Source organism: Candidatus Vicinibacter proximus (assembly GCA_016713905.1).
GTDB lineage: Bacteria > Bacteroidota > Bacteroidia > Chitinophagales > Saprospiraceae > Vicinibacter > Vicinibacter proximus.
Window position 1 is genome coordinate 230,686 of sequence record JADJOE010000003.1, and the last position, 115,343, is coordinate 346,028.

At 37.8% G+C, this 115,343-nt stretch carries 86 protein-coding genes and 2 CRISPR repeat arrays (2 of these 88 only partly in view); of the genes, 55 read left to right on the top strand and 31 right to left on the bottom strand.

Annotated elements, in window-relative coordinates; genetic code table 11:
* From IPJ83_09545 to cas2, 24 genes are all read left to right on the top strand, one after another.
* Positions 1 to 1,276, top strand: the 3' portion of a protein-coding gene (locus IPJ83_09545) for a tetratricopeptide repeat protein (GenBank protein ID MBK7880780.1). Its footprint begins 410 nt before the window's first position; 1,276 of the gene's 1,686 nt are visible here — the last part of the coding sequence; its start codon lies beyond the left edge, outside the window; the stop codon is at positions 1,274 to 1,276.
* Entirely contained in the window at positions 1,273 to 2,589 is a 1,317-nt protein-coding gene (locus tag IPJ83_09550; protein MBK7880781.1) for a hypothetical protein, read from the top strand. The genes IPJ83_09545 and IPJ83_09550 overlap by 4 nt, the downstream gene beginning before the upstream one ends.
* A 1-nt stretch (position 2,590) precedes the next feature.
* Positions 2,591 to 3,058, top strand: a complete 468-nt coding sequence (locus IPJ83_09555; GenBank protein MBK7880782.1) for a 23S rRNA (pseudouridine(1915)-N(3))-methyltransferase RlmH — start codon at positions 2,591 to 2,593, stop codon at positions 3,056 to 3,058.
* A complete protein-coding gene (locus IPJ83_09560; protein MBK7880783.1) occupies positions 3,051 to 3,656 on the top strand; it encodes a rhomboid family intramembrane serine protease in 606 nt (201 codons plus the stop codon). The genes IPJ83_09555 and IPJ83_09560 overlap by 8 nt, the downstream gene beginning before the upstream one ends.
* Positions 3,657 to 3,913: 257 nt before the next feature.
* Positions 3,914 to 4,762 (top strand): phosphate ABC transporter substrate-binding protein, encoded by an 849-nt coding sequence (locus IPJ83_09565; GenBank protein MBK7880784.1) that lies wholly within the window; start codon positions 3,914 to 3,916, stop codon positions 4,760 to 4,762.
* A 14-nt stretch (positions 4,763 to 4,776) separates the two neighbouring features.
* Positions 4,777 to 5,967 (top strand): phosphate ABC transporter permease subunit PstC, encoded by a 1,191-nt coding sequence (pstC, locus tag IPJ83_09570; GenBank protein MBK7880785.1) that lies wholly within the window; start codon positions 4,777 to 4,779, stop codon positions 5,965 to 5,967.
* A gap of 1 nt (position 5,968) precedes the next feature.
* Positions 5,969 to 6,850 (top strand): phosphate ABC transporter permease PstA, encoded by an 882-nt coding sequence (gene pstA / locus IPJ83_09575; protein MBK7880786.1) that lies wholly within the window; start codon positions 5,969 to 5,971, stop codon positions 6,848 to 6,850.
* A complete protein-coding gene (gene pstB, locus IPJ83_09580; GenBank protein ID MBK7880787.1) occupies positions 6,850 to 7,608 on the top strand; it encodes a phosphate ABC transporter ATP-binding protein in 759 nt (252 codons plus the stop codon). Before pstA ends, pstB begins: the two co-directional genes overlap by 1 nt.
* Positions 7,609 to 7,619: 11 nt before the next feature.
* Positions 7,620 to 8,303 carry a phosphate signaling complex protein PhoU gene (gene phoU / locus IPJ83_09585; protein ID MBK7880788.1) on the top strand — a complete coding sequence of 228 codons (684 nt, stop codon included), beginning with the start codon at positions 7,620 to 7,622 and terminating at the stop codon, positions 8,301 to 8,303.
* Between the two features lie 413 nt (positions 8,304 to 8,716).
* A complete protein-coding gene (locus IPJ83_09590; GenBank protein MBK7880789.1) occupies positions 8,717 to 10,582 on the top strand; it encodes a hypothetical protein in 1,866 nt (621 codons plus the stop codon).
* A 10-nt stretch (positions 10,583 to 10,592) separates the two neighbouring features.
* Positions 10,593 to 11,243, top strand: coding sequence for a hypothetical protein (locus IPJ83_09595; protein ID MBK7880790.1), 651 nt, complete (start codon positions 10,593 to 10,595; stop codon positions 11,241 to 11,243).
* Between the two features lie 200 nt (positions 11,244 to 11,443).
* Positions 11,444 to 11,977, top strand: a complete 534-nt coding sequence (locus IPJ83_09600; GenBank protein ID MBK7880791.1) for a hypothetical protein — start codon at positions 11,444 to 11,446, stop codon at positions 11,975 to 11,977.
* Between the two features lie 10 nt (positions 11,978 to 11,987).
* Complete coding sequence (locus IPJ83_09605; protein MBK7880792.1) at positions 11,988 to 12,638, top strand: hypothetical protein; 651 nt, start codon at positions 11,988 to 11,990, stop codon at positions 12,636 to 12,638.
* A gap of 343 nt (positions 12,639 to 12,981) precedes the next feature.
* Positions 12,982 to 16,104 (top strand): T9SS type A sorting domain-containing protein, encoded by a 3,123-nt coding sequence (locus tag IPJ83_09610; GenBank protein MBK7880793.1) that lies wholly within the window; start codon positions 12,982 to 12,984, stop codon positions 16,102 to 16,104.
* A gap of 65 nt (positions 16,105 to 16,169) precedes the next feature.
* A complete protein-coding gene (locus IPJ83_09615; protein MBK7880794.1) occupies positions 16,170 to 17,138 on the top strand; it encodes a hypothetical protein in 969 nt (322 codons plus the stop codon).
* On the top strand, positions 17,129 to 17,671 hold the full coding sequence (locus tag IPJ83_09620) for a T9SS type A sorting domain-containing protein (GenBank protein MBK7880795.1): 543 nt from the start codon (positions 17,129 to 17,131) through the stop codon (positions 17,669 to 17,671). Before IPJ83_09615 ends, IPJ83_09620 begins: the two co-directional genes overlap by 10 nt.
* Positions 17,672 to 17,704: 33 nt before the next feature.
* Positions 17,705 to 19,207 (top strand): T9SS type A sorting domain-containing protein, encoded by a 1,503-nt coding sequence (locus IPJ83_09625; GenBank protein MBK7880796.1) that lies wholly within the window; start codon positions 17,705 to 17,707, stop codon positions 19,205 to 19,207.
* A 33-nt stretch (positions 19,208 to 19,240) separates the two neighbouring features.
* Positions 19,241 to 20,629: a hypothetical protein gene (locus IPJ83_09630; protein ID MBK7880797.1), complete on the top strand. Its 1,389-nt coding sequence runs from the start codon at positions 19,241 to 19,243 to the stop codon at positions 20,627 to 20,629.
* Complete coding sequence (locus IPJ83_09635; GenBank protein MBK7880798.1) at positions 20,587 to 20,742, top strand: T9SS type A sorting domain-containing protein; 156 nt, start codon at positions 20,587 to 20,589, stop codon at positions 20,740 to 20,742. Before IPJ83_09630 ends, IPJ83_09635 begins: the two co-directional genes overlap by 43 nt.
* A 33-nt stretch (positions 20,743 to 20,775) precedes the next feature.
* The gene (locus IPJ83_09640) at positions 20,776 to 22,287 is read left to right on the top strand and encodes a T9SS type A sorting domain-containing protein (GenBank protein ID MBK7880799.1); all 1,512 of its coding nucleotides are present in this window, start codon (positions 20,776 to 20,778) and stop codon (positions 22,285 to 22,287) included.
* Between the two features lie 266 nt (positions 22,288 to 22,553).
* Positions 22,554 to 22,868, top strand: coding sequence for a hypothetical protein (locus IPJ83_09645; protein MBK7880800.1), 315 nt, complete (start codon positions 22,554 to 22,556; stop codon positions 22,866 to 22,868).
* Positions 22,869 to 23,139: 271 nt separating this feature from the next.
* On the top strand, positions 23,140 to 26,316 hold the full coding sequence (locus IPJ83_09650) for a hypothetical protein (protein ID MBK7880801.1): 3,177 nt from the start codon (positions 23,140 to 23,142) through the stop codon (positions 26,314 to 26,316).
* 116 nt (positions 26,317 to 26,432) lie between these two features.
* The gene (gene cas1, locus IPJ83_09655; GenBank protein ID MBK7880802.1) at positions 26,433 to 27,332 is read left to right on the top strand and encodes a type II CRISPR-associated endonuclease Cas1; all 900 of its coding nucleotides are present in this window, start codon (positions 26,433 to 26,435) and stop codon (positions 27,330 to 27,332) included.
* Entirely contained in the window at positions 27,329 to 27,673 is a 345-nt protein-coding gene (gene cas2 / locus IPJ83_09660; GenBank protein ID MBK7880803.1) for a CRISPR-associated endonuclease Cas2, read from the top strand. Before cas1 ends, cas2 begins: the two co-directional genes overlap by 4 nt.
* A 492-nt stretch (positions 27,674 to 28,165) precedes the next feature.
* Positions 28,166 to 28,671: a CRISPR direct-repeat array (repeat unit 47 nt; unit sequence GATATTTCAAAGATACGTTTTTCTTAAAAGTGAAAGCAAATCAAAAC).
* A 30-nt stretch (positions 28,672 to 28,701) separates the two neighbouring features.
* Positions 28,702 to 30,436: direct repeats of the CRISPR family, unit length 47 nt; unit sequence GATATTTCAAAGATACGTTTTTCTTAAAAGTGAAAGCAAATCAAAAC.
* A 121-nt stretch (positions 30,437 to 30,557) separates the two neighbouring features.
* Here cas2 and IPJ83_09665 read toward each other — a convergent pair.
* Together IPJ83_09665 and IPJ83_09670 are read right to left on the bottom strand one after the other, a co-directional pair.
* Positions 30,558 to 30,734, bottom strand: coding sequence for a hypothetical protein (locus IPJ83_09665; GenBank protein ID MBK7880804.1), 177 nt, complete (start codon positions 30,732 to 30,734; stop codon positions 30,558 to 30,560).
* Between the two features lie 79 nt (positions 30,735 to 30,813).
* Positions 30,814 to 30,987, bottom strand: a complete 174-nt coding sequence (locus IPJ83_09670; GenBank protein MBK7880805.1) for a hypothetical protein — start codon at positions 30,985 to 30,987, stop codon at positions 30,814 to 30,816.
* 186 nt (positions 30,988 to 31,173) lie between these two features.
* Here IPJ83_09670 and IPJ83_09675 point away from each other — a divergent pair, with 186 nt between their 5' ends.
* The 3 genes from IPJ83_09675 (at position 31,174) to pruA (ending at position 33,927) form a co-directional block, all read left to right on the top strand.
* Complete coding sequence (locus IPJ83_09675) at positions 31,174 to 31,647, top strand: hypothetical protein (GenBank protein MBK7880806.1); 474 nt, start codon at positions 31,174 to 31,176, stop codon at positions 31,645 to 31,647.
* A gap of 100 nt (positions 31,648 to 31,747) precedes the next feature.
* Positions 31,748 to 32,239 carry a pantetheine-phosphate adenylyltransferase gene (gene coaD, locus IPJ83_09680; GenBank protein MBK7880807.1) on the top strand — a complete coding sequence of 164 codons (492 nt, stop codon included), beginning with the start codon at positions 31,748 to 31,750 and terminating at the stop codon, positions 32,237 to 32,239.
* Between the two features lie 53 nt (positions 32,240 to 32,292).
* A complete protein-coding gene (gene pruA, locus IPJ83_09685) occupies positions 32,293 to 33,927 on the top strand; it encodes an L-glutamate gamma-semialdehyde dehydrogenase (GenBank protein MBK7880808.1) in 1,635 nt (544 codons plus the stop codon).
* Between the two features lie 176 nt (positions 33,928 to 34,103).
* Here pruA and IPJ83_09690 read toward each other — a convergent pair whose 3' ends face one another.
* Both IPJ83_09690 and IPJ83_09695 read right to left on the bottom strand, forming a co-directional pair.
* Positions 34,104 to 37,400: a PKD domain-containing protein gene (locus IPJ83_09690; protein MBK7880809.1), complete on the bottom strand. Its 3,297-nt coding sequence runs from the start codon at positions 37,398 to 37,400 to the stop codon at positions 34,104 to 34,106.
* 277 nt (positions 37,401 to 37,677) lie between these two features.
* A complete protein-coding gene (locus tag IPJ83_09695) occupies positions 37,678 to 40,446 on the bottom strand; it encodes a TonB-dependent receptor (protein ID MBK7880810.1) in 2,769 nt (922 codons plus the stop codon).
* Between the two features lie 207 nt (positions 40,447 to 40,653).
* On the opposite strand from IPJ83_09695, the gene IPJ83_09700 reads away from it, so the two are divergent.
* From IPJ83_09700 to IPJ83_09720, 5 genes are all read left to right on the top strand, one after another.
* Complete coding sequence (locus tag IPJ83_09700) at positions 40,654 to 41,127, top strand: nucleoside triphosphate pyrophosphohydrolase family protein (GenBank protein MBK7880811.1); 474 nt, start codon at positions 40,654 to 40,656, stop codon at positions 41,125 to 41,127.
* A gap of 70 nt (positions 41,128 to 41,197) precedes the next feature.
* Entirely contained in the window at positions 41,198 to 42,601 is a 1,404-nt protein-coding gene (locus IPJ83_09705; protein ID MBK7880812.1) for a DUF4403 family protein, read from the top strand.
* Positions 42,602 to 42,663: 62 nt separating this feature from the next.
* Positions 42,664 to 43,722 (top strand): 3-dehydroquinate synthase, encoded by a 1,059-nt coding sequence (locus IPJ83_09710; GenBank protein MBK7880813.1) that lies wholly within the window; start codon positions 42,664 to 42,666, stop codon positions 43,720 to 43,722.
* A 29-nt stretch (positions 43,723 to 43,751) separates the two neighbouring features.
* The gene (locus IPJ83_09715; GenBank protein ID MBK7880814.1) at positions 43,752 to 46,400 is read left to right on the top strand and encodes a transglycosylase domain-containing protein; all 2,649 of its coding nucleotides are present in this window, start codon (positions 43,752 to 43,754) and stop codon (positions 46,398 to 46,400) included.
* A 25-nt stretch (positions 46,401 to 46,425) separates the two neighbouring features.
* Positions 46,426 to 46,767 (top strand): hypothetical protein, encoded by a 342-nt coding sequence (locus IPJ83_09720; protein ID MBK7880815.1) that lies wholly within the window; start codon positions 46,426 to 46,428, stop codon positions 46,765 to 46,767.
* Between the two features lie 50 nt (positions 46,768 to 46,817).
* On the opposite strand, the gene hppD is transcribed toward IPJ83_09720, so the two are convergent.
* The 5 genes from hppD to IPJ83_09745 all read right to left on the bottom strand — a co-directional run bounded on the left by hppD (position 46,818) and on the right by IPJ83_09745 (position 56,896).
* On the bottom strand, positions 46,818 to 47,945 hold the full coding sequence (gene hppD, locus IPJ83_09725; GenBank protein ID MBK7880816.1) for a 4-hydroxyphenylpyruvate dioxygenase: 1,128 nt from the start codon (positions 47,943 to 47,945) through the stop codon (positions 46,818 to 46,820).
* A gap of 163 nt (positions 47,946 to 48,108) precedes the next feature.
* On the bottom strand, positions 48,109 to 48,828 hold the full coding sequence (locus IPJ83_09730; GenBank protein MBK7880817.1) for a histone H1-like repetitive region-containing protein: 720 nt from the start codon (positions 48,826 to 48,828) through the stop codon (positions 48,109 to 48,111).
* Positions 48,829 to 49,152: 324 nt separating this feature from the next.
* On the bottom strand, positions 49,153 to 51,210 hold the full coding sequence (locus IPJ83_09735) for a hypothetical protein (GenBank protein ID MBK7880818.1): 2,058 nt from the start codon (positions 51,208 to 51,210) through the stop codon (positions 49,153 to 49,155).
* Positions 51,211 to 51,411: 201 nt separating this feature from the next.
* Positions 51,412 to 56,259, bottom strand: coding sequence for a gliding motility-associated C-terminal domain-containing protein (locus IPJ83_09740; protein ID MBK7880819.1), 4,848 nt, complete (start codon positions 56,257 to 56,259; stop codon positions 51,412 to 51,414).
* A gap of 136 nt (positions 56,260 to 56,395) precedes the next feature.
* A complete protein-coding gene (locus tag IPJ83_09745; protein ID MBK7880820.1) occupies positions 56,396 to 56,896 on the bottom strand; it encodes a hypothetical protein in 501 nt (166 codons plus the stop codon).
* A 199-nt stretch (positions 56,897 to 57,095) separates the two neighbouring features.
* Between IPJ83_09745 and IPJ83_09750 the strand changes: the two genes are divergently transcribed.
* The 7 genes from IPJ83_09750 to IPJ83_09780 all read left to right on the top strand — a co-directional run bounded on the left by IPJ83_09750 (position 57,096) and on the right by IPJ83_09780 (position 66,208).
* Positions 57,096 to 57,767 (top strand): ribulose-phosphate 3-epimerase, encoded by a 672-nt coding sequence (locus IPJ83_09750; protein MBK7880821.1) that lies wholly within the window; start codon positions 57,096 to 57,098, stop codon positions 57,765 to 57,767.
* Between the two features lie 20 nt (positions 57,768 to 57,787).
* Complete coding sequence (locus tag IPJ83_09755; GenBank protein ID MBK7880822.1) at positions 57,788 to 60,313, top strand: TonB-dependent receptor; 2,526 nt, start codon at positions 57,788 to 57,790, stop codon at positions 60,311 to 60,313.
* 174 nt (positions 60,314 to 60,487) lie between these two features.
* Positions 60,488 to 61,036 (top strand): 30S ribosomal protein S16, encoded by a 549-nt coding sequence (rpsP, locus tag IPJ83_09760; GenBank protein ID MBK7880823.1) that lies wholly within the window; start codon positions 60,488 to 60,490, stop codon positions 61,034 to 61,036.
* Between the two features lie 157 nt (positions 61,037 to 61,193).
* Positions 61,194 to 62,579: a hypothetical protein gene (locus IPJ83_09765; GenBank protein MBK7880824.1), complete on the top strand. Its 1,386-nt coding sequence runs from the start codon at positions 61,194 to 61,196 to the stop codon at positions 62,577 to 62,579.
* A 193-nt stretch (positions 62,580 to 62,772) separates the two neighbouring features.
* Positions 62,773 to 63,822 carry a hypothetical protein gene (locus IPJ83_09770; GenBank protein MBK7880825.1) on the top strand — a complete coding sequence of 350 codons (1,050 nt, stop codon included), beginning with the start codon at positions 62,773 to 62,775 and terminating at the stop codon, positions 63,820 to 63,822.
* A gap of 5 nt (positions 63,823 to 63,827) precedes the next feature.
* Positions 63,828 to 64,646, top strand: a complete 819-nt coding sequence (gene kdsA / locus IPJ83_09775) for a 3-deoxy-8-phosphooctulonate synthase (GenBank protein MBK7880826.1) — start codon at positions 63,828 to 63,830, stop codon at positions 64,644 to 64,646.
* A 2-nt stretch (positions 64,647 to 64,648) separates the two neighbouring features.
* A complete protein-coding gene (locus IPJ83_09780) occupies positions 64,649 to 66,208 on the top strand; it encodes an FAD-dependent oxidoreductase (protein ID MBK7880827.1) in 1,560 nt (519 codons plus the stop codon).
* 86 nt (positions 66,209 to 66,294) lie between these two features.
* Here the strand turns inward: IPJ83_09780 and IPJ83_09785 are convergent, their stop codons facing one another.
* The 8 genes from IPJ83_09785 to IPJ83_09820 form a co-directional block, all read right to left on the bottom strand.
* Positions 66,295 to 67,836 (bottom strand): acyl-CoA carboxylase subunit beta, encoded by a 1,542-nt coding sequence (locus tag IPJ83_09785; GenBank protein MBK7880828.1) that lies wholly within the window; start codon positions 67,834 to 67,836, stop codon positions 66,295 to 66,297.
* A gap of 123 nt (positions 67,837 to 67,959) precedes the next feature.
* Entirely contained in the window at positions 67,960 to 68,718 is a 759-nt protein-coding gene (locus IPJ83_09790) for a response regulator transcription factor (GenBank protein MBK7880829.1), read from the bottom strand.
* Positions 68,718 to 71,678 carry a histidine kinase gene (locus tag IPJ83_09795; protein ID MBK7880830.1) on the bottom strand — a complete coding sequence of 987 codons (2,961 nt, stop codon included), beginning with the start codon at positions 71,676 to 71,678 and terminating at the stop codon, positions 68,718 to 68,720. Before IPJ83_09795 ends, IPJ83_09790 begins: the two co-directional genes overlap by 1 nt.
* A 519-nt stretch (positions 71,679 to 72,197) precedes the next feature.
* Positions 72,198 to 72,887 carry an RluA family pseudouridine synthase gene (locus tag IPJ83_09800; protein ID MBK7880831.1) on the bottom strand — a complete coding sequence of 230 codons (690 nt, stop codon included), beginning with the start codon at positions 72,885 to 72,887 and terminating at the stop codon, positions 72,198 to 72,200.
* A gap of 15 nt (positions 72,888 to 72,902) precedes the next feature.
* Entirely contained in the window at positions 72,903 to 77,000 is a 4,098-nt protein-coding gene (locus IPJ83_09805) for a gliding motility-associated C-terminal domain-containing protein (protein ID MBK7880832.1), read from the bottom strand.
* 51 nt (positions 77,001 to 77,051) lie between these two features.
* Complete coding sequence (locus tag IPJ83_09810; GenBank protein ID MBK7880833.1) at positions 77,052 to 79,169, bottom strand: S46 family peptidase; 2,118 nt, start codon at positions 79,167 to 79,169, stop codon at positions 77,052 to 77,054.
* A 113-nt stretch (positions 79,170 to 79,282) separates the two neighbouring features.
* Positions 79,283 to 82,795: a hypothetical protein gene (locus IPJ83_09815; protein ID MBK7880834.1), complete on the bottom strand. Its 3,513-nt coding sequence runs from the start codon at positions 82,793 to 82,795 to the stop codon at positions 79,283 to 79,285.
* 72 nt (positions 82,796 to 82,867) lie between these two features.
* Positions 82,868 to 83,431: an inorganic diphosphatase gene (locus tag IPJ83_09820; protein ID MBK7880835.1), complete on the bottom strand. Its 564-nt coding sequence runs from the start codon at positions 83,429 to 83,431 to the stop codon at positions 82,868 to 82,870.
* 117 nt (positions 83,432 to 83,548) lie between these two features.
* Here IPJ83_09820 and IPJ83_09825 point away from each other — a divergent pair, with 117 nt between their 5' ends.
* Positions 83,549 to 84,019 carry a nuclear transport factor 2 family protein gene (locus IPJ83_09825; protein MBK7880836.1) on the top strand — a complete coding sequence of 157 codons (471 nt, stop codon included), beginning with the start codon at positions 83,549 to 83,551 and terminating at the stop codon, positions 84,017 to 84,019.
* A gap of 46 nt (positions 84,020 to 84,065) precedes the next feature.
* Here IPJ83_09825 and IPJ83_09830 read toward each other — a convergent pair whose 3' ends face one another.
* Both IPJ83_09830 and purL read right to left on the bottom strand, forming a co-directional pair.
* Positions 84,066 to 85,166: a TlpA family protein disulfide reductase gene (locus tag IPJ83_09830; GenBank protein MBK7880837.1), complete on the bottom strand. Its 1,101-nt coding sequence runs from the start codon at positions 85,164 to 85,166 to the stop codon at positions 84,066 to 84,068.
* A 15-nt stretch (positions 85,167 to 85,181) separates the two neighbouring features.
* A complete protein-coding gene (gene purL / locus IPJ83_09835) occupies positions 85,182 to 87,404 on the bottom strand; it encodes a phosphoribosylformylglycinamidine synthase subunit PurL (protein MBK7880838.1) in 2,223 nt (740 codons plus the stop codon).
* Positions 87,405 to 87,764: 360 nt separating this feature from the next.
* On the opposite strand from purL, the gene IPJ83_09840 reads away from it, so the two are divergent.
* Both IPJ83_09840 and IPJ83_09845 read left to right on the top strand, forming a co-directional pair.
* Positions 87,765 to 90,035, top strand: coding sequence for a T9SS type A sorting domain-containing protein (locus IPJ83_09840; GenBank protein MBK7880839.1), 2,271 nt, complete (start codon positions 87,765 to 87,767; stop codon positions 90,033 to 90,035).
* A 5-nt stretch (positions 90,036 to 90,040) separates the two neighbouring features.
* Positions 90,041 to 91,696: a T9SS type A sorting domain-containing protein gene (locus tag IPJ83_09845; protein MBK7880840.1), complete on the top strand. Its 1,656-nt coding sequence runs from the start codon at positions 90,041 to 90,043 to the stop codon at positions 91,694 to 91,696.
* Positions 91,697 to 91,719: 23 nt separating this feature from the next.
* Here the strand turns inward: IPJ83_09845 and IPJ83_09850 are convergent, their stop codons facing one another.
* The 3 genes from IPJ83_09850 to IPJ83_09860 are packed head-to-tail and all read right to left on the bottom strand — an operon-like array spanning position 91,720 to position 94,259.
* Positions 91,720 to 92,517, bottom strand: coding sequence for a hypothetical protein (locus tag IPJ83_09850; protein MBK7880841.1), 798 nt, complete (start codon positions 92,515 to 92,517; stop codon positions 91,720 to 91,722).
* Between the two features lie 7 nt (positions 92,518 to 92,524).
* A complete protein-coding gene (locus tag IPJ83_09855) occupies positions 92,525 to 93,604 on the bottom strand; it encodes a M42 family metallopeptidase (GenBank protein MBK7880842.1) in 1,080 nt (359 codons plus the stop codon).
* Between the two features lie 10 nt (positions 93,605 to 93,614).
* Positions 93,615 to 94,259, bottom strand: a complete 645-nt coding sequence (locus tag IPJ83_09860; protein ID MBK7880843.1) for an orotate phosphoribosyltransferase — start codon at positions 94,257 to 94,259, stop codon at positions 93,615 to 93,617.
* Between the two features lie 28 nt (positions 94,260 to 94,287).
* Between IPJ83_09860 and IPJ83_09865 the strand changes: the two genes are divergently transcribed.
* Both IPJ83_09865 and dapF read left to right on the top strand, forming a co-directional pair.
* Positions 94,288 to 94,920 carry an NUDIX hydrolase gene (locus tag IPJ83_09865; GenBank protein MBK7880844.1) on the top strand — a complete coding sequence of 211 codons (633 nt, stop codon included), beginning with the start codon at positions 94,288 to 94,290 and terminating at the stop codon, positions 94,918 to 94,920.
* A 46-nt stretch (positions 94,921 to 94,966) separates the two neighbouring features.
* Entirely contained in the window at positions 94,967 to 95,761 is a 795-nt protein-coding gene (gene dapF / locus IPJ83_09870) for a diaminopimelate epimerase (GenBank protein ID MBK7880845.1), read from the top strand.
* A 47-nt stretch (positions 95,762 to 95,808) separates the two neighbouring features.
* Here dapF and IPJ83_09875 read toward each other — a convergent pair whose 3' ends face one another.
* Positions 95,809 to 96,228: a nucleoside-diphosphate kinase gene (locus IPJ83_09875; protein MBK7880846.1), complete on the bottom strand. Its 420-nt coding sequence runs from the start codon at positions 96,226 to 96,228 to the stop codon at positions 95,809 to 95,811.
* 111 nt (positions 96,229 to 96,339) lie between these two features.
* Here IPJ83_09875 and IPJ83_09880 point away from each other — a divergent pair, with 111 nt between their 5' ends.
* The 5 genes from IPJ83_09880 (at position 96,340) to IPJ83_09900 (ending at position 102,262) form a co-directional block, all read left to right on the top strand.
* Entirely contained in the window at positions 96,340 to 97,347 is a 1,008-nt protein-coding gene (locus IPJ83_09880) for a bifunctional oligoribonuclease/PAP phosphatase NrnA (GenBank protein ID MBK7880847.1), read from the top strand.
* 15 nt (positions 97,348 to 97,362) lie between these two features.
* Positions 97,363 to 98,262, top strand: a complete 900-nt coding sequence (locus IPJ83_09885) for an FKBP-type peptidyl-prolyl cis-trans isomerase (GenBank protein MBK7880848.1) — start codon at positions 97,363 to 97,365, stop codon at positions 98,260 to 98,262.
* Positions 98,263 to 98,342: 80 nt separating this feature from the next.
* A protein-coding gene (gene prfB / locus IPJ83_09890) for a peptide chain release factor 2 (protein MBK7880849.1) occupies positions 98,343 to 99,447 on the top strand; the annotation gives its coding sequence in 2 pieces (ribosomal slippage) (positions 98,343 to 98,390 and positions 98,392 to 99,447; 1,104 coding nt in all).
* 165 nt (positions 99,448 to 99,612) lie between these two features.
* Positions 99,613 to 100,683, top strand: a complete 1,071-nt coding sequence (locus tag IPJ83_09895; protein ID MBK7880850.1) for a PorV/PorQ family protein — start codon at positions 99,613 to 99,615, stop codon at positions 100,681 to 100,683.
* Positions 100,684 to 100,825: 142 nt separating this feature from the next.
* A complete protein-coding gene (locus IPJ83_09900; protein ID MBK7880851.1) occupies positions 100,826 to 102,262 on the top strand; it encodes a hypothetical protein in 1,437 nt (478 codons plus the stop codon).
* 48 nt (positions 102,263 to 102,310) lie between these two features.
* Here the strand turns inward: IPJ83_09900 and IPJ83_09905 are convergent, their stop codons facing one another.
* The 4 genes from IPJ83_09905 to IPJ83_09920 all read right to left on the bottom strand — a co-directional run bounded on the left by IPJ83_09905 (position 102,311) and on the right by IPJ83_09920 (position 106,586).
* Positions 102,311 to 102,916, bottom strand: a complete 606-nt coding sequence (locus IPJ83_09905; protein MBK7880852.1) for a hypothetical protein — start codon at positions 102,914 to 102,916, stop codon at positions 102,311 to 102,313.
* A 22-nt stretch (positions 102,917 to 102,938) separates the two neighbouring features.
* On the bottom strand, positions 102,939 to 103,823 hold the full coding sequence (locus IPJ83_09910; GenBank protein MBK7880853.1) for a hypothetical protein: 885 nt from the start codon (positions 103,821 to 103,823) through the stop codon (positions 102,939 to 102,941).
* Between the two features lie 383 nt (positions 103,824 to 104,206).
* Entirely contained in the window at positions 104,207 to 105,268 is a 1,062-nt protein-coding gene (locus IPJ83_09915) for an NTP transferase domain-containing protein (GenBank protein ID MBK7880854.1), read from the bottom strand.
* Between the two features lie 22 nt (positions 105,269 to 105,290).
* Positions 105,291 to 106,586, bottom strand: coding sequence for an aminotransferase class I/II-fold pyridoxal phosphate-dependent enzyme (locus IPJ83_09920; GenBank protein MBK7880855.1), 1,296 nt, complete (start codon positions 106,584 to 106,586; stop codon positions 105,291 to 105,293).
* An 86-nt stretch (positions 106,587 to 106,672) separates the two neighbouring features.
* Between IPJ83_09920 and IPJ83_09925 the strand changes: the two genes are divergently transcribed.
* Both IPJ83_09925 and IPJ83_09930 read left to right on the top strand, forming a co-directional pair.
* Positions 106,673 to 107,395, top strand: a complete 723-nt coding sequence (locus IPJ83_09925) for a TIGR00730 family Rossman fold protein (GenBank protein MBK7880856.1) — start codon at positions 106,673 to 106,675, stop codon at positions 107,393 to 107,395.
* Positions 107,396 to 107,524: 129 nt separating this feature from the next.
* Positions 107,525 to 108,451, top strand: coding sequence for a pyridoxal-phosphate dependent enzyme (locus IPJ83_09930; GenBank protein MBK7880857.1), 927 nt, complete (start codon positions 107,525 to 107,527; stop codon positions 108,449 to 108,451).
* Positions 108,452 to 108,477: 26 nt separating this feature from the next.
* Here the strand turns inward: IPJ83_09930 and IPJ83_09935 are convergent, their stop codons facing one another.
* Complete coding sequence (locus IPJ83_09935) at positions 108,478 to 109,866, bottom strand: GIY-YIG nuclease family protein (protein ID MBK7880858.1); 1,389 nt, start codon at positions 109,864 to 109,866, stop codon at positions 108,478 to 108,480.
* A gap of 55 nt (positions 109,867 to 109,921) precedes the next feature.
* Here IPJ83_09935 and IPJ83_09940 point away from each other — a divergent pair, with 55 nt between their 5' ends.
* Entirely contained in the window at positions 109,922 to 111,109 is a 1,188-nt protein-coding gene (locus IPJ83_09940) for a DUF1343 domain-containing protein (protein MBK7880859.1), read from the top strand.
* A 50-nt stretch (positions 111,110 to 111,159) separates the two neighbouring features.
* Here the strand turns inward: IPJ83_09940 and IPJ83_09945 are convergent, their stop codons facing one another.
* The gene (locus tag IPJ83_09945; protein ID MBK7880860.1) at positions 111,160 to 112,155 is read right to left on the bottom strand and encodes a hypothetical protein; all 996 of its coding nucleotides are present in this window, start codon (positions 112,153 to 112,155) and stop codon (positions 111,160 to 111,162) included.
* A 73-nt stretch (positions 112,156 to 112,228) separates the two neighbouring features.
* Positions 112,229 to 112,438, bottom strand: coding sequence for a hypothetical protein (locus IPJ83_09950; protein ID MBK7880861.1), 210 nt, complete (start codon positions 112,436 to 112,438; stop codon positions 112,229 to 112,231).
* Between the two features lie 75 nt (positions 112,439 to 112,513).
* On the opposite strand from IPJ83_09950, the gene IPJ83_09955 reads away from it, so the two are divergent.
* Positions 112,514 to 113,374, top strand: coding sequence for a hydroxymethylglutaryl-CoA lyase (locus IPJ83_09955; protein ID MBK7880862.1), 861 nt, complete (start codon positions 112,514 to 112,516; stop codon positions 113,372 to 113,374).
* Between the two features lie 9 nt (positions 113,375 to 113,383).
* On the top strand, positions 113,384 to 113,818 hold the full coding sequence (locus tag IPJ83_09960) for a GNAT family N-acetyltransferase (GenBank protein MBK7880863.1): 435 nt from the start codon (positions 113,384 to 113,386) through the stop codon (positions 113,816 to 113,818).
* A gap of 163 nt (positions 113,819 to 113,981) precedes the next feature.
* On the opposite strand, the gene IPJ83_09965 is transcribed toward IPJ83_09960, so the two are convergent.
* Positions 113,982 to 114,824 carry a cupin-like domain-containing protein gene (locus IPJ83_09965; protein ID MBK7880864.1) on the bottom strand — a complete coding sequence of 281 codons (843 nt, stop codon included), beginning with the start codon at positions 114,822 to 114,824 and terminating at the stop codon, positions 113,982 to 113,984.
* A gap of 205 nt (positions 114,825 to 115,029) precedes the next feature.
* Between IPJ83_09965 and IPJ83_09970 the strand changes: the two genes are divergently transcribed.
* On the top strand, positions 115,030 to 115,343 hold the 5' portion of the coding sequence (locus IPJ83_09970) for a phosphoribosylformylglycinamidine cyclo-ligase (GenBank protein MBK7880865.1). 856 nt of this gene lie beyond the right edge of the window; the window shows 314 of its 1,170 coding nt (coding positions 1-314); the start codon lies at positions 115,030 to 115,032; the stop codon falls past the right edge of the window.

A 115,343-nucleotide genomic window follows, 5' to 3' on the forward strand; every position in this document is an offset into this window, starting at 1 on the left:
CTGGGCCAATCTACTTCTGTTGCAGCCTTATTCTCCGGAATTGTCTTATGAGAATTATATGGAAGCACTGGCAGGATTTGACCCGCCTTTGGCCAAAGCTTCTTCTTCAAAATTTCTAAAAGATTTCCGCCATCAATTGCTTCTGCTGGATCAAATTTATGATCATAGTTTGAGCTTGTATTTAAAAGGTAATCTGGAACAGGCAGTTCATTTATTATTGGCTACATTAATTAAATCTTCTCAATGGTTTGAAACATTTGTAGACATTCATCAGGAGAAATGGCTGCATCAATTGGTCAAAATGCATCAGGCGCTCCATCAGATTTTAAAAAGCATCAAAGCGCCTGCACTGCGCACTACGATATTTGATTTGATAATGGATAAAATTTCTGCGAATCCTTATTATCTGGTGCACAAGGAAGAAAATTTATATCATATACTTTATACATTTAAAGAAGAAAAAAATAAGTCCTCCCGCACAGAAAACCTGGTCTCTGCCAAAATTAAGGAAAACAAAACTTTTTTTTATAAGCCAATTGAAGGCTTGGTTTTTCTACTCAATACCCACAGCCCCAAAAACTTTGTTGAACTGATCAAGCAACATTCGTTATGGAAAGAAATCTCTTCTACCTACTGGTTGATGCTCATCGCTCATTTTAAGGAACAGCATGATTTTACCAGAAGTAAATTGGTGCTGGAATACATGGTTGAAAAAAGTCCTTACCGCGAATTGTCTATAGCCGCAGCCGCACAAATCCTGGATTTTATGATTCGAGAAGGCATGTCTGAAGAATTGGCAAGAACTTCCAGGGATTATTCCATACGCTTTAGAGATGCAAGGTTTGCGAGAGTGTGGTACGAAAGTTCAGGACCCGATGAAGCGGAAATGAGAAAATACATTCAGGAATTCAAATCGGTTCATGATAATGATTTGAAATTCGTTCTAGATTTTCTTGCAGATAGTGATGTGCAGAGTTTGTTATTGGCAGAATTAACAGAAGGCAAAGACATTGATCTCTTGATTCATTACGATAAAGTTTTATCCGCGGAAAACCGATTAATATTAATTGATACCTATGTTTCACTCACGCAGGATTATTTAAACGAATATGGTGGAGGGCAGGCCTATGATTACGTACAAAAGATAAGAACACATCTTGGAAATTATCGATCTAAAGACTTGCTGAAATTATTCACAGATAAAGTAGAAAAACTCTTTCCGGAAAGAATTTCCCTCGTCACCCATCAAAAAAAATCAGTTAATACCATCTTATGAAAATTTATAATTCACTCGCGATCTTTTTTATTTTACTTTTTTCCTGCGGCAAACATAAGCTGGTCAGTCAGGGCCCCCCTGAATGGTTTAAGACACTCACCATCTATGAAGTGATGCCTAAACATTACAGCCCCAGCCGAAATTTAAACGGGGTGACCCGAGATCTCAACAGGTTGCGCGCGCAATTTGTCACAGCATTGTCCATTTTGCCAGTCATGAAAGTACAGGATTCCGGTAATAATTATAATCCCGGTGATCCATATGCGACCGTAGATTATCTTTCTATCGATACATCTCTGGGTACGGAAAAGGATTTTAAATTATTGATCGATTCGGCTCATTTGAAAAAGATGAAAGTCTTTCTCGAGATGAATCTCACTTATTCTGGTCCAGCACATGAATGGCGGAAAGATCATCCGGAATTTTATTTATCTTCTGAGGAAAAGTCCGGATTGGATTACAACAAAGATTTTGTGCGATTTGATCTGAATAATAATTCGCTCAGGAAGAAATTGTCAAAAGCAGTTAAACATTGGTGTAAAAAATATGATGTAGATGGAATTATCCTGGTGCATTCTGCCGATATTCCAAAAGAATTTGCCCTTAAACTCAGGGACATTGTAAGCGGTGAAGGGAAAGTCCTGATAGGTGGATCGCAAGCAGCAGAATGGGTTAATGAAGGCATATACGATGCATACCTGAATCAAAATTTATATCAGGTTTTCGACAAGATTTCAAAAAGCGAATGCCGAACAAGTGATTTCAAACCCATTCTTGAGGAGAACGCTAAATCTAAATACAAAAGCGTTTCCATCTTATTCAATCAAAATGCCATCACCAACATGAAATTCGGCGGAGAGACCCAACGGTGTTATGGGTGTTATAAACTGTGTTCCGTGATTACCTACATGCTTGGAGGGATACCCCTGATGTTGAATGGGCAGGAAGAACCTATGTTTGAACCGATTAATATCCGGACAGAAAAGACTATTGAGCACGTATATAATTATAACCGTGATTTTTACAGAGGACTTGCCCTGCACCGATTTGATCATCCGGCATTACATTCCCTTACAGACAACTTGCCGGAAATCATATCTGATTCTGAAGAGGTGCTTTCTATTGAACGCAAACATGGGAATACCTCAATAGTTCTAATGGCCAATCTCACCGACACCACGCAGACATATTCTATCCGCAAAGATTATAATTACTATACCGAATTTTTTACCCGGGCTTTGGTAAGCTTTCCTAAAAACACCACCTTAACATTGGGGCCATATCAATATCTCGTGTTGACGAATATCAAATAAAGTGGAAATACAATTGTGGTGGACCGGGAAGAATCATTTTGATTACATCAAAGAAGGGATTGCAGATTATGTGCAGCGCCTAAATCATTTTTTTAAGTTCAAAGTAGTGGAATTCCCAAGCCCAAAAGGCGTAAAGGACATTCACAGGATACAGACGCTGGAGGAGATACAACTGATTAAAAATCTGCGTGCAGCGGATTTTGTTGTCTTGCTGGATGAGAAGGGAAAACAGTATGAATCTGTCGCCTTTGCGCATTTTGTGGAGCAGCTGATGCATGGCGGACATTCTAGAATTATTTTTATCATTGGTGGCGCCTATGGATTTAGTGATGATTTTAAAAAGAGGGCAAACCAATTACTTTCATTTTCCAAATTTACATTTTCTCACCAACTGATCCGGTTGCTATTTGCAGAACAACTTTACAGGGCTTTTACCATCATTAACCATTTGCCATATCATCATGAGTGAAACCATACCATATGTAACCATTATCCTATTGTGTACGATCGGTGTCATTTCAATATCGGGATTTAATAATTATTCGGTAATTGAATACATGCGACACTATCCTTATCAGGAGCATCGCGACAAATCTTATTACCGTTGGTTGAGTTGTGGATTTGTGCATGGCAGTTATATCCACTTGATTCTAAACGCATTTGTATTGTGGCAATTTGGATTTGTGATCGAGAAAATGTACATCGCAAAATTTGGTTCGGTCCCGGGCATGTCTCTTTATCTAAGTGCTTATCTGCTGATCCTTGTTTTGTCTTGTGTGCCGACTTACATCAAGTATAAGAACAACTCATCCTACGCCAGTATTGGCGCATCTGGAGCGATTTCCGGTATTCTGTTTATTTATATTTATCATTTTCCAAACGCCATCCTTAGTTTGTATGGGATCATTCCTTTACCCGCATTTGCCATGGGTATCTTGTATTTGGTTTATTCCTGGTGGGCTGCAAAACAATCCAGAGACGGGATCGATCACGATGCACACTATTATGGCGCTGTAATGGGATTGGTTATTGCTGTTTTGATAGATAGATTACCGGATATGGGGTAAAGACAACTCAAAAAATTTTCGGATCTTCAGAATTAATAATTTGGTAATATTGACCTCCCCAATGTAGGCCATTATGGGCGTAACTTTGCGGTGAAAAGTGTTAGAAATGTCAAAAACTTATGTTCAGGACCCAGTATTCCGGATAGGAATTGCTGTTCTGTTACTATACTTTGCCATATCTTCATCTGAATTGAATTAATCTTCAAGTTATCCATGCAAAGTACCCCATTTAAAAAAAAAAAAACAAATACCTAATCATGAAAAAAATCACTGTTTCATTGTTTGCACTTTCTTTATTATTTGCCTGTAGTGGTGGCCAAAAGGGCAGCCAGGAAAGCAATTCCTCCAATATTTCACTTAAGGGAAGCGACACCGTATTGCCTTTGGGACAAGCTACTGCTGAGCAGTTTATGAAATCCAATCCCGGTGTTTCTATTTCTGTGGTTGGCGGCGGAAGTGGTACAGGGGTGACCGCCCTTATCGATGGCAATACAGATATAGCCATGTGTTCCAGGGATCTGAAGGGTGAAGAAAAATTAAAACTAAAAGAAAAAGGAATTGATCCTGTGATCAAATCCATCGCCGTAGATGCACTTGCAGTCATCGTGCATAAGGAAAATAAATTAGAGCAGCTGACCAGAGAACAAATTGAAAAAATCTTTACCGGTGAAATCAAAAACTGGAAAGAGGTAGGAGGAGACGATGCAGAAATTGTGGTATATTCCAGGGAAAACAGTTCCGGGACCTATGAATTTTTTAAAGAACACGTGATGGATAAAAAAAATTATGCCAGCACAGTATTGAACATGCCCGCTACCGGCGCTATTGTTCAATCTGTGAGCCAGACAAAAGGAGCTATAAGTTATGTAGGATTGGCTTATCTCAATGCCGACATCAAAGCTTTAAAAGTTTCGTATGATCAGGGTGCAACATTTGTAGGACCAAGTATGGAATCCGCTAAAGATAAAAGCTATCCAATTTCAAGACCACTCTTTTACATCTACGACATGAAATCTGAGGCTAAAGTAAAATCTTATCTGGATTTCTGTCTTTCTGCCGAAGGAATGAAAATCGTAGAATCAGTAGGTTATATTCCGGTTCAATAAAAGATTAACTTTAGGTGAAGAGATTCTTCGAAAAATTTATTGAGGCACTGATCAAGACAAGTGGATACACTACATCCATAATTGTCCTTTTGATTGTTGTTTTTTTATTTAAAGAAGGAATCTCTTTTCTTGGGGAATCGCCTGTTGAACATTCCTATACCCTGATTGGACATCGCGACAATCCGGTCAACGAATTGAAAGATCTGCAGATCAAAAATATTTTTGATGGTAAGATCAGCAATTGGAAGGAGATTGGCGGCAGCGATCAGAGTTTAAGTCATTTTGAATTATCGGATCTGACATCCATTTATGGAGAAGCAGCTTTAGGTAAGGATCTTGAATTTACCAAAACTTTCGCAAAGAAACTGATCGATAGTTTACCCGGCGCATTATTGTTTTTACCGGAGTCCTTGGTGAAAGATGCAGAAGGATTTAAAACCATTACGGTTGAAAAAATTACCCTTGTACATTTTTTGAGTGGGAGAGAATGGTTTCCGACCTCAAAACCATCTGCTGTTTTTGGTGCCTTACCTTTGTTGCTTGGCACTTTGGTGGTTAGTTTTTTTGCGATTCTGCTTGCTTTACCTTTTGGTCTTGCGGGATCCATCTATCTGGCCGAAATCGCTGATATGCGGGTAAGAAATGTGCTCAAGCCAATCATTGAATTATTATCTGGAATTCCCTCTGTGGTTTATGGATTTTTTGGCCTTGTAATCATTGTGCCATGGCTGCAGAATTTGCTTCAATTACCGGTAGGAGAAACTGCACTTGCCGGTTCAGTGGTGCTCGCCATAATGGCTTTACCCACGATCATCACCGTCTCAGAAGATGCCATTCGAACCACACCCCGTGCCATGAAAGAAGCAAGTCTTGCACTTGGTGCCTCACATTGGCAGACCATCCGAAAAGTTATATTGCCTTATGCTTCTTCAGGTATAACGGCAGCGATCATTTTAGGTATTGGTCGGGCAATTGGAGAGACAATGGCTGTTTTGATGGTGACAGGTAATGCAGCGATGATGCCTACCAGCCTGACCCAACCCGTGCGCACCATTCCCGCAACGATTGCGGCAGAACTGGGCGAAGCCTCATTTGGCGGACAGCATTTCAAAGCATTGTTTGCGCTTGGTTGTATTCTTTTCCTCATCACTTTGGCAACAAACTTCATGGTGGAGCGGGTTTCTTCAAAACGTAAACTCAAATGATATGATCAAGTTTCCGGAACATGTGGATGTACGAAAACGAATCTATCAGGCCATTTTTTTCTGGCTTGCCAGACTGATTTCTCTTGCCATCATAGGGATTTTGATCATGATCCTGTATTTCATTTTCAAACGGGGAGCGGGTGTCCTCAGTTGGGAATTTTTGAGCACCAGCCCAAAGGAAGGCATGATGAAAGGCGGGATTTTACCTGCCATCGTGGGCACCGGATATCTCGTATTGTTCAGCATTTTGTTTGCATTCCCAATTGGCGTACTCGCAGGAATTTACGTGAATGAATATGCCCTTCATGGCAGAGTAAAAAATTTTATCAAGACGATGACCAACAACCTTGCAGGCGTACCCTCTATAGTTTTTGGTCTGTTTGGAATGGCCTTATTTGTCAATCAGTTGGGCATGGGCGCATCCATTCTTGCAGGATCACTGACCCTGGCATTGCTGGCACTTCCATTGATTATCCGCACGACAGAAGAGAGTCTGAAGTCTGTAGACGATTCTTTTCGCCAGGCAAGTTATGCCCTTGGTGCTTCCAAATTATACACCATCCGGAAAGTAGTTCTCCCGATGGCATTTCCTAATATCATTACCGGATTGATTCTGAGCATAGGAAGAGTGTCCGGAGAAACTGCGCCCATCCTGTTTACCGTAGCCGCTTATTTTCTACCAAAATTACCGGGATCACTGATGGATCAATGCATGGCCTTACCTTATCATCTGTATGTAATCTCCACGTCCGGTACGAATATAGATCAAAGCCGTCCGGTCGCGTATGGCACGGCAATGGTGTTGGTCCTGATCATATTGGTAGTAAACTTGTTGGCTAGTTTTGCGCGAAATTATTTTGCTAAAAAAGTTAAAACGAATTGATGCATTATAAAATAGAGACCAAAAATGTGCACTTGCATTATGGCGATTTTCACGCACTGAAGGGAATCAGCACGCGCATTCCGGAGAAATCGGTGACTGCGCTTATTGGTCCCAGTGGTTGTGGTAAATCTACGTTTCTAAGACTCTTCAATCGGATGAACGATCTGATTGATGGTATAAAAATTACCGGTGAAGTGCTCATCGACCACCAGAACATATATAAAATCAAAAGTGTGGAAGTGGATCGATTGCGTAGAAACGTAGGCATGGTTTTTCAAAAACCAAATCCTTTTCCAAAAAGTATTTTTGAAAATGTAGCCTATGGTCTTCGGGTGAATGGCATTACAGACCATAAACAGATTCAGGACCAGGTGGAGAAAACCCTCATTCAGGCAGCTCTTTGGGAAGAAGTGAAAGACAAATTGAAAAAATCAGCATTCGAACTTTCAGGCGGTCAACAACAAAGGCTATGCATAGCAAGAGCCCTGGCGATAGAACCATCTATTTTGTTGATGGATGAACCCGCTTCCGCATTGGACCCTATTTCTACCGGAAAAATTGAAGAGCTCATCTTTGAACTCAAGAAGGAGTATACCATTGTAATCGTTACGCACAACATGCAACAGGCAAGTAGGGTCAGTGACTATACAGGCTTCTTTTTATTGGGAGATCTGGTAGAGTTTGACGAGACGAAAATTATCTTTACCAATCCAAAAGATTCCAAAACCGAAAGTTACATCACCGGCCGTTTCGGCTAAAATATTCAGTCATGATTCATCTCGACGCAGAAATAAACGAACTCAAAGAAAAGCTTGGTGCCATGTGGGAACTTGTCTCTACTCAACTAGACAAGACCCTTACGGCCATGAATAATTTTGACAAGGATCTCGCTCTGGAGATTCAGGAAAACGAAAAACGTGTCAACGCTTATGAGTTGAACATTGACAAAGAGTGTGAGGACTTTATTGCATTGCGACAACCTGTGGCGACGGATCTTCGTTTTGCTTTATCCACCTTAAAGATCAACACTAATCTGGAGCGCATTGCAGATATTGCCAGTGGTATTGCAGAATTCATCTCAGACATTGACCAGTCTGTAAATCCTGAAATTATTCATCATCTGCAAGCCGAGAAAATGTTGGCCATCTCCATAGAAATGGTCAAGGATCTAAGAGAGGCTTATCAATACGAAAACACTCAACTCGCACGGACTATTTTTCAACGTGACAAATTACTCGATCAGATCAACGACCAGGCCAGTCATCGTGCATTGGAATGTCTTGATAAATTTGTAGACCAAAGAAGGCAGACCCTTCACGTACTCTCCATTGTCCGTAAAATCGAACGCATCGGTGATCAATCCAAAAACATTGCGGAAGAAATCATCTTCTATCTGGATGCCAAAGTAGTAAAACACACAAAAAAATTAAAAGAGCTGGATAAGGAGGAGTAGGAGGATGCATTATGCTTTTTATTGATCAATTTATATTGGTGAGTAAATTTCTGAATAATTTATTTAATTTCCCCGGCGTTTCTATGACTCATCAATTATAGTACATCACCATAAAACTTGCATTTCTGAATTGTATGCAAATACTTAGTTTTTTTCTTTAATCCATCCATTCAGCACTCAACTTTTATCATTTCATTTTACCGATAGTCGTTCCAAACCTACAGATAATCGCTTCAGAGCTACCGTTCCTCGGTTTACTCAGCATTTTTCGAACAGGCAAACTATTTTTGTAAGGATTTAAGTGCACGGTAAATCAAGGAGGTAGACACCCGAAAATCACCTTCCTATATAATGCTTTTCGGCCCGATGCCTGAAGGGGTATGAAGGCGTATAACCCTAATTAAATTTATTTTATGAACACTTTAAAGTATTGTGCAATTATTTATATTGCATGTTTAGTTCTAATTACTTCCTGTAAAGAAGAAGATTATTTTTACGAACCGATTAACACAAAGGCCATGGAAAATGATTACCCTGCGATCGTTTCCGGCAATGGAATCTATGATGAGGAAACAAGTCCTGTTCCTACAATTTTGGGCAATGTTCGCGTGAATCCATATACTGTGGCAAATATGAAACAAGCATGGAATAATCTGAATCCCACCAACCAGATTGTTACGATCTCCCCGACTCAATTGTATGTAAAGTTTTCTCCGGCCGGTGAAAGTGATTACAAATTATTGGCCAATACCAATGAGATGTTTTATGATTATCCTCTTGAGAACGAGCTAGTCACATTGGGCGATTATTTTCCACAACCCGGGCACGAGTTTCCTGAACTATGGGCAATTGTTCCACCAAATTTTCAATCCCCAATTGCAGGTTACACTATTATAGATGAATTATTTATTCCAAGATATAATACACATCTAACTCAGGAAGCATTTAGAATAACAGGAAATCAATATGACACGGGTGGAGATCCAATGTATATTCCTATAGAAGATAACATTCACAATCTTGTTGCCCCTAGAGTCCCTGAGGATGGTGGAGGTGGTGGGCCAGGAGGAGGTTCCGGAGGTGGTTCAGGCAATGGAGGTGGCGATCCGGATTTTACAACCAACGCCTGCGGATGCGTAGTATATTCTGACAATAGAAAACCGGGAGGATGTGTCCAGGTAAAAGACAGCGAGCATAATCGGTTTGAAGGGGTGAAAAGGGTGAAAATTATCACTAAGGACACTTGGTTTACAGAGGATGAAACCAATACGGATGAAAATGGTTGTTGGAAGATTAATGATCGCTATCACGGTTCCATGTGGATGTGGGTAAAATTTACTGGCCCGGTTTGTCAAATCAGGGGCGTTAAGGATGGTCTAAATTATGTACTGGGATGGAGCCATCCCATGAAGGATTACCTTGGAAAGATAAGATCAGGCCCCCCATACAACAATATTGAAGTAAAATACGATATTTGGCAAAACAGAGGATCACAAGCTCATATGCATTGGGCTGCATCTACCATCAATAATGCAATTCATGATTTTCATGGGTATGCGAATTCAGAGGGGATCAATTTACCCAAATGGTTGGATATTTTTGTGGTAAGCAACAGAACGGATGGCATTACGCTGATGGCGAATCACTGTCCAATATCTTTGTTAAACCTGCCCGGCATAGGATTGATACCGAGCTTTCTGCTTTCTCAACTTCCAGACATTTCTATAGGTGCCAATTTTATTAATTCAGACCAGCTCAAAGAACTAAGCTATCATGAAACTGCTCATGCCTCTCATTATACCAAAGCGGGTTGTGGATTTTGGACAGAACTTATGCTGGCAGAATTAAATGGAATTGCCTTCCATAATCTAAATCCATATCATCAGGTAGATGGAATTGTCGACATTGCAGAAGCATGGGCTTATCATCTTGGGTGGTTTTTTGCTGATAAGAATTATCCTTCAGGACAAAGGTCAAGAAATTGGCAATTTAGACTAGAGGATATTCGAAATAAGGAAGATGGCCATATTCCGTCAGGAGTCTTTCACGATCTCAAAGATAAGGTTCCAAATGGAATTGAAGTAACAAGTGATTATTGTTGTGGTGGAAATTATCCGGTAAATGATAATGTGCAAGGATATAATTCTAGTCAGATGTTTAGTTTGTTAGGAGGAAATACTAAATCTCCAAATAGTTTTTATCAACAATTCAAAACAAATTATGGAAATAGTGACCCTGTTCTACTGCAAAAAATGGATGATTTGTTTAACTCATATTAATACTATTATTATGAAATCACTATTTGCATTTATAATAATTATAACCCTAATTTCATGTAGTGATAATGGACCAAACTGTCCTGGAGATATTCTTTTGCCTATAAATATAAGCCCAAATAAATTATTTTACAATTTAGGCGATACAATTACTATCTCATCAAAATTTCACAAATTACTTTACGACCAGAAAACGGATAAATATTATGACGCTAGTAATTATAAGTTTAGACCCTCAATTTCATTTTTAGCACTCGACATTTCTGATGAAAAAAATGTGTTATCTCAGGTAAATGAATATTGTGATTTTATTAAACTTGATAGCTCGAAAATGAATGTTTTTTATCCTGGGATTGAATCTGCAATTGTAGGTGATTACACATTAGCGAAGGATAGCTTAGGTTTTGTGATAAAATTAAAATTAAAGAAAAGCGGATATTTTTGGTTAAAGATTGAAAGTCTTACCTCAGGAGATAGTCATTTGCAAAATAATTATCAATTTAATTGTCGAGGACGGTATATCGATTTTGATTTAGTGGCGCCTAAAGAAAGCGGTATTTATTTATTGCACAAATTCAGATTTATCCAGTCGAATGACTGGATACTTTCTGATTCAATCCATCGCTTTTACAATTATGCCGGATATTGCTTTGAAGTGAGATAATGTCATTTTAAATTTATTTGATGGACAAAATACTTCATTGCAAATTGTTAACATGTCATAGTAAGGAACTAGTATCGATAATTTATCCAAAAAAATCTCTAATACTATTTTTAATTGCAAGCTATTTGATTTGTTTTAATGACTTAATGGCGCAAAAGAAATGGAACTTAGAATTCTTTTTTGGTCCAAATTTAACAAGTGTGCTACAAATAGTAAATGGAGAGAAATTTTTTTACACAACTCCGGAAAGGTCTTTTTATGCCAAGGCGGGTTGCCTTTTTTGGACAGAACTTATGTTGGAAGAACTCAATGGAATTGCCTTCCGTAACCAAAATCCATATCAGGTAGATGGAATTGTCGACATTGCAGAAGCAAGGGCTTATTATGTAGGTTGGCTTTTTGCTGGAAATACCTATCCAACAGGTTGGTCAGAAAACTGGTCAAATAGATTAGAAGTTTATAGAAATCGACAAGCTCCCCACATGCCGTGTGGAATTTTCCATGATTTAAAGGATTTGGTTCAAAACGGAATTGAATACACAAGTGATTTGTGTTGTGGGGGAAATTTTCCGGTAAATGATAATATTCAAGGATATAATTCTAGTCAGATGTTTAGTTTGTTAAGCGGAAATACTAAGTCGCCAAATAGTTTTTATCAACAATTCAAAACAAATTATGGAAATAGTGACCCTGTTCTATTACAAAAAATGGATGATTTGTTTAACTCCTATTAATTGGTCAATTATGAAATTATTCTTTTTTTTTATACTAATCTTAAATTTATTTTCATGCGGAGATAATGGTCCAAATTGTCCTGGAGATATGGTGCTACCAGTCAATATCAGTCCCTATAAAGAAGTTTATGAAATTGGGGATACAATAATTGTGACATCTAGATTTCATAAATTGATCTATGATTTAAAAACTGAAAAATTATTTGATGCAAGTAAATATAATTTTTCTCCTAAAATAGAATTCCATTCTTTGGATAGTGCAAATGGACCTTATGAAGGATCTCAAATAGAAAAATATACAGATTATCTCAATCAAGATATTTCTACATTGAAATATTTTTATATAGAAAAAAGCACCGCAATTGCTGGTGAATACGAAGTTAGGAATGACAGTATTTATTTTACAGTAAAACTAAAATTGAAAAAGACTGGTAATTTCTGGATTAGAATAAGTAGCCTATCGACTGGCGACAGTCATCTACAGAATAATTACAAATTTAATTGTCGGGGTCGTTATATTAATTTCGAGTTGGAATCGCCAAAAGAGAATAATATTGGATTAATGCAAAAATTTAGGTCAATTTATCCAAATGATTATTATCTGTCTGATTCAATCCATCGCTTTTACAATCATGCCGGATATTGCTTTGAAGTGAGATAATGTCATTTTAAATTTATTTGATGGACAAAATATTTCATTGCAAATTGTTCACATGCCATTAGTGGAATGTGAGGTTGTTTTAATGATTGTCTGCATGTTTGCCAAATTCTCCTATATCTTTTCATCACTTTTTACCGATAGTCGGGTCATACCTACCGATAATCGGTTCAGAGCTACCGTTCCTCGGTTTACTCAGCATTTTTCGAACAGGCAAACTATTTTTGTAAGGATTTAAGTGCACGGTAAATCAAGGAGGTAGACACCCGAAATTCACCTTCCTGTTTAATGGTTTTCGGCCCAATGCCTGAAGGGTATGAAGGCATATAAACCTAATTATTCAACTATGAAAAATTCACTAATAAAGCAGCCTTGTTTATATCTTTCGATTTTGTTTGTGTTTTTTTTTAATGGGATGCTGGACGCACAAAATGATTGTACATTTATTCCTAATATATCCCCGGTGCCGGGTCCCAATCACAATGCCATCAGCAGTATGGCAGGATGTGAGCCCATCGTGTTTAAGGTGGTTCCCGGCTGGTCCGGTACACCTCAGGTAATTGGAGAAGTATTAATAGAGATTATTAGAGATGTACCATTTGAAGTGGTGGATCTGGGAGATTTTACCAAGGAAGAGGTTATCGTAAATGGAATTTTGGAAAAAACATTGTTTAAAGCCAAATTTGATCCGGCAGAAGTTCCATGGGCCGATAAATTACTGGTTCTGCGTGATTTGTATGGTGGTCAGGCTCTTTTTACTTATGAGTATAAATGTTTGAGCGATTCTGATTATAAGAGCTATACCACTTTTCTGTACAATTCATCAAATGGGTTTGTGGTGCAAGGATCCTTGCAGGAATTGATTAACAACGGTAGATTGGCTAACCAGGCAAATTCATGCAGTAATCGTCAACAATTAATCATTAATGGCAATCTGGACATAGACGCTGGTTATTACTGTTTGATAGGTCATGGAAATTATCAAAATGAGGCATTTCACATCAGGATGTTGCCCGGCTCAAGTATTACAGTTAAATCTGGTAATGTCCTCACCTTAAATGAAAATTATGTCATTGCATGTGATGGTCAAAGATGGAACTCCATAGTGGTTGAGCCGGGGGCAATTCTAAAAGTATTTAATACCACATTTGACAACGGACATTTTGAAATTGAAGCTAAAAGTGGATCGACCGTTATTGTAAAAGATTCAAAATTTAAAGATGCTGCCATTGGTATTCGTGCAGATGAATTTGCGAATGTGGATGTAGAAGATTCAGAATTTATTTTTCAGGGATTTAACGCCGGTTATGCCGGCGAACCTGCTTTGGAAGCTAAAACCTGGTCCGGAATTTATGCCAAAAAATCCGGGGTACGAGTGAATGCCGGTTCATTCATAAATTTGTTGAACGGTGTCAGGACCTTAGATTCAAAATTAACTGTAGATGGGTCAAATTTTAACAATATTTGGGAAGTAGGCAACAGTAATATTTCTGCTGAAAAATCCAATGGCAAAGCAATTCACTCTGTTGGTCTTCCAAATAATACCCTCGTTTCCAACTGTACTGTGGAGAACAGCAACTGGGGGATCTATACGAAAGGAGTGAATTGTACCGCAAGCAATAATCATATGAAAAATGTTTTGACGGGCATGCAGTTTGATTACAGTCCCGGAAGGAAGTTTGATATTAAACATAATAATATTGCAGCAGTGAACAGAGGAATAAATTTTTCCTGGACAGGAGAAGTTTCCTCCATCATCGTGAACGAACGGAACACCATTCAATTAATGGGGCAAAATGCCATCGGGATTGAACTTGTAGAGACCAGAGGAAATCTGAAGACAATTTTTCAAAACGACATCCAAATTGGGGATGGGTATAAAGGCATCCATCATTTGAACAGTGGTGGCACATGGACCTACAACAATTCGATTTATGCCAATGGGACACAATCCTTTTCCAATGCGGGGATTAGCATTATTGGAGGCAGAGACAATTTGGTGGCCTGTAATTATTTAAGTTCATCAATGGTCTGCGACAATATTGGAATTTATGTATTAGAGTCAGCAAATAATGTGGATATAGGAAATCATGCTGTAGGTTGGCTCAATGACTTTCAATTTGTAGGAACCTCCTTGGGAACTACTTTTGCCAACAATATATTCGGAAGTGCCAATCATGGGCTTGTTTTGGGAGTTACACAAGGTAGTTATGGTGCCAGAATTGGTGTACAGGAACATATGGGTAATCGTTGGATTGGCACATATGCAAAAGCTGCTAAACATTATGGTCCTCCACAAGATAGAATTGAATCCAAATTCATAGTCAATGCGCAAGATCCCAATAATCCGAATCTGAAACCGAATAACTTTTCTGAGTTAGTGAATGATAGGTGGTTTGAACATGCACAAGGATCTGTGAGAAATTGGAATTGTAATCTTGGCATAGGATCAGGAAATTCAAATCCATTCCCACGAATATTTCCTAGATCGGATGATTATTTTATCGCCAATGATGGCTTCGATGATGCCTATGACTGGGGATCAAGAATATGGACGGATAGAAGGCAATTGTATCGCCAAATTTTAGAAGAGGATGATGCGCAGAGTATGCCAGTAGAATTCAATAATTTCTTCAATGCTCAGACGATTACTTCTGTAGGTCAATTTGAAATCATCGAGAAAGGTATCCGGGAAGTTTTTCTAAATGCTGCAACGATTAACCTTATAGTAAATGAAAATTTGCTGGCTTTAGAAAATCTGGACCAAAGTATTATGGCCATCACAAACCAAATGTTTAACATCACTGATTTGGAGATTCAAGTAAATCTACAGACACAATTAAACAATTTATTGGTACAAAAAACTAACTTGCAGAGTACTCAAACAAGTCTGGCCAACCAATGGAGTGTTCATGTACAAAACGAACTAAGTCAATTGTTACAGATTAACAATGGCATCCAGGGCAATGCGATCTATGAACAGAATCAACGGGAAGTCAATCACATCATGTTGCAAAAAATGTTAGCCAACGATTGGTCTTTTTCAGCGACCGAAAGTGAGCAAATAGAGGCGATCGCAAACCAATGTCCTTTTTATGGAGGGGAAGGTATTTATAGGGCCCGGGCATTGAAAGCAATTTATGCTTTGGATCGTTATGAGGATGAGGCGATCTGTAATCATGCAGCAACCATTAGAACTCAGCCTTCTCCCGGAAACGAATGGGAAGGAATATCCTTATTTCCAAATCCTGCCAGCGAAAGGATAACAATGATTGTCAGCGGGAAGGATGAAGGAATTAACGAAATTGAAATCTTTACCATGGAAGGTAAATTGGTTATGATGGAAAATGTAAAATTTGTAAATGAGGAAATTAGTTTTTCTATCCATCATTTGGAGCAAGGGATGTATTATGCAAAAGTTTACCTGACAAATGGTAGTGTGGTATCGAAGAAATTTATGAAAAAGTAATTATTAATACCTTGGAATGCAATCCTGTTTTGGATTGCATTCCAAATTTTTTATACCTAAATACAATGAAGATATATTTTCTGATTTTATGCCCATTCATAATTTTTGCCCAGGGCAAAAGAGATTATATATGGTTGTTAAGCGGAAATGGTCAGCCTACTTCGGACACATCTTATCAAGGGTTTCAGATTGACTTTAATTATAAACCCAAAAAAATATACATTAAGGACAGAGCATTAAGCTTTAGTCAAAACAATGCCAGCATCTGCGATAAAGATGGAAACTTATTGATGTACACGGCAGGATGTAGTATTTCAGACAGGCTTAACCGACCTATGCCCAATGGGAAGATTAATGAGGGCTTAGTGTGGGATTTTTATTGTAAGTATGGAGATTATCCGTTGTATAATGGCACCTTAATTATCCCAATGGTAAGTAAAGCAAATGAATATATAGTTTTGCACAGGTTCCTTGAGTTTGATCCTGATCCACAATTACCAGGGGGAACATCTACGAAGTTATTATACAGTATTGTTGATATGAATGCCAATAATAGCTTTGGCGACGTGAAAAGCAAAAACCAAATTGTTATAGAAAAGCATCTTTCCGGAGGAGATCTTACAGCTGTCAGACATGAAAATAACATTGACTGGTGGATATTGGTGCCCGGACGCGCAAATGATTTATATTACAGCATACAAATCACGGAAAATGGCCCCCAGCCATTTCAAACTATGCAATTAGGGATTCCTATGCAGTACCTGGACGATGGAGGCTCACAATCTTGTTTTTCACCGGATGGAACCAAATACGGCAGGATGACACCCAGCACAGGCTTGTTTTTAATGGACTTTAATCGGTCAAACGGACAGCTCAGCAATTTCAGAAATGTTACCACCGGATCTGAGACAAATGATCATTCAGTAGGAGTCGCATTTTCACCAAATTCAAGATTTGTATATCTGGTGTATCGATTTGATTTATATCAGGTGGATACCTGGGAAAAGATGTTCAGGCAAGTCTGGTGCATATAGATTCCTGGGATGGTTATGTGGAAGGTGGAATATGGGCAGCGGGATTTGATGCAGCAATGTTGGGTCCGGATTGTAAAATCTACATCCGTACAGGAACCAGCAATAGGGTAATACATGTCATCCACAATCCAAATGAAAAAGGTAAAGCTTGTAATTTTGAACAACACGGCATTCAACTACCTGCAAGAAATCATGCGAGTATTCCCAACTTCGTGAATTACCGATTAGGCTATGAACCGGTTTGTGACAGTACATTGACCAGGACCTGGGATATATTTTCGGATTCTAATGAAGCAATTGGTTATCCAAATCCTGTACAAAGTATAATGAACATTGAATTGCTAAATCGTAAAAATTTAATTCGAAACATCAGCATATTAGATTTGAATGGTCAGGTTGTTTCAAAGAAATCTTTTTTAGATGCAAACTTTAAAGAGACAATTGATTTAAGCAATTTGGATGCAGGCATATATCTTGTCAAAGTGACGGATAAAAGTGGGCAGGAGTATGTAATTAAAAGTGTTAAAAACTAAAAGGAAATTCCATCATTTTTTATACCTTTTTCAATGAAGATATATTTTCTGATTTTATGCCCATTCATAATTTTTGCCCAGGGAAAGAGGGATTATATATGGTTGCTAGGCGGAAGTAATTCAGCAATTGATGATACAAATTATTATCGCTTTAACTTTGATTTTAATAAAAAGCCCATGGGTATATATATATCTCATAAAGATTATCGCATTCATCAAAACAACGCCAGCATTTGTGATAAAGATGGAAATTTATTGATGTACACGGCGGGTTGTTATGTTTCTGATCGGTTAGATCGTGTTATGCCTAATGGGAAGATCAATGAAGGGTTTGTTTGGGGTTTTAGATGCAAGTATAATGATTACGCCACAGCAAATGGCACATTATTTATTCCAAAAATAAACGATTCTAAAAAATATATTTTGCTGCACAAGTATGTGGAATTTGACCCAGACCCGAATTTGCCAGGGGCGACCGCGACTAAATTACTCTATAGTATCATAGATATAAATTTGAATAGCGGTTATGGGGATTTATCATTTGTAAATCAACCAGTGATTGATAAATATTTGTCGGGTGCCGATCTCACAGCAACGCGTCATGCTAATAACATTGACTGGTGGATATTGGTACCTGGCCGCGCCAATGACTTATATTATAGTATTCAGTTCACGGAAAATGGCCCCCAGCCATTTCAAACGATGCAATTAGGGCTTCCTATGCAGTACCTGGACGATGGAGGCTCACAATCCTGTTTTTCACCGGATGGAACAAAGTATGCGAGGATGACACCCAGCACAGGTTTGTTTTTAATGGACTTTAATCGGTCAAACGGACAACTCAGCAATTTCAGAAATGTTACCACCGGATCTGAGACAAATGATCACTCAGTAGGAGTCGCATTTTCACCAAATTCAAGATTTGTATATCTGGTGTATCGATTTGATTTATATCAGGTGGATACCTGGGAAAAAGATGTTCAGGCAAGTCTGGTGCATATTGACAGTTGGGATGGTTATGTGGAGGGTGGAATATGGGCAGCAGGGTTTGATGCTGCGATGTTGGGTCCGGATTGTAAAATCTACATTCGCACAGGAACCAGCAATAGGGTGATGCACGTCATCCACAATCCAAATGAAAAAGGTAAAGCTTGTAATTTTGAACAACACGGCATTCAACTTCCGGCAAGAAATCATGCGAGTATTCCCAACTTCGTGAATTACCGATTAGGATATGAACCGGTGTGTGACAGCACATTGACCAGGACCTGGGATATATTTTCGGATTCTAATGAAGCGATTGGTTATCCAAATCCTGTACAAAGTATCATGAACCTTGAATTGCTAAATCGTAAAAATTTAATTCGAAACATCAGCATATTAGATTTGAATGGTCAGGTTGTAACAAAGAAATCTTTTTTAGATGCAAACTTTAAAGAGACAATTGATTTAAGCAATTTGGATGCAGGCATATATCTTGTCAAAGTGACGGATAAAAGTGGGCAGGAGTATGTAATTAAAAGTGTTAAAAATTAATAGGAAATTCCATCATTATTTATACTTTTTATAATGAAGATATATTTTCTGATTTTATGCCCATTCATAATTTTTGCGCAAGGGAAACGAGATTATGTATGGCTACTTGGTGGCGATAAAAACTCATCAAATGATTCAACATATCATGGATTTCAAATTGATTTTAATACTAGACCAAAATCAATTTATATAAATGATAAAACTCAAGTGCTATTTCAAAACAATGCCAGCATCTGCGACAAAGATGGAAACTTATTGATGTACACCGGGGGCTGCAATATATCAGACAGGCTTCACCGACCTATGCCCAATGGTAAGATCAATGAGGGGGTTGTTTGGGATTTTGGTTGTCAACGAGGAGATTATGCAATTCATAATGGGACAGTATTTGTCCCTAAAATAAATGATTCCCAAAAGTATATTTTATTTCATAAATATGAAGAATTTGATCCTGATCCAAATTTACCAGGGGCAACTTCTACAAAATTGTTATATAGCATTGTAGATATGGCTCTAAATAACGGCTATGGAGATGTGACTGCAAAAAATCAAGTAGTAATTGAAAAGCATTTATCCGGAGCTGACCTTACCGCCACGCGACATAGTAATAATCAAAACTGGTGGATTGTAGTTCCCGGCCGGGCCAATGACTTATATTATAGTATTCAGTTCACGGAAAATGGCCCCCAGCCATTTCAAACGATGCAATTAGGGATTCCTATGCAGTACCTGGACGATGGAGGCTCACAATCCTGTTTTTCACCGGATGGAACCAAATACGGCAGGATGACACCCAGCACAGGCTTGTTTTTAATGGACTTTAATCGGTCAAACGGACAGCTCAGCAATTTCAGAAATGTTACCACCGGATCTGAGACAAATGATCATTCAGTAGGAGTCGCATTTTCACCAAATTCAAGATTTGTATATCTGGTGTATCGATTTGATTTATATCAGGTGGATACCTGGGAAAAAGATGTTCAGGCAAGTCTGGTGCATATAGATTCCTGGGATGGTTATGTGGAAGGTGGAATATGGGCAGCGGGATTTGATGCAGCAATGTTGGGTCCGGATTGTAAAATCTACATCCGTACAGGAACCAGCAATAGGGTAATGCATGTCATCCACAATCCAAATGAAAAAGGTAAAACTTGTAATTTTGAACAACACGGCATTCAACTACCTGCAAGAAATCATGCGAGTATTCCCAACTTCGTGAATTACCGATTAGGCTATGAACCGGTTTGTGACAGTACATTGACCAGGACCTGGGATATATTTTCGGATTCTAATGAAGCAATTGGTTATCCAAATCCTGTACAAAGTATAATGAACATTGAATTGCTAAATCGTAAAAATTTAATTCGAAACATCAGCATATTAGATTTGAATGGTCAGGTTGTTTCAAAGAAATCTTTTTAGATGCAAACTTTAAAGAGACAATTGATTTAAGCAATTTGGATGCAGGCATATATCTTGTCAAAGTGACGGATAAAAGTTGGCAGGAGTATGTAATTAAAAGTGTTAAAAACTAAAAGGAAATTCCATCATTATTTATACTTTTTATAATGAAGATATATTTTCTGATTTTATGCCCATTCATAATTTTTGCCCAGGGAAAGAGGGATTATATATGGTTATTAGGAGGAAATAGAAATCCAACATCCGATACAGCCTTTCAAGGATTCCAAATGGATTTTAATTTCAAACCAAAGCAAATCTATGTAAAAGATAGACCATTGCCTATTTTACGTCAAAACAACGCAAGTATCTGCGACAAGGATGGCAATTTATTGATGTACACGGCAGGTTGCTATGTTTCAGATCGACTTCATCGGGTCATGCCTAATGGGAAGATCAATGAAGGATTTGTTTGGGATTTTAGATGCAAGTATGGAGATTACGCCACGGCAAATGGCACATTATTTATTCCAAAAATAAACGATTCGAAAAAATATATTTTGCTGCACAAGTATGTGGAATTTGATCCTGATCCACAATTACCAGGGGGAACATCTACGAAGTTATTATACAGTATTGTTGATATGAATGCCAATAATAGCTTTGGCGACGTGAAAAACAAAAACCAAATTGTTATAGAAAAGCATCTTTCCGGAGGAGATCTTACAGCTGTCAGACATGCAAATAACATTGACTGGTGGATATTGGTGCCCGGACGCGCAAATGATTTATATTACAGCATACAAATCACGGAAAATGGCCCCCAGCCATTTCAAACGATGCAATTAGGGATTCCTATGCAGTACCTGGACGATGGAGGCTCACAATCCTGTTTTTCACCGGATGGAACCAAATACGGCAGGATGACACCCAGCACAGGCTTGTTTTTAATGGACTTTAATCGGTCAAACGGACAGCTCAGCAATTTCAGAAATGTTACCACCGGATCTGAGACAAATGATCACTCAGTAGGAGTTGCATTTTCACCAAATTCAAGATTTGTTTATCTGGTGTATCGATTTGATTTATATCAGGTGGATACCTGGAAAAAAGATGTTCAGGCAAGTCTGGTGCATATAGATTCCTGGGATGGTTATGTGGAGGGTGGAATATGGGCAGCGGGATTTGATGCAGCAATGTTGGGTCCGGATTGTAAAATCTACATCCGCACAGGAACCAGCAATAAGGTGATGCACGTCATCCACAATCCAAATGAAAAAGGTAAAGCTTGTAATTTTGAACAACACGGCATACAACTTCCGGCAAGAAATCATGCGAGTATTCCCAACTTCGTGAATTATCGATTAGGCTATGAACCGGTGTGTGACAGTACAATGACCATGACATGGAATGTGGATTTGCCTTCAGAAGAAATAAGACTTTTAATATTTCCGAAAATAGTGCACAATACCTTAACGGTGGAGACAAAGTATGAAAATCAGTTGATCAATTTGTTTCAGATTATTAGCTCAAACGGTCAGTTGATCAAAAATATTCAGGTGGATGACCAGGCAAACAAACATAACCTGGATTTGGAAAATTTAGAATCCGGAATTTATTTTGTGAAGGTTCTTTGGAAAAACGGTATGATCAAGACTTCAAAATTTATTAAAATTTAAAACTTTAAAGTCGAACTGTCATTTGGGAATGATATTTTGATTTGTAATTCGCAAAGAGGTAGTATAAATATTCGCTAGATTAATTCCTGGTACGATAATCCAATCATAATCCATACCGATAATCGGTCCAGACCTACCGATAATCGGTTCAGAGCTACTGTTCCTCGGTTTACTCAGCAATTTTTAACGGTGATACTTACCTTCACAAATTTATAAGGTGTGTTGTTACAGATTCATTTGATAAAATTGGCAAATACTTTTTAAAGATGGATGTACGGTCATTAATTAAAGCTCATTTTGGAATCGATTTGGAAATATCCGGCGGTCCGGTTAATTCATACGAGCAGGCAGTAACCATTTTAAGTTCGAATGGTCCGCGGTATGTAAATTGCGAATATGAATATCTAAAGTATGTAGGCGCGCTCCGAGGGGTCAAATGGAAAATATTGGGGCAATGCCTTGAATTTCATGATGGAAAATCATTTGATGTGATCACGATAGAATCCATCAAGGAAGAAGACCTGGAGGTCATAACTCTTGAAGAAAATTATTATTTTGATATAAGCCAGTGTTTTAAGTAAAAAGAGTAATAAGTAAGCAGGACTAATTTTATAACATTATATTGTAAAAATTATTTGTGGGTGTCAACATCCCATTAATGGAGGAGTTTTTCATCATTTGTTAATCCTTGATTATTCATTGATTAAATGAAAATTTAATTATCTCTTCGAAATTATTTAAAAAAAAAGCCCCTACCGAAGTGGGGCGAAGGCTAAAAGCCTACAGAATTTTCATTTATTCTGATTTGCTTTCAGAAGCAAAAATACTTATTTTTGTTTTAAATCTAGCATTATGAGAAAAATATTAGGATTGGATTTGGGCACAAACTCCCTTGGATGGGCTTTAGTTGAAGAAGGGCAACGAATGATCGATGGAGGGGTAATTATTTTTCCTAAAGGGACAAATCAAGATCTTAAAACAGGGAAGGAAAGCTCACGGGCTCAGGAGAGGACCACCTACAGAAGTGCCAGAAGAAGGAATTACAGAAAGAAAATGCGAATTTTGAGGGTAAGGTCAATGTTGCAAGAAGCTTGGAAAAGCGAAATATACAATGCGACGGAACACTCGACATCACCCTTGGATCTTTATAAACTAAGATATGAAGGATTAAATAGGGTATTGAATTCGGTAGAATTATCTAGGGTAATTTTGTACATGGCCAAAAAACGTGGATTCAAATCTACCCGATCCATGGAAATTAGAGAAGATTCTAAACAAAGCGAATCTGGTCGAGTCAAGAAAGGAATTGCTGAGTTAAATAAGCTCATGGAAGATGGAGGGTATATAACTTTGGGGCATTTTTACTTTGATTTGATTAAAGATCATGTGCAAGGCAAAAGGCTTAATGAAAGAATACTAGAAAGGTGGACCTCCCGCTCCATGTATGAGCAGGAGTTACATAAAATTCTAGATACCCAAATAAATCTTGCAAATGAATTGATAAATCCGGAATTAAAGTCAAAGGTATTAAGTGAAGTATTTTATCAGCGTAAGTTGAAATCGTGCAAACATCTGGTTGGGAAATGTAGATTTGAAAACAATAAAAGGTGTATGCCGAGAAGTCATCCACTTTTTCAAGAATTCAGATTTTGGACCGCAGTTAATAATTTGACCTGGACAGATTATGATACAGGTGAGTATTCTACAATATCCCTTGATCAAAAGAAAATTCTTGCAGAACTCTTTGAATCTCGGAAGGGGATAACAGAAGCCCAGATCAAAAAAACATTGGGATTATCAAAACGGGTTGAGTTTAATGAAATTGAACTAAAGCCAATGACAACCATTTTGAGATTGAAGGAGTCATTGGAAGATAGATATGAGAAATTAAGTAATGACCAGATATTATCAATTTATCATTCCTTACTTTATACAGATGATGACCATTTTCCATTGTTTAAACAATACCTTTCCAATAAATTTTTATTGTCTGATGAAATAATTTCCAATCTTTGGGATATGCCTCTTGAATCTGACTACAGCAATATTAGTCACAAGGCAGCCTCCAAAATATTGCCATTCCTTAAAAATGGGTTACAGTTCGATAAGGCTTGCGGAGAGGCCGGATATCAGCATACAATCTCTAAGCCTCTTGAACTATCTGATCTTGTTCCGCACCCCAAAACCAATGAGTTAAAAAATCCTGTAGTTCAAAAGTCGACTAATATTTGTATCAGTCTTGTAAATGATGTAATTAAAAAATATGGAAAGCCTGATGAAGTAAGGATTGAGTTACTTCGAGAATTAAAAAAACCAAAATCGGAGAGAGAACTTATTTTCACTAGGAATAATAATGTAAAGAAGAAAAGGGAGAAATATGTGGAAGTATTGTCAAAAGCGTTGGGTTATGAAATAGCTCACTCTGATGGAATGTTGAAAAAGTATGAGTTGTGGTTGGAACTAGGCTGTGATGCTGAAGATTTGCAAGGATTTAATGGGTTTGCAGGGTCTATAAAAACCTCTGATTTAGAAAAGTATCAATTATGGCTGGAAGCTGACCGAATATCTCCTTATTCCGGAAAGGTTATATCACTTGAAAGACTTATGAGCAGTGACATTGAAGTAGAACATATTATGCCATTTAGCCGATCACTCAATGATTCGTTTATGAATAAGACCCTTTGTGAGCGGAGTTTAAATTTAGAAAAGTTGAATAAGACTCCAATAGAATACTTTAGTCAAAAATCAAATCAGGAATTGGATGAGTTTAAAAAGCGAATTTCAATTTTTTCTAATGCAAAAAAGCGGGAAATATTTTTGGCAGAAGCTCTTCCGGATGATTTCAGTAACAGTCAGTTATCAGATACGGCATACATTGCAACCCTTGTAGTTGATAAAATTCAACAAAGCATTCCAAAGGTAAGTACTACAAAAGGAGGTACAACTGCCCACTTGAGAAAAGCCTGGGGATTGAATGGATTATTGTACGCTGATATGGATGCAGAGATGGTTGTCTTCTCAAAGAATAGAGGTGATCATCGACATCATTTTATTGATGCTGCTGTGATTGCATCAACCTCAGTATCACATACCCAAAAATTAGCCAGAGCAACAATAGGTGGTGATGGAAGAATTCATGCAGAAGGTATTGATGCCCCTTGGAACAGCTTCAGGGCAGATTTAGAAGATAAATTAAAGTCATGTTTGGTCGTTCATAATTTTTCAAAAAGACTCACTTCAAAATCAATAAACAAATATCGATACAGCAGGAAAAAGCCAACAGATCAAAAGCAGATATTAGCAATTAGGGGGTCTATGCATGAGGATACTTTATACGGTAAGATTTATAGTACTGAAACCAAGCAAGAATATTATGTAGTAAGGAAGGAGATCAAAAGTATGGAAGTAAAACAATTAGATAAAATAGTAGATAGGGGTGTTAGAGAATATTTAAAAAACTTGGCAAGCACGGTATCGGGAGGCTGGTCAGAAGTAATTAAAAGTCCCATATTGTATAATGGAAGACCACTTCGAAGGGTGCGAACCATCAATAATTCAAAGTCCTTGCCATTACTAAGAGATGAAACCAAAACATATATTGAACCGGGAAATAATTATGTGCTGGCAATCTACGAAGATCCAGTAAACGGTAAGAGGGATTATGAGTCTGTTACATTTTATGAAGGGGTTCAGAGGAAATTGAATGGAGAAAATATTTATCCTGCATCAAAAAATGGAAAGAAATTGCTTTATACAGTTTCTGCTTTTGATAAATTTATTGTCTATAAGGATCACCCTGATGAAATTGATTGGACAAATGAAGAAGATCTCAATCATAGATTGTACCATGTAATCAAATTTACCGGAAATAGCATTTATTTAGGTAAGTCCATTTTTGGTAATATTAAAGCTGACTACGATAAACCCCCAATAAAGTATATATTGAGCACTAATACTTTAAAGGCGGTTAAAGTTAAATTGGATCGATGCGGTCATATTAATTGGCGATCAGGAGAAGGAATGGAATAAGAAATTAATTAGGCATGCTTTTTGATTTTGTATTTCCGGTTTGTAGTTGTTTTACAATTAAAGGCTAATTTACTAACCAAGCTAAGATTCAAAATCAATGGTTTAAATTTTAGCCTATGATGCGCAAAGCCATCCACATTGGCAGTCCTACTAGAATTAGGATTCAAAATAAGCAGTTTATCATCACCGGAGAAGATGGTGTTGATCACAGCAGACCCATTGAGGATTACCATATGTTGGTATTGGATCACCCACAAGTCAGCTTAACCATACCTACTTTACTGGAATGCTTAACTCAGAATGTTTCATTGACAGTATGCGATGAAAGACATTTGCCTTTAGGAGTATGGATGCCATTGTATGCAAACACCATGGCCACGCATAAAACCAATTCCCAACTAGAAAGTAGTAAACCTCTCAAGAAAATAATTTGGCAGAAAGTGATAGTTTCTAAAATAAGAAATCAAGCCTTGGTGATGAAAAGATGGGGATTGCCTTATAAGTATTTACAGGAAGCTGCAAATAGCGTAAGAAGTGGGGATTCAAGTAATATCGAAGGTCAGGCTGCTGCTTATTATTGGAGGAGATTATTTCCAGGTCAGGATTTTGTCCGTGATAGATTTGGTGATTTCCCGAATACCATGTTGAATTATGGATATGCCATAATTAGAGCTGCAGTTGCAAGATGTTTACTTGGGGCCGGGCTATTCCCGATTATGGGAATAAATCATAAAAATACCTACAATCCACTTTGTTTGGCAGATGACATGATGGAACCGTTTCGTCCATTTGTAGATAATTGTGTAAAACAACTCATGGGAGATGGGCAAAACAATTCTGAGCATCAATTAAGTATGGCAAGCAGGAAAAGTCTATTAAGCATCCTGGAAATGGATGTATTAATTGGATCAGAGACTAAGCCAATGCAGTTAGCAATGCAATCTATGTGCTATTCATTAAGTAAGTGTTTTGAAGAAGGATCGGGGACTCAACTTAAGTTACCCATATTGCAATGACTGTACATTCATCACGCTTCAATGCATATAGAATTATGTGGGTAATTGTATATTTTGACCTGCCTACAGAAACAAAGGCAGATAAAAAACAATACGGCCAGTTTAGGAAGAACCTATTGAAGGCTGGATTCACCATGTTTCAATATTCAATCTACATCAGGCATTGTCTTAGTAAAGAATATGCAGATCGCTATATTAAGGGAGTTAAAAATATACTTCCATCCAAAGGTCACATCGTTATGTCAACGTTGACCGACAAACAATTCGGTATGATGGAAGTCTACCATGGGGTCAAACCCACTAAGCATGATTCAGAACGTCCAATGTTGGAGTTATTTTGAAAAAAAAATGAGCCAAACATCATGTTTGTACTCTTAAAAGCATTGTTTTTTTTAAATGAAAAAATACTTTAAGTATCAGAATTTCAGGCCTTTAGGAGAATCAGGGATATTTCAAAGATACGTTTTTCTTAAAAGTGAAAGCAAATCAAAACAAAGTGGGGGGGGGAGAAAAAGGGGGGGACGTAGACACAAAACACCACCACCCGATAATTTGGATATTTCAAAGATACGTTTTTCTTAAAAGTGAAAGCAAATCAAAACTGAACGATGGGTCTTTAAAATACCACCTCGGATATTTCAAAGATACGTTTTTCTTAAAAGTGAAAGCAAATCAAAACGAAATTGGAAAACACTGCAATTAATCAATAGGATATTTCAAAGATACGTTTTTCTTAAAAGTGAAAGCAAATCAAAACAAACCCACAAAGTTCAAGTTTTCTTAAAAGTGAAAGCAAATCAAAACAAAATGGTGACCACTTGTGAATTGCTGATGATATTTCAAAGATACGTTTTTCTTAAAAGTGAAAGCAAATCAAAACTAACTGATTTTGACCTTCAGAACCTTGAAGATATTTCAAAGATACGTTTTTCTTAAAAGTGAAAGCAAATCAAAACTTATTAAGTTTATTGTCATTTTATTGTGTTGATATTTCAAAGATACGTTTTTCTTAAAAGTGAAAGCAAATCAAAACTTGTTTTGATTGGTAATTAATTGTGGTTTGATATTTCAAAGATACGTTTTTCTTAAAAGTGAAAGCAAATCAAAACTTTAACTCCTCTGGAATCACACACTCTTTGGATATTTCAAAGATACGTTTTTCTTAAAAGTGAAAGCAAATCAAAACCTGAAGTAGAGGAAATATCAATCGCTCTAGATATTTCAAAGATACGTTTTTCTTAAAAGTGAAAGCAAATCAAAACGTGGAAAAGGATATCCTCCTGATCCACTAAGATATTTCAAAGATACGTTTTTCTTAAAAGTGAAAGCAAATCAAAACTTATTTTCTTGCGTTAAAGAAGAAAAGACCGATATTTCAAAGATACGTTTTTCTTAAAAGTGAAAGCAAATCAAAACTTCAAGGTGATGTTGCTCATTCGCAAAGCCGATATTTCAAAGATACGTTTTTCTTAAAAGTGAAAGCAAATCAAAACAAAGAATCAGCAAACGGAGGCTCAAACAATGATATTTCAAAGATACGTTTTTCTTAAAAGTGAAAGCAAATCAAAACTTGCCGGAGGAGGATTAGCAGCTGCGCACAGATATTTCAAAGATACGTTTTTCTTAAAAGTGAAAGCAAATCAAAACTTGGTCAAGTCGGAGAATAGGCGATTTATGATATTTCAAAGATACGTTTTTCTTAAAAGTGAAAGCAAATCAAAACGCACTCACTCCACCCCTCATCAGTTTTAAGATATTTCAAAGATACGTTTTTCTTAAAAGTGAAAGCAAATCAAAACCCGGTGTGGTCCATGTACATCTTTCCCCATCGATATTTCAAAGATACGTTTTTCTTAAAAGTGAAAGCAAATCAAAACAATTTCTTCAAATACTTTACGTCTTAGTGTGATATTTCAAAGATACGTTTTTCTTAAAAGTGAAAGCAAATCAAAACTTGCTGCTCCTGATTCTCCATTGTATATTGATATTTCAAAGATACGTTTTTCTTAAAAGTGAAAGCAAATCAAAACTTACCGGGTATATTCATGATGAACTTATTGGATATTTCAAAGATACGTTTTTCTTAAAAGTGAAAGCAAATCAAAACAGGATGTAAGAAAGTTTGAAACTGCAACTGGATATTTCAAAGATACGTTTTTCTTAAAAGTGAAAGCAAATCAAAACAGATTGCCTCAGTAGAACGATTAATGTAAGATATTTCAAAGATACGTTTTTCTTAAAAGTGAAAGCAAATCAAAACTGCTGCAATCCGCAACGAATCGCTAACCTCGATATTTCAAAGATACGTTTTTCTTAAAAGTGAAAGCAAATCAAAACTAATTGGGTGCGAAGGGTCTTTCAGAATGCGATATTTCAAAGATACGTTTTTCTTAAAAGTGAAAGCAAATCAAAACAAATCATCAACCATGGTAAGGTAACCTCCGATATTTCAAAGATACGTTTTTCTTAAAAGTGAAAGCAAATCAAAACTTCCATTTGGATCTTGTGTTATGGTGGGCAGATATTTCAAAGATACGTTTTTCTTAAAAGTGAAAGCAAATCAAAACTTTAATGCCTCTTCATTTCCATTGGTCAAGGATATTTCAAAGATACGTTTTTCTTAAAAGTGAAAGCAAATCAAAACCCTGCCAGTGTGATTTAATTATCCAGGGTAGATATTTCAAAGATACGTTTTTCTTAAAAGTGAAAGCAAATCAAAACGTATCCTGGTCCGCGTAGCACATAAATTTGATATTTCAAAGATACGTTTTTCTTAAAAGTGAAAGCAAATCAAAACAGCGTCACCCGAAATACTCAATCGTAAAGGATATTTCAAAGATACGTTTTTCTTAAAAGTGAAAGCAAATCAAAACCTTTGTGCTGTCTTGTTGATAATTAAAAGGGATATTTCAAAGATACGTTTTTCTTAAAAGTGAAAGCAAATCAAAACCCCCTTCATTCTCATACTCAAATTTGATCGGATATTTCAAAGATACGTTTTTCTTAAAAGTGAAAGCAAATCAAAACAATGTTCGGTGCGTGGTGCGTGGATGTATGGATATTTCAAAGATACGTTTTTCTTAAAAGTGAAAGCAAATCAAAACTGCAATGCTGCGATTGTGGTCATTTTGTTTGATATTTCAAAGATACGTTTTTCTTAAAAGTGAAAGCAATCCTGGACGAGATGCTTCGCCCACCAACTCAAGCCTTTGAAAATTTATTATTTTAATTAAATGATTCCAAAGCCCAACAATCTCCATAATCCACAGAGACAATAATCACATCCTCTGGTTTCTCTTGAAGTGCATCCAACTTGTTCTGTAGATAATTTAATGGGTATTCAATGGAGGTGTACATCTCCGGAGTTGGGAATCCATACCTGTTTTCTGTTGTTGTCAACATACGATTTTCAAAGATATACTTATTTCTAAGTTGCTGCAATTCAAAACTATCCAAATGCCTTTTTCTGTTTCGTATGCTTTTATACCCTCCTTCTCCCTTCTGTTCTTTTGCAAATACGTTTGATTTGCTCCTCCACCTGTTTCCGTGTGAATGGCTGTTTTTTATAGGATTCGACTTCTTCTTCCAATGCCTTTCGGTTCCGCTCTGGAAAATCTTTCGTAAATAAGAGTTCCTTGTCAAATTCCTTTTCCATGTTGAATGTTTAACTTTAAAATAGATGAAAATGCTTGTTCTCTAGGGATTGATTTTTCTTTCAGGATATCTCAAATATACAATTTCAAAAACCGGAATGCAAGACTTTCATCATTTATTTCATTTTTATAAAATCCGATTATGTTTTGGTTCCATTGTATTTTTGCAGTTGGACAATAAGCCTAAGATGAGTGAACCAAAATTAAGTAAGGAATATTTGTGGAATTATGGAGGTTTCTTTTTACTCATCATGTTGGCAGTTTTCGCCTGTCAATCCGGAACTGTCACGGATAAAAAATTACAAGCCATTCCCTCCCATATTCGCTTTGAGGAGGGTCAATATGTGTTCTTTACTTATGATTCTGACAGTGTGCTCACCAGCCCAAAATTTTATTTGTATCGGGATTCTCTGATGCGGGTGGCCAGAACTGGTTTGATGACGGTCGTGACGGGTTTGTATGAATCTCGGGAACAATATTCCGGCCCTTATGAAAATTTGGGTATGGCACGTGCACAAGCCATTAAAAAATTATTGGCCAAACAAATTCCGGCTTCTCGAATTTCCTGTATGTCTGAAATGACCCAATTGCCAGCCACCACGACTAAGGGCCTGTACGAAGCCTATAGAATCAGCTTTCAACCCCTGAAGGAAAATTTGTAGTTCGTCAATCATTATTTTTGAATTTCTCTCCAGGGACCATTTAAACCATGTTTTTTGTATGAACGGTGATGAATGCTTAGCTTTGAGCCAATTAGCCCATATGAAAAAAAAGATAGCGGTCTTACCGGGATCCTTTGACCCCATCACCATCGGACACGTAGACATTGTGCGCCGTGCTCTGCCACTCTTTGATGAAATCGTTATTGCCATCGGTGTGAATTCTCAAAAAAAATACTTGTTTCCACTTGAGCAAAGGAAATCCTGGCTGAGGTCTATTTTTGAATATGAGCCCAAGGTAAAAGTCGACGACTATCAGGGCCTTACCCTCAAATATTGCCAAAAAATAGAATCTGATTATCTCATTCGTGGCATTCGCAATGCAGCTGACTTCGATTATGAACGGACCATTTCGCAAATCAACCACACCGTGGAGAAGCAGTTGGATACCGTGTTTTTTATCGCCCGTCCCGAATTAAGCCATATTTCCTCAACCATTGTGCGGGAACTGATCCTGGGAGCCGGTGACATCAGTGCTTTTGTTCCGCAGCTTATCCTGAACGATATCAGCGGAATGTCCATTACCGAGCATTGATTTCAGGCTGATTTCATGGCTTTCTGCCGGAAGCGTCGTTTCTTTGCAGGCAAATTAAATATGCGTTTATGAATCAAATTCCTGTTCCTAAAAATGAACCGGTACTGAATTATACTCCTGGATCAAAGGAAAAAATAGAACTAAAAAAAGTATTGGCAGAATTAAAATCCAAAGAACTGGATATCAAAATGACCATCAATGGACAAAAGGTTGCCTCTGATGATCGTAGAAGGATCCATCCACCACATGAAATAAGTCATACCCTTGGTTATTACTATAAAGGCTCTGCAAAAGATGTTCAGGCTGCCATCGACGCGGCACTAACGGCTAAGGAGGGCTGGGAGAAAATGGATTGGAGAGATCGTTCTGCAATTTTTCTAAAAGCTGCAGATTTAATCGCTGGACGTTACCGCGCCCGCACCAACGCCATGACCATGTTGGGACAGTCAAAAAACATCTATCAGGCTGAAATCGATGCGGTATGTGAGTTTTGTGATTTTCTAAGATTCAATGTAGCCTATCTCAAGCAGATCTACGAAATCCAGCCTAATTCAATGCCCATGATGTGGAACAAGCTGGAATATCGCCCTTTGGAGGGATTCATATTTGCACTGACTCCATTTAATTTTACTTCCATTGCAGGTAACCTTCCTTGTGCTCCGGCTTTGATGGGAAATACAGTGGTGTGGAAACCTGCGGAAACGCAAATTTATTCTGCCTCACTCATCATGGAAATTCTGGAGGAGGCAGGTCTTCCTCCCGGAGTCATCAATCTGGTTTTTGTAGATGGTGCTACTGCCGGAAGTGTCATCTTCGAACATAGAGAATTTGCAGGATTGCACTTTACGGGCTCTACCGGGGTGTTCAGAAATATCTGGGCAAAAATCGGAAACAATCTTGCTAAATATCGTTCATTTCCAAGATTGGTAGGGGAGACCGGTGGTAAGGATTTTGTAGTTGCACACCCTTCTGCCAATCCAAAAGCAGTTGCAGTGGCTCTTTCCCGTGGCGCCTTCGAATTTCAGGGCCAAAAATGTTCCGCAGCCTCCCGAGCCTATCTACCTAAAAGTCTATGGCCGGCAATTGAAGGTTTCATGCAAGCAGATCTTGATTCCATGAAAATGGGAAGTCCGGAAAATTTTACCAATTTCATCAACGCAGTCATCGATGAAAAATCATTTGACAAATTAAAATCTTACATAGACGATGTCGCAAAATCTCCCGATGCCAAAATCATCGCCGGAGGTAAATGTGATAAATCCATCGGCTATTATATTGAACCTACCATCATCCTCACAACCAATCCTGATTACGTTACCTTGTGTGAAGAGTTATTTGGACCGGTTTTGACCATCTATGTTTATGAGGATGCAGATTATGATCAAATACTTCATAAAGTGGACCAAACTTCAGATTATGCATTGACGGGTGCAGTCTTTGCAAAGGAACGTGAAGTCATCCTGCACAGCTCCCATGTGTTAAGAAATGCTGCCGGTAATTTTTACATCAATGACAAGCCAACAGGTGCTGTCGTAGATCAGCAACCATTCGGAGGTGCTAGAGCTTCCGGTACGAACGACAAAGCAGGCTCCGTACTCAATCTTATCCGATGGGTGTCTCCGCGCACCATCAAAGAAAATTTTGATCCTCCTCTTTCCTACGAGTATCCGTTTATGAAAGAAGAATAAATATTAATTAGCTAATTTGAAAATTAGCTAATGAGTTAATGATGGGAAATGTTGATGTGTTAATGAAGATGTCCAATCCTCAAAAAAAAAGCTCATTGGCTAAAAAGCCAATGAGCTATATCAACAAAAACAATATGCTTAACTACAAGAATTTCATTCTTACCATATTAGCTAATTTATAAAACCTGCATTTTCTTAACCATCTGCTTAGATCCAAGAGTCACTTTTACAGTGTACATGCCTTTAGAAAGATAATTTACATCAAAGCTTTCTTGTCCGGCTTGTACTTTAGTGGTATGGGTACGAATAATCTGTCCGATGGAGTTAATAATTTCTACTTTCATGTCTGAGGTGAAAGGAGATTGAACCAGCATTCTGAAATTTCCATTATTGGGATTTGGAAGAACTTCGATAGATGAGTTATCTGAAGGGTTATTGGTTGCAGTCAAAACATCAACTACTGTTCTTAATTCTTTTACACAACCTCTGTCGTTGGTAAGGCTTAACACTACGGTAAACCTACCAGAAGTGGTGTAAGAATGTGATGGATTCGCAACGGTAGATTTTGCAGATTGATCACCAAAATCCCAGCTATAGCTGTAGTTTCCAGGATTGTTGATACCGAAAGCTACAGTGCCATTAACCGCATTGGAATTTATACTCAGGATTTCTGAAAAATACTCTAATGGAGAAGTAGAATAATCCGCATTTGCAGGATTGTATTCTGCCCAACAATCAGTCCAGTTGTTTGTGCTAAACGCCCCTACAAATGTAGTTCGCTCAAACCAAGCAGGAAGTCCTGTAAATTCTGAACCACTTAATGCAGGTGAACTTGCAGTGGGAAGAGGATTTGATTTAGCTGCATAAGGTGCAGTTAAACCGGTTTCCATCCAGGTCGCCAACACTCTGTTTTGTTTTACAAATTCATCAGAGATGGTTTTTGTGTTCACAGAGGTGGAGTCAAATAATTTACCGTTTGATGCAAAAATATTTCCGCTTAATTTCAGTTCTTTGGAATTCAAGAAGTAGTTTTCACTGTTGCTGCTTTCCAATCTTACACCCGTCGGAAATCCGCCAATAATTGAATTGACAAGACTCTCTTTAGTGCTTCTTCTAAGATGAATACCTCTTCTGAAATTGGTGTTGAAGGTGGAACTTGAATTTTCTCTAGGGCCGATGATGGTTACATTACTGAAGATGGATTGTGATTGGGGAGCGTTTGTAGAACCCTGTGCATCGTTGTCCGCCTCAAATGCGTTTGATCCTGAGATGTCTGCCAGATTTGGATCACTGATACCCAAAGCATATTGTACATTTCCCGTAAAACCAAAATCAGTATCAAACATATCATCTATGGTTTTGTAAGCCATCAGATATTTTCCATTCACTGTTCCACCAAACCATTCAAAAGCATCATCACCACCAAAACTGGTTTGTACATGTTCTATGGTAGTTGCTGAACCCACACCACCCAGTGTCAAGCTGTTGGTTTCATTATTGGGCTGAAAGGCGATCCCTGCAAATTCAATACGTACATAGCGCAAGATACCTGAATTGTCTGCATCATTTTGTCCTCCATATTTACCTAATACAGGATCCAGACCTCCTTCCACGGTACATTCTCCTCCGGGACAATTTACTTTAGCATTTCCTAGAACCAACAGGCCTCCCCAATCTCCGGGAGCTCTTTGGCCGGCTGCTTTATTGGATGTAAAAACAATTGGTTTGTTTGGAAGACCATCTGCAATGATTTTTGATCCTCTGGTAATCACCAATGCTGCAGGTTCTCCTTTAATAATTGTTCCAGCTTCAATGGTTAGTGTTGCATTGTTTTTCACATAGATGAATGCAGTACCGGTAAGTACGTAAATATTTTTGGATTCCCATTTGGTATCCACTGTAATGTCTGAACTTACCAAAATTACATTTTGTTGAGTGATGATGTCTACCGTTTTGGTAACGGTTTTGGTACAACCTCTAGAGTTGGAAACTGTTAAAGTTACCGTATACTTTCCTGATTTTTTGTATGTGTATGTTGGATTGGCTTCTGTGGAAGTGCCACCATCACCAAAGACCCAGCTATAGGTATAATTAGAAGTTGCCGATGTGGTAAACTTAACTTCACCTGCATTTATTTGAGCATTGATGTTTATTCCTGACTCTATATATTCTAATGGGGATTTGGAATAATCTGCATTCACAGGATCCTGCTCACACCAACAATTGGTCCAGTTGCTTGTACCAAAACCTCCTACATAATTTGTTCTTTCAAAAAATGCAGACATAGCTGCAAAGCTTGAACCACTTAGTGCAGGTGAACCAGTTGCAGGAACCGGGTTAACTATTGCACTGAATGGTGCTGTCAGATTCAATTCTCCATAGGTGTTTAAAACTCTGTTTTGAAGTCTGAATGAATCAGAGATAATTTGTGTATTAGTAGAGGTTGAATCAAAAAGTTTTCCTACGGAAGCAACGATGTTGTTTCTCAATTGCAATTCTTTTGAATTCAAATAATAATTTTCAGAATTAGCACTCTCCAATCTTATTCCTGTTGGAAATCCTGAGATAATTGAGTTTACAATATTTTGTTGTGTGCTCCTTCTTAGGTGTGCACCTCTTCTGAAGTTTGTATTAAATGTTGAACTTGCATCTTGTCTTGGCCCAATGATGGTCATGTTGCTGAACACTCCTCTGGAAATCGGAGTATTTGTACTTCCTTGTGCATCATTGTCTGCTTCAAAAGCATTGGATCCTGAAATGTCTGCGAGGTTTGGATCGCTCACCCCAAGTCCATATTGTACATTTCCTGTAAATCCAAAATCAGTGTCAAACATGTCATCTACTGTTTTGTAAGCGACGAGATATTTTCCATTTACAGTTCCACCAAACCACTCAAATGCATCATCGCCACCAAAACTAGTTTGCACGTGATCTATGGTAGTACCTGATCCTACTCCACCTAAAGTCAAACTGTTGGTTTCGTTATTTGGCTGGAATGCAATTCCTGCGAACTCAACGCGCACATAACGCAATGTACCGGAATTGTCCGCATCGTCCTGTCCACCGTATTTTCCTAATACTGGGTCGAGACCACCCTCTACTGTACATTCACCACCAGGACAATTCACTTTGGCTTTTCCCAAGATCAATAGTCCTCCCCAATCTCCCGGAGCTCTTTGCCCTGCCGGTTTATTTGAAGTAAACACAATGGGTTTTTCTGCTTCACCATTTGCGATAATTTTTGAACCACGAGTGATCACTAATGCTGCAGGATCACCTTTGATAATGGTCCCGGCTTCAATGGTCAATACTGCATCATTTTTAACATAAATAAAGGATGCCCCCGTCAACACATAGATGTTTTTGGATTCCCATGTAGTATTTCCGGTAATGTCTGCGTTTACTTGAATCACATTTTGCGCATTCAGTAAAAAAGCAGAAAAAATAAAACTTAAAAGTAATAATCTCTTCATAGATAGATTTTTAGATAAATTAAAATTCTCAATCTTTTCACTGCAAAATTACGACAGGCCTATGCGGGAATTGTGTCTTCAGTGTTACCAAATGGTTACTAAATCTTTTCTGCAATATTAATTTTTACAAAACGGTGGGTGGTGTGAAATAATATTGCCTTTTAATGGAAACAATTTTGAAGTTAACATTTTCAAAAAAAAAAATAATTCATCTTAAAAAAAATAACGGCTGCCCATCTGCATGGACAACCGTTAAAAAAAAGTGTTGAAATGTATCTTACTTAATCGTATAAGTTAATCCTAAGGAATAGTTTGTGCCAAAAGTATTTTGCAGTATAACAGTGTCGTCTGCATCATATTTTTTGGAATCATTCTGATCCTGATAAAATGTAAACGGTTGATTAAATAAATCTGAAACCGTAAATTTAATTTGAAAGTTTTTGCCCAACATTTGAGAAATCTGGAGATCAAACAAGTCTCTTGGTGCCTCATAAGTATCCTGATAACCATTGCTTCCTACTAACCAAATTCTCCTTCCAATTCTGTTATACAAAATATTGACTGCTAATCCCAGATCCGGATGTTGATAGGATAATCCAAAATTGATCAGGTATGGAGATTGTCCTTGGAGTGGGCGTTCTGACTGATTTTGACCAGCAAATTTACTTAAGTCAACCATTGAGTTTATCCAGGCCAGATTAGTTCTGAATTGAAAATTATTTAAGCTTGGAGTTATTTGTCCTAGATTATAACGTGCTTCAAATTCAACACCATAATTGGAAGCTGCATCTGCATTGGTAAAGAGAAAATTTCTGGTACCTGCGCCTAATGTCTCATACAATTGCTCAACAGGATTCTTGAATTTTTTTACAAAAGCTGAGGCACTGATGTGTTGTCCTGAACTAAAGAATTTCTCAAATTTTAAATCGTAATTCATAATTTGAGTACGCTTAAGATTTGGATTTCCTACAATTGCTGCGGATAAATTGAAGTCATAAAAGGAGAATGGAGCAAGCTCTCTGAAGTTTGGTCGAACCACAGTTTGACTTCCGGATAATCGAAGATTGGAAGTTTCGTTGATTTTATAAACCAAATTGACGGAAGGAAGAAAATCATAAACCTGACTGTTTATAGAAATAGGACTTCCACCATATTCATAAGTGTTCAATTTTTGATTGAAGGCTTCCAGGCGTAGTCCACCGATAAACCTGATCTTGTCTCCAAAAAAATGATGGTCTAACATTGCATATCCACCAATATTTGCAGAAGAAGCGTCGTAAGAATCATTTGGGTTGGTGGATTCTTTCAATACAAAACCGTTTTCATTGATGTTTTTGTGATCTAGAATGTCCCCAATTCCTTGGGTAAGCAATTCCTGTGCAACATAATTTCTGGAATAAGTATAACCAAAAACACGGGCATCAAAACTGCGGTCTCTCATATCTGAAAATGCGCCAAACTTGATTTGATTTTGATCATTTCCACGTATAGGTAAACTTAAATCTATTCTTCCGGTGTACAGTTTTTCTGCCTGATCTGAATAGAATCTTCCGGCGTAATTAGGGGAAGGTGCTCCAATGGGAATGTATGCATAGTATGGATCGGTAGGTTCGGCATCATCGTTCTTAATGTAAGTCATTCTTCTGTACGATGGAGTGTTTCGATTGATTTCTGATCTGGACAAAGCCCACTTTAAAAGGGTTCCGGACTTACTGATTTCATGTTCACCGATGAGTTGATTCGTGAAAAGGAAAGTACTGGTATACAGCATGGAATATGCCTTTATCTGACGTGTTTGTTCAATATCATGACCTATTCTTTCAATATATTGATCGTCACCGATAACGGTCATCAAATTGTTTAAAGAAATTTTATTTCTGCTGTTTAGACTGAGCGTTGCATTCAATAATCCAGCGTTGTTGTATTGCTTTTTATACTGCGCATCTTGATAAGCATAAAGCTGAGTCTTGTCAATGTTAAAGTCGTTTCTTTCAATCTGCAGAATTCGGTTGGTGTTTTGGTAACTCAGTGCGCCAAGGATGCCTAATTTTTTACCGAAAACATTAAAATTTTTCCCTGCCGATAACTGTAGATTTTGAGAAGGCATCATTGAACTGTAGTTATTCACTTTCCAGTCATTTGCCACCAATCTTGAATTTTCATATCTGGTCGAATTATTACTCAAAGCTTCTTTGGTGACATTCGGATCAAGACTTCTTTTGGTTTTATCATACCCTAACCAATCGGTATTCCCCCCTTCGTAAAAGTTGTAGGATTTAAAGGTAGAGATAGAATTTATTCCTGTGCCAACTGTCATTTCCACAAAGGGGTTTTCCGATACCTCCTTTGTGTTCACCTGAACAATTCCTCCAGCAAATTCACCCGGCAAGTCCGGAGTGGCGGTTTTATAAATAACCAGATTGGTTAGCACGCTCGAAGGGAAAAGGTCAAAGTTGAAGGATCGGCGATCGGGTTCTGTACTTGGCAGTACATTTGCATTTAACAGAGCATTGTTATACCTGTCTGCAAGTCCTCGTATGATCACAAATTTATTTTCCTGAATACTTGCGCCACTTACTCTTTTTAAAACATCACTGGTATTCCTGTCCGGGCTCTTTTTAATATCTTCATTTGAAATCCCACTCACCATGGAGGAGGATTTTTGTTGGAGCAAGGTAATGGCGGAGGCATTTTGCTTGTTTACTTTTCCTATCACCACCACATCGGCTAAAACAGTAGATTCTTCTTCCAGATCCCAGGATTCTTCAATTTTTGAATCCTTGTCCAAAGTATATTCTTTGGTGACTTTTTTATAGCCAATATAATTTATGGCGACGGTCAGCTTCCCTGCAGTCAAATTTCGAAGAGTGAATTTACCATCAAAATCGGATGTGGTACCTGTTTGACTGCCTTCCACCATAATGGTAGCCCCGATAATGGGCTCTTTTGTAGTTTTGTCCAGGATGGTTCCTTGAATGGTTGCACTTTGTGCATACATGCTCAGGGTGGTAATGAGCAGGATTAAAATCAATTTACATTTCAACATTTTATTCCAAATTATTTACCCTGCAAAGATACGAAGAGGCCTGCCAGTGGGCATTTTGCGAAGATTAACTTATCAATAACTCTATGTTAAATCAATGTGACCAAATTGTTACCAAAGGGAAATTTCTATCCTTGCGCCATCAGATATTCAGTTATTTCATATATATATAAGGTAAATATGTAATTTTACAGGTAAATTGGTATGGAGATGAACAAAAGGAATTTTAAGGAACCCCAGGCGCTCAACGATGTAGCAGACTTTCATGATTTGTTTGATATGCCTGTCTTGACAGAGCCTGCGATACCATCTTTAGAAAGGTGTAATTTAAGACTGGCACTTTTGGAAGAGGAACTTAGAGAGCTACGCGAAGGAATTGAAACAAATGATCTCAGGGAAATTGCAGATGCTTTGTGCGATTTGCAATATGTATTGTCGGGTGCCATTTTGGAATTTGGTCTGGCAAGTAAATTCAAAGAACTTTTTGATGAGGTGCAAAGATCCAATATGAGTAAGGCATGTAATACTTATGAAGAAGCCCTCGCAACCCAGGAAAAATATTTTAGTGAAAAGGGCACTGTGTCAGAAATCAAAACCAAAGGATCCCAATTCCTTGTATACCGAAAAGAAGATGGAAAAGTATTGAAATCCATAGCCTATAACCCTGCAGATCTAAAATTGTAAAGGAAGATTTTATACTTGGTTTCACATGTTATACAATTTTATCAGGTTTACTTAGTTTATAAGGTACATGATGAAAAAGTCAGTCTTGCCTACAAACAACACATGCAATTTTATTTTTTGGTTGGGCCTCATGAGTTTGAATTTCTTTATGTGGTCCTGCAGTAAAAAAATGGCTCCACCGGTTAAAGATCCACAACAGATTATGAATCTGAAAAGAATTCCTATATCAGCTGTTAATTTCAACATAAGCATTTCTGATTATGAATTGAATCGGGTAGTGAATGAGTTGGTCAACTCTACCATCGGAGATGGACTTGTTTTGGAAGATGGGTATAAATGCAAAGCCAGACTAGCCAGCCAAATGCAAGTACAGGCGGTAGACAACACCATCCATCTTACACTTCCAATCGATTTGGAGATTCAGCCCCGCTCACAAATAAGTCAGGTGAAAGCAATTGGACAGTTGGAACTTAATCTTGTCAACAAATTAGATATTTTTAACAACCAGATTTTAAGCAGAACGGATTTAATCGAATATCGATGGTTGAAAAAACCGGTTCTGAAAGTGTACGGACTTCCAATCCCGATAGAACCAATTGCCAATCAGATCGTCAAAAGATACAAATCTGAATTGTGCTCTAAACTGGATCAAACACTGGTCAAAAATCTTGATCTGAGTAAAATTAAAAAATCTGTACAACAGTTTTTTTTAACTCCTTTTTATTCAACAGAGGATAACATCATTCACGTATATTCCAGTCCGGTAGAACTGGCTTTGGGGCCGGCTAGTTATCGAAACAACGAAATTTCCTTGCCGGTACTGATCTATCTCGAAAACGTTATTGCAGAAAGTAAACCGGATGAATTATACAACGATCTCACATTTTCAATGCGACCTTATGTAGAAGAAAGCAGCTTGTTTTATTTGCAATCCAGAATTCCGGTAAATTACCTTGAAATTCTGACTAAAGAATCAGTTGAAAATCAGGAATTCGGCTCAGGCATGGCCAGAATAAAAATTACTTCACTGCAACTTTCCGGTTTAGAAGAAAAGGTGTCCGTACGATTTAACTCATCAGGTGCATTCAATGGTAGATTTCTGATGACCTTTGTTCCTGCATTTAATCAGGAAAATAAACAAATAGAACTAAAAGAACTAAACCTTAAAGTAGAAAATGGAAAATCAATCAATAAAGCAATTTTTTCTCTAGTTAAAGGTATAGCAGAAAGTAAAATTAAAAATACCCTTGAAGGACAATTGAATGAAATGCTGATGGATTATAAAAAATCTATTCAAACACTTCTGGAAGACAAGGAATTGGTACATGGATTAAACATGAATGGTGAGTTGGAAGATTTCAACATCAGAGATTTTTATTTCATAGAGAACAGAATGTATTTTAATCTTGAGTCAAAACTCAAGTTGAAGCTTAAAGTTAACTATGTTGATCCAATGAAAATTCTTAGAAAATAGATTTCCGTTTTCTGCCTTCAAAGAACTTTCAAAACCTTACCTTGCAGCCCTAATCCAAACACATGTCAGGTACACCATTTGCGGATAGCTTAATTTTTTTTCAACAACCCTGGGAACGGCTGTCTTCCATATTATCCAGGACTTCATATTCCAGGATTTTGATTGTTTGTGACGCCAATACAAGTAGGCATTGTCTGCCTTTTATGATGGGTCAATTAAACTTAGAGAATCCCTTGATTTTTGAATTGCCCATTGGAGAGCATTCCAAAAGTCTTGCCGAATGCGAACGTTTTTGGCGTTTTGCTTTGGAAAATGGGGTAGATCGCAAGACTGTCTGTTTGGCAGTTGGAGGTGGTGTTGTTACGGACTTTACCGGATTTTGTACTTCCGTTTTATTAAGAGGAATCGATTGTATTTATATTCCCACCAGTTTGATGGGTATGGCAGATGCAGCCTTAGGCGGAAAAACCGGGATTAATTTCATGCAGTTCAAAAATCAAATAGGTCTTTTCAAATTACCAAAAGCTATATTGATTGAACCGGCTTTTTTAAATACGCTATCGGAGGCAGAATTAAAAAATGGATTCGTAGAGATAATCAAACACTCCTTGATTCAGGATCCTCCTTTCTGGGAAGAACTCAGACAAAGACCGGGATTGCCGGACAGAGAAATCCTACCCGAACTGATCAGAAAATCTGTCCGTTTTAAAATGGAAATTGTGCAGAAAGATTTTTACGAAACCGGCTTACGACAAATCCTAAATTTTGGACACAGTTTTGGACATGCCTTAGAAGGGATGTTGTTGGATAGTACAGATGAGCTGTTACATGGACAAGCTGTAGCCTTTGGGATTATTTATGAATCCTGGCTTTCAGCCCAGAAGTTTACTTGGAGACCTCAGTGGTTTCCACAAATTAAAGAGATGATGTTACCATTTATTGGAGAGTGGAGACCAGAACCAGAAGACTTTCCTACAATTTTGAAATGGATGTCAGTGGATAAAAAAAATCAACATGGTAAAATCATTATGACTTTACTGGAACGTCCGGGGCTGCCGAAATTTGGTGTAGAAGTGAATGCCGATATGGTGAATAAAACTTTGGAAGACTGCAATTTTTAAACGAAATTTGCAGTTGAATTTTAATTTGAATGTGGGAGAATTTTAAAAAACGCTGGGTCATTTTTATTCGTGAGTTTAGTCTCACTGAAATATACAATGGAGAATCCAGGGACGATAAGCCCTGGTTCAGAAAGTTTATTGGCTTTCTATGGAAAATGTTACTGGCCATTATTTTGTTTTCCTATTTGCTCATTCTAATTATTTCTTTTGATAATCTTCCTACTTTTGAAGAACTGGAAAATCCCAATTACAATCAGGCAAGTCTTATATATTCAAATGATCTTTCTGTGATGGGCAAGTTTTACAATGAGAACAGAGAGTTTTTATTGTATGATAGTTTAAATCCTTATTTAATTCAATGTCTTCTGGCTACCGAAGATGCAAGGTATTACAAACATTCCGGAATCGATTCCTGGGCATTGATAAGAGTATTTTTTAAAACCCTTTTGTTGAGTAAAGAAGAGTCCGGTGGTGGAAGTACGATTACCCAACAGTTGGCAAAGCTTTTATTTGAACGTCCAAATCTGAAAGGTAAAAGTAAGGTGGTTCGTACCATGATGATGGTGCGCGTAAAACTCAAAGAATGGTTGACGGCTGTAAAATTAGAGAAAGGATATACCAAGGAAGAAATTCTGGCCATGTATCTTAATAAGTTTGATTTTATCTATGAAGCGCATGGTGTACAAACTGCCGCAAAAACTTATTTTGGCAAAGACCAAAAGGATCTTAGGTTAGATGAAGCCGCCATGTTGGTCGGCATGTTGAAAAATCCTACACTGTATAATCCAAAAAAATTTCCGGATCTCGCCAAGGAAAGAAGAAATACAGTTTTGGCGCTTACTGAACAAAAAGGCATCATAAGTAGTAAGCAATTGGAGGCTTATAAAAAAATGCCACTTGACGTATCCTTGTTTAAACGGGAAACTCATCTGGATGGAATTGCGCCTCATTTCAGAATTGAATTAGGAAAATGGCTTAAAGATTTATTCGATCAGGAAGAATATTTAAAACCCAATGGAGAAAAATACAATATCTATCAGGATGGTTTAAAAATTTACACAACCATAAATCCTGTTTACCAAAGGCTCGCAGAAGAAGCCGCAAGAGAACATATGGTCAATGTCCAAAAAGCATATTTTAATGTTTGGAGTAATCAGGATCCTTGGGAAAAAGTGGAAGACGATAATGACAACATGAAGCGAATCAGAAAAGATGCACTGAATAACCTGGTTCGGGAAACAGATCGTTATCAATTCGTATGGAATAAATATTATGGCAAAATAATCGCACAGCTGGAAGCTGAAATTGGCAAGGTCGATGTTACCGACAGAACCATTCAGAGATTGATTAACGAAAAATTGAAACCCGGATTTCTGAAGGAAGAGTACAATAAGAAGCAACTTACCAAAACACAATACGAATTTTCTAAGAAAATTCTTGAAAGCAAGCAATGGCCAATGATACAGAAACTGTGGTCATCATTTGAAAAAGACATGCGAATTCAAATGACAACACCGGTTGAAATGAACATCTATGATTATGTAACAGGCGATGAAAAGAAAGCCAAAATGACGCCTATTGATTCCATAAAATATCATCGTAAGCATTTACAGATTGGATCGATGAGTGTGGATCCGCATACCGGAGAAATTAAAACTTGGGTTGGTGGAACCAACTTTAAATATTTCAAATACGACCACGTCAATTCAAGACGGCAAGTCGGATCTACTTTTAAACCGTTCGTATACGCCACCGCAATTGCACTCCAAAATATTTCCCCATGCAACGAATTTCAGGATGTGCAGTACACCATTCCCGCAAATGATCCTAACTTTCATTTACCGGAAGCATGGTCACCGGGAAACGCCGAAGTTTTTACCGGTGGAAATTACAATTTGTATAAGGCCTTGGCTTATTCTAAAAATTCAATTACGGTTAAACTTGTTATTCTTCTGGGAAGCGTTGAACCCATCCGTGGATTACTCCATAACATGGGTATTGACAGCACTGCAAAAAGAAGAGATGGTGGATTGCTGATCCCAAGATGGCCTTCCATAGTATTGGGCTCTGCAGATCTTTCAGTTTATGAAATGACCGGTGCTTATACCACCTTTGCTAATAATGGAGAGTATGTAAAGCCATACTTTGTGTCTAAGATAGAAGATAAAGAAGGAAGAGTGATTTATCGCAATTCAGCTGTAAGGAATTTGGCGCTTTCGCCTAATTATAATTTTGTCATGGTTGACCTGTTGAGAAAATCAGGTCAAGTATATGGATTGAAATCACCTGTAGGCGGTAAAACCGGAACAACAAATGACTATGTGGATGGATGGTTTATGGGGATTACGCCAAATCTGGTCGTGGGTACCTGGGTTGGTGGAGAAGATCCCTGGATTCGTTTTTTATCTCTGGAGAATGGTCAGGGATCTGTAATGGCGAAGCCCTTTTTTATGAAGTTTATGCATAAGTTAGAAGAAACGCCGGAGGCTGATTTTAAGACTGATCAAGAATTTGTTCGTCCTAAGGGAGACATAGGCATTGAGTTAAATTGTGAGACATTTAAATCCATGATGAATTCATTAAACATGGATAACAGCATTCTGCCAAACAGCAGTACGGGGGAAGAGGACGAAATATACGAAGAGGTCAGACCTCCCAAGAAAGATGAAGATGAATAGTTTGTCAAATTAAAGTTTATTCATAATGTACCCATACAGGATTAATTTATTTCTTGCAGTTGCTTTGGTGATGTTGGGCCTATGGAGTTTTCAAGCATCCGGAAGAGATAATCACACTTTGATAGTTCCGGCATTAGGAATATTATTGTCGTTTTTTCACCGACCCTTATTAAATGATCCTCATAAATTTTTGAAAATTGTTTTTGGGGTCACAGGGATTATTTTTATTACCCTATTGCTGCCATTGAAGAATAGTATGGAAAGTGGTCACCAAATGGGCACTTTTCGAGTATCATTAATGCTTGTCAGTACTGCTGTAGCATTATTTATGTATTATAGAATTTGGAAAACCCAAAGAAGTCTTTGATGACCAATAGGATGGAGGCCATTCAAATATTTTTTTGAAATTCGATCTGCTTATAAATTTCCTCTGATTTCCTGTTCACGTTCAATAGCTTCGAAAAGAGCTTTGAAGTTTCCTTTGCCAAAGGATTTTGCACCTTTGCGTTGAATTATTTCAAAAAACACCGTAGGTCTGTCCTGCAAAGGTTTTGTAAAAATTTGAAGTAAATAGCCATCCTCATCACGATCAATAAGTATGTTTAACTTTTTGAGGTCTTCAAGATTTTCATCTATGTGCCCTACACGATCCATTACATCATCGTAATAAATTTCAGGTACATACAGAAAATCTATTCCATTCTCGCGAAGCATTCCTACTGTTTGTAGAATATTGTCCGTTGCTATAGCGATATGTTGCACACCAGCACCATTATAGAACTCAAGGTATTCATCAATTTGAGACTTTTTTAATCCTTGTGCAGGCTCATTGATCGGAAATTTAATGTATCCATTACCGTTGGACACTACTTTACTCATCAGTGCGGTATACTTAGTAGAGATATCTTTATCATCAAAAGTGATTAAGAGTTTGAATCCTAAAACCTCCTGATAAAATTGAACCCATTTATTCATTTCGCCAAGTTCCACATTACCTACACAATGATCAACGTACTTCAGGCCGGTGGTAATAACATGTTTTAATCCGGACTTGGCTACATACCCGGGTAAAAAGGGGCCGTTATAATTTTTTCGTTCGACTAAGGTATGTATTGTATCACCATATGTTTTAATGGAGGCCATTACAACCTCTCCGAATTCATCTTTAAAAGTCTGCGGTTCAAATGCAATTTCTGCCCCTTTTTCAACCGCCAGATGAAAAGATTTCTTTGCGTCATCCACCCATAATGCAAGTACTTTAACCCCATCTCCATGAAGATTTACATGTTTACTGATTTCATGGTCAGGTCTGAAGGCCGAAGTCAAAACAAATCTTATTTTATCTTGCTGCAGTACATAGGAACACAAATCTCTTGAACCGGTTTCAGGACCTTTATAAGCAACCATTTCGAATCCAAATGCATTCTGGTAAAAATGAGCTGCCTGCTTGGCATTGCCAACATAAAACTCTATATGGTCTGTACCTAATATTGGAAAGGTATCCTGAATAGACTCGTTGGGTTGGATTTGTGTAGCTACCTGCATGGGTTTGTTTTAATCGTTTAGCAAAGAAAATATATTAAAAGCCTAATGCAAATATACATCATGACGCAACAAGTACAAGCTTGGTTTTAAAAAGTGTTCTCTAGTCAAAAAAAAACTCCGCTTCCTGAAGGGAGCGGAGTTTTTATAAAGATTTTTGAAAATCCTAAGATTCCATAGTTGGAGTCATTACTTCAGTTACTTCAACTGGAGTTACAACTTCAGCTTTTTTTCTACCACGGCTAGCTGTTCTTTTTCTTGGAGCTGCTTTTTTAGCGGTAGCTTTTTTAGGAGCTGCTTTTTTAGCAGTAGCCTTTTTAGGAGCTGCCTTTTTAGCGGTTGCTTTTTTAGGAGCTGCTTTTTTAGCAGTAGCCTTTTTAGGAGCTGCTTTTTTAGCGGTAGCTTTTTTAGGAGCTGCTTTTTTAGCAGTAGCCTTTTTAGGAGCTGCTTTTTTAGCGGTAGCTTTTTTAGGAGCTGCTTTTTTAGCAGTTGCTTTTTTAGGAGCTGCCTTTTTAGCAGTAGCTTTTTTAGGAGCTGCTTTTTTAGCAGTAGCCTTTTTAGGAGCTGCTTTTTTAGCGGTAGCTTTTTTAGGAGCTGCTTTTTTAGCAGTTGCTTTTTTAGGAGCTGCCTTTTTAGCGGTTGCTTTTTTAGGAGCTGCTTTTTTAGCAGTTGCTTTTTTAGGAGCTGCTTTTTTAGCGGCTGCTTTAGGAGCTGCTTTTTTAGCAGTTGCTTTTTTAGGAGCTGCTTTTTTAGCAGTTGCCTTTTTTGCAGTAGTTTTCTTAGCAGCAGTTTTCTTCGCTGTTGCTGTCTTTCCGCTTTTTGCAGCAGGTTTTTTAGCAGCAGCTTTTTTACCTGTTGACTTTTTTGCACTACTTGTAGTTGCCATGTTTAATCAATTTAGTTAACAAAATTAAATTTCAAATTAAAAAAAATTGCATCCACTGATACAATTATCATATCAAAGGTATGACATTTTTTATATATGCAAATATTTTTTAATATTTTTTTACACAAAATGACTTGTTTTTTTAAAAAATATTGTTAATTGATGCAAAATATTCAATTCTGTTGTCCTGAAAAGATTTTCATTTTCAATTTTTGATGAATTATTTCATTTGTTTTTGTGGAAAGGACACAGCATGTGGAAATGATTTGTGTTTTTATACGCAATAATTTAGTCGGTAAACTGCATCCATATCCATTTGAGTCATCAAAAAGAATAATTTAATTGAAGGCGAATTCCTTTCTGACTGGGTGTTTCAGCTGATATCTGTGATCCGGTATTTAGTAAATGCGGGTATTGATATCTGTAGGAGAACCTAAGCTCTACTGTAAAATTATTTATCGACTTGTACCTTAAATTTAGATAAAACATAGATCCTTTTCCAGAATTTGAAGGGACGGAATACGCATAGAGAACATCATTTTCATAAGCATATATTCTGCTGTTGTAAGAATCTGTATCAAAAATAGACCACCTCACATTTCCTGAAAAGGCCTGCTCCAGGCTCTTGTACAGCAGATCAACATAAATCAGCATGCCTTGATCTCTGGATTTATTTTTACAAAATGTATGCCATTCGCATCTGGATCTCCAGGTCCAGTCACTGCTTAGTTTTTGCTCAAGATGAATTCTTAGGTTTTGATTTTGAATGGAAGCTAATTCATTTTCCTTTGATTGGATTTGATTTTCCTGCCTCTCTCTGTTGCTTATCTGTGCATACATCAACCATTTTTTTCGTATGCTATATTGAATTCTGACCGCCCATTCTTTTCCGGTTGATGGGAGGTCTGATCTTGATTTTAGCCATGGTATTTGCCAATTGTCAAAGTGAATATTGCATTGGATGTTGTGATTAAACATCAGATTCAAGCCACTGAATAAACCTGTTTCATTTTGACTTTTACCGTTGATCGACATGGTCTGACTTTGGTGCGTGTGGAAGTATGGACTGAAATTTCGATATACAAAAACTGCATTCGCCTGCTTTGCCAAACCTATGAGAAATCCATTAAGCGTTGCAAGATTCATGTTTTGGTCCGTTGCAGTCTCGCCGAAAAACATGGTGTTTTTAAACTGTTGCTGATAGAATGCCGTGAAGTACAATTGCTTTGATTTGTCCTGTTGAAACAATTGGTAAGGGATGCCATTGCTGAGTTTTTCCTTTCCATATTTTGTAAAAACACTAGCAAATCCAACATTTCCATTCCGATGAAGAAAATTGATTTGTGTCCCTGTTTGTAATATGTCCAGGGCATTATGATCCTCATTTTCTGCCTCATTGCGGTGAAGTCCGGAGGTAAGAATGCTCGTAAAGGTCTCAGGGTAAATTGAATTTTCTGCGGTGTCCGGATTTGAAATGTTTGCATCAATCTTAGATTTGGAGACGAAGAGATTTACACTTAATGGGCTACTGAGTTTTAATTTAATGGCTGCTCCACGCAACATTTGATTCTCCTGGACTGAATTGTACGGAACAAGAAATTCTGATGACTTTACCAATGATCCAAAATCTGAAACACCAGTTTTCTGAAATCCATTATCCAGGATGAGTCCTTGACCAATGCGCAAACGGTAATCGCCAAGCGCAATCTTTTCCACTCTTTTTGAAATATGTTCTAAAAAAATATGACCGGAGAGATAATCTACTCTCGTGTTTTTACCTGTTGTCCATACTTCTTCCCCTGCATCTTTTTCAGCAACCAGACCATAGGAAAAGTAACCGGATTTGAAATGTTTCAATCGTATAAACAACTGGTCATCTGAACCGAAATATTCTTTTGTCGATGAGTTGTACTTGCTATCGTCACTAGTGGACTGGATGGATTTTCCCCATCTTAAAGTGAACTGTGACCTGCCATCTTTAAGAAAGGAATGCCAAAATGATCCTGAATTTCCTTGGTCTGTTAAGCTGAATATACGGATAAGCAGCCGCGCTTTTTCCACACTTATTTCAGGGATGCTTTGAATTTCCAATAAAGATTTCAAAGGACTGTGATTTTTGAAATACGCTAGTATTGATTTTTTTTCAACCTCGGTTAGCCAGGAAATTGGGTCCAGATTTTCAAGACTACAGTGGGAAACACTGATTGGTTTTTTTACGAGTTCTGTAAATGTTACAGATTCTGGAATCTCTTCATTCCACAGTGCGGCGGCTTCCGCATCCATCCAATTTGGCTCTGAATCCAATGCAACGCCATCCTGTGCATTCAATGCATTCCATATTAATAAATACAATAAGGCAAAGCCCGATAAGAAAGTTCTCATAAGTGTAAGGGTGTGTGTCAACAAAAATATGATAATCCTCAAATTTTCATAAGGGATGGAGTAATAATTATTTTTCGAGGACGATTTGAATCCTCCATTAATCCACAATCAGCGCTCAAAATTCGAATAGAAGGAATGTATTTTGATCTAGGATGTTGGCAGAATTCGATCTTTAAAATGTCGACACAAGGTTTTAACTAGTTATCTGACAAGGTTAATGTCACCATATAAGCTGCGGCCGGTCTCTTTGATTCTTAAGTAAAATACAAATGTCCCCGGATTAAGTGCAAGGCCCTTAAATGTGCCGTCCCAGCCATTTTGAGAGGCTATCGAGACATTGGTTTCTTCATAAATCAATTCCCCCCACCGATCGAAAATGTTTAATTTTTCAATCGTCAAATTCGGATTTCTGCTAAAAATTTTAAATCTATCGTTAACCTGATCACCATTTGGAGAAAATCCAGTGGGCACAAAAATGTCTGTGTCATCTACCACTTTTACAGAAATAATCAGACTAATTTGACAACCGTTTTCGTCTGTCAAAATTAGGGTATAATCAGTATCAGCTGTGGGAGAGGCGATTGGATTTAAACAATCTGAACAAGTTAAACTGTTAGAAGGTAGCCATTGTATTAGTGATGGCGTAAACTCTGGAATCACCTGAAGATTTATTTGCTCCCCTGCTCCGATTTGGTAAACCCGGGTATAATTAACCTTTAATTCGACATAATCAAGATTAATTTCTACAATAGAATCACATCCTGTTCCTCCTGTTAATTTTATTCTCTCAAAACCACTTGGATGACTTTCATCATAAATGGCGCCATTGATCACAACAGTTTCACCTTTACAGAGGGAAGTATCCAGCCTGCCAATTGGCGTGCGGATTAGCATTACCTGCACATCCACTATGCTGTCACATCCGCCACCTGCACCTCCGAATATCGTGTCCAAACTGGTCAGATTATTTTCGTAATATCTCTTGTTGCCAATGGTTAGGGTATCTCCCTGGCACAAATCTGTCCGAATGATTTCTTTTACTTCTGATTGGAAGCTGAGGTCAACGTTTACAATAGAGTCACATCCGTATTGTCCTCCGGCCTTAATAAGTTCTACACCTTTAGGATTGGATGAATTGTAGATTCTTCCATTAATGGTTATGGATTCATTATTACATAGTGTCTTTTTTAAATCATAAGTTGCCTCTGGGTAAAAACTGATTCGAATGTCAACAAGACTGTCGCAACCTGTAAAAGAGGCATTTTGCAAAGTGTCTTTCAGCAATGAATTTTTGTCATCAAATCTAACGCCGTTAATCAAGATAAAATCCCCTTTGCATAAGTTGCGCTTAAATACAAATGCAGCTTCTTTGTAGAAATTTAATCGCGTGTGAACCAAACTATCACATCCATTCTGTGAAGCAGCCCTTAAGGTGTCGGTACCTTCTGGTCTTTTTGCATCATAGATGCTGCCGTTGACAGATAAGCTTGTGCCAGGGCAAACATCAATGTAATTATCTGCCTGGGGTTTTGGGTAATATTGAAGTTCAATGTCTACAATGCTGTCACAACCATTAAAAGATCCGGAATTAAATACCTCTCTTCCTTTTGCATTAAATTGATCATAACGGGAATTGTTAACCAAAATAAAATCTCCCTCGCATAGATCTAGCTTGAGTTTTGAGTTTATCACTGCCTGGAAGTAAAGATCAATATTGACTATAGAATCGCAATTTGTTTGCTGACTTGATTTTAAAAGCTCCCTGCCTTTTGGCCGGTTGATGTTATATATATTGCCACCAATCACTAAAGAGTCTTCTGCACATAGATCTCTTAAAATATAATTCGTTTCCGCCAATGGTTCAATAGAAACAACCACCGGCTTTTGATCCGTGCAATAATCCGGATTTGTGGCATATGCATAAAGATTTGTTGAAGTCCGGATCGTATCTCCGGAATTAAATTTTTGCCCTGTCCCATTTGGTCCGGTATAGTAAGCTGCATCGGAAGGAATGTTTTTGCCACGGATATCCGGGAGCACATAATAGGAACAATCGATCAATTCAGTCACTGGGTCTATATCAATCCCTGATTTAATATTTATGGTGAAAGCAGCATTGTCTTTTGGACAAATTTTTCCATCCCCGGTCTCATATAGAATTTGAAATTTTCCAGGGCCGGATTTAGAGGCATTCCAAATGGTATTCATTAACGCACCTGTTGAGGAAGTATCTATCCAAATGCCTCCTGCATTAAAATTGCGTCTGAGACTATCCAAATCAAGCCATTCATTATCACAGATGGTAACACTGGAATCCAAGCCCGCGGAAAGGGATTCGACCACTTCTACAACTATTTCTGAACTATCACCGGGGCATGCTCCTTTTGCATTTAAGATATATGTAAAATTAAATGTTTTACCACTTTGGTTGGATGAATTAAATGTCGAACCTGTCAATGTATTGCTGTTTCCAGGGTCAACAAAATAGCCTCCCTGGTCGGCACCATTCAACAAGGTATTAAGATCTATAGTATTTCCTTGACACACCGATCCATTGTAATTGGGTCCTGCATTAACCGGAGTGGAAAGCAAAACATTAAAACTATCTTCAGCAATGCAACCGGAATTTACATCAAACAAGTATACTTTTCCAGACTGATAAATTGTGTCCTTTGCATGGTAAAGGATACCACTTCCTCCTGGTCCGGTAGAATAAACAACATTAACGGTAAGATTTTTGCCTTTGATTTCAGGGAGCACAAAATTTCCACAAACTGTGGTATCCTTTTGAGGAAAAAACTCTGGTGTAGGATTTGCTTTAAGTATAATTTGAACGGGCTTTGAAAAACAGTTGCCATCCAAAGTAAAGCCATAGAGGGTGTCATTGGACGATGTATAAGGTGAGCTAACCAATTTTTTTAATAAACTATCTTCTGCAAAACCTACAAATAATCCATTCCCTCCATTTACCAAATTTTTAATTTCATTCAAGTCAAAAATAGCCCGCCCACTTGCATCTGCACACTTTTCCATTTCAGCAGCATTGGCTTTTGGTCTGGATATAGCTTCAAGTATAATGGTCACCAGATTTGAACTGCAATTTTCTTTACTGGCAAAAGCATATATAGTATCTGTATTTGAAATCCATACAGGAGGCTGAATTATTTTTTGAGCCAGACTGTCCGAATAAAATTCAATTTTAATGGTGGTGTCACCATTCTGTAATATTCGTTTAATATTTTCCAGATCAAATTCTGCATTGCCATTGCCATCATCGCAAATCTTGTCCAGTATTAAAGGTATGGCATTAAATTTCAATACCACCAGTTTGATTTGTACCGGAATAGACCTACATCCTTTTTCAAATACAACTGCGTAAATGGTTTTTGTGGAAGAGCGATATGGACTCTTAATGGAAATAGAAGCCAGACTGTCTTCAAAATAAACAACACTGTCTGCTTTGACGCCACCTGTAACTTTACTAGCCAATTTTTCCAAATCAAAAATTCCCGTTCCATCACCAAGGTCACATATGGTGTCACTTGATTTTCGTGACACAGGAGAAGGTCTGACAATTAAGTTTACAGGAACTGGATTAGATTCACAATCTCCATTTGAAGTAACTGCATAAATGGTTGTCGTGCTTGTGGCGAAAGGAGGAAATATTTGCGAAGCTAAGGTGGGGTCTTCATAGAATGTAACTTTAGATCCCGGATTGGGTCCTCTGATAATGTTGATCAAATCAATTAAAGGAAAAGTTGCAATGCCAAAAAGTTCTTCACATAAAGTATCCGAGGCAGATCGAGCAAAGGGCATTTGCACCACAGTCAGTTTGATGGCAACCGGAGAAGACTTGCATCTGCCATCCACAACACGGGCATAAATCGTACCTGTGGAAGAATTATAGGGCGATGTGATAGGAATAGATCCAGCAGCATCTTTGAAGTATTCTACAGTGCCAGGATTTCCATCAAGGACTTCCATATCTGCATTTTCTAAATTAAAAGTTGCTATGCCATTTCCAATCTCACAAGCTTCCAAGCCAGCAGGTTTTGCTTTTGGACATTTAACCGTAATCTCAAATCGCTCCGTGAATTCTTCCATGCAGCACATGGGATCTGGTTTGGGATTTATTATCCCTACTATTTCATAAGTTTTATCACACCAGGTTTTTGGAATTACATAGGTGAATGGATCTATCACACTGATTGCAGGCACATAATTCCCGGCACCACTTACCGAAGCAGCGCAGCCTCCATTTGTAATGCCTCCGGCCCAGGCATCTCCATTACCCATCAACGCCGGATCATCTGTGTCATACATAATAGTATTTCCACAAGCACAACCATTGACCGAAAATGTTTGTGTCCGAATTCCTGTTGAAGTAAAATTTGAAAAGCCACCTATAGATCTTGAGCAGGCACTTGAACTCACATACACTTTCAAACCTAGTCCACATACAGCAGAAAAATCATAGGCGTAATTGGCACCAGCACTGGTGAAGACTACCCAAATGGCATTGGCGGGTAAATTAAATCCTGCGCCAACTGAAGTGGCCATACATCCACCAACTAATCCAGCATTGCCACTTGCAATACCACAGGATGTTCCAATATCACCATTCCCTGCTCCAACATTATTGTTTGCATCAAAATCAAATATAAGATTGCTTGTATTAAAACCTGATCCTGTCCAAATGACGATAAATTCATTCAGCTGTTCTGTGCCACAAGCATCTATCATAAATCCTATCAACTCAGGACATATTCTGCAATTTCCTCCGGGTGTAGTGATGTTCGCAGATCCAAATTTTGTTCCTTGCCCATTGTATGGATTGAAATCAGGTACATCATTAAAATAATATTCAATTTTTCCACCGTTAGGCAAATCAACGCCTCTTAAATTAATGGTAAAGGCTTCTCCTTCGCACATTTCACAAGATGGAGCACACGCTGGGGTGACCGTTGTCTGAGTAATTTCAGGACATTGGGCAATTAGGGTTCTGCAGATAGTGAAAAGAGGTAATAAAAACAAATACCTACAATTCAAAGGATTGGATTTGTTGCAAATATAAAGTTATTATTACAAAGGCAGCATGAATAAATAGCAAATGAAATTTCAATTCATCTGCAATGGTTGAATGAAAAATTAAGGATGGACGAGTTTCTAAGGTAAGATTTCAAAATCAATTTCGTTTTTTAAAAGGTCTCCAATGTTTCTTTTTCTTTTTTTCTTTGATCAAAATATAACGCAGACTGACGGCAGTGCTTGGTGTAAAATCCCCATCCCCATACCATATATTAAAAGAAGGTAAAAAGTCCCAGGATATGTTTAATCTGCTTATACTTAATTCTAATCCCACAATTCCGGAGAGGCCGGATGGATAAATTTTTGCCGAATCATTTAAATAATTCCAGTGAATACCACCACCATAATACATGTTTAATCTGCGACCAAGTATGGGATGATGTTTCTCTGCAAGAACTTTCAGTCCGAGGTCTTTGTTACGCCAACTGCTGAGTAGTATCCCTTCAATGCTCCATTCTTTAGCTATTCTTTGTTGAAGACTTAAACCCGTTTCTTCACCAAGTCTCGCACCAAGACTGGTCACATACTTTTGAGCAACCAGCCCATGAACAGACACCAACAACAAAAAAATGGTTAACACAAATATTTTCTTCAACATTATTTCCTACCGGTAAATATGGTTTAAAAAATTATCCAAAACGAATGTAAGATCAATAACGAAGCAGATTCACTTCCAGATATACTTTGTAGAAAAATTATATTTTGTACACCAGACCAATGGATTTCTTTTGCTTTTTAAGTTGAGGTTCTTTTGCAGGCATATATATAAGGACTATCTTTGTGCTTTAAATCAGCATATGCCTTCACATCTCATCTCTCCTTCTTTACTTTCCTGCGACTTTCTCCGAATAGGAGAAGAAATTGAAATGATTAACAACAGTGAAGCAGATTGGCTGCATCTTGATGTTATGGATGGATCCTTTGTGCCCAACATTTCCTTTGGACTTCCTGTCATTTCAGCCATAAAAAAAGTTTGTACAAAGGTTTTGGATGTTCATCTTATGATCCGTGAACCGGAAAAGTATATTCGTTCTTTCAGAGATGCCGGAGCGGATCAGATCACCGTACATTATGAAGCTTGTACGCATTTGCACAGAACTTTGCAGGAGATCAGAAATACAGGGGCTAAAGCAGGCGTTGCCATCAATCCCCACACACCAGTCCATTTGTTGTTTGATGTGTTGGAGGAATTGGATTTGGTTATTGTCATGTCTGTGAATCCCGGTTTTGGTGGACAAAAATTTATTTACCGTTCCTTAGAAAAAATCAAGGCATTAAGAGAAGAGATTATTTCGAGAAATCTGGATATCGATATTGAAGTGGATGGCGGGGTAGGGCTACAGAATGCAGAAAAAATACTTCAGGCAGGCGCCAATGTTTTAGTAGCTGGAAATGCCGTATTTTCTGCCGAATCACCGCGCAAGGCCATCGAACAATTGAAGTGTATCGGCGTAGAAAATTTAATGTGATTTTATTCGTTCAACAGAACATGCCAGTACTTCCACGCAAGGTTCTTTTGTTTCTTTTTTATGTGCTTTCCACAAATACTTTAATTTTTGGGCAGGGAATTATCAGTGGCGTAATTCGGGATGAACATTCCGGTCTTGGTCTTGAATTTGCAACCGTGTTTGTGCCTGAATATCCATATTTTACGGAAACAGACGGCAATGGAAAATTTGAATTAAAAGTTCCAGCTCTGAAAAAATGCATCATTAAAGTAAGCAGAGTAGGGTACATTAGCCAGGAAACACAGTTAAAAGATTGGAAAGGTGAAGGGCGCATTACTTTAGATTTTAATTTAAAATGGATAGAAAATCAGGAGGTCTTGATCAAGGATCGAAAATCTGAAGATGCAGGTACCATTCGTGAGAAAGGTAGTTCATTTGAATTTTTACCAACTGCTTCCGGTCAGTTTGAAAATATTTTACCAAGTATTGGTCTTGGTGTTAGAGCAAGCGCCGGTGGAGAATTATCCAGTCAATACAGTGTAAGAGGTGGAAGCTATGATGAAAATCTGGTCTACGTGAATGATTTTGAAATATTCAGACCGCAACTCATCAGAAATGGACAACAAGAAGGATTGTCTTTTCCAAATCCTGATTTGATCAGAGAATTAAGTTTTTCTTCTGGTGGATTTGAAGCCAGGTACGGAGATAAGCAATCCTCTGTATTAGATATTAAATACAAGATTCCGGATTCACTAAAATACAGTTTTTCTGCAAGCCTTTTGGGTTTTTCCGCACATCTGGAAGGTGCAGCTTTTAATGCCAAAAAAACCAATGCGAAGAAACTTAGATACCTCATTGGCGCTCGTTATAAAACAAATCAATATTTATTAAATTCACAGGATATCAAAGGGGAATACCAACCTGACTTTGTAGATGTGCAATCTCATCTAAGTTATGATTTTAATCCTTCCTGGCAATTGTCGTGGATAGGAAACATCAACAGGGCGCGATTTAGTTTGATCCCTGAATCAAGTTCTCAGGCAAAGGGTTCTTTCTTTTTTGTTCTGCGATTGAACACCTATTACGAAGGGAAAGAGGAAAGTTATTTTAATCAATCCATGACCGGAATCAGTCTGCTTTATTTTCCAAAGAGGGTGAAAAATCCATATTACTTTAAATGGATTTCTTCTTTTTACCAGGGAGAAGAAGCTGAGCAATTCGATGTTTTAGGATATTACCGTTTGGTTGAAATTGAAAACGATGAAAAGGATCAGGACGGAAGAGAAGTTAAATTATGGGGTGAAGGAACGCAGCATCTGAACGGCAGAAATTATCTGAACAATATGGTACATCTTCATGAGTTGCGAGGTGGTTACCAGATGAATAATTTGTCCAGTGGGAATGCACATTTTATACAATACGGAAGCTCTGTAAGATTTGAGACATTTGATGACCAGTTGAAAGAATGGGAACGCATTGATTCTGCGGGGTATTCTATTCCTTTGCATGGAGATTCTATTATTTTGGATAGATCGGTACGTGCAAATAATCAATTCAACAATCAGAAGTATGCATTCTGGATTCAGGATGTTTTGCAATGGGCATATTCTTCGAAAACACATCTTCACATTACGCCCGGACTGAGAGCACATTACAACCAACTCAATGATGAATTCCTCCTTAGCCCGAGATTGAAAGTAGAGTTTGTACCTATTGGATCTCAACAAAATATTAGATATTGGTTTTCCACAGGTTTGTATCCGCAGGTTTCTTTTTATAGAGAAATGAGAGACCTGGATGGGTTTATAAATAAAGACCTGAAGGCACAAAAATCTTTTCATCTGATAGGTGGATTTAAGATGGATTTTTTATGGCCTAAAATGAGTACGTCAAGATTCAGATGGATATCTGAAATTTATTATAAGAAACTATGGGATGTAGTGAGTTATGACCTGGATAATGTCCGAATACGGTATTCTGGTCTGAATGATGCCCAGGCTTATGCAATCGGATGGGACAATAGAATCAATGGAGAGTTTGTGCCGGGAGCCGAGTCATGGGTCAATCTGTCTTTTTTAAGAACCAGAGAAAGTCTCGATGGCATTCAGCATCTTAGGCAATCCGACGATCCAAATATTCCAAAGGAAATAAAAGATGTGCCTCGGCCAACGGATCAGTTGTTTGCACTCAGCTTGTTTTTTCAGGATTATCTGCCAAAAAATAAGAATTTTAAAATGCACATGCAGACCACAGTGGCTAGTGGGCTTCCTTATGGATTCCGGGAAGAGAACGAGATATACCGAAACGCTTACAGATTTAAACCCTACCATAGGGTAGATATTGGCTTTTCTGCATTACTCTGGGATGAGTCAAGGAGAAATCAGCGTCCAAATCATTTTTTGAGATTTTCAAAAAAAACCTGGGTAAGTGTGGAGGTTTTTAATTTGTTGAAAGTAAGGAATGAGGCCTCAGTTCGATGGATTAAATCCATTTATAATTACCAGTTTGCCATTCCTAATTATTTGACATCCAGAAGAATAAATCTAAGATTAAGGATAGATTTTTAGTAAAAACAATTGTTGTTCCTTGGTTTAAGTTGTTGAAAATCAGATTCTTGAAATTTTATTTAGAACTTTTTAGCAAGAATGGGATTAAAGTTTTACCTTTGCAGCCGCTAAAGCCCATATGGCCGGTTAATCCGGGTGAATGGGTAATGGTCTAACATTTAAAAAATCTAACAAATGGCCGTAAAAATCAGATTACAGCGTAAAGGGCGTAAAAAAGCTCCTTTTTACCACATCGTGGTAGCAAATTCCCGATCTCCTAGAGATGGAAAATTTATTGAAAGAATTGGATCCTACAATCCGATTTCAGTTCCTGCCACTATCGACATCGATAGAGACAAGGCTTTTGATTGGTTGATGAAAGGTGCGGAACCTACAGATACTGTAAAGGCAATTCTGCGTTATAAAGGGGTAATGTATCGGAAGCACCTGTCCAAAGGGGTAGCTAAAGGCGCTTTTGATCAAGAGAAAGCAGACCAGCTTTATAATGACTGGATTGAAAAGAAGGAAGGCTTGATTAACCTGAAAGTCGAAACCAGAAAATCTGAAATCGAGAACATGCATAAATCCATGACTGCGGTTACCAAAGCAAAGGCTGCAAAGGTGGTTGAAGTAGTGGAAGAAGCTTCCGAGCCTGTTTCAGAGGAATCTACCATCGAAGCATCTGACTCAGCTGCGGGGGATGCTGCCGCAGAAAATAACGAAGAAGCTAAAGCTGAAGAATAATATTCTTTCGTTTACGGTATTTGTGTGATTATTTACTGAATATCTTAAACATTAAGGAATAATATTCTAAAAAGACATAAATATTAAGAATATATTTAGACCTGGGAGGTGGTAAAACCTTCCGGGTCTTGTTATTAAACCTTCAAATGAAATTGCCATGCAGGAATTAGAAATGGATTACAAAGAAAGATTACAGGCTGTAGCTGAAGTGATTCAGAGTTCAGATGAACTAGCAGCTTATCTTGAAGAAGAAACTCCCGAGTTGTACAAGACCCTCCAGGAAGCATATGAACCCTTGGTTGCAGAAATATATCAGGAAGTAGCGGATGATCATCCCTTACAAATTCTTGAATTGGAAAAAGTGTTATTGAATCCTTTTTTTGAAGGCTTGTTTTTACCGAGAATCTTAGGTTATAGTGTTCTGAGAGGTGAAATAAATGAGGAAATAAAATACAGCCGTCCCCAGGAGCATTTTAAGGAAGTTTTGGTAGCAATAGCGAACTCAACCAATTTTGATGTCATCAAACAAAGAATTGGACAAACCGTCCAATTGGGGTTTTCATTAAGTAGCGATATCTGGATTGCCTCACTCCTCGATAGAATTGAAAATAAAAAGGTAAAGGCATTTCTGCAAAGCATGAAATTGGATAGATTCAGAGATACACAAGAAAGACACAACTTTTACCTGAGATACAAAAAGCAATTTGCGCATTACAACTTCCTTACCTGCGTTTTTCCGCAATCTGTTGGAGAACTGAAAGTGGAGTTCGAATCTCTGAAGAATTTCCTTTGGAGCAGGCTTAACTTTAAATCCAAGCACGAAAATTACATTAAAGAAATTCATGAATTGGTTTCAAAAAAGGAGTTTTATAAAGAATCTGAATTCCTTGAATTGCTTGCAATTGTGGCTAATTTCATAAATCTTGGGGATAAGGAAAACCAATATCTAGCATCTGCCATAAATGAGGTAAGAACAATTAATCCACAATTTGCCAACCAATATTTCGCATTTCTCAAAAAGAGTTACAAGGAGGGAACAAAGTTTGGACTTAAAGCAGACAGTAAGTTTTATGAACTTCTGGATAAAAGTAAGAATGATGATTTGGTCAAATTTTACAAATTGTTGGAAACCATTCACACCAAAGGATTTGTCCATGAAGATGCAATAGATGCGGTTAATGCATTTTATGCTCAATACGAAGGAATGTCCATCAATAATGAATGTCTGAGATTGGCTATACTCCAACAATTTGGCAATGTGGTTGAAAATCTTACAGAACCAGAATACCTTTCATTCTTTGAAATCAGTAAGACTTTTGCAACCTACATGAATATTTTTGACAATTCTGCATTCAATCAGGATGTCGAAGGAATGAGTATGAAATACATCCAAAAGCTCTTGGCTTTTTACCAGGACAAGAGAAGCAGGGAGTATCAGGATGTAAAAAGATTTGTCAGCACCAGCTTTACAGAATATGAGTTCATGACCGAAAAAGAAGTGGTGGATTTGTTTAAAATCAAGAGAAAAAAGAAAGGGGAGTAATGCAAATTCGTATTTCACTCTTGAACTTTTGTGGATTTGTACATAAATTTTAATAATATTATATTATTATTTAATATGTTACACATTCTATAGTAGTGGATTAATTAATTGTTCTGCATTAATTTTACTTTCCTTAGTCCTTGCTGTAAATTTGGGATCATTTTTTGCTGTAAGAGGCTAAATATTCTGGACTTTGTCTTCGAAACCTGAGATTAATTATTTGCTGTTGTGGCATTTGAACCGGTACAAATGGATCGGCGTCCCGGGTATTGGTCGTTTTGAAGGACACTTAGAAAAAGCCTACCTCGACCACCAGAAAGGAGTCATTCATCCTTCCAGACTGACAGTTGACTTTTTACCGGATCAAAATTTAGATGGTGAGCAAATGCTCGAAAACTTAAGCGCTGAATCCGATTACTCTATGGAAGCATTGGAGGAAAGTTTAGGTAAACTCAGTTTTGGTTTGGTCACTGAGTTAAAGAAAAACCAACAAGTCGTTTTTGAACCTTATGGCATCTTAAGTCAGAATTCAAAAGGTACGATCAATTTTGTTCCTGCTCAGATAAATTTGCACGATCGTTTTTTTGGCATGGAAGCAAAAATGCTTACGCCACTGGTACATCAGTTTCAAGCAGCACCTGAGGTTCCAGTACCCGTAAAACCCTTGCCACAAAATGATCGCAATCATTTCAAATGGCTATATTACCTTCTGGGCATTCTTTGGATTATTTTCCTTTTTCTTTTGATGTGTCCTGCGCGCAAGAATAATCAACAGAAACCTGTAAAAGCAGTCGAGGAAGACCTAATTAAAAAATCTTTGGAGAGCCAAAGAGAAAGCCTTGCATTGCAACAAAAGTTTCAGGATAGTATTTCCAAAATAAGTGCATTGCCGGTAGATACACCAACCCAACCTACCACAAAAACACCCGACGAAAAAAATGTACCAAAAAATTCAGATGAATTTTCCCATGAAGAACAAATAATGGATCATAACCTTGCAGAACTGGATGGTAAAATTAAAGGCAAGCAATGTGTGATCATTGTTGGATCCTTTAAGGTTAAAGCCAATGCAGATCGACTAAGCAAACTGGTTAAAAAGAAAAATTACAAGGTTTACAGAGAGCCTTACGGAGAATTCAATAGAGTAGGGATTCAATTTGATTGTTTTTCAAAAGACCTGAACAAAACCCTGGCTGAATTAAAAAAATCTTTTAATCCGGATTCCTGGATACTGAAATACTAAAATTGATGATGAACTGGAACTCACTTGATAAAATTGCATATAAAGATTCTGAGCAATTTTTTTTAATTGCAGGCCCTTGTGTTGTAGAATCAAAAGATCTGTGCGCGGAAATAGCAGAACGAATGATTCAGTTAAGTAATGCTTATGAAATACCATACGTATTCAAGGCTTCTTATCGCAAAGCAAACCGGTCGCGGATAGACTCATTCACCGGGGCAGGCGATTTAACCGGATTGGAAATTTTAAAAACGATAGGAAGTCATTACGACGTTCCGGTCACCACTGACATTCATACGGATGAAGAAGCGGAACTGGCAGCACATTATGTAGATATACTGCAAATTCCTGCCTTCCTTTGCCGACAAACTTCCTTACTGGTTGCAGCAGCTAAAACAGGTAAAGTGGTGAATGTAAAAAAAGGACAATTTATGAGCCCTGAAGCCATGCAACATGCCGTCGATAAAGTGAGACAAAGTGGTAATGATGCAGTTTGGCTGACAGATCGTGGAACCACTTTCGGTTATCACGATCTCATTGTCGATTACCGTGGATTACCAACTATGCAAGCATTCGGAGTTCCTGTTATCATGGATTGTACACACTCTCTTCAGCAACCCAATCAACTCTCCGGCGTTACGGGAGGGCGCCCTGATCTGATTCCAACGATCGCTAAAGCTGCAATCGCAGTTGGTGCCGATGGCTTGTTTATTGAAACCCATCCGAGACCTTCACAAGCAAAATCAGATGGTGCCAACATGTTGCCCTTAGATCAAATGGAATCCCTTTTGGATAAATTGGTAAAAATCAGAAGGGCCATTTTATAACTATGTCCTTTACGGTAGATTTTTCCATTCACCATTCCAGAATACGGGATGTAACTGCTGTTCGTGACGCCATAAAAAAGGCCAGCGCAAAGCATCTGGAAGAGGATTTCAATTACCGGATCATCCGACGAAATATTGATGCCCGACAAAAAAATGTTGAATATATTCTAAAAGCAGAAATTTATGAACCAGGAGAATTGGTTGAAAAATCAAATGTGTTGGATGATTTTCATGATCTGAAAACCTCCGATGAAGTATATATAGTTGGGGCCGGTCCTTGTGGTTATTTTGCCGCATTGCAGCTTATCCGGCATGGCATTAAACCAATTATTATTGAACGAGGCAAGGATGTACGGGAAAGAAGGCGCGATCTGAAAGCGATTCAGCAGTTTGGCATCGTTAACGAAGATTCCAATTATTGTTTTGGTGAAGGTGGCGCAGGTACCTATTCTGACGGCAAACTATATACCAGAGCTACAAAAAGAGGAGACATTAATTACGTGCTGCAATTACTGGTTGCACATGGTGCAAGTGAGGAGATATTGGTGGATGTGCATCCACACATAGGCTCCAACAAATTGCCGGATATAATTTCAGCAATTAGAAATACAATTGAATCGCATGGGGGAGAAGTAAGATTCAATTCCAGACTCACGGATATTTTAATTAAAGAAAATAAAGTTACTGGTCTGAAGTTGGGGGAAGAGCTTGTGCCATGCGATCGCATTATTTTAGCTACGGGACATTCCGCCAGAGATATTTACAAAATTTTACACGAGAAAAATATTTTTATCGAAGTGAAACCATTTGCTGTGGGATTTCGGATAGAACACCATCAGGCATTAATTGATGAGATACAATATCATTGTGTAACAAGGCCTGATACACTTCCGGCGTCCAGTTATAGTTTGGCTTGTCAGGTAGGTGATAAAGGCGTTTTTTCTTTTTGCATGTGTCCGGGTGGGTTGATCATTCCGGCAGCTACCTCACCGGGAGAAATTGTAGTGAACGGGATGTCTCTTTCCAGAAGAGATTCTCCTTTCGCCAACAGCGGAATGGTTACTTCTGTGGATCAAAAAGATTTTAATTTATTTTCCGTACATGGTCCTTTGCAGGGTATGTATTTTCAACAGGGAATAGAGCAAGATTTTTTTGAAGCAGGAGATGGAACACAAAAAGCTCCGGCACAAAGATTGCAGGATTTTTTAATGGGTAGAAGAAGTCATAGTCTCCCGGATACCAGTTACATTCCGGGAATTTTAAATGCACGAGTGGATCAATTATTTGCCAAAGATGTTTACCATCGACTAAAAACAGGGCTCCTTCAGTTTGGAAAAAAAATGCCGCAATACATCAGTGACGAAGCTGTAGTAGTAGGTAGCGAATCTCGAACAAGTGCGCCGGTGCGCATACCAAGAAACAAAGAGAATTGCATGCATCCACAAATCAAAGGTTTGTACCCTGGTGGAGAAGGTGCCGGTTTCGCCGGTGGAATATTGTCGGCAGCCATGGATGGCATTAGAGTTGCAGATGCAATTTTTCGACAGGTTATTCCTGGTTAGTTTTTTTTCATAGCTTGATTGGAATTCGAAAAAACACCAAGAATTAGTATCAAAGTACCTTCAATAAAGTCAGGAAGAAAAAATCATCATAATGGAATATTTCCATGTTTTTTTCTGGGAAGTTTATCTACTTTATTTTCCAGAGATGCAAAAGCCCTTATCAATTTTCTCCGGCTGTCTTCAGGAAGAATGACCTCATCAATAAATCCTCGTGAAGCAGCCGTGTAAGGATTTGCAAATTTTTCGGCATATTCCATTTCTTTCTCAAGAATGGTTGCCTCAGGATCAGAGGATAGGTCTATTTCTTTTTTAAATATGATTTCACTGGCTCCTTTAGCGCCCATGACAGCAATTTCTGCAGAAGGCCAGGCAAAGTTAAAGTCTGCGCCAATGTGTTTGGAGTTCATCACATCGTATGCTCCACCATAAGCCTTCCTGGTGATCAGGGTGATTCTTGGAACAGTTGCTTCACTGAATGCATACAATAATTTGGCACCGTTGCTGATAATTCCGTTCCATTCCTGATCTGTCCCTGGTAAAAATCCGGGAACATCTTCCAGCACGAGCAATGGAATATTGAAACAATCACAAAACCGGACAAAACGGGCTGCTTTTTTCGAGGCATTCACATCCAGACAACCTGCCAGTACCATCGGTTGATTGGCAACAATACCGATGGATTTACCAGCCAACCGTGCAAAACCTACAACGATGTTTTGTGCAAAATCCTCATGAATTTCGAAGAAGGATTCCGGATCGACAATTTTTACAATAATTTCTTTTATCTCGTAGGGTTGGTTGGCATTGTTGGGAATCAGATCACTCATGTTTTCCAGGACTTCGCTGCCGGGTGTGTAGGAGAGTGCTATGGGTTTTTCTTCACAGTTTTGAGGAAGGTATCCGAGCAGACGTCTGATTTTCAGAATACATTCGACATCATTTTCGGCCGTAAGTTGGGTTACACCTGATTTCGAAGCATGGGTATGTGCGCCTCCAAGTTCTTCGGAACTTACCTCCTCATTGGTCACGGTTTTGACCACATTCGGACCGGTTACAAACATATAGGAAGTGTGTTCCACCATGATGATGAAATCCGTCATGGCCGGAGAATAAACGGCTCCTCCCGCACAGGGACCCATAATAGCAGATATTTGGGGAATAACACCGGACGTCCGCACATTTCGGTAGAAAATATCAGCATATCCGCCAAGCGATCTTACCCCTTCCTGGATACGAGCCCCACCGGAATCATTTAATCCAATCACCGGCGCACCATTGCGTAAAGCCAGATCCATGATCTTACATATTTTCTCTGCATGGGTTTCAGATAAAGAACCACCAAAAACAGTAAAATCTTGCGCATAAACGTACACCAATCGGTTTTCTACGGCACCATATCCGGTAATTACGCCATCACCATAATAGATTTGATTTTCCATCCCAAAATCTGAGCAGCGGTGCGTCACCAGCATGCCCAATTCCTCAAAACTACCGGGGTCAAGAAGCAGTTGAATTCTTTCCCTTGCGGTCAGTTTCTTTTTGTGATGCTGTGCATCAATTCTATTTTGACCACCACCAAGGAGCGCCGCCTTGTTTTTATCTAAAAGTTGTTCAATTTTACGAGACATCATACTCCGGCGAAGTTAACCAAACTTGGAAAATTGGGGGAGGATTGAGTTTTTTAAATTTCAAAACACAAGGGTTTGAATAAAAGGGACTAAATTGAAAAATTAAAAAGTTGCTTTTTGTTTTTAAGAGTTTCTTTTAGAAATAACTTCTAATAAATTCGCCCTAACCCGTCTGGAAACTGGAATACTGGTTCCGTCGTAAAGTCTGACTTCTTCGCCATTTCTGCCAACAAATTCAATCAGTCTCACATTGATCACATGAGATTTGTGCACTTCATAAAAATTGTATTTTTCAAGCATGTTCCTGAACTCGCCGATATTTTGGGAACTGATCAGCACTTTGCCGTTTGCACAGATCACTTTGGTATAGCCGGACCATCCTTCACAGCGAATGATGTCGCCCACTCTAACAAAGTGTGCACCTTCTTTCATTGAAATGGCAATGTTGTGATCCTGACTAATGGGGAGGGATAAATTACGCAACAGATTTTGAATGCGGTTGTGCTCAAATTTATAATACACCTTTTCCAGGGCTGCATTTATGGCATGTGCAAGTTCTGAGTTGTTGATAGGTTTTACAATAAACCCAACAGCACACAACCGAATCGCATCAATGGCATGTTGGTCTAGGCTGGTTACAAATATTAATTCAAAATTATGCTTGGGCATTCTTTTTAAAAGTTCCAGACCACTTTCTCCGGGCATTGAAATGTCCATAAAAACCAAGTCCGGTTGTTGAGAAAGTATTTGTACATAAGCTTCCTGCGTGTTTTGAGCCTTTGCCAGGATTTGAATGTTGGGATATAAGGACTTTATCTTTTCTTCCAGAATCGACAAAGCATCCTGTTCATCATCCACCAAAATGGCAGTTACTGTTTCCATTATTTTATTTTTAATATAACGCGTGTACCTAAAGGTATGCTGTCTTTAATCAAGTCATGATATTCAAGGGTAACCAGATAATTCCCCTTTTTATTGACCAGACTTATTCTGTCTTTCATCATTTCTAGTCCTCTCGAAATATGTGAATTGCTGGTCTGGGTTTTCATTTGCGCGGCCTTAGCTCTTCCGATTCCATCGTCTTCAATGATAATTTTTAGCCCTTCTGCTTTTTCTTCGATGAGAATGGAAATTAATCCTCCACCTTCTTTATGAAACAAGCCATGTCCCAGGGCATTTTCAATAATTGGTTGCAATAAGAGGGAAGGGATTTTTACTGTTGAAGTGTCCAGCTCAGATGGTTGAACCATTATTTTAAAATCTAGTCGATCCTTAAATCGCAATTTTTCAATTTCCAGATATTTGGTTATCAGTTGAATTTCGTCTTTTAGCAGAATGTCTTCATTTTTTGAGGATTCCAGATATAACCTCAACAATCTTGAAAATCTGCTGAGGTAAGTGTCGGCCAAATCTTTTTGGTCATTTTGAATCAGATTCTGGATGGAGCCCATGGCATTGAAAACAAAATGAGGATTCATCTGTGCCCGCAAAGATTCCAGCTTGACATCAGAAATCTGTATATCTGCCATTAACCTTGCTTTTTCGGTTTTCTTTTTTCTTTTGAGGACAAATTGTATGCTACCGGTCAACATAGAAACCAGAATGATAATACCCAGAATTCTAAAGAATAAAGTCTCGTACCATCTTGGTAACAGTATAATTTGCATGGTCGATTCATTTGGCGATATCTGACCTTTGTAATTTTCAAGCTTACATCTAAAAGTATAGGTACCTGGTTTGGTTAAAGCATAATTAATTTCAGTATTTTTCGTGATTTTCCATTCTTCATCAAATCCTTCAAGCATGTAGTGAAATTTTGATTCTCCAAGACTCGAAAAATCTAGACTTTCCATTATAAAAGAAAAAGTGTTATTAACAATATTGACAACTGTGGTGTCCAAAATGGCATTGTTTGCAAATATTTTCAACTTTGGAGTTAAAAAGTATTTGCCTATTTCTGGATAATTTGGTATGATCGTAAAATAATCATCTGAAATTGCATAAATATTTTCACTATTTGCAAATAAACCTAATATATTTTTATTTAATATTCCATCCTGGTGTGAAAACTTTTCAATTAAATTTCTATCCTGATTTTCTCTTGCAATAAAAATTCCAGAATTGGTTGAGAAGTATTTATTATTTTTATTGTCTATGAAAATATTATTAATTGAACTATTTATTTCAGGATAAACTTTTTCTAAGCAGTTCTTACTGAATTTCCAAATTCCGTCATATTCCGTGCCAAGCCACAAATCATCATTATTATCTATTGCATAAGTTTTAAAAATTAATTCATTGTTTAATAACAGAGGTTGAATTTGATCTAAATTATCAATTTGATATAATTTATTATTAAGCAGTATAATGGTAAAGCCACTTTTTGTTTGTTTGATATTTTCAACAATTCCATCATAAATGATTTTGGTTTTGAAATTCTTTTCATCATTTTGTTTAATTTTTAGCAAATCACTTACTCTTGCTATAAATAAAACTTTCTCATCATTTGATCTGAAAATGAATTTATTTCCATCATTACGAAACGGCTTTGAAAATATTTGATCATTTGGTTTTAGAGAATTTGATAAATTGAAAATGTAATCTTTATTAATTGAATTTGAAGTGTAATTAAATTCGTAAACATTTAAAGCATTTGCTAATAATGTAGTCTTTTTTTTAATGTCAATTGTGTGAATTGGATAATCTCCCAAAAATGCAATCTTTTTTAAATTGTTATTTGTATATAAATAAATATTTCCTTTTGATGTTCCTACAAAAATAATATTATCACTTCCATTTATTATGTTATAATTTCCATGCTCTTTGTTAAGTTTAGGTAGGTTTTTAATAGATTTCATGCTAGGAGTTATTAGATAACATCCAGCATTGGAAGTTCCAATCCATAAGTTATTGTCTTTATCAATATGAGATCTCGTAATCTCTACTTCATAATTATTTATAGGATATTTAAAGGTTGTAATATTTATATTCGAGTCAATTTGGATATATCCTTTGGAAGTTTCAATATAAAAATAATCATTTTTTATATAGGGCGTATATATTTGCCCTAAGCTATTTAATAATTTATTTAAAGTTGTATGCAACAAAATATTATTATCTTTTTCATTGTAAATTAGTATTTCATGTGTTGTGTCTCTTAGATAAATAATATTTTTTTTAAAATTATAAAAGGATCCAGTTCCTTTATTAAGATATGTTTTTAAATATTTCGATACTTTAATATCGGGATATAATGTTAAAGAATCGCTTAGAATATCTTTTAAATAAATATTGTCTTTTGAGAGTATAATTTGTTTGTTATTGTTGAAAATTGAATTTTTATTTTCTGGAAAATTATTAAGAGATTTATATAAATCGATTATACGATTTTTTTTCATAAAGATATTTTCAAAAAAATATGTGCCATAATCAATTTGTATGTAGATGCCGAATTCATTTTCAAAAAAATTTACTTGTCTACATACTTTTGGAAGTTTATAAATTTTTTCTATTTCTCCATCTTTAAAAGCAATCAATTGATCAGAGGTGCTTTGTGCCCAAACCCTGTTCCATTTGTCCTTGTAGAGGCCATAATAAATATTGGTTGGCATGCCTTCCTTTACGGTAAAATTTTTAAAGCTGTGGCCATTGAAGACAGAGATTCCTCTATCTGTGGCAAAATACATATAGCCTGTTGAATCCTGACAAATGGCAAAGACTTTATTGGATAATAATCCATCTGCAACAGTATAATTTTTATAAGGGCTTACCTGAGCCAAAGTGGACAATGGCAATAGAATGACAAGAATTAGGTAGGAAATGCAGAAATGATAGCGAAGCATGGCTTTATGCTTTTTGATCATTTCAGGTATGGTGATTTTGTGTGCCAATGTTCAAAGATAAAAAAATTGATCCTCCCTCTAAGCAGTAAGTAAATTACTGATTAGCTACCATGCTATATTAAGAAATCCACAGAGGACGATCCTCTGTGGATTGAGTAGGGGTTTCTCATAGTATTATGGATGTGTCCACTGATTACTAAGAGGATATATAAAGAATAGTATTTTAATTCCGGAATAAAGATACCGCAGCTTCAAAATAATGGTCAGTTAAACCGAGGAACGGTAGGTTTTAACCGATTAACGGTAAATTCGTTTTTTATAAAATTTACCTAAAATTTGCTAAAAATTAGATTTAATTCATTGATAATTAAACATATAAATATATAAATATGTGTAATGTATTGAATTTTGGAATTTTTAGCTGCCAAGAGTTTAAATACAAAGCAAGTTTTCACACATTTTGGGGTTTTGACTTCTTGGTCAGACCTCATCCAATGTTATTATCTGGCCCTTTGAATTCTATAATGCAGACAAGGCCTGCTCGAATCTAATCCATGGAGATTCCTGAATCGGCAGACATCTGAATTGCATCTTTTCATTCGATTTAGGATGGGGGAATTCAATTTGCCATGCATGGAGTGCTATACGTTTATCGTCAATCCTTTTGGGGGCTTTGTAATGCAGATCATTCCACATTGGATGCCCAAGGTAGGATAATGTTGCTCTGATCTGGTGGTACCTGCCTGTGCGTAATTCTATGTCCAGCAGACTTAGACCATCCGAATAGTCCAATTGGACAGCAGTGGTTTCAATGGGCTTAAATCCGGCTTTGGGAAAAGGAAAAATTTCCGCTTTAAATTTATTTGGATTCTTTTTAAGAAATAGTTTTTGAGGAATTTCCTTTTGACCAAAATTACCTTCCACCACACCGAGATATTTTTTAAACACCTTATCCTCAGCAAACAATTGATTTAATTTGACAAGAATGGATGCTTTCTTGGCCAAAACCATCAAGCCACTGGTCTGTCGATCAAGCCTGTTTGCTAATCCCGCAATCAAATTTTTTGCCTTCTGCCCGGAGGATTTATAATATTGTAGTACTTGGTCCTGCAGATTCTCATAAACTTTTGCAGCATCCGGTTCGCAGGCCAGTCCAGCAGGCTTGACCACTACGATCAGGTCCTTATCTTCAAATATTATATTGAGCAATGTTGGCTAATTAGTCTATCTGAGTAAATTGATATCACCTTTAAGTTGTTGAATGGTTCCATCATTCCACTCCACTTCTAAAACATAAATAAAAACGCCTGGATTTAACGGTTGGTTTTTAAATTCTCCGTTCCAGCCTTGATCCGGAATATTCGGCTGTAAATTTTCCCGGTCAAAAACTCTTTCTCCCCACCTGGTGAATATGGAAAATTTCCTGATGGTCTTGTAACTGTCTTCCGTGACGCTTGGAAAAAACCAGTCGTTGATGCCATCTCCGTTAGGACTAAAAACGGTAGGTACCCAGATTCCTTTTTTAATAATTTGGATCGTTATGCTCGCAGATGCGATACATCCATCTTTGTTGGCATAACTGACTGTATAAGTTGTTTCTTTTCTTAAATTAGTAACCGTCGGATTATCACAATCTGTGCAGGATAAATTGTCTGCGGGGTCCCATTTAATCCAATCAATGGAATCTTTTGGTGTGATGATCACGGCTTGCAAAACAAGAGGATCTCCTTCATTTATTTTTATAACAGGCGGCAAACTAACGCCTACCGGGTCAGGGGTAGTGACGATAAAGTCTGCATTCAAAATACAGCCATTTGCATCTACGACCCGTATGGTTCTCCGGCCTGGTGACAATCCAGGAATATGCGGTCCCGCAACTGGAACATTATCGAGGAAGTAAGTATAAGGTTGAACACCTCCTACAATATTGAGCAGAGTTATTGAGGCATTCTCCCCGGTGCACCTGGCTTGCTCTAGATTATAATTAAGCTCAGTAGGTACATTTGTATTTTCTGTAACACTAATAGAGTCGATGGTTTCACACCCATTGTCCAGATTTTTGACTTTCAAATAGTAACTTCCTGTTTTTCCAGCCCGGCAATCTGCCTGATTCGCAGCGCCAATAATGGATCCATTACTTGTTGTCCAAATGATTTGAGAATTTTTTCCCTGATTTTGAATAACACCTTGAATCAGGACATCTCTTATTGAACAGGTGAGTTCTCCTACAGCAGGGATATCAATAACAGGTTTAAGGAGATCTTCTAATACACGCACACTATCGAACGAAACACATTTGTTAACCGTATCCTGGATGGTAAGCACGTAAGTTCCTGCTTTATCTACAAGGATATTTAAAAGAGTCGGGCTTCCTAAAATATTTCCTCCTGTGCTCTGCCAACTTGTTAAAAATCTGCTTCCACTACTGGAACCTCCTGCATTAATATTTAAAGTATTCTGTATGCAATTTAAAGTATCCGGCATTTGAATATTGACCACTGGTTTGGTGAGATCAGGAATTATGCTGAGCAAGTCTGTAGATTCACAACCGTTGATTAAATCCTTAACGAGAACCATATAGGTTCCGGGAGAAACAACAGTAATGTTTTTTGTAGCGGAATTACCCTGAATCTGTCCATTGGCGCTAGACCAATTAAAACTAAATGAGTTTGAATTTCCGGACGCAGTAGCGTTCAACATAAACTGTTGACTTTCGCAATTCCAAACCAGATCTTTACCGGCGTTTACCGTTGGCTTTAACGTATCAATTCCAACGATTACACTTACGAATGCACTACAACCATTGGATTGGTCTGTTGCTTTAAAAGTATAAGTACCCGGAGAATTAATTTTTGTTTGCAAAGTGTTTGGAGATTGAATGGTACCTCCTCCCTGTGTGGACCATTCATAAGTAAGTGGATTGCCACTCAATGAATTTGCAGTTGCAGTCAAATCAATTTGCTGTCGGTTACAATTAAGGGTATCGGGCGATTGAATAGATACAACAGGTTTATTTAAATCGGGAACAATTTTAGCACTGGCAGAATCCCGACATCCATTTGATGTATCTGTTACAACAATAACATAAGTCCCCGGAGTGCTTACTTCAATTTTATTTGTACCGTTTCCTGATTTTATGATACCATCAGAGCTGGTCCACAAAAATGTATACTGTGATCCCTGGCTACTTGCTGAACCATCAATTGTCTTCACGGTATCAATGCAGCTAAATACCTGGTCCATACCAGCACTAACCATTGGTTTTGTCACATTCTGATCTACATACAAGGAATCTAGGTTCTCGCAATCATTTGTTCTGTTCTTGATTCGAATATAATACCATCCTTTTTGATTAATGACAGGATCAATTCGATTGTTCCCGGAAACAATATTACCTCCAATACTGGACCAGGATATATCAAGAGAGTCACTTGAATTAATTCGTGCGTTTAATTTAATACTGGATATGTTGCAATTAAGGATTTCATCCTTTCCGGCATCCAGGGAGGGAACTTTGCGCGAATCGACCACATTCAGACTATCTATAGATTCACAACCATTCAATTCATTCACCATTCTTAAAAGTACTTTCCCACTTTTTTGAATGAGTTTGTCCATGAGAATATTTTCTTTTTGAAATTTAGCAGTGTCAATGGTCCAGTAATAGCCATAATTCCCGGCTGGGTTGCTGGTATTATTGGTGACGTTTACCCCATTGTTTTTGCAATCAATATTCAGATCATTTCCTAATTCAATTAATGGAGCAAGCGTGTCAATTTTGACATCCCAACTTGTACTGTCTTCGCAATGATTGTTTCTATCCAGAACAGATAATTTATACCTTCCGGGCAGATTTCCCGTTAGCGAAAATTTTTGATTTGTTTGGCTAAGGTCCGGATTGGTCCAGGTTAAATAATACTTTGTGCTGTCTAATACTTTTGAATTTAAAATGACTTGTTGATTTTTACAGTTCAATAAAGTGTCACCGGTAATTCCTGCTGCTGGTTTTGCAGTGTCCGCCTTAACATCATAGTCAATCAAAAGCGTGCAACCGGAAGTTTGGTCTGTTATGGTAACAGTATACTTACCGGCCTTTTTGACTAATGCAATTTCTGTGTTTTGACCATCGATAAGGTTACTGTCCGGACTCCATTTGTAGGAATAGATTCCGCTTCCTGAAGTAAGGTTGGCTGTTAATTGAACACTATCTTTCTGACAATCTATTCTGCCATCCGCATCTACAAATCCAACTAATTCATCAGGTGCCATGTATTCAATGGAAGCCTCCTCTTCGCACTCCACATTGCCATTTTTATACTTGACCTTAACCGTGTATATTCCTGAACCTTTGGCCTTAGCCATTAAGCCGTTTTGTGAAATAATTTTTCCCACATCTGTAGACCATTCATATGTTATATTAGGGCCGAATGAGGATCCGGTAGCAAACAAGTCAAAAGTTTCTGAGGAACATTTCGGTTTAAAGGGTATAGTCAGTTTGGCAATGACATCCACTATTTCTACGGTCACTTCATCCATGTCCATACATTTTTCAAACATGGCAATGTCATCTATGGCAAAGTCATTTCCAAATCCTACACCGGATGCTTCTGTGATACAAATATTTGCCGAGCCTGAAGAAGCGGTAAAGCAACCTTCGATTCTTATCCAGTCACAAAGAGCCCCGGCAACCCCTGATCCAATGGTAGCCCCATTTACTTTAAGATTTAAAACAGATGGGGAAACCGGATATACATTCTGAACATAAAATTCTACCAAATAAGCATTTCCGGGTGTTACGGCTACAGTTTGACACCAAACATTTGATCCTGGTGTAGTAGACCCATCCACCACCATTTGTTGTCCTGATCCTGATGTATGGTCTCCACATGGGGAAAAACCTCCGTTATAAGCTTGAGGATTATCTCCCACACCATAGTTGTTTGGCCCAAAAGGACTCCCGGGAACACCATAAATATAGCTGGTGCTGAAACCTGTATTACCTGCTTCAAAATTTCCATTAACGATAAGGTTGGTCGTGCCAACGCCCTCAGCGGAAAGTTTATATTTATAAATTCCTGGATTTTTATGCGTTACCTGAGGATCCAAAATCATTGGATCGCTTAATCCGGAAGTAGGAGACCAACTAAATTTTGTATAATTCCCCATGACATTCCCTTGTAAAGTGATGGGGTCATTTGGATCACAGGTAAAAAGATCTGGTCCGGCATCTGCATCAATTCCGGTACATTGCCCACTTAGAAAAGAAATTCTGCCCACAACCAAAATGGCCAGCAATAAAACCACTTTAAACTTAAACCGCATTTTGCTTGATTTATACAAATGTTTTCAGGATAAAATCCCACGAATATAAGCCTATATTTTCTGCTTTCCTTTTTTATTGTTTTTTGGATGAACCAACCTTAATTCTGAAAGGATGTGATCGGCGCCCGCAAATTTGTCTATAATGAACAAAACATAACGGGCATCTACCATGATGTTACGACAGATTCGTACATCATAATTTATATCACTCATGGTGCCTTCCCACACCCGGTCAAAATTTAAACCGATGAGATTGCCATGTGCATCAATGGTAGGGCTTCCGGAATTTCCACCTGTAGTGTGATTCGATGCAATAAATGCCAATGGCATTTTACCTTTTTCACCATAAATGCCAAAATCTTTGCTTTCAAACAAACTACGAAGTTTTGGATGCACATCAAATTCATAATCTTCCGGAATATATTTTTCCATTACGCCATCTAAATAGGTTTTAGGAAGATAGGTGACGCCATCTCTTGGTAGAAAGCCTTCTACTTTTCCATAGGCAACTCTTAACGTGGAATTCGCATCCGGATAAAATTTTCTTTCTGGAAAAACTTCCATGAGTGCAGCCATATGCTTTCTTCTTAAATCGGCAATATTTTCTTCATGCTCTCCTGCTCTTTTTTGAATGCCATTGATCAGAAAATAATTGAGTTCTTCGTAAAATTTCCAAACCGGATCCGACTGAACTCTGTTTATCCATTGCGGAAATTCCAATGAGCTTAGTTTTTTTAAACTATCGGATGACGTGAATGCACTGTTGGTGTATAAATGTTCAGTGAAGGCCTCATAATCGTTTTTAAAAACGCCCAGCTGCTCTCTTAGATAAGGGACGAGCAATTCCTGATCTACTCCTTCCACTACTGTCTTTAAAACGTTTTTAAAAATTTCCTTTTCAACCGATATGTCCACATTCTTAAATATTGCATCGGCAGAATTAAACATTTCGTTTCTTTTGCTTTTGAATATTTCTTCACCACGGCCTTCATACACTTCAGAAAGTTTCCTTATTCTGCTGTAACAATTGAAAAGGTCAATGTTTCTTTGAAATCCTTCTGCATAATATTCTTTAGCAAGGGCCATTGGTTCAAGCAATTGATATTGCTTTTCTAAATCGCTTACCAAAGATCTGTAATTAGCCCAATTAGGATTAGCCTGTACCCTTTTATTAAATTCGTCATCCGTTTTTTGTTTTCTTTCCAAACCATTGGTAAATTTTACTCCCTGACTTTCACCTATCCATTTCTTCCAATAATTTGCAATTCCGGCATAAATAGCAGAATACTGAATTTTAGTTTTAACATTGCTTCTCATGTATTTATCCATAATTTTCAAAACCTGGTCGCGGATCTTTACCCTGACCGGATTTTGGACTTCTGTGATTTGACGCACTCCTTCTTTAGTAAGATATTCATTAGTTCTTCCGGGAAAACCAAATACCATAGTGAAATCACCAGCCTCCACACCATCCAGAGAAATGGGTAAGGAATGCTTAGGGATATATGGGACATTTTCTTTTGAAAATTCTGCAGGTAAATTATTTTTTCCGGCATAAATCCTGAAAATAGAAAAGTCACCAGTATGTCTTGGCCATACCCAGTTGTCTGTATCAGCGCCAAATTTTCCAATAGACTCAGGCGGGGTGCCCACTAATCTGACATCCTTGTAAGTTAAAGTGATGAATGCAAAAAATTGATTCCCATTATAAAATGATCGGATGCTCACATCTTCATATGATTTTTTTTGAATACTTTTAAGAAGTTCATTTTGGTTTCGGTCATAAATCAATCGGCGTTGATTGTCTTTCATGTCTGGTGTAATGTTCTTCAACATCTCTTTGGTAACATCATCAATTCTTACAATTAAAGTCGCAGTTAATCCCGCACATGCCAATTCAGAATTATAATCTTTTGCCCAATACCCATCTTTGATAAGATTTTTTTCAACGGATGAATGGGATTGAATGTAACTAAATCCACAGTGGTGGTTGGTTAAGATCAACCCTTTATTTGAAATGATTTCTCCGGTGCATCCTCCTCCGAACTGAATAATGGCATCTTTTAAAGAACCCTTATTCACACTGTAAATATCTTCTGCATTTATCTTCATCCCCATGGACTTCATTTCTTTTTCATTCAGAGTCTTAAGAAATTGCGGAAGCCACATTCCTTCTCCAGCAATCAGACTTTGTCTGAAGGAAAATATAAATAATGCAATGATTATTATTACTACCTTGAATCCTTTCATTTTATTCGACTTAGTTTCTTAGTTATATTTTTTTATTTGGCTACTTCAAATTGTAGTTCCTTAAATTCATTTTTAGTCCTGATCATTAACTTGTACAATCCTGTTGGATATCCCTTAAGGCTGATGCTATATTCTTTATTATTCCAAAGGACTTCCTTGCGGGACACTGACTGGCCGCTTAAGCCAATAACGTCTATGGTGAAAGTTTCCTTTGGAATTTTATCAAAATGAATAGTCAGATTTTCGGTAACAACAGTAGGGTACAGGTAGGTTTTTTCTAAACTTAGTTGATCTGTACTCGTAGTGTTGTTGACTACGATTAAATCAGATTTATATATACAACCAACTGAATCGATAACCAACACTTCATAAATCCCCGGACTTAGATCTTCAAGGTCTTTGGTAACGCCAATTTCAAAATTTTCCTTGAACCATTTATACGAATAAGGTGGAGTGCCTCCTGTGACATTTAAAGTTATCTTTCCTGTATTGCCTGCTGTATGGGTGACCTGTGGGGTAATGGAGATTTTTTCAGGTTCTGAAATTTGAATTTCAACTTCAGACTTACAATTAATGGAATCCATTGCAGTAACTTTATAAACACCACTGGCCAATTGACTGGAATGTGTGGCAATGCGAGGATCAGAATAGAAAAATACAACCGGGTGAGTGCCACCAATTAATTTCAATTCTATCTTACCTGTAGAGTCTCCGTTGCATTTAATGTCTTCTTTCGTATAACTTAAATCAGGGGATATAAATTTCTTTATGAATATTGAATCTGAGCCGGCACAACCTGTGAGTGTATTGAGAATGGTAAGTTTGTAAAGACCTTCCTGTCGGATCGCTGCAACTATACTGTCAGATAAAATAATCTGATTTAAGGTCCAGGTTTGTTTGAAGTTCTTGTTAGGATTCTGATGACTCAATAATATTTCCTCATGTCTGCAATCCAATGATGGGAAATCCGATTTAATTTTTGTCACAGGATTTGAATAAACTTGTACAACCAAAGTGTCGGATCTGTTGCATCCTGAAGGGGAAAGATAATCCAACACATAGATTCCGGCTTTGGAAAAGGTATTGATGGTTCCCAGATCAAAGATATTGTTCATTGAAATAACCGTATCCAATCCAAATGGTCCAATCCATTGAAAGGTGCCGGTGAGTTGATCCTGATTGCATTTTAGTTTCAAGTTTTGTCCAAGACATACTTTTATGGTATCCACATCCCCAAATGGAGCTCCTGAGGCGCTTGCCTGCACGCCAATTTCCGATGGGTAACATTCTGGAAGTTCAATAGAATAAAAACCTCTGCCATAAGTGGAGATATACATTTTTCTTGTAGGTCTGTGGATATCAATATCTGTCACTGATGTGTTTGGCAATCCAACGCCATAATATTTCCAATTGAAATTGTTGACATCCGTATAAAACACGCCAATGTCCGTACCCACAAATAACAAATTGGAAGTTTCATCAAAAGTGGCACAAAGCGCTGGTGTGTTTACAAAATTTTTGGTGACATTCCCCCATGTTTTCCCGCGGTCTTTGGATTCCATCACTTTAATGGTCCCCAGTCCACCTCTGGTGATCCAAATTCGGTTGGTATCTTTTGGATGAAACTCTATTCCTGTAACATCCAGAGAAAGCGGGACAGTAGTTTTGTCCCAGTTTTTTCCATAATCTCTGGTATGATAAACTATGTTGCTGTAGGATGCCAGAATGGTGTTGGTATCCACAGGACTTACGACAACATTCCGCAGATCTTTGTCTTCGCCTCCTGTTAAATTTTTACTGAGCGCAACAAAATTATTTCCCCGGTTATGACTAACAAATACTTCGTGATACCCAATCACAAATGTTTTAGGGTTTTTTGGATTTAAAGCAAAGGGTGTAACCCATTGCCCTTGAGGATCACCCGGAACATTTACAGAAATTTCTGTTAGATCATAAAAACCATTTGTGGTTCGGTAAACCGCTGTGCCACCCCAGTACTCCGTATAACCTATGTTTGCATTTGTTGGGTCAATTAGTTGCCACATGGCATCACCACCATTTGTGTTTCCCCAATTTCCATTAGATCGCCTGATATAACCACCATTATCCTGACTTCCACCAATAAGTACGGCCGGCGTAGAGTTAGATACTGCCATTTTATAAAATTGAGTGATGGCAAGGCCATTGACCAATTCAGTCCACTTGTCTGTGTTCTCATCGTATTTGTGAACACCGCCATCATTGCAAAAATATAGATCTTGTTTTTGTTTGGGATGTGTGGCAACATAATGATGGTCTGCATGAATTTCAGGATACTCTGTTCCTCCATGCCAATGAGTGAACTTATTCCAGCTTACTCCGCCATCATTTGATTTGTACAAGACTACATAGCCACAATACATGACGTCTGCATTTTGTTGACTGAAACACATCACCAGATTTTCCGGCATATCCGAAATAAATTTAAAACTGGTTCCAGCATCCTTGGATAGAAAAAACTTTTTCGCCCCATCTATGCTGGCATTAACGCCAAGATAGGATGGTGCGGCAAGAGTGACTGCAAGTTTGAGAAATGATTTTTGTGTAGCAAAAGAAGAAACTTGATTCCAATTCTGACCTCCATCTGTGGATTTTAAAATTTCACAGCTACCCCAATAATCATTAATTGCCGCGTAGACAATGGAGGTATCAGTAGGATGATATTTTACATCAGAAAAATTTTCATTTCGAAGTTTTATCCAATTTGTACCACCGTTAAATGTTTTATAAAGCCCATTATTTGTCGCAGCAATCAGGATATTTGAATTTTTAGGGTTCATTTCCAATCCAAATAATACTTTGTTGTCTGTTAGTTTCCAACTTAGACCTGTTGCTTTCCAGGTGACCCCACCATCGGTAGATTTATATACACCTAGGCCATATTGCCACCATCCTTCCTTTTCGCCCAGGCTGATAAATATATTATTTGGATTTTTCTGGTCCACAATGACTACACCCACTGGTTGTTGTGGCAAATCTTCCCCTAAGGAAACGTAATTTAATCCTCCGTTGGTAGTTTTCCAAAGCCCACCATTAGGTGCAGATACATAAAATGTACCAGGCTGGGTTGGATGAAAATCGATATGTGTGGTTCGACCCATTCCCCAATATCCACCGGTGTTTCTTACAGGCCCTTCATGCTTCCAGTTTTTTTCTTCGCGTGAAGTTTGTTGCTTGGATTCCTTCCTCACCGTTTTATACATTTCATGTTGACGACTGATGTCCGGAAAACTGCCATCTTCATTTAACCGGTCACGCCAATACCAGGCCCAACGCTCCAATCTTAGACGTTCATTATCCAGGAAATCTTTTTTAGATTTTCCTTTTCTGTATAGATCTCTGAACTCCTTTTCTTCTAATTTATGGCGCCTGATCATCTTATCTGCCTTGCGGTAGATGTCATTAAAATTCTTTCCTTCTTCAATATATTTTTGAAGCGACTGTACCTGAGCAAATAATATATTATTAAAAAATATTATAAGTATTACATAAAAATATCTTACCATCCTTACTAATTTCCTTCAAATATAGCTCAAATCGCAGGATTTGAGAATATCGATTGTTTGTGGAAATTCAATTTAACTTATCAGATATTTTTGCTCATATCTCATCAGGCATTGCTCAATTAAATGGACAGCCATTTCAAGATTTTCAAATCCAAAAAAATCAACTTTTTTATTTTCTAATACGGTGTATTGTTCAAAAAAATGTTTCAATTCATTTTTTAAATGTTCCGGCAAATCAACCATTGATTTGAGGTGACTTAGGGTTGCATCTTTATCCGCTATTGCAATTATTTTATCATCCGTTACGCCTTGATCATTCATTTTAAATGCGCCGAGTAATCTGCACAGCACCATACATAAAGAGGGGAGTGGGGAATGAGACAAAACAAGAATGTCCAGTGGATCGCCATCTTCACCGAGTGATTTTGGAATAATTCCATAGTTCATGGGATATTCTACGGAGGCGGCTAGAACCCTGTCTAATTTAATCAACCCGGATTGTTTATCAATTTCAAATTTTGATCTTTCTCCTTTTGGTATTTCAATAATTGCATTGATAAGATTATTTTCCCAATCTGGATCTACTCCATGCCATGGATGGCTGCTTTGTATTTGAAATTTAATTGCCTTACCCATTTCCCAAAATTTATCATAAAGATATTAAGGAAGCCGAATAAATATATTTATTACCTTTAAAATGGAATATATATTTTATGCATTCTATTAAGGATTTGACACGGAAAAATTTAAAACATGGAGACCAATTGTTCTGTAATTAATTCACTTTATTCTGCTTTAAAATCAAAGGACTTTGAAAGATTGAAAATTTTCTATTCTGAGCAATTGCATTTCTCTGATGAAGTCTTTGATGCGCTAAATTATACACAGACTTTATCTATGTGGACCATGCTATTGAGTAGAAGCAAAGATATATTTATTGAATTTGGGGAAGTGGAATGTTCAAATCAAATCGGCAGTGCAGTTTGGAAGGCTCACTACATCTTCACCCCTACAGGGAGAAAAGTGATCAACGAGATTCATGCACGATTTGAATTTAAGGACGGTAAAATTGTGCACCACAGGGATTATTTTAATTTTTATAGATGGGCAAGGCAGGCTTTTGGGTGGAAAGGGATTTTGCTTGGCTGGATGCCTTTTTTTAAAAGTAAAGTTCAGCGTAACGCAAAAAAATCTCTTGACAACTACATGAATAAAATAAGGTAAAAAAAAAGCCCCGGTTTACCGGGGCTTTTTTTTCTAAAAGATATTACTAAAGTAATTTTTTAATTTCTTCTTCCAAATTATCTCTTGGGTCAATGGCTGCAATCTTTCCCTCACGATCCACGAGGAATGTTTTTGGAATTGCCCGAACGCCATATGAGGCTGCTGGTGCACATTCCCATTTTTTTAGATCGCTAACATGCGTATCCCAACTCAATCCATCTTTTTCAATTGCACCTACCCATGCGTCTTTAGCACGTTTGGTGAATTCCTGAATTTGACCTTCATCGCCTAGTTGGGATTTAGTTCTGCTGTCTACACCATCCAATGAAACACTGTACACCGTAAATCCTTTTGCCTTATACCTGTTGTAAACATCCACAACATGCGGGTTTGCCCTTCTGCATGGACCGCACCAGCTTGCCCAAAAGTCAATCAATACAACTTTACCTTTCAAGTCGGATAATTTGAAGGTTTTTCCGGCAGGAGAAGGAAGGTTGATGTCCGGGGCTTGCATACCCACCTGAATACTTTCCTGTGCTTTTTCCTGAGCTGCGGCTTGTTCAGTTTGAACAACAAAACTTTCGTACGACTTTGTAAATTCTGATTCCGGATACTTTTCTTTTAAGAGCGCAATTACCGTCTTGTGTTGTCCAATAAATTCAGGCCTAAAGCCTAATAGTTGGACCGCAAGCAGACCTTTTGATAAAGGGTGAGTGGCTTCATCAATTTTTTTCTGTGCCATCTCAATAGTTACCTGTCCTGTCATTAAATCTTTTAAGGAGTTAACCACTCCTTCCGCGGCAGGGGCCCCTTTAAGTTCGTATTTACCTTGATTCACATCTGCAAGTGTACCGGAAAATTCAACTTTCTTTTCAGTCCCATCCAGTACAAAAATCAACTGGCTTTGGCCCATTTTGATCCGGTAAAGACCTGGTTTAGGAACTTCCTTTAAGGCAAATCCGAATTTTCCGCCTGCCATCTTTTGATTGTCAACTGGGACAGAAGTGTTATCCAAACCAATTCTCTCCAGACTTACATTCATGTCTCCTCCATCTGAAAAATCACCATTTATTTTTACATCATTGGAACATGATGTTAAGAAAACGATGCTTATAAAAATCCCAAAAAACTTTACTAGCAATTTCATTTATGTCGATTTTAATTAATTTTCCATTTTTAGACCAAGTGCTTTTTGATACAAATCAGCATATTCTTTTAGTTCACCAAATACCTGGCTGTCAATTACCAGTTTAGAGGCATTAACTATACCCAACTCATGTACATCAACCCCATGCTCTGCAAAAAACGCAAGAACTTTGTTTTTGTTTAATGGCTTACAACTGACAATAACCCTTCCCTGACTCTCCCCAAAGAGAAAAATATCCTTGCGGTATTGCTCAGGCACTTTTATGTCAAAGCCAATTTGTCCTGCCATTGCAGACTCTGCAAGGGTTATAAACACCCCACCTTCCGAAACGTCGTGGGCAGATTCGATTAAACCATCGTGAATCGATTCTCTGACCGCTTTTTGCATATTATACTCTTCGGTCAAGTTAAAATAAGGCGCTGGAGAAAGGTCGAATCCATGTATGTGTACCACGTATTCACTATAGCCAATATGATTATTTTGTCTGCCAATAAGAAAAATTAGGTCTCCCTCCGATTTAAAATGGATGGTCATCATTTTTGAAGCATCATCCAGAATGCCCAGCATGCCAATGGTTGGCGTGGGATATACGGGTTCAATCTTATGGTTTATGGTGCTTTGATTGTAAAAACTAACATTTCCCCCGGTTACGGGTGTATCGAATTTTAAACAGGCATCTCCCATACCTCTTAAGGCATGCACGAACTGATAATAAACTTCCGGATTATATGGATTCCCAAAATTCAAACAATTGGTTATGGCCACTGGCAAGCCACCCGAACAGCTAATGTTTCTGGCACATTCTGCAACCGCAATCATAGCCCCTTCATAAGGATCCACATGAACATAAGCAGAATTACAGTCCACACTGAGGGCAAGAGCTTTCTTGGTTCCTTTGACGCGAACAATTGCAGCATCAGAGCTAACCACCGAGGTCATGGTTCCGGTTCTTACCATGCGGTCATATTGTTCAAATATCCAGGACTTGGATGCGATGTTTGGTGTAGAAATCAATCTTTTGGATATCGAAACCAAATCGTCCGGTTCAAGAATCATGGAAGGAGAAAATTCGTCGACTTTATCCATATATGCCGGACGTATCATTTCTCTGTCATAAACCGGTGCGCCCCCTCCAAGTACCAATGCATGGGCAGGAACATCGGCCACCTTTTCACCATGCATAAAATATTCTAATCGCCCGGTATTGGTAACCTCTCCAATCTGAACACATTCAAGATCCCATTTATCGAAAACCTTGAACAATTCATTTTCTCCACCCTTCTTACACACAATGAGCATTCGTTCCTGAGATTCAGAAAGCAAAATCTCAAATGCTTGCATTTTTGCCTGTCGGGTAGGAACCTTGTCCAGCCATATCACCATACCGGTTTTAGACTTTGCCGACATTTCTGAGGTAGAACAAGTAATTCCGGCAGCTCCCATATCCTGCATGCCTACTATTTGACCTGTAGCAATAGCTTCCAGACTAGCTTCGAGCAATAATTTTTCTTGGAACGGATCGCCTACCTGCACTGCAGGAAGGTCTTCCGATGAATTCTCTGATAGATCTGCGGATGCAAATGTAGCGCCATGGATGCCATCCTTCCCAGTGGAAGAACCGACAATAAAGACCGGATTGCCCGGACCATCGGCACTTGCAGAAACGGTTTTACCTACTTCAACAATCCCTACGGACATGGCATTAACTAAAATGTTTTGATTATAACATTCGTTAAAATAAACCTCACCACCTACCGTAGGTACACCAAAGGAATTTCCATAATTGCCAATTCCCTTTACGACCCCTCTGATCAATTTTTTTGTGTGCGCAAGGTCTGGATTTCCAAACCTTAAAGAATTCAAAGCCGCAATGGGTCTTGCCCCCATGGTAAAGATATCCCTATGTATTCCACCTACTCCGGTTGCTGCTCCCTGATAGGGTTCAATGGCTGAAGGATGGTTGTGGGACTCAATTTTAAATGCACATGCCAACCCATCGCCAATGTCCACCAGTCCGGCATTCTCCTCTCCGGCTTCCACCAGTAGGCGACTACCTTTACGGGGAAGTTTTTTTAAGTACTTTATTGAATTTTTATAAGAACAATGCTCAGACCACATCACTGAAAAAATACTGAGTTCAGTAAAATTGGGCTGCCTTCCGAGAATTTCAACAATCTGATGATATTCAGATTCAATGAGTCCTAGCTTTTTTGCGATTTCAAGATCAGGTTGTTGCATTTAAAGTGATTTTCAAGCCGCAAATATAGCTAATTCTGCTTATATATAGAAGGTTTGCCTATTCCGGTAGGTATAAGATTTTACTTTATAGCAATGTTCCCTCATTGATCTGCCATACTTCTAATAATAATTGCCATAAGAATTTGATTCATTGGAGGCATTTGACTATGGATATTTTTTTATTTGAAGACTTTTGCTTCAAATGAAAACAAAAGCACCATATAAAAATCTGACTTTTTTTAAAATGCCCTTTTCAATTTTAAAAATCCTGATCCATTCAATGAGCTAAACACTTTGACAAAATGTTAAACCCTAAAAGCAAATTTTAATTAGCTTATATTTACATTTAAAATAACTTAAATGCTGGAAAGAGGATTGGTGATATTTGGATTCATTTGGATTTGTTCGATAGCGGAAGCACAGAGTTTAGAGCGGCTGGACATTCCCTTTTTGTACGGTGGAAAAAATATTCAATATGCCACTACAGGTGGCGTTAATAATGTTCAATTTAGTCAGGGTGATTTAAATTTTGATGGCACTCCGGATTTAATCTTGTTTGATCGGAACGGAGACGTATTTATGCCTTTTCTGTATAATACTAAAATAGGCCGTTATGATTTTACACCATCCATCGTAAAAAATTTTCCAAGAGTAAGGGATTGGGTTATCATGAAGGATTTTAATAAAGATGGCATTATCGATATTTTTTCAAGTTCATTCAATACACAAGGGCCAGCAGGTATTGAAGTTTATAAGGGATTCCGGATTGGGAACGAACTTAAATTCAATATAGTGAACACCTATAATTTTATCAATATTCTGATGTGGCCAACCGGTGGAAATAAATTTACGCAGATTCCTGTAGATTATACCGATTTGCCAACCATCGAAGATATAGATTCCGATGGAGATTTAGATATTTTGGTTTTCTCTCCGGGAGGAACCCGTGTAGAGTTTTATAAAAATATTGCAATAGAAAGAGGCTGGTCCCTCGATTCGTTAAAATATGTTTTGGAGGATAATTGTTATGGAAATTTTTCTGAAGGTGGTTTTACCAGTGATATTTTTCTAAGTGGCAGTCCGGATACTTGTGCATCTGGATTGATTAAAAATTCTAATGCCAAACGTCATTCTGGTTCCACATTATTGACTCTGGATCTGAATGGAGATCAGCTGCAGGATCTTTTGGTTGGCGATTTATCTAATCCACATCTGATCGCGTTGTATAATGGTGGGACCAAGACCAATGCCTGGATGAATCTTCAGGATAAAACCTGGCCATCGGAAAATATTCCGGTTGACATGGTGATCTTTAATGGAGCGTTTGAAGTAGATGTTAATTTGGATGGAAATAAGGATGTTGTCGTTGCACCAAACCAACGATTTTTGGCACTCAACACCAACAATATTCATTATTATAGAAAGTTCATAGATAATGGAAAAATTAAATTTAATCTGGAAAGTAAAAAATATTTGGTGGATGAAATGCTAGATTTTGGAGCATCCGCTTTTCCATGTTTTGTCGATTACAATCAGGATGGTTTATTGGATTTATTGGTAGGAACGGAGGGTATTTTTCTTCAGGGTAACACTCTTGAAGCTAGCATGGTTTTATTTGAAAATAAGGGGACAAAAAACATTCCCGAATTTCATTTGGTAGACAGCAATTATCTGAATTTTAAGAGATTTAGTACAGGGCAAAATCCTAGTTATAATTTCGCACCAACATTCGGTGATCTTGATGGAGACGGTGATCTGGATATGTTGGTTGGAGAATATAATGGCTCTTTTTTTTATTGTGAAAATATTGCAGGTCCCGGAAATAAATTCAATTTTAAAAATCCTGTTTATGCATTTCAAAATTTAGAGGTAAAAGGTTTTAGCGCGCCATGTTTCGTCGATTTGAATAGGGATGGGTTATTGGATATAGTGGTTGGTTCTTTAACCAGTAACAATAATTCAAATTTTGAACCTTGCGGAAGCTTTTATTATTTTCAAAATCAAGGTTCAAAAACAAGCCCCTTTTTTAATCCTGATCCAAATTTATTACCCAACACACAATGTCTGGGTGGCGTGATTATGGATGGTATAGGCTCAAAGGTAAATTCTTCCCCGGTTGTCTTTGATTTTGAAGGCAAGTACAAATTATTTGCTGGGGGATTTCTTGGAAGGACATTAGTCTGCGGAGATATGGAAACCAATATTTATAATGATTTTAAAATCGAATTCACCGATTATGGCAACCTAAGAGAAGGGGAAAAAACACATCTTTCCTTAGCAGATATTGACAACGACGGCGTTCTGGAAATGGCTGTTGGAAATCAACGAGGAGGGTTTGCCATTTTTAAAACAACATATCTTACCAATGGAAACCAGGTTTCTAACAAGGATCTGGATAAGACAGAATTCTTTATTTACCCGAATCCTGCAAATGATTTTATTATTTGTGAATTGGAACAATTCATGGATGGAACCATCAGCATTTATGATATCCAGGGTAAATTGAAATGGATGGATGAATTTAAAAATCAAAAGTTGATTCAGGTAAATATTTCACTTACACCAGGACTTTATATGGTAAAATTAACTGGTCATAATGTGCAAAAATTCAAGTCTCTAATAATTAAATAGTCTATATGAAAGGAATACTTCTGCATCTTTTTTCAATTTCATTTTTATTGCTTTTTACAAAATTAGCATCAGGGCAATCCGTGTATCGTTTTTCCCCACTTCAGAAGAATGTATTAATAGATGAAGTGGTTGAATTTAGTTCCCCCAGTCCTGCTATTTCAAGCACATTGCCGCCGGCAATTCTGGCTTTAAATTTTCACATTAATGACCAGAATGAGGCAGGAGGAATTTTGTTAAAATTTAATGAAAGAACCGAATGTACCCAATCCATTTTACTTACAGTAAAGGATGGTAATATACAGTTAAAGGATCAGATCCAGGTAGGAGCGGATCTCATTGTACTGGCAAATTACTTTTCAAAAGTCAACCAAAATACTGGTGTATTCATTGCAAGAATTAATATGGAAACTAAATTGGTGATTTGGTCCCAGCTATTTGGCTCAGGTCATCCGATAGATACCTATAGCGCAGCAGACATGTATTACTCTAGAGGATTTCTATATGTTCTGGCCAATAAAAGTACACTTGTAGGCCCCACCTCCAGAGATAGAATGTCCATCTGGAAATTGTCAGAGAATGGAGAATTGTCTTTTAGTTTAACCATAAACAACGACAATAAAGGGGATGTTGATTTTGGCACCTCGATTGCAATCACGCCGGATAATAATATACTAGCAGTCGGATTAAGTACACCCATAAATAGTTCTGTTGGTAAGATTGTAATGTGCAAATTATCTTTGTCAGGGCAGTTACAGTTAACACGAGATCTAGTTTTTAAAGATGTAAATGGTAGAGTTCAAAGACCGGATTTTCCATTTCTGGACATAAATACCGGGAATATTCATATTGGATGTCAGGCAGTACTTGAACGATCAGACCAAGGTATGATATTGATTACCATGTTGGATAGTGATTTAAATCTGCGGACCTGGAGAGACTATAGCCCCAAAATACACATGGAGGACTTTAAGATTGGTGGTGGCAAATTTCTTTTATCGGGACAGGAACCTGTTACTAATGGTGGGACAGGATATGGCATGGTGGGCATAAATAATTTAAATGCTATTCCGGAAATTATAGATTATTACAAAACAGGATTTGAATCTGTAAGTATAGCAACCAGTTCTTCCATTGTTTATCACAATGCCTGGCAACAATATTTGATGGCTTCAAGGCCAAATAAGTCATCCGAATCTTTTGTGAATATTGTAGAAAGAAAGAACGATTTAAATGGTTCTTGTGCTGAACCATTTACATTTTCCGTAACCAAAGATGAAGTGACAGTAAATGACATTGGCGTTTTGCATGCAGATAGTTTGATGCTGGGGAAAGAGCCTTTTGATTTTGATTTAACAGACATCAGTTTTGCAAGGGAAACCATTTGTTTGAAAACCGGAATAAATGAAAATACTGAAGCAGAGTTTATTCTTTCCCCAAATCCCGCAACAAGATTTTTAAATGTGACGCATGACTTTGAAAACTGGCAAGATTCCAAAATTTATATTTATGATTTGTTTGGAAGAGTGGTGTTCGTACAAAGTTTATTTAGCGAATCAGAAAACCTGGACATTTCAAGCTTGGAAAATGGTCTTTACTTAGTAAGCCTACAAGATGAAAAGCTCCGGAAAAAAGTTGTGAGGAGATTTTTAAAGATGGATTAATCTTTTTTTTGACAATAAAAGAATTAATTTTCGATCAGATAAAGTGCCAGACCTTGAGCAAGAATTAATCCGTCTGCCAGCCATTTAATATCGTCATGCCATTTCTTTAGAAAGTAACTCCTGGCAATTATGATACCTAAAAGTAAATAGGAGCCGATAAAAATCTTAAATGTCTGGCTGTTGAACATGCGATCACCATACATTTCAATGACAATCCACGCACCTAAGGAGAGGGTAACAGCCATGAAACCAAGGTTAAACCAGTCCCCAAAAATCACAGACAATGTTTCATGTTGATGCGCCTGATCATTCCCTTTATCCAATGCATCAAAGTATAGGGTTAAGGTAAAAATAAATAAACTGAATTCACTGACCAGCAAATAATTTTTTGCAGTATACAGATCCACTTCTGCGACATAAAATATTGCTGCAGATACCCATCCACAGGTTATGCACAAATTTTTGATAAAAGCAAAATCTCTGAGTTTAAAGAGGTTTATGTGAAGATGATAAAATACAGCTAAGAATCCAAACATAAATACACAGTGCCACTGATAATTGCGAATCAGAAAAATTGAAACTAGCGCTGAAATTAAGGAAAGTCCGAGTACAAAATAACTAAAGTATTTATGTACTAAAAATTTACCGTGTTCGAGATTTGGGGAAATCACTTTTTGATACATAAAATACCCCAACGTAGCACTAAGCATAAAAATTTGTTCTGACTTACTCAGGTAGGTCCCATAGGCAAAAAAATAAAAGCCCTGAGCTACACAGCATGCTATTACTGCATAATAGAATGGGACTATCAGAGGTCTCATTTATTTTTTAAAAGTACTTTAAGCTTTCTTTAGGATTAATGTTAAGCAATACTTCATAAATCAGCTTAATCACATTTTCAACATCTTCAATATTTGCTGACTCAACCGTGGTATGCATGTATCTTAAAGGCAAAGAAATCAAACCTGAAGGAACTCCACCATTACTGTAAGCAAAGGCATCTGTATCTGTTCCTGTACTTCTTGAAGCCGCTGACTTTTGGATCGGTATTTTTTTCTTTTCTGCGGTGTCTACAATTATTTTTTGCAACTTGTTATGCACAGCCGGCGCATAACAAATTACAGGTCCTGAACCGCATTTGATACTGCCTTGCTCTTTTGTTTTTACCATAGGGGTATGGGTGTCGTGTGTCACATCCGTTACAATGGCCACATTTGGTTTAATGGTCTGCGTAATCATTTCTGCTCCTCTTAGACCAATTTCTTCTTGTACAGAATTTACTACATAAAGAGAAAATGGCAGTTTCTTCTTATTCTGTTTGATCAGCCTGGCAACCTCTGCAATGCAAAATCCACCCATTCTATTGTCTAACGCCCGCCCGACATAATATTTGTTATTCAGTTTTATAAGCTCATCTTCATAGGTAATCACGCACCCTACATGAATACCCATTTTTTCTACTTCCTCCTTGTCCTTCGCCCCAATGTCAATAAAAATGTTTTCAATGGTTGCTGTCAAATTAGTATCATTGCCCTTTCTCATGTGAATTGCAGGCCAACCAAAAATTCCTTTTACAATGCCTTTAGGTGTATGTATGTTTACTCTTTTTGAAGGTGCTATAGATTGATCAGCACCCCCGTTTCTAATGACATAAATAAATCCATCATCGGTAATGTAATTTACCATCCAGGAGATCTCATCAGAATGGCCTTCAATGATTACTCTGAAATCCATCCCCGGATTAATGATACCGTATAACGTACCATAATAGTCCAGATGCCATTCATCAATAAATGGTTTAATATACTTAAGCCATATTTTCTGTCCCTCCGCTTCGTGACCGGTGGGAGAGGCATTGTTCAAATATTCAAATAAGAATTCTTCTGATTTTTTTGTAATTAATGACATATAATTGGGCTTAATTATGGTTGACAAAGGCATCTGACCATAACTTCGGATTAAGGTTCCAGGATTTCAAATTTTCGTAATCTGGGGAAGAGATATATTTTGCTTGCAAAGCACGTACCAAAAGTGTCTGAAAGTCTGTTAATGACTTGAATTTTATGTTTTGGGCATTAAATTTTTCAAATGCAGACTCAAAGCCATACTGAAAGATAGAAAGAACACCCACCACTTCATAACCAGACTGTTGGAGCGCATGTACCGCTTCCATAGAACTGCCTCCGGTAGAGATGAGATCCTCTATTACCAGAACTTTTGAATTTTCAGGCAATTGTCCCTCAATGAGGTTTTTCATGCCATGTTCTTTTGGTTTGTTCCGTACATAGCAGAATGGAAGTTCGAGGCGGTCTGCCACCAAGCCCCCCCAGGCTATACCGGCGGTGGCTACCCCGGCAATGGCATTCATGCTCTCAAAGCTCAAAGCTTCTCTGGCTAATGCAGCAACAACAATTTTTCTGACCTCCGGAAATGATAGGATCAGCCTGTTATCACAATAAATAGGTGATCTCAGACCGGAAGCCCATGTAAAGGGATTTTGAGCATTTAACTTAATTGCGTTAATTTGCATCAATCTGTCTGCTATGTTGTTTGCCAAATTCATGATTTAACCTATGTCGAAAACGCGCCAAATGTACGAAATTTATATAAATGACCGATTATTGGTGCTTCTTTCCGAGGCGGAATTGTCAAATTACCAGACCGATTCCTCTACCCTGGTGATGCCTTATATGGGGATTAAAAAGAATCTGTTCCAGTTTATGGACATTCTGGAAAAATCAAACCGTTTTAGTAATGTTGTCCTGTTTTCCAAGGATTTGAAGCAGTTGTACGAAGATATCTGCAGCTTGTTGTTGATCATTCCTGCCGGAGGGGGTATCATCAAGAATTTGGACAATAAGATTTTAATGATATTCAGAAAAGGTTTTTGGGATTTACCAAAAGGTAAATTGGATCCTCAGGAAAAATTTAAAGATGCAGCATTAAGAGAGTGTCAGGAGGAAACAGGTTTGCAAAATCTTAGTTTGGATGGTAAATTCGAAATGACGCTCCATTTTTTTAGAGATAAATCTTACACAAGATGCCTGAAAAAAACAAAATGGTACTTAATGAGCTATCAGGGAGTAGCACCACCAATTCCACAGATTGAAGAAGACATTGAAGGAATTGGATGGTTCGGCCTACAGGATGCCTTGCAGTTAAGACCAATGCACCTCAGCATTTTGAATCTTTTGAAAAATTATAAATTGAAATCAGAAATTTGATTTTATTCTACATTTTCAGTTAATTATTAATGTCATTTTTTTATTCATGAAAATTGAAAATTTACCATTTGAAAAATTCCAGGGTACAGGTAACGATTTTATTATTTTGGATTTTTTCGAATTTGAATTTCTTGATCTCCATCAACATGAATTCATCGAACGGATGTGCGATCGAAGATTTGGAATTGGTGCGGATGGATTGATTGCCGTATGTAAAGAAGATGGGTATGACTTCCGTATGAAGTATCTCAATTCTGATGGTAGATTTTCTACCTTCTGTGGCAATGGTAGTCGTTGTGCTTCTTCCTATGTAGCGCAAAAACTTAATTTAAAAACTTTAAATTTTATAGCAGCAGATGGTCCTCATTCTGCTTGGATTAAAGATAATTTCGTTTCCGTGAAAATGCAGGATATCCAAAATTATGAACAAACCCCTTTTGGACCTTTGATCCAAAGTGGTTCTCCACACTTGATCCGCGAAGTTCCGAATCCATCCATGGTGGATGTTTTTACGCAAGGAAAAAAGCTTAGATATGATTTTTCAACGGAGGGCGCCAATATTAATTTTGTCAGTAATAACAATGGATTCATCCAAATAGCCACCTACGAACGGGGTGTTGAAGACAAGACTCTGTCCTGTGGAACAGGGATAACTGCATCCGCTTATTTCTATGCTGTGAAAAATGGGGTGCAGGGTGACATAGTCCAAACCATCGAATCTGAGGGAGGGACATTAACTGTTTCATTGCACCTCCAAGGCAAGATCGCGACCAACGTAATACTCAGTGGGCCTGCAGAATGGGTTTACAGCGGTTTTTACCCAATGAATCCTATCCGATAGATTCTCCTTCGTAAAGAAAATCTGAAGAATTTTTTAACGCTAAGTGTTTAAAAAATCTCTACTCCGGCAAAGTGAAATGCACCTTCTATGGCCGCATTTTCATCGGAATCTGAACCGTGAACAGCATTTTCTCCAACACTTTTAGCAAACTGAGCTCGAATAGTACCCGGTTCGGCGTTGGCAGGGTTTGTAGCGCCAATTAGCTTTCTAAAATCTTCAACCGCATTTTCTTTTTCCAGAATAGCTGCAACAATAGGACCTCTGGACATAAAATCTACCAGTTCGCCATAAAATGGTCGTTCACTATGTACCGCATAAAATTCAGCTGCTTTATCCCTGGATAGCCTGGTGTATTTCATGGCTACTATTTTAAAACCTGCGCTGCAGATTTTATCCAGTATTCCACCAATATAACCAGATTCTACAGCATCCGGTTTGATCATTGTAAAGGTTCTGTTACTTGCCATTTTCTATTGTTTAAGAGGCGCAAAGCTAATATCTCCCAAATTTTTTATCGACATCTTAACATTCTGTTCAATAATATTTTCATAAATTCTACTCACTTTTGTCCTGATTATATGGAGGATCTTAGCAAATTATCAGAATTATTGGCATTTCCAAAGGAAATTGTGTTGCTTTCTCACAGGAATCCGGATGGAGATGCAATTGGATCTTGCCTGGCCTTAAGTCTTTATCTTCAGGGAAAAGGGCATAAGACCAGTGTTCTTTTTCCAAGTGAGTATCCTTTGGCTTTCGAGTGGATGCCCCAATCTGAAGAAATTATCATTTATGATTTGACTCCTTCTGTTGCTGAAAATGCGATCCAGAAGGCTCAAATAATATTTTGTCTGGACTTTAATTCACTGGATCGAATTGATAAAATGGGGTTGAAGGTACATGCGTCCACGGTTCCTAAAGTGTTGATTGATCACCACCTGGATCCGGAACCCTTTGCAGACCTGGTGTTTTCCAATACCAGCTACAGTTCAACGTCCGAAATTGTCTACCACATCATCAAACAGCTTGAACCATCGAAACCAATCTCAAGATTGATTGCCGATTGCTTGTATACTGGAATAATGACGGACACAGGTTCATTCCACCATTCTACCTCAGCCGAAGTGTTCAGATTAATGGCAGAACTTAAAGAAGGTGGACTTGACGATACCCATATTCAGGAATTGGTAAACAACAGCCAACCCGATAAGTATCTGAAATTATTAGGCCATTGTTTGCACAACAGAATGGAACTTATTCCTGAATGGAATTTGGGTATCATTTATTTAAACAGGGAGGATTACAGGAATTTTGATATCCAGCGGGGAGATACAGAAGGTATTATCAATTACTTAATGATGCTCAAAAGTATCAAGGTTGGTATCCTCATCATGAATCAACCTTCCATTGTAAAGCTAAGCATGAGATCTAAGGGAGATTTTTCCGTCCAAGCTATTTGCAGAGAGCATTTTAACGGGGGAGGACACCGCAATGCTTCCGGTGGAGCTTCCAGACTAAGTCTTGAAGAAACCATCAAAAAAATTAAAGACATTTTTCCCGGATATGTCTTTGCCAATCAATTAAATTAAACAAAACAATTAAATATGAAATCAAATTTGCTGTTATTATGTCTTGCCATTTTGCTGGGTAATGTTGCCTGCAAAAAAGGTGGATCCGTAAAATCGACAATCAATGGGCATAAATATACCATCATCCAGGATGAAACTGGTCCAAATGCCAAGGAGGGAGATTATGTCTATTTTACCTATATGGTTAGAGCTAAAGACTCAGTAGTTTTTAATTCTGCTATGCAGGCACCGGTAATCAAATTCAAGTTACCAAAAATTGAAAAAACCGATGATCTCACTAAAAGCCAGCCGATACTGGAACTATTGATTAACATGTCCAAAGGAGATAGTGCAACCGTATCTCATGTAATTGATGAAAATGTAAAAAAACAGATTGGCATTCCGGACATTTCTCAATTGGAATACGATGTTAAATTGGTGGACATCAAAACTGAAGCCGAGTATGCTGCCGACATGGAAGTAGAAGCAAAAGAGCGCAATGAAAAAATTGCTGCTTCACAAGCTTTGGTTCCGGAAATTGAAAAGAGCATCAAAATGACCATTGAAGATTTTAAAAGTGGCAAAAATAAAGATCAGGTAATCACCACTGCATCCGGCTTAAAATATATCGTACATACCACAGGTTCCGGAGAAAAACCGGAAATAGGTAAATTGGTATCCGTAAATTATTATGGATCCTTAATGGACGGTACAAGATTCGATGATTCATGGTCAAGAGGTCAGGAGTTTAGCTTTCCTATTGGTCAGGGACAGGTTATTAAAGGATGGGATGAAGGTGTTTCCTTACTTCCTATTGGATCTAAAGCAACTTTCTTTATTCCTTACGCTTTGGCTTATGGAGAAGCAGGGTCTCCACCAACAATTCCTGCAAAATCAGATTTGGTTTTTTATGTAGAACTGAATGGTGTTAAATAATATTTATCTAAATTATATTGAATTGCCTCGGGAACAAACCCGGGGCAATTTTTATTGTTAACCTGTAAAATCACCTTTTAATGACTTTAGATCAATTAAAAGAGCTTAAAGCGCGGCTCGGTGAGTTAAGGAGGTTTCTTTGACGTCGATAAGAAACTCCTCGAACTAGAAGATAAAGAACAACAAACCCTGGACCCGGATTTCTGGTCTAATGGTCATAAGGCAGAAATGATCATGAAAGAAATCAAATCGCACAAAAAGTGGATTTCTTCTTACATGAATGCCAAGTCACACCTGGATGATTTGGAAGTTTTGTTGGAATTTTTTGACGCAGGCGAGGTTTCAGAAGAAGAACTGGATCACAAATATGATGAGTGCATCAAGCTTGTGGAGGACATTGAGTTTTTCTCCACATTAAATAAACCCGAAGACGAATTGAGCTGTCTGGTAGAAATAAACTCTGGAGCAGGAGGAACTGAAGCTTGTGATTGGTCTGCAATGTTATTCAGAATGTACCAGATGTGGGCGGAAAAAAGTGGCTTTAAGGTTACAGTGGTCAACAAACAAGATGGGGATGTGGCCGGTATAAAAACCGCGGAACTCGAAATTCAAGGTGACTACGCTTATGGTATGTTGAAGGGAGAGAATGGTGTACATAGACTTGTGCGTGTGAGTCCGTTTAACGCACAGGGTAAGCGAATGACCTCTTTTTCTTCCGTTTTTGTCCATCCTTTAGTAGATGATCGCATTGAGGTGGAGATTAATGTAGCAGATCTGGAATGGGATACTTTTAGATCAAGCGGCGCAGGAGGTCAACACGTAAATAAAACGGAATCCGCGGTAAGGGTAAGGCATTTACCCAGTGGAATTGTAGTTGAATGCCAACAAGAAAGGTCTCAGCACCAAAACAGGGAAAAAGCATTGCAAATGCTTAAATCCAGATTATACGAAAGGGAATTGCAACGGCAATTTGAAGAAAAAGAAAAACTGGAATCCACTAAAATGAAAAATGAATGGGGGTCCCAGATCCGTTCCTACGTATTGGACGACCGGAGGGTCAAAGACCATAGAACCGGTTTTCAGACCGGGAATACGGATGCGGTTTTAAATGGCGGATTAGATGATTTCTTGAAGGCTTTTATGATGCACAAAACTGTCGGGGAAGGGGATATTGATCTAAATTAAAAGGGATTTAAACTCTCCGAATATTCTGATAATATTGTAAGTCAGACCTAATCCTTAAAGATTTTCAATCAAACACTATAAAAGGGCTGAATATCGTTAGATATATATAAGTTATTATATATTATTTATTTTTATTATATATTTGTGCTTCCATTGTCTATAAATATGAAGAAACTGCCACTTTTAATTTTGTCCCTTTGGTCCAGTATTGTACTTTTTGGTCAGGCACCAAAATTCAGTAATGACTTTCTCAATGTGGGTGTAGGGGCAAGAGGAATGGCCATGGGAGGAGCAGTGAGTTCGAGCTCCTTTTCGATAAATTCCGGATATTGGAATCCTGCAGGGTTGGTACATGTACCTGTTAATTTTCAGGTGGGGGCTCAGCATGCAGAGTGGTTTGCCGGAATTGGAAACTATGATTTTGTCGCCTTTGGAAAGAAATTAGATTCAGAAGGCAGGTCTTTTGGGTCTTTGAGTCTGATTAGAATGGGGATTGATGATATCCCGAACACACTGCGGTTAAGGGCTCCCGATGGCAGTATCGATTATGACCGATTGAGTACATTTAGTGTAGCCGATTACGCTTTATTGGTCTCCTACGGCAGAAAATTAAAGGATGGTCCGTGGGCATTGGGATTGAATGCTAAAGTTATTCACAGAGCATTTGGAACATTTGCATCTGCCTGGGGATTTGGAATAGATGCAGGAATACTTTATAGAAGAGACAGATTAAGTTTTAGCCTAATGGGCAGAGACATTACGACGACTTTCAACGCATATAAATTCAGTTTTTCTGATGATGAAAAAGCAACTTTATTACTTACGGGAAATGACGTGCCTGTAAGTTCTGTTGAATATACACTTCCTAAATTGATCACTGGTTTAGCCTACAATTGGCGTTTAAGCAACAATGTAGGACTTACAACTGCATTGGATATTGAATTTTCAACCAACGGAACGCTTGCTGCGCTAATTAGCAGTGATAAATTTGTAGCAGACCCAAAACTTGGCTTTGAGCTCGACTTTAAACAAAAAGTTTATATCCGATTTGGTGCTTCTAATTTTCAAACTATTTTGTCTGATGAAAGTCCCGGTAAAGAGGAATTCAGTGTGCAACCGTCCGGAGGCTTGGGTCTTAAATTTGGAAAAATAGGGCTGGATTATGCTTTGACCAACATAGGTAATACGGGTGCGGGATTGTATTCCCATTATTTTTCCTTAAATCTGGATTTTTAATTTTTCCATCATTTTTTTATTAGGCGAGGGAGTAATCTGAGATCATCTTTAGCATTCAATTGGTTCCTTGGATGTTAATGCGTTCAGGAAGAAGAATTCAGACTTGGACTATGAGTATCTTTAGATTCTAAATGTCCAGAATATGCGCCAATTAAAATTCATTCCATTTCTACTATTGCTGTTTAATCTTATCCATGCACAGGAATTAATCTGGTCGCCGGAGATCAAAATTAACCCTGCGAAAACTGGCTCCAATGTCAGGCCCAGAACTATTTTTTTAGATCAGGATCATGCAATGGTCCTGTGGGGACAGCTTGTGACCAAAAGAATACAATATGTACTTTGGGAAAATGGAAAAGTATCCAATATTTTTACACCAAATCTAAATGGCCTTCAACCTTTCATAAATGATTGGGCGAGTACTGAATTGGCAGGAAGGGACAACTTTGTCTATATAATTTTTAAAACTGATCCTGCAGAGTCCGGTAAAATTTACCTCATGCGTTCGGAAGACTATGGCAAAAATTTCAACTTACCTATTCCGATAGTTAATCCGGACACATTCTATTGTCGGTTTCCCGGTGTATCTGTGGATATTAATCACCAACCTATTGTTAGTTACATGAGATTTAACAAAGATTGGTCAGAGCCACATTATGTCAGTATCCGTTCTGAAAATTTTGGAAATGATTTTGATGGTTTCCGTGAATTGGTTGAGCCGCAATTTGGTGAAGCCTGCGATTGTTGCCCTGTAGCGATGGAATCAGATGCAAATCGCTTGGCTGTATTTTACAGAAACAACCGGGGCAATGTAAGAAATATGGCAGTTGCAATTTCTGAGAACCGCGGGGTAAATTTTAACATCCATACGGAGCTGGATAATAAAGATTGGGTTATTTTTTCATGTCCCTCAACAGGTGGGGATGGCTTTTTTAATGAAGATATACTCCATACTTGCTGGATGAGTGGAAGAGTAAATCCACCGAAGGTTTTTTATTCCAGTTATAATATTGCTACAAATAAACTGGAACAAGTAATGAGTATGGATCACCAGAAGGGTAGAGGTCTAAGTCAGAATTATCCAAGGATGGCCGGAAGCAAAGACACAGTTGCTATGGTTTGGCAAGAAGCCGACAACAACAACGATATTTATTTTACCCACTCTACAGGTATTTCCACAGATCTTTTAAAAAACTCTTTTAGAATTAATGCAGATCAAAATGGGAATCAAACCCACCCCGATGTTGCATTTCATTCGAATAAAATCCTGGTTTCATGGTCTGATAATGCGGATGGAACTGTTCGTTTGATGGAAGGTAAATTCAAACTGAGTTCACAAACCAACCATCTTAACGAAAAACCTTCATTGTACACAATAGTACAAATAGGCAACACGCTTAAGATAACTACCAATGAAATGGTGGAATTTATTCAGGTACTTGCAGCTGATGGAAAGAGATTATACTTTGGTAAGGAAACCGATATCCGCTTGAATTTAATTTCTTCTGAATTATTGATACTTGAACTTAAACTCAAGAACAAACCAATACTGCACAAGACCATTACATGGAGAGGTTAAACCTATACAGTTGATCCTTAAAAGTCACTTTATCACATTGCGAAAATTTTAATTACAGGCACCATGATTCTCACTTTCTGAAATTAAAATATCCGGCCATTCCACGCACTTAAGATAAGTCGCTGCAAATTCTATTTGCAAATTTGCAGTGCCGTTAACCTCAGAACCTGTAGGAAATGTTCTACCTACTGCTCTGAATCTAATGATCTTACCATTGGTTATCACCTGATCTAATTGAGTGTTTAATAAGTCTGTCAAGGTCAGAGATACGCCTAAAAGATTTACCTTTTTTGTCTGCGGATTGAATTCGAAAAAGCCCTGCTTGACTGCTACAGATCCTTTGTAAACGGACAATAAGGGAATGGCATCACAATACAGGTCAAATAACACACTGTCTGCCTTGACATCATTTAAGTGAACCTCAGCAAAAGCACGTGTAATAATTAACTTCGTTAGTTCAACGTCAGAGTCAAGGTTCAATTTATTAATAATATCAGATTTACTAATTGACTTTGCAATCAAAACACCGGTTTTTGTAAATTCACCTAATTCATTGATGTTTGGATTGCTGGTAAATTCTAGTTTGACTTTTTTAGTTTCTTCACATCCTGAAAAGAGGAAAATCGTTATTATTAAGGTTAATATATTTTTCATTTTTAGCTGAAATTAAATATCATTATTTAAATCTTAATCCAAATCCGACAGAAGCAACAACTGGCTTAAATCCTGAACCTTCTGCATGTAAGTAAAATTTCCAAAGCTGGATTCCACCTCCCAATCCAAAACGTATCGGCTGATCCCCTTCATAGACTACTGATCCATCGCCGTTCTCCGCATCCGCATAAAAGAACTCATATTTATTCTTTTGAAGAGCGGCAAATCCATAATAATTAAAAATACCTTTTTGTTGTCCGGCATTCACTTGGGCCAGGATACTGTTTCCGGTTAAATATTCGCCTATTTTAATTTGATTATAACTGGCTCCTACGCCAACAAAATAGTCCTTTGCACCCCAATATGGACTGATGAAATGTTGAATACCCCCACCAAATAATTTGATGCTCTTTAGATCTCCACCAAAATCCAGAGCTAAAAACCTAAAGCTCAAATTTGTATTAAAGAAGTTGCCGATTTGCAGGGACGGAAAAAGTAAATTCACTCGATTTATTCCAAAGCCACCCGGAAACACATAAGCATTTCCGGTCTGATCAACAGCGGTTAAAGCAGAATTGCTACCGAAAACGGTGGGCGCGTTAGCAACTGTGAGCTCACGGGAAAAAGGCTCCTCTGTAACGCCATCAAAACTTTGCATGCTTCCTGGAATGAAAGCAGAAGTAACATTCAGACCGACATAAATATGAAACTTTTGAATGGAATCATACAAATAGGAAAAACCTGAGGAATTCATGGAAGAACCAACCACATCGATAAAAGGACTAATGTAGCCATCGGAATTACCCGTTCTCAGGTAACTTTTTGCGGCAAATTCATTTATGGGCTGACTAAAAAGATTCGAATGAATCAACATTACGCTCAGCAAAAGTTTACACAAACTTTTCATACTTGAGTTTTAATAACGACCATATTGAACACATTTGCACTCAGGAACAATTTTCGGACCACCGCTCCCAGTTAACGAATATACGGAAACAATGATAAAATCAAGGTTTTAATTAAAATTTTTTTGATTTAACCTAAAATTTGGACCCATAAATGATTTGAATAAACTTTAAAAGTAGGGAGGTGGATGAGAATTTGAGTCCACTGACAGTCCGGGTGGTGTAAGTATTTAATGGTAAGGTTCTATTGTAGGATTGTATAGGTCATGGAGTTCCTTTTAGTTGCTACAATTTAGAGCCTAGATAATTTTAGCAGATGCAATATCTACAAAGGAAACTGCCTATTGAATCCCATTCTAAAATAGTTTGAGAATTTAGCTTTATACTAGGTTTTATGATTGCCAAATTTGATTCCAACCTCTGCTGTAATTTGTTTTATTTTTTGCTCGTCGTTTTTGTCGCAAATCAGTAACGCGTCCGGAGTGTTGACAATAATGAAATTTTTCAATCCTTGTATTGCTATGATTTGATTGGTCTCATTATGGATGATGCAATCTTCTGAGTCTACCAAAATATGTTGGTCATTGTTTACAGAATTACCAAATTTGTCATGGGGAAGTAAGGTGTACAATGAACCCCAGGTCCCAAGATCACTCCAGCCAAAGTCCACACTCTTGACATAGACCTGGTTGGATTTTTCCATGATGGCGTAGTCAATGGAGATGCTTTCACATTTGGAATAAACTGCTTCAATATTATTTCTGTCAAATGGGCTAAAGAGACATGCCATTGAAGGAGCATGTTGGTCAAAAGCTTCAAGAATAGTTTGTGTGTTCCAGAGAAACATGCCACTATTCCAAACATAATTTCCACTGTTCAGATATTCAAGAGCAGTATTGTGATCTGGCTTTTCCACAAATCGCTTTACGGGATAAATTTCATCAGAGATCATACCACTTTCATTCAATTGAATATATCCATAACCTGTGTCCGGTCTGGAAGCTTGTATGCCCATGGTAAGTATTGCATTGTTTTTTGCCAGAAAGGAAAATCCTTCAGCTACATCTTTGATAAATTGAAATTCATTTAATATTAGATGATCTGCGGGAGCAATGAGCATATCCGCATTTGGAGAAATTTCCCGGATTACATGTGCTGCATATAAAACACATGGTGCAGTATTCTTTCGTTCTGGTTCTGTAAGTATATTTTTTTCAGATATCAAAGGCAACTGATCCTGAACAAGAGCATAATAGTCTTTGTGCGTGACCACCAATATGCATTCCGGAGAGGTTATTTTACATAAACGATCAAAAGTCATTTGAAGCAGAGATTTTCCGGTTCCAAGTATGTCCAGGAATTGTTTTGGTTTTTGATTACGACTTGATGGCCAAAACCTGCTTCCTACTCCTCCCGCCATGATTACTGCAAATTTGGCTCTTGACATAAAGTTTTAAATTTTAATTCACTTATTTATTTAAAGATACAAATTGATCCATTCCCTCTTTAATCTGATTCAAGATGGTAGGAATATCTTCCTTACGTAGAGTGCCAACCGAGAGTCTGTACCACTCCGATTCATCGGAGGATCCAAATGCTTTAAAAGGAACCAACGCTACCTTGCAGGTATCTAATAAATAACGGGTAACATCTTTTTGTTGAGACAGTATCTCTCCTTCTTGGACCAATTTGTTTTTCCATGGAATTCTGACAGTAAGGTATATTGCACCCTGAGGTTCAATCACCTCAATCGGATATCCTTGTTTGCTTAAAGAAGAAAGTCCATTGTACAATGATTTGAGGCGGAATTCAATTTCAGGCTTGAACCAATTTAGATAGTGTTGAGACGCACCATCTTTTTTCAAAAACCATGCAGTCGCCATCTGCTCTGCTTTTGGAGCCCAGGCGCCCACATGTGACAAAATTGCCCTCATTTTATTCATTATTTCTATGGGGCCAAAACTCCATCCTACGCGTATGCCAGTGGCTGCATAAACTTTAGAAAGTCCATCAATATAAATGACATAATCTCTCAATTCCGGCACCAAACTCACAGGGTCAACATGTTCGAGTTCACCAAAGCACAATTGCCAGTAGATCTGATCATACAATATATAGAGTGGTTTACGATTGCCTTTACGTCGCTGATTTTCTTCCAGAACCAGCTGACATATTTCAAGAAGTGTATTTTTATCAAACACTGTCCCGGTTGGATTTTGAGGAGAACATAATGCCAACAATACGGCTTCAGATAAATGTGGTTTTAAATCTTCGGCGTGTGGCATGAAATTCTGCTCTTGTCCAACTTCGAGCTCAACTTTTTTTGCTCCGGAAAGATGGCAATAATGGTTGTTATTCCAGGAAGGTACAGCGTATATAACGGTGTCTCCTTCGTCTACAATGGTTCGGTATGTGGCATAGATTAAAGGCCTTGAGCCACCCGAAATCAAAATTTCCTCCGGCGAATAGTCCAGGCCTAATTTTTCTTGAATAAACCCGGAAAGCGCATTCCGTAGTTCAGGCACTCCATTTGCGGCTGGATAATTGGTGTAACCCTTTTGGTATGCTTCAATAATAAAAGCAGTCAATTCCTTTGGAATTGGAAATATTTCTGGATCAAAATCTCCAATGGTAAGATTAAATACGTTTACTCCGGATTTAATAAGATTGTTTATTTCGTTCCCCAATTTGATGATTTCAGACGGAATCAAATTGGCTGCCATGTTGGAAACTTCTGGTGGAACTTTTTTTGGTGAATTTATCATGTTGGGCTTCGCTTGAGCTGGTAAAATATTAATAAATTCTAATATTAGTATTTTTTTCTAATCTTGCAATCCAAATAATTTTATGGATGAAAGCCAATAAAAAACAAATAGAGTATCTGGAAGGCCCACTCAGTCGGTGGAAAGAATTTAAATATTTGATAGATGTTTGTTGGGATTTGTTTAGGGGAATCCGGTATTTGCATTTTGTAGGGCCTTGTATCACAGTATTTGGATCCGCTAGATTTAAGCCTGACCACATATTTTATAAGATCACTGAAGAAATAGCGGGAAAAATTGCCCAACTTGGATTTACCATAATGACGGGCGGAGGTCCAGGCATCATGGAGGCGGCCAATAAAGGAGCAAAAATGGTTGGTGGGCATTCTGTGGGCTGTAACATTGTGCTGCCATTTGAGCAAAAGCAGAATGCCTATTTGGATCATTTTGTGGATATGGATTACTTTTTTACCCGCAAAACCATGTTGATTAAGTACTCTTATGGCTTTATAGTTATGCCTGGAGGGTTTGGCACCATGGACGAATTTTTTGAAGCCATCACTTTAATTCAGACTGGTAAAATCTCTGGTTTCCCCATCGTGCTTTTCGGAACCGAGTTTCACAAGGACCTGCTGGAGTTTATAGATCATCTTGCTGCTTCAGGTACCATTGGACCTAAGGATAAGGATTTAATTTTTGTAACGGATGATGTGGATGCTGCTGTTGAATTTATTAAAGATCATGCCTTGGTTAGATCTACATTAGCACCACACAATCAATACAAACCTATTCCTTGGTTGTTTGAAAAGTAAATTTTTATTTTGAGTCCTTTTTATTTAAAGTTGTAGTTATCTCATAGAATGAAAATTTCACATGGGATATTGGAATTAAGTATTTTTCTGCCGTTTTTTGCTCGATAAAAATTATTATTAGTCCTTCCTGTGATAAAATATTTTGATGATCGGATAGTATTACCTAGTCCTCTTTTGGAGCTTGAATTGTCCGAAGTGGGGTCTACAGTCTGGATCAAAAGAGACGAATTGATTCATCCTTTGATCAGTGGCAATAAGTGGAGAAAATTACAAGGCTTCGTGAATGAATTTCTTCATTTGAAAGAGCCGAAAATTTTAGCAAGTATGGGAGGGATGCATTCTAATCACCTACACGCCCTTGCTTATGTTGCTTTTAAACTAGGCAAAGCTTGTGAGTTATTTGTTTATGGGCATTCTGGAAAAATTCCTAGTCCTGTTTTGGAAGATGCAAAACGTTGGGGGGCAAAAATAAATATGGTGAACAGAGTGGAAGCAGAAGTATTAAGGGAAGGTTCAGAATTACCGTCAGATGAATATTTTTGGATTCCGGAAGGTGGAGCCTCACCGTTAGCAGCATCTGGAATTGTGGAAATGCTGAATGAAATGCCCAAGGATTTTGATCAGGAGGAAAATTTAATTGCGGTTGCTATTGGTTCTGGTTCGACTGCTAAATATATTTATGAACATACAAAAAAAATCAAATTAGCTACATTTTCACCGGTGAAATCAAATTTCGTTTCGAAGGAAAATGCAAGAATAATTCCACTTGAAGAAAAAAATAAAATAGCTTTCGGAGCTTATGATTTTGATCTCGTGCAATGGATGGGTAATTTTCAGAAAAGCACCGGAGTGTTGCTGGATCCCATATATACAGGCAGATTGGTAAAGGCATTATCTGACCATTTGATAAAAGTGGATCTATACAAAAAAGTTTTTATTTTGCATAGCGGTGGATTGCAGGGTTGGCGTGCTTATTCCGATCGATATCCTCAATCCAGGAAGTTGGTAGAATTAACCGCTTTGGAAAAGTTGCTGAGAGAAATAACCATTGGGTAATTTTTACTTTGGTTTATTGTTGTGAATCAAAAGTACTTTTTTGTTAGCCCGGGATTATTTTTTAGATAATTAAGAATAATGCCATTGGATTCTATGTTCCCTTTATAAAAATTCAGATTAGTCTTTATTTCTTCAATGTCAGAATAATTTTCTTCCTTATTAAGGTATCCTGTTCTGGAACAAAATCCATTTTCAATCACAAAAGCTGCTTGTTCATCAGCATTTCTTCCACGATCAAAGAAGATGAAATTTTGAGTAAAAAAACGATTCACCTTTGAATGCATCGCCTCAAATCTTTCATTATAAGAAGCCATACTTTCTTTAACTGCACATACGCCATGACAAATTCCTAACTGGAATTTATTGCATGGTCTTAGTTCTTCCGTTTTTGCTTGTTGCACACTGTCACAAAGTTGGTATTGGTAGATAAGATAATCAAGATAATTATGTGCATTTTTAGTGTTGCTGAACAATTGGATAGCATCTTCATTACCTGCAAGCCAGTCTTTATGTTTAATGATGTATCTTAAGTGGCCTCCCGGAGCGGAATCTTTAATAAGGGCATAGGATTCCGTTTTGTTTTTCTGTGCCCGGTTAATTTCCGGCGAATGTTTTTTTATTTCAGCAGATTCCAACAAATAAGCCATGAGTTCACTACCTGTGAGAACATGTTCGATATGATGAACCATTCTTCTCATTTTGATAGTTTTGAACCCATCCTCATTGAAGTGTTGAAGAATTCTTTCACGAATATTGATACTTTTGCCGATGTAAACATATTTGCCGGCATCATCGCACATATAATATACTCCACAATCTTCAGGTAAGGCATCAATATCATCACTGGTTAAATGAGATGGTAATCTTGTAGCCCTAAGTGCACCCTTTATGTATTTGGTAAAACTGAAATCATTGTAATTGGCTTCCAGCAATAATTGAAATATTTTCAATGTTGCAGCTGCATCTTCATAAGCACGATGTCTGCTTTTTACTTCGATGTTAAAGTGCTTTATTAAGTTGCCTAAAGCATAAGAGCGAAGGCCGGGAAAATACTTTCGCGATAGTTGGACAGTGCATAATTTTTTTCTGCTGAAAGTGTACCCAAGGGTTCTGAATTCTTCTTTGATAAATGAGTAATCAAATTCTACATTATGGGCAACAAAAATACAGTCATGCGTTATTTCAATAATTCTCTTGGCAATTTCATAAAACTTAGGCGCGTCTTTCACCATCTCGGAATCTATTCCAGTAATTCTGGTAATTTCAAATGGAATAGAGCACTCAGGATTTACCAGAGATTCAAATTGATCAACTATTTGTCCATTTTCGAATACGATTATAGCTATTTCTGTAATTTTACCGGACCTGTATTGGCCACCTGTTGTTTCAATATCTATAATCGCAAACCTTGTCATGTCCAAATTTCTTCTAAATATTAAATTCTACCTTTTTATAACCTTGATCATTGCCATGTACTGTTGCGCACACAAAGTTAAGCATGGCAATTCAAAAATGACTTATTCGAAGACAGAGGAAGAGCAAACAATAAAAGAAATTCTGCCAGGTGCTTATCAGTTGGACCAATATTTATCCTTACTAAGAGGCAAGAAAGTTGGCTTGGTCATTAACCAGACTTCTGTCATAGGCAATCGGCAATTACTGGATACCCTCCTTGAACTAAATGTTGCGGTAAAAAAGGTTTTTGTTCCAGAACACGGATTTAGAGGAGAAGCATCGGCAGGGGCGCACATTTCTGATGAAAAGGACAATAAAACCGGATTGCCAATAAAGTCATTGTACGGTAAAAACAAAAAGCCATCTGTGAGTGATCTGGCTGATCTGGATGTTGTGGTTTTTGACCTTCAGGATGTGGGCGTGAGATTCTACACCTATATATCCACTTTGCATTATGTCATGGAGGCTTGCGCGGAGAATAACAAGCAACTCATCCTACTCGACAGACCAAATCCTAATGGATTTTATGTGGATGGCCCTGTGTTGGATACTCATTTCAAATCATTTGTTGGCATGCACCCAATACCGGTGGTATATGGTTTAACCATTGCAGAATTATGCCGGATGATTCACGGGGAAAAATGGATAAAATCTAACTTAAATTGGATGCCAAAAGTAATTTTATGCAAGAACTACAATCATAGAAGCAGGTATGAACTTCCTGTGAAACCTTCACCGAACCTTCCCAACACAAGAGCTGTCGTGTTGTATCCGGGATTATGTTTTTTTGAAGGTACAGTAGTGAGTTTGGGACGCGGGACAGATGCGCCATTTCAGTTATTTGGACACCCTTTATGGCCAAAAGCAGATACCAGTTTTATTCCAAAAGAAAGGGTAGGGGCCAAAAATCCACCATGGAAAGACAAAGTTTGTTTTGGTAAAAGTTTATTGAATCTTGACCTAAACTCCGTTTACTTTGAGAAAAAAATAAGATTGAACGAATTGTTAGAGGCTTACAGAGTTTTAGGTAAATCAACAGATTTTTTTTCAAACCCAAAATTTTTTGACCAACTCGCAGGAACAGATGATTTAAGGATTCAGATAGTGCAAGGAAAGAGTGAGAAAGTCATCAGACAATCCTGGCAAAAAAAATTAGCAGATTATAAAAAATTAAGGTCTAAGTATTTATTGTACGCAGATTGAGCAAATAACCCTACATACTTGAAATTAAGAAAAGTCTTTTAAAACCATGTCTAATTCAACTTTTGCTGGATTCCTAATAATCTCAGAGTATAAACCCCACATTCCTTTTTTGGAGCACTTGGATTTGGCTTGAATTTACATTGCTTAACCAGGTTCATACTTTTTCGTACAAAATTGATGTCTTTGGTTTTGGAAGCTTTGGAATTAAAAGAACAGAATTTAATATTCCCTTCGCGATCTATGCAAATGTTAAATGCAGCTTCCTGAACCACCGGTCCGGCCAGAGTCTTCATGTCAGGACACAACTCCCTTTGTCTTTTAAGTGGACCTATTTCATCAAAATCAACCCCTACGCCATCACCTGTACCTGATCCTGTTCCCGCGCCGGCACCTCCACCGGTTCCGCCACCACCGCCAGTTCCGCTTCCGCCACCTGCACCTGTTCCGCTTCCTGCATTTGCATCTCCGGCTCCCTGACCCGAACCTGATCCGGTGCCTGTGCCACCTGATCCTGGATGATCGTTATCACCGGATGAAGAACTAGAAGTTGATTTGGAAGGTGTAGTGCTCGGATTACTTGCTGTTGAACCGTTATCTGTTGTTGGTTTTGTAGAGGGCGGTAATTTTGGCGGAGACGGCAATTTTACGACATCTGGTTCTGTGGATGTAAGTACAGGTTTTGGGCCTGCTGGTGTTTGTGTAGGAATTTTCTCAACAGGCGTTTCCTCAACTTTTTTTTCTGCAACTGGTTCTGGCTCCGGTTCAGGGGTTTGTTCCTGATTTCCCTGAGATCCACCTTCAAGCGTTTCGAGGCCTTCTTCGCCCTTGCTTCCACCGGCGTTATCGTATTCTTTCATTTTTTCTACAGGGATGAATTCCACCAAACTTAAATACGGAGGTTGTTCCGGATCTTCCGGTGGAGTGATGTCAAACATTTTTAGAAAAAATATCAGCAAGAGCAATAAATGTACAAGAATGGCATATACTGTCCCCTTTATACTGTTTTTTTGCTCAGTTCTAACGTAGCTAAAATACCCTGTAGTCATATTGTCTGCTGAATTATATAGTAAAAGTACGATGAGTTCCTCAAAAAGGAGGAATTAAATATACAAAAAATATCTAATATCTTTTTTGTTCCATTAAAAAATAAACAATAACAATCCCCGAGATGCACATCAATCCTTTGACAACAATGGCTCCCAGGAATCCTAATCCTTCCAATGGTCTCAAAAAACTAAACGAAAGCCCTACCAGACTTAGTATGATGGATATCGCGCCAATCAAGAACATTGCAAAACCAATTAATAGGCCCAGACTTCTCTTATTCATGTTAAAAATTTTCTCAAAATTAACTTAGCCGATGACAATTCATACGCAGAACATCATACTTTTGATAATTATTATATGAGCTCTAATGTTAAAATCATAGAATGTCCGAGAGATGCCATGCAGGGATTAAATTACTTTGTCCCTACTGAGATCAAATTAAAATATCTCAATCTTCTTTTAGAGGTTGGCTTCGATACACTGGATTTTGGCAGTTTTGTTTCTGCCAAGGCCATACCCCAGTTGAGAGACACACATGAAATAACGAGATTATTGGAAGACAAAACCTCTCCGACTAAGTTATTGGCAATAGTTGCTAATGAGCGAGGAGCTCTGGAAGCTGTAGAGCACAAAGTAATTGATTATTTGGGTTACCCATTTTCAATATCTGAAACTTTCCAAATGAGAAATACCAACAGTAATTTGGAAAAATCATTTGACAGAGTAAAGCAAATATTGGACATCGTAAGCAATCACAATAAGGAATTGATCCTATACATTTCCATGGCATTTGGCAATCCCTATGGCGATCCATGGAACTCAGAGATCATATCATTTTGGTTGGAAAAACTTCGTGCTTTAGGTTGTAGGACAATAGCTTTATCGGATACCATTGGCGTGGCGACTCCTGAAAGTATTTCTTATATATTTTCGCATTTGATTCCCAGCTATCCTGAATTGGAATTTGGGGCACACTTTCATACACTGCCAAATGCCTGGGAAGAAAAAATTCAAGCCGCTTTTGACTCTGGATGCCGTCGGTTTGATGGCGCCATAAAAGGTTTTGGTGGATGTCCGATGGCAAAAGATGTCTTGACCGGAAACATGCCAACAGAACACATTATTGATTTTTTTTCCAAGCAAGGTGAAGAAACCGGTGTCAAATCGGATAAATTCAATGAAGCATTGTTGTATTCTTCAAATGTATTTACACATTAATTTTTGAGTATGATTAGTTACGGCTTCATCGATTATGCAAGTCCGGATTATGATTTGTTCTTGCGTTTGAGGTATAATGTATTGAGAAAGCCGTTGGGACTGGATTACTCAGAAGATCAGATCATCCAGGAGTGGGATCAACACCATATAGGAGCATTTACAGCATCCGGTTTGTTGATTGGGGGAATGGTGCTTCAGGAATTGGAACCATCTCTCCTCAAAATGCGTCAGGTCGCTGTAGATGAGCATTATCAGGGTAATGGAATAGGAGGCTCTCTTGTAGTATTTGCAGAAAAATGGGCTGAGCAGAATGGATTTCATAAAATTGTTCTGCATGCACGTAGTGGGGTAGTTCCTTTTTATCAGGCGCTCGGATATCTGACTGTTGGAGCTCCATTTACAGAAGTTGGAATTCCCCACCAGGCTATGGAAAAAGTAATCTGAAACTTTGTTTTAAAAGATGCAATCACCAGGGGAATTTTACACCTGGTTTTTTACCAAATAAAAAATCCTGTTCTTGTGGAACAGGATCATTTAACAGGTTGGTTTTAACAATTACAATATTCGGTTTCGTTTTACTACTGTTTCTATGCAAGATTAGTGCCAATTATCTGACATGTGCCCGGTAATTCGCCATTTGGACTTTTATGTCCATCCATTTGTCGCCCATAATATAGTTCAATCCTCTGTCCACCACCATATGCCTTGCGATATTAAAAACTCCTTTCATTCTTCGTGGCAAGGATTCATTTGCCCGGAGAGCAATGGAATAACCACCCTCAGTGTATTCAATGTGATGCCAATATTGACTAGGAATAAACAATGTCTCGCCATGCTCTAATATAGTTTCATGACCTTCAATGTATTTCAGGGAAGGATATTTTTTTTCATCCGGATCAATAGGATCGACCAGACAAGCCACTGTAAAAGGAATGTGGTATAAAAATTTGGATTGCTCTTGTGAAAACAACAGAACTCTTTTTTTCTTCTGCAATTGGGTGAGAAAGACATGCGCACAATCTATGTCATAGTGGATTTTGGTATAAGAGCCCTGTCCCCCAAAAAACATAAAAGGAAAATCATCCAAAAAGCCGTCCATAATATCCAGCTTTCTGATGTCTTCTCTCAATTCAGGTATTCGTTTAAAAATATTGAACAGAAAAATTCTTAATTCTGTTGGGCCTTCTAAAATTTTAGTCAGATAGTCACCAAATTTCATCTTGCCGGTAGCTGCCATATAATTTTTCCCTCCTTTTGAGAAACTACTGTCGTATACAGGCACCTCTATATCCCCATATTTTTCAATAAAGAATTCAAAAGTCCATTTTTCTTTGGCAGGCCATGTATCAATCAGGTCAGTAAAGACAACGGGTTTCATGGGATCGAGAAACTCTTTTTTAAAACTGAGTCTGTCGAGGCCTGATCTTTTGGGTACAGGAGTCAACTTCATAAAATCACCATTAGGTTTGTAAAATTAGAAATTTTGGAAAAATAAATATGCTAATCAATAGTTAATATTTATAGGCATTTTATTCAATGTGGATATACATATAAAATAAATTAAATATGTAAATTATTAAAAAATAGTGACTTAAAATTTATACCGAATTCCTGTTAGTCCTTCCTTATTTTTGTGCTGAAAGTTAAATCACTTTATGTCAAAAAGATACGATGCCCTTGGGGTTTCTGCTAGTAAAGATGAGATCCATCAGGCGATTGAGCAACTCGATAAAGGAATTTTTCCAAATGCATTTTGCAAGGTCCTGCCTGACTTGGTAGGTCAAAATAAGGATTATTGTAATCTGATCCATGCGGACACCGCAGGAACAAAAACCAGTCTGGCCTATCTTTATTGGAAAGAAACCGGAGATTTAAGTGTATGGAAAGGAATTTCTCAGGATTCGTTGGTTATGAATCTGGATGATCTTGCCTGTGTTGGTGCAATGGATAATATTGTAGTCTCCTCTAC

What these genes read in the sequence shown, in the direction of transcription:
- IPJ83_09550 (MBK7880781.1), top strand. Translation starts at nt 1,273, where the DNA reads ATGAAAATTTATAATTCACTCGCGATCTTTTTTATTTTACTTTTTTCC.
- IPJ83_09560 (MBK7880783.1), top strand. Translation starts at nt 3,051, where the DNA reads ATGAGTGAAACCATACCATATGTAACCATTATCCTATTGTGTACGATC.
- IPJ83_09565 (MBK7880784.1), top strand. Translation starts at nt 3,914, where the DNA reads ATGAAAAAAATCACTGTTTCATTGTTTGCACTTTCTTTATTATTTGCC.
- pstA (MBK7880786.1), top strand. Translation starts at nt 5,969, where the DNA reads ATGATCAAGTTTCCGGAACATGTGGATGTACGAAAACGAATCTATCAG.
- pstB (MBK7880787.1), top strand. Translation starts at nt 6,850, where the DNA reads ATGCATTATAAAATAGAGACCAAAAATGTGCACTTGCATTATGGCGAT.
- phoU (MBK7880788.1), top strand. Translation starts at nt 7,620, where the DNA reads ATGATTCATCTCGACGCAGAAATAAACGAACTCAAAGAAAAGCTTGGT.
- IPJ83_09590 (MBK7880789.1), top strand. Translation starts at nt 8,717, where the DNA reads ATGAACACTTTAAAGTATTGTGCAATTATTTATATTGCATGTTTAGTT.
- IPJ83_09595 (MBK7880790.1), top strand. Translation starts at nt 10,593, where the DNA reads ATGAAATCACTATTTGCATTTATAATAATTATAACCCTAATTTCATGT.
- IPJ83_09605 (MBK7880792.1), top strand. Translation starts at nt 11,988, where the DNA reads ATGAAATTATTCTTTTTTTTTATACTAATCTTAAATTTATTTTCATGC.
- IPJ83_09610 (MBK7880793.1), top strand. Translation starts at nt 12,982, where the DNA reads ATGAAAAATTCACTAATAAAGCAGCCTTGTTTATATCTTTCGATTTTG.
- IPJ83_09615 (MBK7880794.1), top strand. Translation starts at nt 16,170, where the DNA reads ATGAAGATATATTTTCTGATTTTATGCCCATTCATAATTTTTGCCCAG.
- IPJ83_09625 (MBK7880796.1), top strand. Translation starts at nt 17,705, where the DNA reads ATGAAGATATATTTTCTGATTTTATGCCCATTCATAATTTTTGCCCAG.
- IPJ83_09630 (MBK7880797.1), top strand. Translation starts at nt 19,241, where the DNA reads ATGAAGATATATTTTCTGATTTTATGCCCATTCATAATTTTTGCGCAA.
- IPJ83_09640 (MBK7880799.1), top strand. Translation starts at nt 20,776, where the DNA reads ATGAAGATATATTTTCTGATTTTATGCCCATTCATAATTTTTGCCCAG.
- IPJ83_09645 (MBK7880800.1), top strand. Translation starts at nt 22,554, where the DNA reads ATGGATGTACGGTCATTAATTAAAGCTCATTTTGGAATCGATTTGGAA.
- IPJ83_09650 (MBK7880801.1), top strand. Translation starts at nt 23,140, where the DNA reads ATGAGAAAAATATTAGGATTGGATTTGGGCACAAACTCCCTTGGATGG.
- cas1 (MBK7880802.1), top strand. Translation starts at nt 26,433, where the DNA reads ATGATGCGCAAAGCCATCCACATTGGCAGTCCTACTAGAATTAGGATT.
- cas2 (MBK7880803.1), top strand. Translation starts at nt 27,329, where the DNA reads ATGACTGTACATTCATCACGCTTCAATGCATATAGAATTATGTGGGTA.
- IPJ83_09665 (MBK7880804.1), bottom strand. Translation starts at nt 30,734, where the DNA reads ATGTTGACAACAACAGAAAACAGGTATGGATTCCCAACTCCGGAGATG.
- IPJ83_09670 (MBK7880805.1), bottom strand. Translation starts at nt 30,987, where the DNA reads ATGGAAAAGGAATTTGACAAGGAACTCTTATTTACGAAAGATTTTCCA.
- IPJ83_09675 (MBK7880806.1), top strand. Translation starts at nt 31,174, where the DNA reads ATGAGTGAACCAAAATTAAGTAAGGAATATTTGTGGAATTATGGAGGT.
- coaD (MBK7880807.1), top strand. Translation starts at nt 31,748, where the DNA reads ATGAAAAAAAAGATAGCGGTCTTACCGGGATCCTTTGACCCCATCACC.
- IPJ83_09690 (MBK7880809.1), bottom strand. Translation starts at nt 37,400, where the DNA reads ATGAAGAGATTATTACTTTTAAGTTTTATTTTTTCTGCTTTTTTACTG.
- IPJ83_09695 (MBK7880810.1), bottom strand. Translation starts at nt 40,446, where the DNA reads ATGTTGAAATGTAAATTGATTTTAATCCTGCTCATTACCACCCTGAGC.
- IPJ83_09700 (MBK7880811.1), top strand. Translation starts at nt 40,654, where the DNA reads ATGAACAAAAGGAATTTTAAGGAACCCCAGGCGCTCAACGATGTAGCA.
- IPJ83_09705 (MBK7880812.1), top strand. Translation starts at nt 41,198, where the DNA reads ATGAAAAAGTCAGTCTTGCCTACAAACAACACATGCAATTTTATTTTT.
- IPJ83_09710 (MBK7880813.1), top strand. Translation starts at nt 42,664, where the DNA reads ATGTCAGGTACACCATTTGCGGATAGCTTAATTTTTTTTCAACAACCC.
- IPJ83_09715 (MBK7880814.1), top strand. Translation starts at nt 43,752, where the DNA reads ATGTGGGAGAATTTTAAAAAACGCTGGGTCATTTTTATTCGTGAGTTT.
- IPJ83_09720 (MBK7880815.1), top strand. Translation starts at nt 46,426, where the DNA reads ATGTACCCATACAGGATTAATTTATTTCTTGCAGTTGCTTTGGTGATG.
- hppD (MBK7880816.1), bottom strand. Translation starts at nt 47,945, where the DNA reads ATGCAGGTAGCTACACAAATCCAACCCAACGAGTCTATTCAGGATACC.
- IPJ83_09730 (MBK7880817.1), bottom strand. Translation starts at nt 48,828, where the DNA reads ATGGCAACTACAAGTAGTGCAAAAAAGTCAACAGGTAAAAAAGCTGCT.
- IPJ83_09735 (MBK7880818.1), bottom strand. Translation starts at nt 51,210, where the DNA reads ATGAGAACTTTCTTATCGGGCTTTGCCTTATTGTATTTATTAATATGG.
- IPJ83_09745 (MBK7880820.1), bottom strand. Translation starts at nt 56,896, where the DNA reads ATGTTGAAGAAAATATTTGTGTTAACCATTTTTTTGTTGTTGGTGTCT.
- IPJ83_09750 (MBK7880821.1), top strand. Translation starts at nt 57,096, where the DNA reads ATGCCTTCACATCTCATCTCTCCTTCTTTACTTTCCTGCGACTTTCTC.
- IPJ83_09755 (MBK7880822.1), top strand. Translation starts at nt 57,788, where the DNA reads ATGCCAGTACTTCCACGCAAGGTTCTTTTGTTTCTTTTTTATGTGCTT.
- rpsP (MBK7880823.1), top strand. Translation starts at nt 60,488, where the DNA reads ATGGCCGTAAAAATCAGATTACAGCGTAAAGGGCGTAAAAAAGCTCCT.
- IPJ83_09765 (MBK7880824.1), top strand. Translation starts at nt 61,194, where the DNA reads ATGCAGGAATTAGAAATGGATTACAAAGAAAGATTACAGGCTGTAGCT.
- kdsA (MBK7880826.1), top strand. Translation starts at nt 63,828, where the DNA reads ATGATGAACTGGAACTCACTTGATAAAATTGCATATAAAGATTCTGAG.
- IPJ83_09780 (MBK7880827.1), top strand. Translation starts at nt 64,649, where the DNA reads ATGTCCTTTACGGTAGATTTTTCCATTCACCATTCCAGAATACGGGAT.
- IPJ83_09785 (MBK7880828.1), bottom strand. Translation starts at nt 67,836, where the DNA reads ATGTCTCGTAAAATTGAACAACTTTTAGATAAAAACAAGGCGGCGCTC.
- IPJ83_09790 (MBK7880829.1), bottom strand. Translation starts at nt 68,718, where the DNA reads ATGGAAACAGTAACTGCCATTTTGGTGGATGATGAACAGGATGCTTTG.
- IPJ83_09795 (MBK7880830.1), bottom strand. Translation starts at nt 71,678, where the DNA reads ATGCTTCGCTATCATTTCTGCATTTCCTACCTAATTCTTGTCATTCTA.
- IPJ83_09805 (MBK7880832.1), bottom strand. Translation starts at nt 77,000, where the DNA reads ATGCGGTTTAAGTTTAAAGTGGTTTTATTGCTGGCCATTTTGGTTGTG.
- IPJ83_09810 (MBK7880833.1), bottom strand. Translation starts at nt 79,169, where the DNA reads ATGTGGCTTCCGCAATTTCTTAAGACTCTGAATGAAAAAGAAATGAAG.
- IPJ83_09815 (MBK7880834.1), bottom strand. Translation starts at nt 82,795, where the DNA reads ATGGTAAGATATTTTTATGTAATACTTATAATATTTTTTAATAATATA.
- IPJ83_09820 (MBK7880835.1), bottom strand. Translation starts at nt 83,431, where the DNA reads ATGGGTAAGGCAATTAAATTTCAAATACAAAGCAGCCATCCATGGCAT.
- IPJ83_09825 (MBK7880836.1), top strand. Translation starts at nt 83,549, where the DNA reads ATGGAGACCAATTGTTCTGTAATTAATTCACTTTATTCTGCTTTAAAA.
- IPJ83_09830 (MBK7880837.1), bottom strand. Translation starts at nt 85,166, where the DNA reads ATGAAATTGCTAGTAAAGTTTTTTGGGATTTTTATAAGCATCGTTTTC.
- purL (MBK7880838.1), bottom strand. Translation starts at nt 87,404, where the DNA reads ATGCAACAACCTGATCTTGAAATCGCAAAAAAGCTAGGACTCATTGAA.
- IPJ83_09840 (MBK7880839.1), top strand. Translation starts at nt 87,765, where the DNA reads ATGCTGGAAAGAGGATTGGTGATATTTGGATTCATTTGGATTTGTTCG.
- IPJ83_09845 (MBK7880840.1), top strand. Translation starts at nt 90,041, where the DNA reads ATGAAAGGAATACTTCTGCATCTTTTTTCAATTTCATTTTTATTGCTT.
- IPJ83_09850 (MBK7880841.1), bottom strand. Translation starts at nt 92,517, where the DNA reads ATGAGACCTCTGATAGTCCCATTCTATTATGCAGTAATAGCATGCTGT.
- IPJ83_09855 (MBK7880842.1), bottom strand. Translation starts at nt 93,604, where the DNA reads ATGTCATTAATTACAAAAAAATCAGAAGAATTCTTATTTGAATATTTG.
- IPJ83_09860 (MBK7880843.1), bottom strand. Translation starts at nt 94,259, where the DNA reads ATGAATTTGGCAAACAACATAGCAGACAGATTGATGCAAATTAACGCA.
- IPJ83_09865 (MBK7880844.1), top strand. Translation starts at nt 94,288, where the DNA reads ATGTACGAAATTTATATAAATGACCGATTATTGGTGCTTCTTTCCGAG.
- dapF (MBK7880845.1), top strand. Translation starts at nt 94,967, where the DNA reads ATGAAAATTGAAAATTTACCATTTGAAAAATTCCAGGGTACAGGTAAC.
- IPJ83_09875 (MBK7880846.1), bottom strand. Translation starts at nt 96,228, where the DNA reads ATGGCAAGTAACAGAACCTTTACAATGATCAAACCGGATGCTGTAGAA.
- IPJ83_09880 (MBK7880847.1), top strand. Translation starts at nt 96,340, where the DNA reads ATGGAGGATCTTAGCAAATTATCAGAATTATTGGCATTTCCAAAGGAA.
- IPJ83_09885 (MBK7880848.1), top strand. Translation starts at nt 97,363, where the DNA reads ATGAAATCAAATTTGCTGTTATTATGTCTTGCCATTTTGCTGGGTAAT.
- IPJ83_09895 (MBK7880850.1), top strand. Translation starts at nt 99,613, where the DNA reads ATGAAGAAACTGCCACTTTTAATTTTGTCCCTTTGGTCCAGTATTGTA.
- IPJ83_09900 (MBK7880851.1), top strand. Translation starts at nt 100,826, where the DNA reads ATGCGCCAATTAAAATTCATTCCATTTCTACTATTGCTGTTTAATCTT.
- IPJ83_09905 (MBK7880852.1), bottom strand. Translation starts at nt 102,916, where the DNA reads ATGAAAAATATATTAACCTTAATAATAACGATTTTCCTCTTTTCAGGA.
- IPJ83_09910 (MBK7880853.1), bottom strand. Translation starts at nt 103,823, where the DNA reads ATGAAAAGTTTGTGTAAACTTTTGCTGAGCGTAATGTTGATTCATTCG.
- IPJ83_09915 (MBK7880854.1), bottom strand. Translation starts at nt 105,268, where the DNA reads ATGTCAAGAGCCAAATTTGCAGTAATCATGGCGGGAGGAGTAGGAAGC.
- IPJ83_09920 (MBK7880855.1), bottom strand. Translation starts at nt 106,586, where the DNA reads ATGATAAATTCACCAAAAAAAGTTCCACCAGAAGTTTCCAACATGGCA.
- IPJ83_09925 (MBK7880856.1), top strand. Translation starts at nt 106,673, where the DNA reads ATGAAAGCCAATAAAAAACAAATAGAGTATCTGGAAGGCCCACTCAGT.
- IPJ83_09935 (MBK7880858.1), bottom strand. Translation starts at nt 109,866, where the DNA reads ATGACAAGGTTTGCGATTATAGATATTGAAACAACAGGTGGCCAATAC.
- IPJ83_09940 (MBK7880859.1), top strand. Translation starts at nt 109,922, where the DNA reads ATGTACTGTTGCGCACACAAAGTTAAGCATGGCAATTCAAAAATGACT.
- IPJ83_09945 (MBK7880860.1), bottom strand. Translation starts at nt 112,155, where the DNA reads ATGACTACAGGGTATTTTAGCTACGTTAGAACTGAGCAAAAAAACAGT.
- IPJ83_09950 (MBK7880861.1), bottom strand. Translation starts at nt 112,438, where the DNA reads ATGAATAAGAGAAGTCTGGGCCTATTAATTGGTTTTGCAATGTTCTTG.
- IPJ83_09955 (MBK7880862.1), top strand. Translation starts at nt 112,514, where the DNA reads ATGAGCTCTAATGTTAAAATCATAGAATGTCCGAGAGATGCCATGCAG.
- IPJ83_09960 (MBK7880863.1), top strand. Translation starts at nt 113,384, where the DNA reads ATGATTAGTTACGGCTTCATCGATTATGCAAGTCCGGATTATGATTTG.
- IPJ83_09965 (MBK7880864.1), bottom strand. Translation starts at nt 114,824, where the DNA reads ATGAAGTTGACTCCTGTACCCAAAAGATCAGGCCTCGACAGACTCAGT.